This is a genomic window from Reyranella sp. (assembly GCF_965249915.1).
Classification (GTDB): domain Bacteria; phylum Pseudomonadota; class Alphaproteobacteria; order Reyranellales; family Reyranellaceae; genus Reyranella.
This window is the reverse complement of sequence record NZ_OZ252257.1, coordinates 2,677,856-2,790,459: the sequence shown is the minus strand read 5'-3', so window position 1 is coordinate 2,790,459 and position 112,604 is coordinate 2,677,856. Positions and strand designations below refer to the sequence as shown.

The following is a 112,604-nucleotide window of genomic DNA, read 5'->3' as shown; positions in this document are numbered from 1 at the left end:
CGGGGAGCACAATGCGGTCATGGCAGGCTTCGCGCGGGCGCGCGGCGCCTACGCGATCACCATGGACGACGATCTGCAGAACCCGCCCGAGGAAGTCCGCCGCCTGTTCGAGCATGCCCGCGACGGCAACTACGACGCGGTCTATACCTACTACGAAGAAAAGAAGCATGCGGCCTGGCGCAACCTGGGCAGCCGCTTCACCAACTGGTGCGCCGACAAGCTGATCGACAAGCCGCCCGGCCTCTATCTTTCGAGCTTCCGCTGCGTCTCGCGCTTCCTGCGCGAGCGGGTTACGTCGAGCTACGAGGGGCCGGCGCCCTATGTCGACGGTCTGATCTTCCAGATCACCCAGAACGTGAGCCGCCTGCAGGTCAACCATCTGCCGCGCGCCGAAGGGCGCTCGAACTACACGCTGCGCCGCCTGCTGCGACTGTGGCTGGCGATGTTCCTGAACTTCTCGGTGATGCCGCTCCGGCTTGCGACGATCCTCGGCCTGGTGTTCGGCGCCCTGGGCGCGGTGGCTGCCGGCATCACGATCGTCGAGGCGATCCTCTCCGACAGGGCGCCGCAGGGTTGGGCGTCGCTGATGGTCGCGGTGCTGGTGCTGGCGGGTGTGCAGCTCGTCGTGATCGGCATGATCGGCGAATATCTCGGCAGTATGTTCCTGGCCGTGAACCGCAAGCCGCAATACCTCGTGCGGGAAGTCTTCAGGCGGGGCACGGAAGGGCTCGACATCGAGCACCCGAAGGTCGATACGCGGGCGGCCGGCCAGCCGCATCGAGAGCCTTCGCAAGAGCCGCGCCGCAGGGAGAACTGAAGCATGACGATCTACTACGTGGCGCTCGCGATCGGCGTTCTGGCAGGGATCGGCGGCCAGATCCTGCTCAAGACCGGTGCGGACGCGCCCGATTTCGTGAGCCAGCTGCTGCGCCCCTCGACCATCGCGGGCCTGGCACTCTACGGTTCGGCGGCTTTCCTCTACATCATCGCACTGCGAAAGATTCCGGTTTCAGTGGCTTTTCCCAGCGTGTCGCTCTCCTATGCGATCGTTGCAGTGGCCGGCCACTTCCTTTTCGGTGAGCCGTTCGGCATCAAGCAGATCGGCGGCATTGCTCTAATCGTGGGTGGTGTCGTCCTCATCAACCAGAGCTGAGGGGCCTTCCCGTGAACTACGAGCAGATCAAGTACGAGACCAAGGACGGTATCCTCACCATCACCCTCAACCGTCCCGACAAGCTCAATGCCTTCACCGGCAAGATGCTCTCCGAACTGCTCGACGCCATGGACCGCGCCGATCGCGATGACGATGTGCGCGCGGTCGTGTTCACCGGTGCGGGCCGCGGCTTCTGCGCCGGTGCCGACCTCTCTGGCGGCGCCAACACCTTCAATGCCGAAAATCGCGGGCCGGTCGATCCCGGCCTCGACGGCCATCGCGACGGCGGCGGTCTGTTCACGCTGCGCCTCTACGAATCGCTGAAGCCCACCATCGCCGCCTGCAATGGACCGGCGGTCGGCGTCGGCATCACGATGCAGCTGGCCATGGACATCCGCCTCGCCTCGGAGGCGGCGCGTTACGGCTTCGTGTTCACGCGCCGCGCCATCGTCATGGAAGCCTGCTCGAGCTGGTTCTTGCCCCGCCTCGTCGGGCCGCAGCAGGCGCTGGAATGGGTGATGACCGGTCGCGTCTTTTCCGCCGAGGAGGCGCTGAACGGCCGGCTCGTGCGCTCGATCCACAAGCCCGACGATCTCCTGCCGGCCGCCTATGCGCTGGCCCGCGAGATCGCTGACAATACCGCGCCGGTCTCGGTGGCGCTCAATCGCCAGATGATCTGGAAGATGCTGGGCGCCGACCATCCGATGGAAGCGCACAAGGTCGACTCCAAGGGCATCTATTCCCGCGGCAAGTCCGACGACGTCAAGGAGGGCGTGACCGCCTTCCTCGAGAAGCGTCCGGCCCGCTTCCCCATGAAGGTGAGCGACGGCATGCCGTCCTACTTCCCGTGGTGGCAGGAGCGTAAATTCAAGTAGGCGGGAGTTCGCGGTGGACGACCGGCTCGAGCGCAACAAGCGGACGGTCACTGAGTTCTACGACCTGATGTTCAATCAGTGTCGTCCGCGCGAGGCGGTCGAGCGCTATGTCGGCGCCGACTATATCCAGCACAATCCCGGGGTCGCGAGCGGGAAGCAGGGCTTCATCGACTATTTCGAAGAAGCCGCCCGGGAATATCCCGGCAAGAGCGTCGAGTTCAGGCGGGTGATCGCCGAAGGCGATCTCGTCGTGCTGCATTGCCGGCAGGACTGGCCCGGCGATCACGTCTGGGTTGGCATCGACATCTTCCGCCTCGATGACGAGGGCAAGATCGTCGAGCACTGGGACGTGTTGCAGATCGTGCCCGAAAAGGCCGCCAATCCGAACGGTATGTTCTGACATCCTCCGCTGGTCGGTTGCCGCGACGGTTGGCTTGCGGCAAGCTGCCGGAAAACAAGCCTGTCGCGGAGGAAACGATGACCAAGCTGCAGATGCGGCGCCGGACCTTGCTGGCGGCCGCCCCGATGATGCTGGCGGCGCCCCATGTCGCGCGGGCCCAGGCCAAGCCCGAAAAGAGCAAGGTCATCCTGGCCGTGGGCGGCAAGTCCGCGCTCTATTATCTTTCGCTGACGATCGCCGAGCGCAAGGGCTTCTTCAAGGAAGCCGGCATCGACGTCGAGATCAACGACTTCCAGGGCGGCGCCAAGTCGCTGCAGGCCCTGATGGGCGGCAGCGCCGACGTAGTCGCCGGCGCCTATGAGCACACGATCCGCATGCAGCAGCGCGGCCAGGATGTGACCGGCTTCGCCCTGATCGGCCGCGGCATGCAGATCTGCATCGCGCTGCGCAACGACGTGGCGGCCAGGGTGAAGGGGCCGGCCGACATCAAGGGCATGAAATTCGGCGTCACGGCACCCGGTTCCTCGACCCACATGCTGCTGAATTTCTGGGCGGCCAAAGGCGGCTTGAAGGCGAGCGACGTGGTGGCGATCGGCGTCGGAGCCGGCGCTTCGGTCATCGCCGCGGTCGAGAAGGGCGAGGTCGACGGCGTGTCCCAGACCGATCCCGCGCTCACCATCCTGACCGACAAGAACCTGGTGAAGGTCGTCGTCGACACGCGCACGACCAAGGGCAACCAGGAAGTGTTCGGCGGCCCGTTTCCGGCGGCCAGCCTCTATTCGCAATCCGATTTCATCAAGAAGAACCCCGGCACCACTCAAGCGCTGGCCACCGGCATCGTGCGCGCCAACCAGTGGCTGCAGACCGCCTCGCCGGCCGATGTCGCCAATGCCGTGCCCGAGGGCTACCTGCTGGGCGACCGGGCGGTGTACGAGAAGTCGTTCGCGGGCGTCCGCGAGACGATCTCGCCCGATGGCACCATGCCCGCCGGTGCGATGGAGAATTGTCTCAAGTTCCTGGTCGAGAGCGATCCCGCCATCAAGGCCGGCTCGGTGAAGCTCGCCGACACGTGGAACAACGAGTTCGCCCAACGTGCCGCCAAGCGCAGCTAGCCTGAAGTGACAATGACGAAGGAAGTGCCGGCGCTCGCGCTGGCCGAGATCACCTGTCGCTTCGCTGCCCGCGATGATGCGAGCCAGGCCTACACCGCGGTGGCCAACGCCACGCTGAACGTCGCGCGTGGCGAGTTCGTGTCGGTGGTCGGTCCGACCGGCTGCGGCAAGTCGACCCTGCTCAACGTCGCGGCGGGACTGCTGGAGCCGTCGTTCGGCACGGTCGAAGTGTTCGGCGAGAGACTGCTGGCGGGCAGTGGCGTGAACCGGCGGGCGGGCTACATGTTCCAGGCCGATGCGCTGATGCCGTGGCGTAACGGCATCGACAATGTGATCGCCGGCCTCGAATTCCGCGGCGTGCCGCGAGCGGAAGCGGTCGGACAGGGCGAGGCGTGGCTGCGCCGCGTCGGCCTGGCAGGCTTCGGCGACCGCTATCCGCACCAGATGTCGGGTGGCATGCGCAAGCGTCTGGCGCTGGCCCAGACGCTGATCCTCAGCCCCGACATCCTGCTGATGGACGAGCCCTTCTCGGCGCTCGACGTGCAGACACGCCAGCTCATGGAGAACGAGCTGCTGGCGCTGTGGGCCGAGGATCGCAAGTCGGTGCTTTTCATCACCCACGATCTCGAGGAGGCGATCGCGCTCTCCGACAGGGTCGTGGTCCTGTCGGCCGGGCCGGCGACGCGGCCGATCGCCGACTTCAGGGTCGATCTGCCCCGGCCGCGCGACGTGTCGGAGATTCGCATGACGCCGGCCTTCCTCGACCTCCATCGCGAGATCTGGGCGGCGATGAAGGAAGAGGTGCTGAAGGCCTATGCCCAGCAGAAGGCGGTCTGAGATGCGGCTCAGGATCCTGCAACTGCTGCTGCTCGGCCTGCTGATCGTGGCCTGGTATGTCCTGACGGCGCCGGGGCTGATCCCGCCGTTCTATTTCGACAAGGCCAACCGGGCGGCCTTCTTCTTCGGCGAGCCGCAGAAGGTGCTCTGGGTGATCGTCGACTGGTTCGCGAGCGGGGAGATCTTTCCCCATCTTGGCATCACCCTGCTCGAGACGGCGCTGGGCTTCGTGATCGGCGCGGCCTCGGGGCTGGGAATCGGTCTGTGGCTGGCGCTGTCGCCCACCGCCTCGGCGATCACGGATCCCTACATCAAGGGCTTCAACTCGATGCCGCGCGTCGTGCTGGCGCCCATCTTCGCGGTCTGGTTCGGCCTCGGCATCTGGTCGAAGGTGGCGCTGGGCGTCACGCTCGTCTTCTTCGTGGTTTTCTTCAACGTCTATCAGGGCGTGCGCGAGGTCAGTCCCAACCTGATCGCCAACGCCCGCATGCTGGGCGCGTCGAACCGCCAGCTCCTGCGCTCAATCTACCTGCCCAGCGCCATGAGCTGGGTGTTCGCGAGCCTGCACAACGCGGTGGGCCTGGCCTTCGTGGGCGCCGTGGTCGGCGAGTATCTCGGTTCGTCGATGGGCGTCGGCTACCTGATCCTCCAGGCCGAAGGTACGTTCGACATCAACACCGTGTTCGCCGGCATCCTGGTCCTCACGGCCTGCGCCCTCGCGCTCGACAGCCTGGTGGGAACCGTCGAGCGTCGTCTCATGACCTGGCAGCCGAAGGCCGGGCAAACGGAGAAGGTGTAGGGGCCTACCTGCCGGTAAACCTCGCGGCCCGCTTCTCGAGATAGTGGGCGACGCCTTCCTTGAAGTCGGAGGTCTGAAAGGACAGTTCCATTTCGTGATTTGCCTGGACCGTGGCCTCGGCCAGGGTCTGGAACTGGGCCTCCCAGAGCTGCCGCTTCATCACCGCCACCGAGCGCGGCGAGACCGTGTTGGCGAGCAGGGTCGCGTAGGCGCGGGCCTCGGCCAGCAGCTTGTCGTCGGGAATGACCCGGTTCACGAGGCCCATCGCCAGCGCCTCGGGCGCGCGGAACTTGCGCGCCGAGCAGAGCAGGTCGAGCGCCGTCGGCAGGCCGACCAGCCGTGGCAGCAGCCAGCTGACCCCGTGCTCGGCGATCAGGCCACGCTGGGCGAAGGCGGTGGTGAAGACCGCCGATTCGCCCGCGAAACGCAGGTCGGCATAGAGCGGGATGACCATGCCGAGACCCGCCGCCGGCCCGTTGATCGCGGCGATGATGAATTTCGGGATCGCCGGGAAATAAGAGTAGTTCATCCTGAACTCGGGCAGGGTGCTGCCGCCGGGCAGCCCGTCCTGGGCCTTGGTCGACCGGTCGGCCGAGGCCCCCGAGCCGATCGCCTGCAGGCCGCCCATGTCGGCTCCGGCGCAGAAGCCGCGACCGGCACCGGTCAGGATGATGGCGCGCACTTCCGGATCGGCGCCAGCCTCGTGCATGGCCTCCTTGAGGTCGAGGTGCATCTGCCGCGTCCAGGCATTGAGCCTGTCGGGGCGGTTGAGCGTGATCGTGCAGACGCGATCGGCGACGTCATAGAGGACGGTCTCGTACGCCATATGGGGGTCTCCTCCTGTGCATTCTTGTGAGTGGCATGATGAGCAAAAGGCCGCGACGATACAAACGCGGTGGGAAGCGCTGCGCCGGAACGCATGCGTTCCGAGTCGATATTGCAGTTGATGCGAAATTAATGAAACAGAGGCGGTAAATGGCAAAGCGAGAATTCGCCCATCCCAGCGAGATGCAGAAGCACGTGGGGGAGGAAATCGGCGTAAGCGACTGGGTCGAGATCACGCAGGAGCGCATCAACCTCTTCGCCGACGCGACGGGCGACCATCAGTGGATCCATGTCGACGTCGAGCGCGCCAAGAAGGACATGCCGGGCGGCAAGACCATCGCCCATGGGTTCCTGACCCTCTCGCTGATCCCGATGCTCTCTCATCAGATTTCGCACATCAACAACGTGCGCAACGGCATCAACTACGGCTGCAACAAGGTGCGCTTCACCAGCCCGGTCCCGGCCGGCTCGAAGGTGCGGGCGCGCGCCAAGCTGATCGCGGCCGATCCGATGGACAAAGGCGGTGTCCGCCTGACCAACCAGGTCACCATCGAGATCGAGGGCCAGGAGCGTCCGGCCTGCGTCGCCGAGACCATGTCCATCGTCTACGGCACCTGAGGCCCTGCGGTTGCTGACACGCGAGGACCTGACGTCGGAACGGATCGACCAGATCGTGGCCGACGCCCGAGCCGCCGGCTACGACTTCTTCCTGTCGTCGCCGGAGCGCGAGGCCAGCCTCAACGAGGCGTTGCTCAACCGCCCGCCGGGGGAAGAGACCTGGGTCTTCGCCTACGGCTCGCTGATGTGGAATCCGGCCCTCGACTATGCCGAGGTCCAGCCCTGCCGGGTGGAGGGCTGGCGCCGGTCCTTCTGCTTCTGGACGCCGATGGGCCGGGGCACGCCCGAACTGCCGGGCCTGATGCTGGCGCTGGCGGATGGTGGAGAATGCGAGGGCATTGCCTACCGCCTGTCGCCCGAACTGGTGCGCCAGGAACTTGGCCTGCTGTGGAACCGCGAGATGCTGGCAGGAGTCTACAAGCCGCGCTGGGTGCCGACGAAGCTGCGGGACGGGCGCACCGTCAGCGCCGTGACCTTCGTCGTCGAGACAGGGCATTGCCAGTATTGCGGCGACCTGCCGATCGAGCGGGCCGCTTACCACATCGCCTTCGCCGAGGGCCGCCGCGGTGCTTGCCGCGAATACCTGTTGAACACGGCTGAGCATGCGCGATCGCTGGGCATCCACGACCCCTATCTCGAGGAACTGGTAGAGCGCGTGATCCGGTTGCGCGAGCAGCCGGCGCCGATAGCCGGTCCGGCAACGCTGTCGCTGCACGCGCTCACCAAGTAAGGCGGACTTCGCCTCTCGGAAGCCGGCGCACCGCCGATGGTGCGGGGCCGCAGGGCCTGTGACATAGTCGTTGCGTGTCCGCCCTCGTTGCCCGCTGGCTCGCGCTGCCGCCGAATTTGCGCGGGATCCTCTGGGTCGCTTTATCGGGCGTCCTGTTCGCGCTGCTCAACGTCTTCACGCTGATCCCGGCGCAGCATCTCAATTCCTACGTGATGGCCTTCCTGCGCTACTTCTTCGGCGCACTGTTCCTTGTGCCGATCGTGATGCGCCTAGGCCTCTACCGCTCGCTCCACACCAGGCGCCTGCCGCTGCACATCTCGCGCGGCGCCATCCATACCGCGGGCATGATGCTGTGGTTCGTGGCGCTGCCGCTCACGACGCTGGCGGAGATCACCGCGCTGGGGTTTACGGGGCCGATCTTCGTCACCATCGGCGCCGCGCTGTTCCTCGCCGAGAAGGTGCGCCTGCGACGCTGGATGGCCGTCATCGTGGGCTTCATCGGCGCCATGATCATCATCCGGCCGGGCTTTGGCGACATCCATCTTGGCGTCATCTGCGTCCTGATCTCGACACCTATTTTCTCGGCCTCGAACCTGATTTCCAAGGCGCTGGCCCGCACCGATTCCTCGACCACGATCGTAATCTGGCAGAACATCGTGATCGTCGCCTGCGCCCTGCCGTTCGCGCTGTGGTTCTGGCAGACGCCGCAGTGGGGCGACATCGTATGGTTCCTGCTGGCGGGACTGGCCGGCACGCTCGGGCATATCTGCCAGCAGCGCGGCTATCAGCTGGCCGACATCACGCTGCTGCAGCCGATCGGCTTCCTGTCGCTCATCTGGAACACGATGCTGGGCTATTTCTTGTTCTTCCAGAAGCCCGATATCTGGACCTTCGTGGGCGCGGCGGTGATCTTCGCCAGCGCCCTCTACATCTCCCACCGTGAGGCCGTGCGGCGGGCGCAGATCCGGACGGCGGCTTCACAAGCCACTCCGGAGGCTTGAAAAGCAACTCCGTCGTCTCGACCGAAGCCTCGCGAAGCGAGGCGTAGCGGAGAGACCTTCTCTCTACGATTTGATGGCTTTTGGTGGAGCTAAGGTCTCTCCGCTACGCGCCTGCGGCGCTCCGGTCGAGACGACGGTTTGCTTGGAGTGAGCTCTTCGCTCAGCCGCCGGTGACGCTCATGTGTCGCGGCACGGCGGGGCCGCTGTGGCGGCGGTCGATGATGAAATCGTGGCCCTTGGGCTTGCGCGCGATCGCCTCGGTGATGGCGCGGTCGAGTACGTCGTCGCTCTCCGAGGCGCGCAGCGGCGCGCGCAGGTCGGCGGCATCCTCCTGGCCCAGGCACATGTAGAGCGTGCCGGTGCAGGTGAGGCGCACGCGGTTGCAGCTTTCGCAGAAATTGTGGGTGAGCGGCGTGATGAAGCCCAGCCGTCCGCCGGTCTCCTCGACCCGGAAGTAACGCGCGGGGCCGCCGGTGCGATAGTCGGTTTCGGTCAGCGTGAAGTGCCGGGCGATCTCGGTGCGTGCCAGCGACAGCGGCAGATACTGGTCGAGCCGGGCTGCGTCGCCGATCTCGCCCATCGGCATGACCTCGATCAGGACGAGGTCCATGCCGCGGCCGTGGCTCCAGCGGATCATCTCGTCGAACTCGCCGTCGTTGACGCCGCGCAGCGCCACCGCGTTGATCTTGATGGCGAGCCCGGCGCGCTGGGCGGCGTCGAGGCCGCGCATTACCTGGTCGAGATCGCCCCAGCGCGTGAGCTGGCGGAATTTGTCGCGATCGAGCGTATCCATCGACACGTTCACGCGGCGCACGCCGATATCGGCCAGTTCCTGGGCGTACTTGGCGAGCTGGCTGCCGTTGGTCGTCAGGGTGAGTTCTTCCAGCGCGCCGCTGTCGAGATGTTTCCCGAGCCCGCGGAACAGCGACATCACGTTCTTGCGCACCAGCGGCTCGCCGCCCGTCAGCCGCAGCTTCTTGACGCCGCGACGGATGAAGGCCGTGCACAGCCGCTCCAGCTCCTCGAGCGACAGCACCTCCGCCTTGGGCAGGAAGGTCATGTCCTCGGCCATGCAGTAGACGCAGCGAAAGTCGCAGCGATCCGTCACGGAGACGCGCAGGTAGGAGATGTGGCGGCCGAACGGGTCGATCATGGCTCTTCGGTTACGGTGACGCCCGGATAATGGGCATGCGACATACCCCCTGCAAGGGGCGAATCCGGTGCCGAATTGGTCAGCAGCCGCAGCAGGTTGTCGACCGTATCGGCCTCGGCGGCCGGTTTGTCGGCCCGGATGCGGTTGATGCGCGGAAAGCGCATGGCGACTCCCGATTTATGCCGGGTCGAACGGGCGATGCCGTCGAAGGCGATCTCCAGCACCAGCTTCTGCTCGACCTCGCGAACCGGGCCGTACCGGTTGGTCGTGTGATCGCGCACCCATTTGTCCAGCCAGCGCAGTTCCTCGTCGGTGAAGCCGAAATAGGCCTTGCCGACGGGGGCCAGCTCGCGCCCGCCGGCGGCCCCGTCGCGCCAGCACCCGAAGGTGAAATCGGAGTAGAAGGAGCTGCGTTTGCCGTGACCGCGCTGGGCATACATCATCACGCAGTCCGCGAGCATGGGATCGCGCTTCCACTTGAACCACGGGCCCTTGGGCCGGCCGGACAGATAGGCGCTGTCGCCGCGCTTCAGCATCAGCCCCTCGATGCCGTCGGCCCGCATCTCCTCGCGCTTGGCGGCAAGCTCCGCCCAGTCGGCGAAGGTCACCAGCGGCGAGAGGTCGAAGCGCGGGCGCTCCTTCAGCGCGATCCAGGCTTCGAGGCGGGCGCGGCGCTCGTCGAAGGAGAGGCCGCGCAGGTCCTCTCCCTCCAGCCACAAAACGTCGTAGAGGCGGACATGCGCCGGATGCTCTTTCAGCATCTTCGGGGTCACGGTCTTGCGGTTCAGCCGCTGCTGCAGGTCGTTGAACGGCGCCACCGCGGTGTCGCGGCGCACCAGCAGCTCCCCGTCGAACACGCCGTCGAAGTCGATCGCTTCTATGATGTCGGGAAAGGCTCCCGACACGTCCTCACCCGCACGGCTGTAGAGCCGCTTCAATCCGCCGGATGCGGCGACCTGCACGCGGATGCCGTCCCACTTCCATTCGGCGCGGAAATGCGCGGGATCGAGCGAATCGAGTTCGGCGCGATCGATCGGGTTAGCCAGCATGGCCGGCAGGAAGGCCGCCCCCGCATTGCTGCTGGGCCGCGGCGCCCCTTGCAGCAGCCAGTCGAAGAGAGGCCGGTAGGGGGCTTCCAGCCCGTGCCAGACCTCCTCGACGGCATCCACCGGCTGGCCGCCGATATTGGCGACCGCCTGCTTGGCCAGCCGCGCCGAGACCCCGACCCGCAGCGCGCCGGTGAGAAGTTTCAGGAGGGCCCAGCGGCCGGTCGAATCGAGGGCATCCAGCCAGCGCTTGAGGATCGCCGGCGTCTGCGTGCGCGTGGCCCGCTGCAGCGTCTCGACGACCTCGCCGAGCGTCGGAGGCGGACCGGCCGCCGGATCGGTCTCCCAGATCAGCGCCAGCGTTTCGGCGAGGTCGCCGACATAGTCGTAGGAAAGGGCGAACAGCTCCTCGCCGATCTTCTCCTGGCCGAAGCCGCGCAGCAGCGCGGGCTTGGCCGACGGAAAATCGAGCCCGCCGGTCAGTGCCGCCAGCGCCCAGCCACGATCGGGATCGGGAGTCTCGCGCAGGTACGTCTCGATCAGCCGCAGCTTGGCGTTGCGGGCCGGTTGGAAGGCGAGGGAGTCGAGAAGGCGGGCGAAGGCCTGCACGGTTCAGGAATCCTCGTCCTCGCGACCGGCCAGGTGCAGCGCCTCGGCGTCGATGCCGAGACCGCGCGCATAGTGGACGAGCGCCTCCTCGCGGCCGTGCGTCACCCATACCTTCGGCGCGCCGACATCCTTCAGGGTCTGCGTGAGTTCAGGCCAGTCTGCGTGATCGGAGATGATCAGCGGCAGTTCCGCGCCGCGTTGCCGCGCGCGCGCGCGCACGTTCATCCAGCCCGAACACACCGCGGCGATGGGATCGGCGAACCGCCGTGACCAGCGGTCGGCGATGGCCGAGGGCGGGCAGAGCACGATGGCGCCCTTGAAGGTCTCGAGGATTGCCTCGGAGACCGGCGCCACGTCGCCCAGATCGACGCCATGCTCCTGGTAGAGCCTGCACAGGGACATCAGGCCGCCGTGCAGCCAGATGCGCTTGTCGTAGCCGGCTTCCCGCAGCAGGCGGATGACCCGCTGGCACTTGCCGAGCGCATAGACGCCCACCAGATGAGTGCGCTCGGGGAACGTGTCGACGGAGCGCAGCAGCTTGCCGATCTCGCCGGCATCGGAGGGATGATGGAAGACCGGCAGCGCGAAGGTCGCCTCGGTGATGAACACGTCGCACGGTACGGGCTCGAACGGCGGACAGGTCGGATCCGGCCGGCGCTTGTAGTCACCCGATACGACGATGCGCTGGCCTTTGTATGCCAGCACGGCCTGCGCGGAGCCGAGGATGTGACCGGCGGGTGCGAAGCCGACTTCGACCTCGCCGATGCGCACGCTCTCGCCGTATTTCAGCGCCTGCTGCTCGGTGTCGGGCATGTCCTGGAACCGCGTGCGCATGATCGCCAGCGTCTCGGGCGTCGCCAGTGCCTTGCGATGGCCCGGCCGCGCATGGTCGCCATGCCCGTGCGTGATCACCGCACGCGGCACGGCAAACGCCGGATCGATATAGAAATCGCCCGGTTCGCAATAAAGGCCGCGCGGCGTCGGGTAGAGCCACGTACGGGGATTGAGGGTCTCGGTTGCCGTCGTGATTGCCATGGCTCCTGATGCATCCTACCCCACAGATATGGGACTTCCCGACCTGTTTGCACGTTGGTTCGAAAGTCGCGGTTGGGCGCCGCGGCCGCACCAGCTCGCGTTGGTCGATCTGGCGCGAAAGGGCAAGAGCGCGCTGCTGATCGCGCCGACCGGCGGCGGCAAGACATTGGCGGGGTTCCTTCCGTCACTGATCGAACTCACGGAGCGGCGGCAGGCCGGCCAGGACCTCGCCTACAAGAAGGGGCAGGGGGAGCTGCATACGCTCTACATCTCGCCGCTCAAGGCGCTGGCGACCGACATCCGCCGCAACCTCGAACAGCCGCTGGCGGAGATGCAGCTGCCGGTGCGCGCCGAGAGCCGGACGGGCGACACGCCGCAGAGCCGGCGCCTGCGTCAGCGCGAGCGGCCGCCGGACCTCCTGATGACGACGCCGGAGTCGCTGGCGCTGCTGCTCTCCTATCTGGACGCGGCGAAATTCTTCGCCAGCCTCAAATGCGTGATCATCGACGAGCTGCACGCCTTCGCCACCAGCAAGCGCGGCCATCACCTGGCGCTCTGCCTGTCGCGGCTGGCGACGCTCGCGCCGCAGGCCCGCTTCGTCGGCCTGTCGGCCACCGTCGCCGATCCGCCCGAACTCGCCGAGTTCCTGAACCTGCGCGACGAGCCGGTCGAGATCGTGATGGGCGAGCCCGGCGCGCCGCCGGTCGTGTCGATCATCGACGCGCGCGAGCGGCTGCCGTGGGGCGGGCACATGGGACGCCATGCGGTGCCCGAGATCTACAACATCATCCGCCAGCACAAGACGTCGATCATCTTCGTCAATACGCGCGCGCAGGCGGAGCTGGCCTTCGATGCGCTGTGGCGGATCAACGACGACAATCTGTCGATCGGGCTGCATCACGGGTCGCTGGCCGTCGAGCAGCGCCGCAAGGTCGAGGCGGCGATGGCGGCGGGCAAGCTGCGCGCGGTGGTCGCGACCTCGTCGCTCGACCTTGGCATCGACTGGGGCGATGTCGACCTCGTCATCCAGATGGGCGCGCCCAAGGGCGTCAGCCGCCTGATGCAGCGCATCGGCCGCGCCAACCACCGGCTCGACGAACCCAGCCGCGCCATGATCGCGCCGGCCAACCGCTTCGAGGTGCTGGAATCGCTGGCCGCGCTGGAGGCGGTCGAGGCGCGCGAGCTCGATGGCGATCCGCCGCGGCCGCCCTGCCTCGACGTGCTGGCCCAGCACATCGTGGGCACCGCCTGCGCCCAGCCGATCGACCGCGAGGCCTTCTTCGCCGAGGTGCGGCGGGCGCAGCCCTATCGCGACCTGCCGCGCCAGGATTTCGACGACACGTTCGACTTCGTGGCGACCGGTGGCTACGCGCTGGCGGCCTATGATCGCTGGCACCGGCTGAAGCAGCTTCCCGACGGTCGGTGGATGCTGGCCTCGCCGCTGGTGGCCAAGCAGTTCCGCATGAACGTGGGCACCATCGTCGAGCTGCCCCTGATGAAGGTGCGGCTGCGCCGCGGCGCTGTGCTGGGCGAGGTCGAGGAAGGATTCGTGCAGGGGCTGGTGCCGGGCGACACGTTCGTGTTCGCGGGCCGGCTGCTGCGCTTCGAGGGCGTCAAGGAACTCGCGGCGATCTGTTCGCCGGCCTTCAGCGGCGATCCCAAGGTGCCGGCCTATGGCGGCGGCCGGCTGCCGCTCTCGACGTTCCTGGCCGCAAGGGTGCGCGGGATTCTGCAGGATCCGCTTAAGCACCCGAAGCTGCCGTCAGAAGTGCAGGAGTGGCTGCGCATCCAGGTCTTCCGCTCGATGCTGCCCCCGGCCGACAAGCTGCTGGTCGAAGGCTTTCCGCGCGGCGGCAAGCAGTTCCTGGTCGCCTATTGCTTCGAGGGCCGCAATGCGCACCAGACGCTGGGCATGCTGCTGACGCGGCGCATGGAGCGCATGGGCCTGCGGCCGCTGGGCTTCGTGGCCACCGACTATGTGCTGGGCCTCTGGGGGTTGCGGCCGGCCTCGCCGAAACAGCTCGACGAACTGTTCGACGAGGACATGCTGGGCGATGATCTCGAAGCCTGGATGGACGAATCGAGCATGCTGCGGCGCTCGTTCCGCAACGTCGCGGTGATCGCCGGCCTGATCGAACGGCGCTTTCCCGGCGAGGAGAAGTCGCGCCGCCAGGTCACGTTCAGCTCCGACCTGATCTACGACACGCTACGCCAGCACGAGCCCAATCACATCCTGCTGCGCGCCACGCGCCAGGACGCGGCCTGGCAGCTCGCGGACCTAAAGCGGTTGGGCGACCTGCTGAAGCGCGCCAAGGGCCGCATCGTCTATCGCCGTCTCGACCGCATCTCGCCGCTTGCCGTGCCGGTGCTTCTCGAAATCGGCAAGGAACGCGTGCTCGACGGCACCGCCGAGGACGAGCTTTTAGACATCGCCGCCCAGGAACTGATCGACGAGGCGACGCGGCTCTGAGGAAGGCGGATCAGTCGCCGCCGTTCCCGCCGACGACGTAGACGGTGAGTTTCTCGGGCAGCGTGTCGTGGGCGACTTCGATGGTGCGGCGGTCGGGCCAGATGAAGACCGCGTCCTGGTCGGCCATCAACTCTTCGAAGCGCGCGACCTGGCCGCGTCCCCAATAGTGCATCGGCAGCACGATGCGCGGCTGGATCTGGCGGATGACCTCGACCATCACGGGCAGGCCGACCGTGTAGGCACCGTCGATCGGCACCATCAGCACGTCGATGCGGCCGAGCTCGTCGAGATGGTCCTTGGTCAACCGGTGATGCAGGTGGCCGAGATGGGCGATGCAGAGATCGCCGATGGTGAAGGTGAAGATCGAGTTGCCGTTGATGCGCGCCGAGCCGCCGCCCCAGTCGCGCGCATTGGTCGGCAGGTTCGTGACCTTGAGGTCTTTCAGCGAGACCTCGTGGCGCGCCTCGGTCTGGCCGGCGTCGCTCGGCCAGCCGCGCAGCACGTAGGTGATCCCGTCCTCGGGCGTGTCGGTGTAGTGCGTCGAGTGCGCGTTGTTCATCGTCACGATGTCGGGCTTGCGGCCGAAGCCGTTCAGCCCGTTGTAGTCGGTGATGGCTCGCACGCCCTGCGGCGTGTCGATCTCGAAGCTGGCATGGCCGAGGAAGGTGACGATGGCGCGGCTCGCCGTGTCCGCCGCCATCTGCGCCCCGTCGAGCGAGGCCATCTGCACGCCGCGGCCCTGCAGGGTGGGACCGAGTTCGACGAGATTCTTGGAACAGCGGGCCAGTGCCGGGCCGGCCAACAGGGCGAAGGCGGTGGCACAGAGGGCGGCGAGGGACAGACGAAGAGTCATGGAGCCTCCGGGACAGGGCGCAGCTTCTCCCCGGATGCACTCGATATGCCAGCCCTTTAGTCCCGTTGACTCTCGATTTTGAGGGAACTAGAACAAAAGAAGAACATTTTAATCCCCAGCCCATCCATCAGCCAGACGAGGGGGCGATGCCGGTCATTTCCCCGAAAGCCTTTTCTTCCTCTCCTCCCAAGGTCGCCAATGATGCAGCGGCTTCGGTGCCCGTCTCCTTGCGCGAGAAGGTACGCCGGCTGGAGCGGGCCAACAGCGTCCAGCGTTCGGGCCGCGCCGCCGGTGTGACGTTGGGGGTTCCCGCCATCGACGCCGTGCTGCCCGAAGGCGGGCTGCTGACGGGCGCCCTGCACGAGATCGAGGCGGGACCTGCCCCCTCCGGCCGCGTGGCGCCGCACGATGGCCCGGTCCTCGGCTTCGCGGCCCATCTGCTGGGCCGCTTCGGGCCGGGCACGATCCTGTGGTGCCGCCGTCCCACGGGCACGTTCGATGCCATGCCCTATGCGCCGGCGCTCTCCTCCTGGTTCGATCCCGCGCGCCTGCTGATGGTCACGGCAAAGCGCGACGAGGATCTCTTCTGGGCGATGGAAGAAGGGCTGCGCTGCCCCGGCATCTCGGCCGTCGTGGGCGAGACCCGCAGCGCCGATTCCACGGCCGGCCGCCGCCTGTCGCTGGCCGCCGAGAAGAACGGCGTGCCCGCCCTGCTGCTGCGCGCCCAGCCGGCGCCGCCGCAAAGCGTGTGCGCGACACGGTGGCGGGTCGCCTCGGCACCGTCCTGCTCGACACCGGGCCTCAAGGATGTCGGTGCCGCGCGCTGGAGCCTCGAACTTCGGCGCAACCGCTTCGGCACACCGTCCGCCGCCGAAACACCGTCTTGGCTCCTGGAGTGGAACGATGAAACGCATTGTCTCGCTGTGGTTCCCCAAGCTCTCCACGGATCGCCTGGCACGCACTTCGAAGAAAGACTGGTCGGATAGGGCGTCCGCCACCGTCGTCTGGCGCGAGGGCTGCCCGCGCCTCGCCGCCGTCAATCCGCACGCCCGTGCCGCGGGTCTGCGCCCGCACATGCGGCTGGCCGATGCGCGCGCCCTGCTGCCTGACCTCGTCACGGTCGCGGGCGAGCCGCAGGCCGATCTTCGACTGATCGAAGCGATCGCCGGCTGGTGCGATCGCTACACGCCCTGGGTCGCGATCGATACGCTGGGCGGCGCCCTCGCGCAGGACGGCGAAACGACGTGCAGCGCTGGCGGCTTCGGCGGGGATGCCGGCCTGCTGCTCGACGTGACGGGCTGCACGCATCTCTTCGGCGACGGCGAGAGCGGCGAACGCGCGCTGCTGGCCGACCTGGTCACGCGCCTGACCCGGCGCGATCTTTCCTGTCGTGCCGCGATGGCCGACACGGCGGGGGCCGCCTGGGCGCTGGCGCGCTTTGCCGAGCGCCAGGCCGATCTCTTCTGCCCGTCGCGAGGCCAGCGCGATGCGCTGGCCTCGCTGCCGGTCGAGGGGCTGCGCCTCGAGGCGCCGATCCTCGAGACCTTCCTGAAGCTCGGACTGCGCCGCATCGGCGATCTCTACCCCATGCCGCGCGCGCCGCTCGCCCGCCGTTTCGGCAACCAGCCGCTCGAGCGCATCGACCAGGCGCTGGGCAGGCTCGACGAGCCGATCGAGCCGCGCCGCCCGCCGCCCGCCTTTCGCACGCGTCTCGCCTTCGCCGAACCGATCGGCCGGGCCGAGGACATTGCCGCCGCGACCAGCCGCCTGCTGGCCGCGCTGTGCCGCCAGTTCGAGCAGGCGGGCGTCGGCGCGCGCCTGCTGGAAATCTCGCTCTACCGCGTCGACGGTTCGGTCGACCGCACCTCGATCGGCACCAGCCGCCCCAACCGCGACAATCCCAAGCTGATGAAGCTGTTCGAGGAGAGGCTGGGCGAACTCGATCCCGGCTTCGGCGTCGAACTGATGATCCTGGCCGCGCCCGAGGTCGAGGCGTGGAGCGGCACGCAGGATGCGCTGCCCGATCAGGATTCGCCCATGGTCGCGGCGGGGGCGGACGGCACGCTCGACCTGGCTGACAGGCTGGTGCTGCGGCTGGGCGCGGAGAACGTCGTGCGGCTGCTGTCGCGCGACAGTCATCTGCCCGAACGCGTCCAGGTCGCCACCGCCGTTGCGTCGAAGCCCGCCGCGGCGGGCGCCTGGCGCCGCGTCGCCAGCCTCAAGGGCGCACGGCCGACGCGCCTGCTGCAGCGGCCCGAGCCCGTCGAGGTGACTGCCTTCGTGCCCGACGATCCGCCCTCGGTGTTCCGCTGGCGACGGCATGCCTATCGCATCGTGCGCGCCGACGGTCCGGAGCGGATCGCCGACGAATGGTGGCGTCCGCGGTCCGACGGCAGCCGCCCGCCGGCCGGCACCCTGCCGTTGGTGCGTGATTACTACCGGGTCGAGGACGATGACGGCGGCCGCTTCTGGCTGTTCCGCGACGGGCCCTATCGGCTCGCGGCCAATGGCCAGCCGACGGCCCGTTGGTTCCTCCACGGATTCTGCGCCTGAAGGGGAGAGATATGGAGACGACGAGCAAACGGGGCACCACGCTCACCATCCGCGGTCTCGATGGCGCGATCATCGAGCGTCTGAAGAAACATGCGCGCGCCAGGGGCCGCTCTCTCGAAGCCGATCTGCGCGACCTGCTGACCTACGCGTCGGGCCAGCCGCTGGTGCTCGATCCGCTGGAAGAAGCCGATCGTATCGCCGCCATGACGCCGCCTGCGGCCATCGCACGGATGGGAGAGGGCCCGTGATCGTCGTCGTCGATCCCGGCGTCGCCATAAAATGGTTCGTCGAGGAGCCGCTGCGGCCGCAGGCGCGTTCGCTGCTGGCCAACCGGCACGAGATGATCGCGCCCGACATCCTGATCGCGGGGGTGGCCGAGCTTGCCTGGCAGAAGGCGACGCGTGGCGAGATCACGGCCGAGCAGGCCGAGCCCATCGTGCGCAACATCGCGCTTCCCTCGTTCATCTCGGCCTTCGTCGAATCGCCGCAGCTGCGCAATCGCGCGCTGGCCATCGCCCTGCAGTGCCGCCGGCCGGTGCACGACTGTTTCTACGCTGCCTGCGCCGAATCGGCCCAGGCACCGCTGGTCAGCGCCGACGAGGATTTCCTCCACGCCCTGAAGAGCCAGGGAATCGATGTGCGTGGCATCCCGCTCTCCTGTGTGCACGAACTCGTCCCGTCGTGATTCCATGGATTACGCCGAGCTCCAGGTCACGACCAACTACAGTTTCCTGCGCGGCGGCTCGCATCCGCAGGAGCTGGTGGACCAGGCGATCAAGCTCGGCCACACCGCCATCGGCATCGCCGATCGCAACACCCTGGCCGGAGTCGTGCGAGCCTTCGCGGCGTCGCGCGGGGAGAAGAAAGCCGATCCCGACAGGATCAAGCTGCTGGTCGGCAGTCGTCTCGAGACGCGCGATGGCTATTCGCTGCTCGTCTATCCGACCGATCTCGACGCCTACAAGCGCCTCTCCCGTCTGCTGACCCTGGGCAACCGTCGCACCGGGAAGGGGCAGTGCGACATCGGCTTCGATGACCTTGCCGAACATGCCGAGGGACTGTTGGCGATCGTGTTGCCGCCCCGCCGGCCCGAAGAGCCCGCTTTCCGCGACCGGCTGCAACGCCTCGCAGAGCTGTTTGGCGACCGCTGCTATCTGGCCGGGACCATGCTGTTTCGCGGCGACGATGCCCGCCGGCTGGCGGCCCTCGACGATCTCGCCAGCGAGACGGGCGTGACGTTCGTTGCCACCAACGACGTGCACTATCATGTGCCCGAGCGGCGTGCGCTGCAGGATGTGGTGACGGCGATTCGGGTAGGCTGCACCGTCGACGATCTGGGTTTCCGTCGCTTCGCCAGCGCCGAACGCCACCTCAAGGAACCGGTCGAGATGGTCCGCCTGTTCCGCCGCCATCCGCACGCCATCGCTGCCACGCAGGAGATCGTTCGGCGCTGCACCTTTTCGCTGCGCCAGCTCACCTATCAGTATCCGGTCGTCTACGAAGGCGGCGAGATGCCCATGGACAAGCTCACGCGCCTCACCTGGGAAGGCGCGGCGTGGCGCTATCCCGACGGTGTTCCGGAGGAGGTGGCCAGTACGATCCGGAAGGAATTCGAGCTCATCGCGCGGAAGGAAATCGCACCCTATTTCCTGACGGTGCATGAGATCGTGATGGAGGCACGCAGGCGCGGAATCCTGTGCCAGGGCCGCGGCTCGGCCGCCAATTCCGCGGTCTGCTATTGCCTTGGTATCACCTCGGTGAATCCAAAGGAGACGAAAGTGCTTTTCGAGCGCTTTCTCTCGAATTCCCGGAACGAGCCACCTGACATCGACGTCGATTTCGAGCACGAGCGCCGCGAAGAGATCATCCAGTGGATCTACGAGGAAAAGCATCGCTCGAAGGCCGCCCTGGCCGCCACGGTGATCTCTTTCAGGAGCCGCAGTGCCATCCGTGAGGTCGGCAAGGTGCTAGGCCTCTCGCCCGACACGGTGGGGGTGATGGCCGACACGGTGTGGGGGATGGGCTCGACCGGTGTGAAGGCCGAACATGTGCGGGAAGCCGGCCTCGATCCGATGGATGCGCGCATCATGCTGGCGCTCGAACTCTCGTCTGCCTTGTGCGGATTCCCGCGCCATCTTTCCCAGCATGTCGGCGGCTTTGTTCTCACCCAGGACCGGCTCGACGAGCTGGTGCCGATTCAGAATGCGGCGATGAAGGATCGCACCGTCATCGAGTGGGACAAGGACGATCTCGACGTGCTGAACATTTACAAGGTCGACGTGCTGGCGCTGGGCATGCTGACGGCCTTGCGCAAGAGCTTCACGATGATCGAGGCGCATTTCGGCAAGAAGCTGGATCTCAACATGCGGCCGGACGACCCAGGCGTCTACGAGATGCTGTGCCGCGCCGACTCGGTCGGCGTCTTCCAGGTCGAGAGCCGGGCGCAGATGTCCATGCTCCCGCGCCTGAAACCCAGGGAGTATTACGACCTGGTCGTCGAGGTGGCGATCGTGCGGCCGGGGCCTATCCAGGGCGGCATGGTGCATCCCTATCTGAAGAACCGGGCAAACCCCGACGCCGTCGTCTATCCGAAGCCGGAACTCGAAGCCGTCTTGAAGAGAACCCTGGGCGTTCCCCTGTTCCAGGAACAGGCGATGCAGATCGCCATCGATGGGGCAGGTTTCTCGCCGGAGAAGGCCGACGAACTGCGTCGCGCCATGGCGACGTTCCGGCACAACGGCACGATCTACAAGTTCAAGACCCCCTTCATCGAAGGCATGAAGAAGAACGGCTACGAGGAAGACTTCGCCGAACGCTGCTTCAAGCAGATCGAGGGGTTCGGCGAGTACGGTTTTCCGGAAAGCCACGCCGCGAGCTTCGCGATCCTGGTCTACGCCTCGTCCTACGTGAAGTACTACTATCCAGAGGTCTTCGCCGCGGCTCTGCTCAATTCGCAGCCGATGGGTTTTTATGCGCCCGCCCAGCTCGTGCGGGACGCACGCGATCATGGCGTCGAGATCCTGCCGCCCGACATCAATGCCAGCGACCGCGACTGCACCCTGCAATCGGGGAAGAACAATCGCTGTGCCCTGCGTCTCGGCCTGCGCCAGGTGACGGGCCTTTCCGAGGAGGCCGCCGACAGGATGGTCGAACGCCGTGGCGCGATCCCCTATAGCGATCCTGCCGACCTTTGGCGGCGCAGCGGTCTGGCTAAGAAGCAGATCTTAGCCCTGGCCCGCGCCGATGCCTTCGCATCGCTCAACCTCACACGCCGCGACGTGTTGTGGGCGGTGCGCGGCTTTGCCGATGGGCAGTTGCCCCTGCTCGACGCCCAACCGCGGGTGCGCGACCTGGAACCCTCTGTCACTTTGCCGAATCTCACGATGGGCGAGCAGGTGGTGGATGATTACAGCAGCTTCTCGATGTCGCTGCGTTCGCATCCGCTGGAGCTGCTGCGAACGACCTTCGCGGGACAGGGATTCTCCAGCACGGAAGTACTGCAGGCCTCGAAGAACGGTGATGTCCTCACCCTGGCCGGCCTCGTGCTGGTGCGCCAACGGCCCGGCACGGCTTCCGGCGTGGTCTTCGTCACTCTCGAGGACGAATTCGGCATCGCCAATCTCGTGGTCTGGCCCACGGTGTTCGACGCGTATCGTCGCGTCGTGATGGGCGCGCGCATGCTGGGCGTGCGAGGACGCATCCAGTGCGAGGGAGAGAAGCAGTACAGGGTGATCCACCTCGTCGCCGAGGAGATCTGGGACCTGTCGGCCGAGCTCGATTCGATCTCCGAACTCGACCTTTTCCACCTGACCCACCCTCGCGGCGATGAGGTTCGCAGCGATCCGGGGGACCGCCGCGTGAAGGTGGCGGAAGCCAATGCCACACGCCATCGTTCCAGCAGGACTGTGCCGGCCAAGCCAACCGCCAAGCCCGATTACGACCGCAGCCGCATCGTCCTCGACCGGCCCAGGATTCGCATCCATAGTCGTGACTTCCACTGACTCTGGCTGCCGCCTCCTTGCGCACGATCTCGATCTTTCTCCTCGCGCTGGCGTTCGCTACGCCCGCAGCCTCCCAGGCGCTGGAAGATTGTCCCTCCTATGTGCCGAGCATCCTCGAAACCTGGATCGCGTCACCTGATCTCAGGCTCGCGGCCTATGGCTACACCTGTCGCATGATCAACATCGACAGGACGCTGAGCCAGGCGATGCGCGAGGGCGTGCAGGCCAACGACAGCTCGGCCTGGATCGAAACCTATCGACGGACCCTCGAACGGGTCCGCGAGGCCAGCGCCGTCAACCGCCGCTGGGCCGGCGCCGAGGCCACCCGCAATCTCGCCGTCCTCACGCGCCTCGAAGTGAAATACCGCCGGCTCGCCGAGCCCTGACAGCCGCGTGCGCTAGGCGCCGCGGCCTTTCTCGAAGCCGGCGAGGAACTGGACCAGGTTGCGGCCGAGATCGTCGCCGAGATAGCCGCCTTCCTGCACGAGCACCGTCGGCAGGCCCATGCGCGCAATCTTCTCGGCCATGGCATGGAAGCCGGCGCCGGTGACCTTGAGACCCTGCAGCGGATCGCTCTCGCTGGCGTCGAGGCCCAGCGCCACGACCAGCGCGCTGGGCTGGAATTCGCGGATGCGTGCGAGGGCCTTGTCTGCGGCCTCGAGCCACGGTGCATCGGGCGAGCCCAACGGCAGCGGCAGGTTGAGGTTGAAGCCCTCGCCCTTGCCCGCGCCGTGCTCGTGCGCGTGGCCCCAGAAGAAGGGGTAGTAATGGTCGGGATCGGCGTGGATCGAGACGGTGAGTACGTCGTCGCGCTCGTAGAAGATGCCCTGCGTGCCGTTGCCGTGATGCACGTCGACATCGAGGATCGCCACGCGCCCGTGTCTGCCGCGCAGTCGCTGCGCCGCGACGGCGGTGTTGTTCAGGAAGCAGAAGCCGCCCGCCATGTCGGCATAGGCGTGATGGCCCGGCGGCCGGCAGAGCGCGTAGGCATGGTCCTCGCCCGCCAGCACCATGTCGGCGACCGTGGCGGCGACCTCGGTGGCGGCGAGGGCCGCGTCCCAGGTGTGCGGGCCGATCGGGCAGCCAGTATCGACCTGATGCCAGCCGGCGCGGCCGGCCAGCGCCTTCGGATAGGAGGCATGGGCGCGCGCCGGATGGACGTTGGGCACGACCTCCGGACCCGCACCCGGAAGCTTCGCCCATTCGCGCGCGGCGATCTGCAGGAAGTCGAGATACTCCGGCGTATGCACGGTGGCCGCCGGCGCCGGACCGTATGACCCCGGCGGCACGATCGTGTGGCCGGCTTCCGTGGCGGCGGCCAGCAGGCGGGTGGCGCGCTCGGGCTGCTCGGCGCTGCGCTGCTTGGTGCCCCGCACCACGAAGTGCTGCGGATCGTGCTGGGCGTGCTTCTCGGAATAGACGATCTTCACGGTGGGACCTCAGGTCGTGGCGATGGCCTTCGCCGACTTCAGCGCGGCGATCTCATCATCGCTATAGCCCACCTCGCGCATGATCTCGACCGTGTGCTCGCCGATGCCGGGCGACTTCTGCCGCGTCTCGACCGGCGCGGCCGACAGCTTGATCGGATTGGCCGCCGACTTCACCGGGCCGATGCCGGGATAGTCGATCTCCAGCACGCTGCCGCGCGCCCTGGCATGGTCGCTCGCGATTACGTCGCTCACCTTGTAGGCGGCGGAGCAGGGCATGCCGGCGGGGATCAGCTTTTCGAGCAGCTCGTCGGCGGTGTGCTCCAGAAAATAGGCCTCGATCGTTCCTTCGAGGAGCGCCCGATGGGCGACGCGGCCGGCATTGGTCTTGAAGCGTTCGTCGTCGAGCCAGTCCTTCCGGCCGAGCGCGCTGCAGAGCAGGCGCCAGAAGGCATCGTTGGTGCCGGCCACGAACACCGGCTGCGTCTTGGTCGGGAACACGCGCAGCGGGCAGAGGATCGTGTTCGAGGTCCCCATGCGCTCGGGATTCTCGCCGGTGAGGCCATGGTTGGTGATCCAGTGGCTCATCATGTGCATGCCGACATCGAACAGCGACAGGTCGAGCCGCTGGCCCTTGCCGGTCTTGATCCGGTGCAGCAGCGCGAAGGCGATGCCGCCGGCGCAGGCGAGGCCGGTGGAATAGTCGATGGGCGCCGTGCCGACGCGGCACATCTCGCCCTGATAGGGGCCGGTCGCATCCATCAGGCCGATCTCGGCCTGGATGCAGGGATCGTAGCCGGCGCGTGGCGAATAGGGGCCGGTCTGGCCGTAGCCCGAGATCGAGGCATAGACGGTCTGCGGATTGACCTTCGAGACGACGTCCCAGCCGAAGCCCAATTTGTCGATCACGCCCGGCGTGAAGGCCTCCATGAACACATCGGCCTTCTTCACCAGCCGCATCAGCACATCCTTGCCGCCCTCGCTGCGCAGATCGATCGCCAGGCCGCGCTTGTTGCGATTCATCGACGGTACCCAGGCGCCGCCGAAATGCGGACGGAAATGCTCGCCGTTCAGCGGCTCGACCTTGATCACGTCGGCGCCCATGTCGCCCAGGATCTGGCCGGCCGTGGGGCCGGCGATGACCTGCGTGAGGTCGAGAACGAGCGTATCGGACAGCGGAAGCATGCGATGAAATTCCTCCTGAACTTAACCCATGCAAGACGACGCAGACCTGCTCAAGCACTTCGTTTCGCTGGCTGGCATTTGCTATGGTCGCGGCTTGTCTTGATCCGGAGTCCACAGCCAATGAATGCCAGCGACCGCCCCAATCTCCGCGTAGATCATGACCGGCTGTGGTCGAGCCTGATGGAGCTGGGCAAGATCGGCGGCACGGAGAAGGGGGGCGTCTGCCGAATCGCACTGACCGACCTCGACCGGCAGGGGCGCGATCTCTTCGTGCGCTGGGCCAAGGAAGCGGGCTGCACGATCAAGGTCGACCAGCTGGGCAACGTCTTCGCCCGTCGCGAGGGACGCGATCCGGCGAAGCCACCGGTGATGACCGGATCCCATCTCGACACCCAGCCGACCGGCGGCAAGTTCGACGGCGCCTATGGCGTGATGGCAGGGCTCGAAGTGCTGCGCGTGCTGCATGATTCGAACTATGTCACCGAGGCGCCGATCGAGGTCGCCGTCTGGACCAACGAGGAAGGCTGTCGCTTTGCGCCGGCGATGGTCGCGTCGGGCGTGTTCGGCGGCGCCTTCACCCTGGAGCATGCCTTGTCGATCAAGGACCGCGACGGCGTGAGCTTCGGCGAGGCGCTGAAGCAGATCGGCTATGACGGCAAGGAGCCGGTCGGCGGCCGGCCGGTCGGTGCCTTCTTCGAGGCGCATATCGAGCAGGGGCCGATCCTGGAGCGTGAGAAGAAGACGATCGGCGTCGTCACGGGCGCGCAGGGCCAGCGCTGGTACGAGGTCAACTGGACGGGCATGGAGAGTCACGCCGGCACGACGCCCATGGAAGGACGCCGCGATGCGCTGGTCGGTGCGGCCGAACTGATCGTGGAGTGCCGCCGCATCGGCAACCGCCCCAACGGCCGCTCGACCATCGGCGTCATCGAGAGCCAGCCGCAGGCGCGCAACACCATTCCGGGCCGCGTCTTCATGACGGTCGACTTCCGCCATCCCGACGATGGCGAGCTCACGAAGATGGATGCCGAGATGCGCGCCGCCGCGGCCGACATCGCCAGGCGGCATCGGCTCGAGGTCAAGATCGAACAGATCTGGTATTTCCCGCCGTCGCCCTTCGCGAAGGAGTTGGTCGACGCGGTGCGCCGCGGCGCCGAGCAGGCAGGCTATCCGCACATGGACATCGTGAGCGGCGCCGGCCACGACGCCTGCTATGTCAGCCGCGTCGCCCCGACGGCGATGGTGTTCGTGCCCTGCAAGGACGGCGTCAGCCACAACGAGATCGAGGACGCCAGCAAGAGCGACGTCGGTGCCGGCGCGCAGATCCTGCTGCAGGCAATGGTCGAGCGCGCGAATGCTTGATCCGGCGCACGGCGATCTTTGGACGAAGTCTGTCATCCCGAGCCGCAGGCGAGAGACCTTTGATCGCTGTAGAGAGGGGGCCCTCGCTTCGCTCGCGATGACACCGAGGTTGGCCTCCGCAAACGTGCGCCCATGAAATCGGCTGGTCTCGTTTCCGTCGCGGCCGCTGCCCTGGTCGCGACGATCGCCGGCGTGGGCGGCACCTTGCCGGTCGTGCTGGCGGCCGCGCAGGCGGTGGGCGCGACGCCCGACCAGGCGAGTTCGTGGGTCTCTGGCCTTGGCCTCGCGACGGCCGTCAGCGCGCTGATCCTCAGTGTCCGTTACCGCATGCCGATCATCACCGCCTGGTCGACGCCGGGCGCGGCGCTGATCGCGTCGACCTCCGGCGTGCCGAGCTTCGCGGCGGCTGTCGGCGCCTTCGTGCTCGCAGCGCTCCTGATCCTGCTGACCGCCGCGGTGAAGCCGCTCGGCCGGCTGATCGGGAAGATTCCGCCCAGCATCGCCGCGGCCATGCTGGCGGGCATCCTGCTGCGGCTCGTCATGGCGATGGTCGAGCATGTGCCGTCCGCGCCGCTGCTGGTCCTGCCGTTGATCGCGCTGTTCCTGGTGGCGCGCATCTTCTTCCCGGCTCTCGCCTCGCTGATCGTGCTGGTGGGCGGCGCGCTGCTCGCCTGGTCGCTCGGGCTGGTGAAGCCACTGCCGTCGCCCGGCCTCTCGACCCTGGTCGTCACCGCGCCGGCATGGGACGTGGCCACGCTCGTCGGTCTGGGCGTGCCGCTCTATCTCGTCACCATGGCGTCGCAGAACCTGCCGGGCTTCGCGGTGCTGCGCGGCTCGGGCTACCAGCCGCCGACGCAGCCCATCCTGGCGGTGACGGGGGCGGCATCGCTCGGCACGGCGTTCCTCGGCGCCCACACGTCGAACCTCGCCGCCATCTCGGCGGCGCTGTGCACCGGCCCCGACGCCCATCCCGATCCGGCTCAACGCTGGAAGGCGGGGCCGTTCTACGCCCTGTTCTGGGGGCTTATCGCGCTGTTCGGCGCCTCGCTGGTCGGCCTGTTCGGCGCTCTGCCACCGGCGCTGCTGGCCACCGTCGCCGGCACGGCGCTGCTGGGCTCGATGGCCGGCGCACTGGGGATCGCTCTGGCGGGCGACCAGGACCGCCTGGCGGCGGCCGGCACGTTGGCCGTCACCGTCTCGGGCGTCACCCTGATGGGCGTCGGCTCGGCCTTCTGGGGCCTCGTCTTCGGGCTGCTGATCCTCGGGGTCGACCGCCTCACGAAGGCGAAGCGCTAGCAGGCTGTTGAATGGGTTTTTGCAGCTGCCGGAAGGAAATATCGGCCCGTCCACGGTACCAGGATACCCTGCTTGGAGGGTGCGACTCTGGCTTCGTTTGATTCGTTTATTGCGTTTGTTTCGTTTGTGCGCCCGGCCGATGCCCGTCCGGGAAGCGTGCAGCGTAGGCTTCGAGCGGCAGGTCGAGGGCGCGGCAGAGGAAGCTGATCGTGTGGTAGTAGCCCACCAGCGCGATCGCTTCGATCATCTGCGCCTCGTCGAAATGCGCGGCGAGTTCCGCCCACGCGTCGTCACCGATGGTGCGGCGGTCGACCAGATCGTCGACGGCAGCCAGCAGCGCCCGTTCGTCGGGCGACCAGCAGGGGGCATCGGCCGGTCCGTGGACGGTCGCGGCGATCTTCTCCGCGTCGAAGCCGACCTTGTCCGCAAAGAAGGCGACGTGGACGCCCCATTCATACTCGGCTCCGAGTCGCGCCGTCGTGCGATCGATCACGACCTCGCGCTGGCGCAGCGAGAGGGCGCCCTTGTCGAGGAGACCGCCGGCAAACATCTTGCCGAAGACGCGCGGGTTGCGCGCCATCGTGCGGAACAGGACCAGCGGCGCCACGCCCGGAGGCATGGTGCGGGCCAGGGCGGCTTCGATCTCCGGCGGGTAGGGCGCGTCGGCGGGAACGATGCGGGGCATGGAAGGTCTCCGGTCTGTTTGCTACATATTCCGTAGCAATAGAAAAAGCTTGCCGCTACAGAAAATGTAGTAACGGAGTGTAATAGATGGTGAAGAGGGTGCGCGGCTCGACGACCGGCCGCCCGATCATGGCGCTGCTCGACCTGCTGGGCCGGCGCTGGACCCTGCGCATCGTCTGGGAGCTGCGCGAGGAGCCCAGGCGCTTCCGCGAGATTCAGGACCTGATCGGCGCCAGCCCGACGATCGTGAACACACGGCTCGCCGAGCTGCGCGAGGCGAAGCTGGTCGAGCTCGACGAGGCGGCGGGCTACCGGCTCACGGCGCTGGGGAAAGAGCTGCTGCGGCTGTTCCTGCCGCTGCACGTCTGGTCGGAGAAGTGGGCGAAGGCAACGAGCTAGCCTTCGCCCCGTCTACTTCAGGAACGGGTTGTCGCTGCCGCGTCCCTTGCGGCGGGGCGGGAAACTCTCGGCGAGATAGTCGAGGATCTCCGAGCGCTCCTCGGCCTTGATCGGCGGCATGCGATGCTTCTCCAGCATCAGGTCGATGGTCGAGTCCCAGAGGTCGCGCGTCAGGCCCTGGGCCTTGATCAGCGCCACGCCGTGGCAGGCCGTGCACGTATAGAACGTCAGCTCGCGGTTCTTGCCCTCGGGCAGGTCCTCGACCTTGTCGTTGTGCGGCGGCGGCTTGCCCTTGTCGGGATCGACGACAGGCGCCGCCGCCGCCACCTTGGGCGCCGGCGGCACGTAGACATACTTGTCCCTGTGCAGCTCGCCGGCGCGATCGAAGGCGAGCAGCACGAACGTCGCCGTCACGCCGAGGACGGCGGCGTGTATCACAGTGATCTTGCTCAAGATTCGACGAGCACGCGGATGCGGTTGATCGGATTGGCGCCGTAGCCTTGCGGGTTCCAGTTGGCGGCCTGGAAGGGCTGGGTCACCCCCTTGCTGTCGGTCGCCTTGGCCCACACCTCGTAGTATCCCGTGGTCGGCAGCTCGATCGAGGCGCTGAAGTTCTGCCAGGCGTATTTGTTGGCCGGTGCGTCGACCTTTGCCGGCTTCCAGGTGACACCGTAGTCGGTCGAGATGTCGACGGTCTTGATGTCGAAGTCGCCGGCCCAGGCATGGCCGCGCAGGTCGAGCTTCCGCGAGGTGAGGCGTGCCCCGTCGGCCGGGAAGGTGATGATCGAGCGGACGGGCATCGATTCCAGGATCGCCATGTCCTTGTCGTTGCCCTTGCTGCCGGGGACGATCGGCGTCTTGGGCACGCGGTAGGAGAAGCCGCCCATGCCGGGACCGTCATGCTCCTTGTCGCGGATCCAGATGCGGTTCAGCCACTTGGTCGACGCCGAAGCGGGCCAGCCCGGGATGACGAGCCGCACCGGCGCACCGTGGATCAGCGGCAGGTCCTGGCCGTTGAGCTTGAAAGCGATAATGGAGTGTTCCTCCATCGCCTTGGCGATCGGCACGCCGCGCGAGATTGTGGGCTTGTCGGTTTCGCCGGCCAGCGTGGGATCGGCACCGTACGCACCGGTATAGACGGCGGAGGGCTTCAGGCCGGCGGCCTTCAGCACGTCGGCCAGACGCACGCCGGTCCACATCGGGCAACCCGCGCCACCGTTGGTCCACTGGTTGCCACGCGCCTCGGGGGAGAAGAACGACCGGCCGTTGCCGCCGCACTCCAGCATCAGCTGGTAGGTGACGGCGGGAAACCTGGTCATCAGGTCGCCGACCGTGATCTCCAGCGGGGTGTTGACCTCGCCGTCGATCTTGACCTTCCACGCCTTGGGATCGCCCGTGATGTCGGGCACCTGTCCGTTGTTGCGGATGAAGAGCTTGTTGGTCGGGGTGACATTGTCGTCGAGCAGCTCGGCCTGCGTCTCGGCGACCAGCGGCTTGTCGCCCAGCACTGCGAGCTTCACCTTGCCGTCCATCTCGAGAAGCTTGGGTCCCTTCGCGGCCGCCGGCGCGCCCTGCGCCTGAGCCGCGCCACCGACGGGCAGAGAAGCCCCCAACGATGCACCGACAGTGGCCATACCGACCCCCTTCAGCACATTACGCCGTGATGCCTTGGACGTTCCGGAACGCAGCATTTTTTCCTCCCTGAGGTGGTTTTCTTAGCTCAATCTTTCCGCCACGTCAGCCAGCCGGGCAGGGATCAATGCACAAGCGGCCTAAAACTCACAGCTTCCTGCGCCAGATTCCGTCGGCCTTCTCGAATTCCTTCGAATATTCGTTCTCGATGATGTTGGTCGGGACACCTATCACTTTTCGCGTCTTGGGATGCCGTCCTATTCGGTGATGTCGTTCGGCCCAGCGATACGCTCTTATGTAGATGCTCGGGGGAACCATGCCCGCAGCACTCCAAACGATTCGCTCCAAGCTGTCGGATCTGTCGAGATCTGTTTCAGCGGCCTGTGTCCAAAAGTCGTGATAGAGCCCATTTTCAAAAGAGAGATAGTGGGTCATCCCGCTAGAATGCCGGAGGCACACTGAAGTCGGTGGATCGCCTTCGAGTTCGATATCGAAATGCAGCCTGGGTTTCAGGATTTGCAGAGCTTCGTAGAGGATGTCGACGCTCGGCGGCCGTGCCTCGAGTTCGCGAATGCGTTGCTCACACTCTTGCATCTCAGCCCAGAATTCATCTGGAGGGGTGTCCGGATCTTGCCTTCTGGAGAAGCCAAGCACTCGGGCGAGCAAGGTCTTGAACAACGATCGTTCTCCTCTACCCGCGCGGTCGCCGCGTCAGCCAGCCGGACAGGATCAGTGCACAGGCCGCGACCGTGACGATGATGGTGGCGAGCACGTTGATCTGCGGGTCGACGCCCAGCCGGACGCTGGAATAGACGCGCATCGGCAGGGTCTGCGACTGCGCCCCGGCGACGAACTGGGTCAGGATCAGATCGTCCAGCGACAGGGTGAAGGCGAGCAGCCAGCCCGAGCCCACGGCCGGCGCGATCAGGGGCAGGGTGATGGTGCGGAAGGTCACCCAGGGCGTGGCGCCGAGATCCATCGCCGCCTCTTCCAACGCGCGGTCGAAGTCGGAGAGACGGGCCTGCACGACGATCGCCACGAAGGCGATCGAGAAGGTGGTGTGGGCGATGGCGATGGTGAGGAAGCCGCGGTCCGGGCCGCCGAACAGTCGCTCCGAACCGACGAACAGCAGCAGCATCGAGATGCCCATGACGACTTCGGGCATCACCATGGGAGCGATCACGAGGCTGCCGAACAGGGTGCGCCCGGGAAAGCGTGGCGCACGCGCCAGCGCGTAGCCGGCGGCGAGACCGAGCAGCGCCGCGCCGGTCGCGCTCACCAGCGCGATGCGCAGCGACAGCCACGCGGCCTGCAGCATCGCCTCGTTGGCGAACAATGCGTGCCACCATTTCAGGGAAAAGCCCGACCAGACGGTGACGAGGCGCGATTCGTTGAACGAATAGACGATCACCAGCGCGATCGGCAGGTAGAGGAAGGCATAGCCGAAGGCCAGCATGCCGAAGGCGAAGCGGGCGGGCCCCCTCATGCTAGGGATCTCATGGGCGCCGCTCCAGGCTGCGGGCCTGGTTGCGCTGGAAGAGCGCGATCGGGCCGACCAGCAGCACCAGCAGGCAGACCGCGACCGCCGAGGCCAGCGGCCAGTCGCCGTTGGTGAAGAACTCGTCCCACAGCACCTTGCCGATCATCAGCGTCTCGGTGCCGCCCAGCAGATCCGGGATCACGAATTCGCCGACCGCCGGGATGAAGACCAGCAGGCAGCCGGCGACGATACCGGGCAGCGACAGCGGCAGGGTGATGGTGAGGAAGGCCGCGAAAGGCTTGGCGCCGAGATCGGCTGCCGCTTCGAGCAGGCCGTGGTCGAGCTTCTCGAGGGTGGCGTAGAGCGGCAGCACCATGAAGGGCAGGTAGGCGTAGACGATGCCGAGATGGACCGCCCATTCGGTGCCGAGGATCGTGCCGGGATTCGACGCGAGGCCGCTCCAGCGCAGGAACTGCTCGATCAGGCCGTTGTCGGCCAGCAGGCCCATCCAGGCATAGATGCGGATCAGGAACGAGGTCCAGAAGGGCAGGACGACCAGCATCAGCAGCAGCGGACGCCGGTTGGGCGCGGCGCGCGCGATGGCATAGGCCATGGGATAGCCCAGTAGCAGGGTCACGAGGGTCGACGTCGCCGCGATGCGCAGGGAGGAGAGCCAGGCCGCCAGATAGAGATCGTCGGAGAAGAGCAGCGCGAAGCTCTTGAAGCTGAGGCCCAGCTCGACCGGCGGCACCGAGTCGGGCGCATAGGTTCCCAGCGAGATGGCCAGCACCAGCAGGCAGGGCAGCAGGAAGAAGATCCCGAGCCACAGGAACGGGAGCCCGATGACGAACCGCATCGCCTCAGGCCTCCAGCCTCTGGCCGGCCTCGTCCGCCCAGCCCAGCCAGACAGGCCGGCCGCGCGCGAAGACGGCGCTGGCGTTGCGGCTGGTGTTGGTCGTCGAGACGGTCATCGTGCCGTGGGCATCGGTCTCGACATGATAGAGCGAGCGGTCGCCCTCATAGGCGACATCGACGATCCGGCCGGCAACGGTCTGTGGCAGGGCGGGCCGGTCGGCCGAGAGCGTGATCTTCTCGGGCCGCAGCGCCATCCAGCCGCCGCCGTCGAGCGCGATGATATTGGCGATGCCGATGAAGTCCGCCACGAAGCGCGAGGCCGGGTGCTCGTAGACCTCGTGTGGCGTGCCGATCTGGGCAATCCGGCCGGCGTTCATCACGGCCAGCCGCGTCGCCATGGACATGGCCTCTTCCTGGTCGTGCGTCACCATGACGAAGGTGAGGCCGAGCTGCTCCTGCAGGCGCACCATCTCGAAGCGGGTGCCCTCGCGCAGCTTGCGGTCGAGCGCGGCCAGCGGCTCGTCGAGCAGCAGTAGCTTGGGCCGCTTCACCAGCGCGCGCGCCAGCGCCACCCGCTGGCGCTGGCCGCCGGAAAGCTGCGACGGCTTGCGCTTCGCATGGTCCTGCAGATGCACGAGCGTCAGGATCTCCTCGACTCTCGCGGCGATCTCGGGGGCCTTCACGCCGTCGCGGCGCAGCCCGTATCCCACGTTGGCTGCCACATCCATGTGCGGGAACAGAGCGTAGGACTGGAACATCATGTTCACCGGGCGCCGGTAAGGCGGCACGTCGGTCATGTCCTGGCCGTCGATGAACAGCCGGCCTTCGTCGGGCGTCTCGAAGCCCGCGAGCATGCGCAGCAGGGTGGTCTTGCCGCAGCCCGAGCCGCCCAGCAGCGCGAACAGCTCGCCGCGCGCGATCTCGAGATCGACGCGATCGACGGCGACGATCGGCCCGAAACGCCGGGTCAGTCCCTCGATGCGAACGATCGGGCCATCGCGAGAGGTGAGGCTCAATTCAACGGCCCGTCTTGACCGAGGTCCACAGGCGCGTGCGCTCGCGCACCTGCTCGGCGGTGCCGGCGGTGAGCGTGTAGAACTTGGCGCGCACGTCGGCCGGCGGATAGATCAGCGGGTTCTCCGAGATGTCCTTGGGCAGCAGGGCGAAGGCCGCCTTGTTGCCGTTGGCATAGCCGGTGAGTTCGGTCGAGGCCGCGGCGACCTTGGCCTCCAGCATGAAGTCGAGGAAGCGGTAGGCATTGGCCTGGTTGGGCGCGTCCTTGGGGATGGCGACCACGTCGATCCAGAGCTGCGAGCCTTCCTTCGGGATCGAATAGGCGATGTCGACCTTGCTGGCCGCGTTGGCGCCGCGATCGCGCGCCTGGAAGATGTCGCCGGAGAAGCCGAAGGCCAGGCAGATGTTCCCGCCGGCCAGCGCGTTGATGTACTCCGAGGAATGGAACTTGCGGACGTAGGGCCGTACCGCCTTCACCACGTCGGCGGCCTTGGCGAGATCCTCCGGCTTCTTCGAATCGGGATCGAGGCCGAGATACTTGAGCGCGGCCGGCAGCACGTCGGTGGCGCTGTCGAGCAACATGACGCCGCAATCCTGGAACTTCGAGACGACCGCCGGATCGAAGATCATGCGCAGCGACTCGACCGGCGCGTCGGGCAGGCGCTTCTTGATCTCGGCGACGTTGTAGCCGATGCCCGTCGTGCCCCACATCCACGGCACGCCATGGGCGTTGCCGGGATCGTACTTGGCCAGAGCCGTCATGATCTCGGGATCGAGGTTCGTCCAGTTCTTGAGCTTCGCCTTGTCGAGGGGCAGGAAGATGTTGGCCTGGAGCTGGCGCACGAAGAACGGCGAGGCCGTCGGCACGACGATGTCGTAGCCCGACTTGCCGGTGCGCAGCTTGGCGTCGAGGATCTCGTTGCTGTCGTAGGTCGTGTAGTTGACCTTGATGCCGGTATCCCTGGCGAAGTCCTTGACTTGGTCTTCGGCGATGTAATCCGACCAGTTGTAGACGTTGACCGAGCCCTGGGCGAATGCCGGCAGAGCGACCGATGCGGCAGCAAGGCCGAGCAGGGAAAGCACAATTGAAGGACGCATCGGGAGGCTCCGGAATGACCGGGCGCATAATTCCGGGCGCCCCTGCGAAAGGCAAGCGGCGAGCTGCCAGGCAGCCCGCCGCATTTGCCGCCTACACGGGCGCTGCCCGATGCAGGTTGCGCGTGAACCACATCGCCAGCGACAGCACGGCGAAGAGCATCAGCGAGCCCGCCAGGAGGGCAACGTCCTCGAGCTGCAGCAGGCTGTAGAGGCCGGCATAGAGCCCTGCCAGGACCGTGCCGAATGCCAAGGCCGGGCCGCGCCTGCGATGAAGGGTCCAGCTATAGAGGGTCGCCTGCATCACGACGGCCGCCGCGCTCACCAGATAGGCGCCGCCGAAGCCGATCTGTTCGCTGAGAGACAGGAGCAGCAGGTAGAAGATGCAAAGGGCAAGCCCGATCAGCACATACTGCATCGGGTGCGGACGGGTGCCGGTTGCCGTCTCGACGAGCAGGCCGGCGGCCAACGTCAGGCCGATGAACAGGATGCCGTATTTTATGGCACGGTCCGTTTCGCGATAGGCATCGATCGGCGTGAGCAACGTGACGCCGAAGGACGAATCGATGACCGTCTGCGAAGAAGGGTCGTTGTTCACGCTCCTGCTGTCCCAGAGCTGGCTGTAGGGGCGGCCGAGATGGGACGTCGTCCATTTCGCGCTGAATCCGTCGGCTCCGACGGACTGCGTGATCGGCAGATAACGTCCGGTGAAGCTCGGCGAAGGCCAAGGCGAGGTGATCGTCGCCTCGGTACGGCGGCCGAGCGGCGTCAGGGCGAAATTGGTGCTGCCGGCTAGCGAGATCCGGAACCGGACCGTGATCGTTTCCGGCGTCGGTTGCGCGTCCGAGCCGATCGACGCCGTGAGCGATGACAGCAATTTGCCAGAACCCGCCCCCCATTCGACGGTCTGGCCGTTGACGTCGATCGAGGTGACGTCGATCGATCGCGGCTCGGTGACGCCGATTTCGAGGCGGGCCTGCTGCCAATTAGAGCGGCGCCCATCCGAGAGGAGGTCCTGGAAGGCTTTGGTCTGGAATTCGGCGACCACGTCCAGGGTCGTCGAGTAAACGGCCATGGCGAAGAGGCCGCGGCGGCGCTGCTCCGGCAGGATCTTGCCGTCGATCGTCAGCCGTTCGGGGAGGAGTGTCAGCGTCCCGTCGCGCGATGCTGTCCCGTCGGTCTTGTAGGGCAGGATCAGCATCGGGCCGGTGAACGTCTGCGGCCCGCCCCACGCGGTGACGATGTTCTGCTTCGCCTGCTCCTGATAGGTCTGGCGGTCGGAGATCACGCCGCCGATCAGGCCGAGCGGGATTGTCAGCAACATCGTCAGCGCAGCCAGAATGGCGGCGCGCGCCGGCAGGCTGCCAGCCAGCAGGTAGCGATGGACCGTGAGGAGGAAACCCGGTTCGCGCGGGTAGTGTGGGCCCGGCGGCTCGGGCGGCACAGGGGGCGGCGGGGCGGCAGTATCTGTCATCGAATGTCTCCGGTGTTGGACGCTCTGCCAGGCTGACGATCCGAGATGCAGGCGGGGCACAGGAGTTGTGGAGATTTCATGCAAATGCGCGCCTTGCGGTCGACACGACCGGCATGCGCGCTACAGTCAGGGCCATGCAGAAGATCCTGGTTGTCGACGACGATGCGCATATTCGCGAAGTCGTGTGCTTTGCCTTGCGCCGCGCCGGCTATGAGGCGCTGCAGGCGGCCGACGGTGTTGCAGCCCTCGACATGGCCTCGCGGGAGAAGCCTGCGCTGATCGTCCTCGACATCGTCATGCCGGAACTCGATGGCACGGCGGTCTGCACGCAACTGCGTAAGTCGTCCGAAGTGCCGATCATCTTTCTCAGCTCGCGCGACGAGGAGATCGATCGCATCCTGGGACTGGAACTCGGCGGCGACGACTATGTCGTGAAGCCGTTCAGCCCCCGCGAGCTGGTGGCGCGTGTGAAGGCAATGCTGCGCCGCCATGCCCAGCCTGCGTCCGGCGAGCCGCAGCGGCTCGTGCAGGGCAAGTTGGTGATCGACCTCGAAGCGCATGTCGCGCTGTGGGACGGCGGCGAGATCCCCCTGACGGCGACGGAGTTCGCCCTGCTGAAGGTCTTCGCCGCGCAACCGCGCCGCGCCTTCACGCGCGACAATCTCATGGCGTCAGCCTATCCAGGCAGCCGCTTCGTCAGCGATCGGACGATCGACAGCCATGTTCGGCACATCCGCTCAAAGTTCGAGGCGGTCGGCGGCGATCCGATCGAGACGGTGCATGGCATCGGTTACAAGCTGGCGGCGGGCTGAGTGACACGGGCCTTTCGCCGCCTGCCGCGCATCCGCACGCTGCTGCTTGCCACCTATCTCACCGTCCTGCTGCTGCCGGTGGCAGGCATCGGCATGCTGAGGCTCTATGAAAGCGCCCTGCTGCGGCAGACTGAGGCCGAGCTGCTCGCGCAGGCGGCGGTCCTGTCGGCGGTATACCGGTCGAGCTGGATGGAGCGCGCGCCTCCGGGGGCGCTCACGGCTATGCCGAAGGCAACCCTCCGGTGGGGTGCGCCTTCCTCTCCCCGGTCCATCGACCAGGGGCTCGTGTTGCAGCCCCAGCTCGATTTCGCCGACACGACGATACTGCCCCGCGCACCGGATGCTGCGGTAACCGATCGGCGCCCTGAGCCCGTCGCGACCGAGGTTGCCGGCGTCCTGTCTTCGGTCGTCGGCGAGGTCCGGCGGATGACTCTGGCCGGCGTGCGCATCGTGGACTCGGCAGGCATCGTGGTCGCCTCGACGGGCGGAGAACTCGGCCTCAGTCTCGCGGCTCAGACGGAAGTGGCGCATGCCCTGCAGGGCGCGCCCATCGCGGTGCTTCGCGAACGCGTGACGCAATCGCCGGACCAGGGCTGGGAATCGATCAGCCGCAATACAGATGTGCGCGTCTTCGTGGCCGTGCCTGTCGTTGCGGAAGGCCATGTACTGGGCGCCGTGCTGGTATCCCGAACGCCGCGCAACATCGTGCAAACCCTCTACGGAAAGCGCTTTGCCCTGCTGGGTCTCACCGTCGTGCTCGTTGCCTCCGTCCTCGCGCTGGCATGGTTTGCCGGCCGGACGATCGTGCGGCCGACCCGCCAGCTCGAAGCGATGGCCCGCCGGGTGGCGAGCGGCGAGGTGCACGCCGTCGAACCGCTCGCGAATCCAAGAACATATGAGCTTCGGTCGCTCTCGGAGTCGATCGTCACCATGGCGCATGCGCTGGAGGCACGCGCCGACTATGTGCGCGACCTGGCGCTTGGCATCAGCCACGAGTTCAAGACTCCGCTCACCGCGATCCGGGGCAGCGCCGAGTTGCTGCGCGATCACCTCCAGGAGATGTCGGATGAGGAGCGGGGCAGATTCCTGTCGAACATTGTCGCCGACACCGACCGCCTCGACCGGCTTGTGCGCCGCATCCTCGACCTTGCCCGAGCGGACGCGCTGATGCCTCGCGGCGACGAAGCCTGCGATGTGGCCCCTCTGGTCGCGGAAACGGTGACGAGGCTGCGGGAAGAGGGGCTGCTTGTCTCCGCCGATGTCGATGCGGAAGCGCGTGCGGCCATCGAGAGGTCTTCCTTCGACATCGTGCTGGGCAACCTGCTGGAAAATGCCCGGCAGCATGCCGGCCCGTCAGCCGCCGTTCATGTCACCGCGCATAAGGGTGCCGACGAGGTTGTCGTGGAGGTGAGCGACGATGGCGTCGGCATCTCGGCCGGCAATGCCGATCGCATCTTCGATCGCTTCTTCACGACCGCCCGTGATGCAGGCGGCACCGGCCTCGGCCTCGTCATCGCCCGTCGGCGGGTCGAGGCGTTCGGCGGCCGGCTCGACCATGTGCCGTCGGCCCGCGGCACCTGCTTCCGGATTCGCATGCGGAAGGCCTAGCTAGACGCCAAGATACTTGTGCTGCAGGTCCTTGTCGCCGGCCAGGGCCTGGGACGAGCCGACCCACACGACGCGGCCCTTCTCGACGATGTGGTGGCGGTCGGCCAGCGGGATCAGGGCCGACACGTTCTTGTCGATGACCAGGATCGCCTGACCCTCGTTCTTCAGGCGGCCGAGGCAGGACCAGATTTCCTGCCGGATCAGCGGTGCCAGTCCCTCGGTGGCCTCGTCGAGGATCAGCAGCTTGGGGTTGGTCATCAGGGCGCGCCCGATGGCCAGCATCTGCTGTTCGCCGCCGGAGAGCTGGTTGCCCATGTTGCGCTGGCGCTCGGCCAGGCGCGGGAAGAACTCGAAGACGCGCGCGATGGTCCACGGGTTCGGCCGCGCGGTGCGGTTGGCGCTGGCGGCCACGAGGTTTTCGCGTACCGAGAGGTTGGGAAAGATCTGGCGTCCCTCCGGCACCAGCCCGAGGCCGAGCCGGGCGATGCGGAAGGCGGGCAGGCCCTCGACCCGGGCGCCCTCGAACTCGACCGCGCCGCGGCGCGCCGGCATCAGGCCCATGATCGTGTGCACGGTGGTGGTCTTGCCCATGCCGTTGCGGCCCATCAGGGTCACGACCTCGCCGGCATCGACGTGCAGTTCCATGCCGAACAGCGCCTGGCTGGGGCCGTAAAAGGCCTCGAGGTCGCGGACCTTCAGCATCAGGCCAGCTCCTCGCCGAGATAGGCCTGGCGCACATCCGCGTTCGCGCGGATCTGGTCGGGCGTGCCGCTGGCGATGGCGCGGCCGTAGACCAGCACGGTGATGCGGTCGGCGAGCTGGAACACCGCATCCATGTCGTGCTCGATCAGCAGCATGGCGTGCTTCTGCTTCAGCGCCTGCAGGAAGCCGATCAGCCGCTGGCTCTCCTCGACGCCCATGCCGGCCATCGGCTCGTCGAGCAGCAGCAGGCGCGGATCGCCGGCCAGCGCCATGGCGATCTCGAGCTGGCGCTGCTCGCCGTGGCTGAGCGAGGCGGCGAGGGTGTCGGCGCGCTCGCCCAGCCCGACCTCTTCGAGCATACGGCGGGCGGGGCCGCGCAGCCTCTCGTCGCGGCGCGCGTCGGCCAGGAAGCGGAAGGAGTGGCCGGCATGGCCCTGCACGGCGAGGGCCACGTTCGCGAGCGCCGTGAACTCGCGCAGCACCGAGGTGATCTGGAAGGAGCGGCCCAGCCCCAGCCGCACGCGCGCATGGGTGGCCAAGCGGGTGACGTCGCGGCCGGCGAAATGGATGGCGCCGGAATCGGGAGCGACCACGCCGGTGAGCTGATGGATCAGGGTGGTCTTGCCGGCGCCGTTCGGCCCGATCAGCGCATGGATCTCACCCGGCCGGACGTCGATCGACACATTGTCGGTCGCCAGCAGGCCGCCATAGCGCTTCACCAGCCCCTCGGTGCGCAGCAGAGGCTCAGTCATGACTGCTTTGCTCATGGGCGCCGCCCCAGAAGCGAGTCGATGCCGCCGCGCGCGTAGAGCGCGATCAGCACGAGCAGCGGGCCGAATACGATCATCCAGTATTCGCCCCAGCCCTTGTGGGCGAGGTTGAGGAGCGGCGGCAGCGCCTCCTCCAGTACGAAGAAGGCGATGGTGCCGTAGAGCGGGCCGAACAGCGTGCCCATGCCGCCCAGCACGACGATGACGATCAGGTCGCCCGACTTCATCCACGACATCATCGCAGGGGAGACGTAGGCGCCCTCGTTGGCAAGCAGGATGCCGGCCAGGCCGCCGAACGCACCGGAGATGGTGAAGGCCGCCAGCCGGTAGCGGAACACCGGAAAGCCGAGGGCGGTCATACGCAGCTCGTTCGACCTGGCGCCGCGGATCACCAGGCCGAAGCGGGAGTTGGCGTAGCGGCCGCAGAACCACAGGCTGGCGCAGAGCAGAGCGAAGCACAGCCAGTAGAAGTTCGCCTTGTCGCGCAGGTCGATCAGGCCGGGGAAGCGGCTGCGGCTGATGTTGAGCCCGTCGTCGCCGCCATAGGCTTCGAGCCCGCTGCCCACGTAGTAGACGAGCTGGGCGAAGGCGAGCGTGATCATGATGAAGTAGAGGCCGCGTGTCCTGAGCGACAGCGCGCCGATCACGACGGCCCAGGCGGTGGCCGCGAGCAGGGCGACGGGCCACTGGATCCAGCCGCTGGAGATGCCTTCCGCCGACAGGATGCCGACCGCATAGCCGCCGATCCCGAAGAACATCGCGTGGCCGAAGCTCACCAGCCCGCCATAGCCCAGGATCATGTTGAGGCTGACCGCGGCGATCGACCAGATGACGATGCGCGTGCCGATCGACAGGAGATAGCGCTGGTCGAAGGCCTGGGTGAGCAGCGGCAGGGCTGCCAGCACCAGCAGGATCAGCGCCGTCGCGAGCCCGCGCGGTGTAAGGAGTGAAGAGACGAGGTCTCTCATTGGAGCGCGCCACTCCAGTGGCGCATCTTCTCACGCGCTTGAGCGCCACTGGAGTGGCGCGCTCCGTCGAGGCGAAGGTGCGATTCCATCATGTGCGCGGGCCGAACAGGCCGGTCGGCCGCCAGACCAGCACGGCGGCCATCAGCACGTAGACCATCACCTGCGAGATGGCGGGCGCGGCGCTCGAGGCGGCGCTGGAGCTCATGAAGGTCTTGAGGATGTCGGGCAGGAAGGCGCGGCCCACGATGTCGATCTGGCCGACCACCATGGCGGCGATGAACGCGCCCTTGATCGAGCCGATGCCGCCGATGACGATGATGACCAGGGCCAGGATCAGGATGTCGTCGCCCATGCCGATCCGCACCGAGGCGATGGGCGCGGCCATCAGGCCGGCCAGCCCCGCGAAGACGGCGCCAAGGCCGAACACCAGGCTGAACAGCAGCTCGATGTTGACGCCCAGCGCGCCGATCATGCGGCGGTTGGAGGCGCCGGCGCGGATCAGCATGCCGAGCCGCGTGCGCGCCACCAGCCAGGCCAGCAGGATCGCGACGACCGAGCCCACGACGATGATGGCGAAGCGATAGGCGGGGTAGGGCACGCCCGGCAGGATCTCGATGGTGCGGTTCAGGAAGGGCGGCACCGCGATGCTCTTGCCGGCGGGCCCCCAGAGCGCGCGCACCAGCTCGTTGAAGAACAGGATCAGGCCGAAGGTCGCCAGCACCTGGGTGAGATGGTCGCGCGCGTAGAGCTTGCGGATCACCACGATTTCGACGGCGACGCCCAGCAGGAAGATCGCCGGCACCGCCAGCAGCGCGCCCAGCACGAACGAATCGGTGACCCCGATCAGCGTCCAGGCGATGTAGGCGCCCATCATGTAGAGCGAGCCGTGCGCCAGGTTGACCAGGTCCATGATGCCGAGCGTCAGGGTCAGGCCGGCGGCGAGCAGGAACATCAGCAGGCCGAGCTGCACGCCGTTCAGCACCTGGAGCAGCAGATATTCCATCTCGTCCGTCACGCTCTCAAACAAAACGGGAGCGCGTTGCCGCGCTCCCGAGACCTTTCCTCCCCAGTCGTCTGGGGAGGAAACCATCTCACTTCATCGGGCACTTTTCGGCGAAGGGATCGACCGCGTCCTTAACGGCGGTGGCGATGGTCTTCACCGTCATCATGCCCTGCGGGTCCTTGACCGTTTCCTGAATGTAGAAGTTCTCGATCGGGAAGTTGTTGTTGCCGAACTTGAAGTCGCCGCGGACCGACTTGAAGTTGGCCTTCTTCATCTCGGCGCGGACCTTGTCCTTGTTCGACAGGTCGCCCTTCAGCGCCTCGGCGGCCGAGGCCATCAGCATGATCGCGTCGTAGCTCTGCGCGCCGTAGTAGGACGGATAGACGCCGTGCTTCTTCTTGAAGTCCTCGACGTACTTCTTGTTGGCCTCGTTCGGCAGGTCGTTGACCCATTCCTGGGCGCCCAGGGTACCCAGCGCGAGGTCGCCCTGCTGCGGCAGGGTGATCGCGTCGATCGAGAACACCTGGTAGAGCGGCACCGTCTTGTTGAGGCCCGACTGGGCCCACTGCTTGACGAACTGAACGCCGTGCGCGCCGGGATAGAAGATGAAGATGCCGTCCGGCTTGGCCGCCGCGATCTTGGTCATCTCGGCCGAGAAGTCGAGCTGGTCGGGCCACTTGGTGTAGTCCTCGCTGACGATCTTGCCCTTGTAGGTGCGCTTGACGCCCGCGAGCATGTCCTTGCCGGCGGCGTAGTTGGGGCCGACCAGGTAGAGGCTCTTCACGCCCTTGGTGTTGAGATACTCGCCCATCGCCATCGGCGTCTGGTCGTTCTGCCACGAGGTCGAGAAGAAGTTCTTGTTGCAGAGCTCGCCCGCAATCTGCGAGGGGCCGGCATTTGCCGAGATCAGGATCGTGTCGCCCTCGTCGACCACGGTCTTGTAGGAGGCCAGCAGCACGTTCGACCAGATGTAGCCGGCGATGAAGTTCACCTTGTCCTGCTGGACGAGCTTCTCGGAGCGCGCCTTGCCGACGTCCGGCTTGAACTGGTCGTCCTCGTAGACGATCTCGAAGGGCTTGCCGCCCATCTTGCCGCCGAGATGCTCCTTGGCCAGCTCGACCGAGCGGCGCATGTCCTCGCCGATCGCGGCCTGCGGGCCGGAAAAGGTGCTGACGAAGCCCACCTTGATCGGGCTCTGCGCCAGTGCCGGCAGGCCGACCGCCATCGCCGCCGCAAGTGTTGCGGTCCCCATCAATTTGTTCTTCATGAGCCGTCGCTCCCTGTTTTCCGTTGGCGGCTATAAAAGCGGAAAATGTTGGGTCCAACAATCGCTTAATGGACGGTCGCCGAGGCTCTCAGCGTAGCGAGGGGCAGGGTTGCCGTGGCGGCGATGTCGGCCGGGGCACCATCGAGGATCGCCCAGGCAAATCCTGTCCCGGCCGCCTCGCGGCAGCTCGCACTCGCCACGATGGTGACCTCGCCGTCGCGCGGCGCGCTTCGGCCGAACTGCTCCAGCCGCGAGGCGACGTTCACCGCTTCGCCGATCGCGGTGTAATCGACCCGGCCGGCAAAGCCGATGTTGCCGACCAGCACCGTGCCGGTGTGCAGGCCGATGCGCATGCGGCAGGCGTGCAGGCCACGCGCCCGGCGTTCGATGTTGAATGTCTCGACCTCCTGCGCGACCGCCAGGGCGCCCTGGCAGGCGATCCGGGCGTGGTCGGGGATCGAATCGGGCGCGCCCCAGAAGGCCATGAGCCCGTCACCGATATACTTGTCGATGGTGCCACCGCTCGCCTCGATGGCCGGGCCGATGCGTGACAGGAGATCATTCAGGTAGGCCGCCGTTTCGGCGGCCGGACGGTCGCGCGCGTAGGCGCTGTAGCCCTCGAGGTCGCTGAACAGGATGGTGACGGCACGATCCTCGTTGACCGGCAGGCTGCCTTGCTGCGCGGTCAGCCGTGCCACGAGGGCGCGGGGCAGGTAGGTCGCCGAGAGTTTGAGGCCGCGGGCCATGCGTTCGAAGGCATGGTTGGCACGGCTGATCTCGCGTACGCGGCTCCTAGGCAGGGTGGGCACGTTGTCGAGGTCGAGATGTTCGACGGCGCTCGCCGCGCCGGCGAGCGCCAGGATGGGCTCTGCGAGGCGCCGGCCGAGATAGATCGCCGCCAGCCCGGTAAGGATCATCAGCACGCCGCCGGCGATCAGGATGCTGCGCACGATCCAGCGCGCCCACGCCGATTCGCGGCCGGCTTCGTGATAGCCCACGATCAACTCGGCCGGCGCGTAGGCCTCGACGTTGCGCCGTATCCAGGCGAAGGAGCGCTCGCCGACCCAGTTCCAATGGCCTTCAACGCGGGCATCGGGCCGGTCCCATGACAGCGGATTGGGATCGGGCGCCCAGACGGAAGCGAGCACGGGATCGCCGACTTCCTCCAATGTGACCAGACGGGTCTGGGCGCGGGCATCGCCGTTCAGCGTCTTTGCGAGCTTGGGATGGGCCAGGACCTCGTTTCGGCCGGCCAGGATGAACGGCGTGCGCTCGCCGGTGAGCTCGATCTCCTTCAGGAAGCGCGACAGGTCGGTCGTGCCGATCGCCGCGCCGATGACGCCGCGGAACTCGCCGCGCACGCGTACCGGCACGATGATCGGCAGGATCGGCTCACCCACGACGAACGACCAGACGGGCTCTCCCCAGCCGGGACCGTCCATGGCGCGCGCTCGGTCCAGAAGCGCCTCGGCCCCGCGCACGTTCTCGCGCCGCTCGGGCCGCATGGTCCGGTCGGCGCGGACGAAGCGTGTGGGCTCGCCCTCCACCGGCAGCACGACGAAGCCGACGGTCTGCGGCACGGCCGCCAGCGTGCCCAGCGCGAAGATGCGCCACTGCTCGCGGTCGTCGAAATCGACTTCGCCGCGGGCGATGGCTTCGCTGAGATAGGTGAGCTGGTTCTGCACCGGCCTGAGATGCGCCTCTAGCCGGCGCTCGATCAGGTCGATCGTCACTTCGGCGCGCTGCAGGGAGGAGGCGTCGAGATTGCTCTGCGCGGCCAACCAGGCGACGACGATCACCGGTGCGATGGAGACGAAGACCAGGCCGACCATCAGCGCCGGCAACAGGCGCGCGATCGGCCAGCCGGGCGTCTCGGAGTTCTTCGGAAGCACCATGGAAGCCCATGCTTCCACGAAGCCGGGACGAAAAAGTGGCGGGCTAGGTGCGAGGCCTACACAATAACTTGATTATCCTGCGGGGCGGTGTCGCGTCCCATCCAGCAGGTCCGGCCTTCGACGCGGGCTTTGAGGGCGAGGGCCGAGAAGCCCTGCCTGGACCAGAAGCGGAGTGCGCCCCTGTTCATGCGGTTGAGGCCGACGTGAAACGACAGTGCGCCGCGCGCGCCCGCCGCGGACAACCAGCTTCCAAGAAGCAACGATCCGACGCCACGCCGCTGCAGGCGGGGCAGCAGGTTCATGTGCAGGTGCGCGGGATAGCGCGCGGCGATCTCGACCGGCGTTGGGGCAGGATGGTGGATCATCGACGCGCGGCGCTGGTCGGCGGTTTGCCTGTCGGGAGGGACGTCAACCGGATCGGCGTAGCGTCGGCGCAGCGGGGGCCACCATTCGCGCTCCAGTCTCTCTTCCCAGGCGGAGGTGTCGACGACACCGGCCACGAACCCCGCAACGCCGTCTCGATCCTCCGCGATCAAGGTGAGGCCGGGTTCGAGCAAGGCATAGGGCGCGATGTAGATGTGCCCCATCATCTTCGGGTCGCGATAGAGGTGCGAGGCATCGCCACCGGCATGACCCGTCGCCAGTGAGATCGCGTAGCAGGCGTCGAGGTCGCCTGCGTTGAAAGGTCGGATCTGCGGAGCGTCGCTCACTGGATCGACGGGAGGAAGTCGGGCTGGAAGTCGCCCTCTCTTGTCGGGACGACCGGCATACACCTAACCCCGCAGCTTGAAGCGCTGGATCTTGCCGGTGGCGGTCTTGGGCAGCTCGGGGACGTATTCGACCCAGCGCGGATACTTGTAAGGCGCGAGCGTCTTCTTGCAGTGGGCCATCAGCGCGTCGGTCAGCGCGGCGCCGGCGTCGCCCGGCTGCTTCAGCACGACGATCGCCCTGGGCTTGATGAGACCCTGCTCATCGGCATGCCCGATGACCGCGGCTTCGAGGATCGCGGGGTGGCCCACCAGGCGGTTTTCGATCTCGACCGGCGAGCACCAGATTCCGCCGACCTTCAGCATGTCGTCGCTGCGGCCCTCGTAGATAAAGTAGCCGTCCTCGTCCTCGCGATAGGTGTCGCCGGTGTTGAGCCAGCCGTTCACCATCGTCTCGGCGGTCTTCTCGGGCTTGTTCCAGTAGTACTTTGCCGCCGACTCCGACTTGATCCACAGGCGACCGCTTTCGCCCTTCGCCACCGGGTCCCCGTTCTCGTCGAGGATGCGGACCTCGTAGCCCGGCACCGGCTTGCCGCTGGTGCCGGGCCGGAAGTCATCGAGCCGGTTGCTGATGAAAATATGCAGCGCTTCGGTCGAACCGATTCCGTCGAGGATGGTCGTGCCCGTCTGTTCCTTCCATCGGCGGAACATGTCGCCGGGTAGGGCTTCTCCCGCCGAGACGCAGGCGCGCAGACTGGACAGGTCGCGCTTGCTCGTCTCGAGGGCGGCGAGCTGCGCGGCATAGAGCGTCGGCACGCCATAGTAGATCGTCGGCTTGAAGGTCTCGATGTTGGAGAAGGTCGTGTCCGGCGTCGGCCGGCGATCGTCGAGGACGGCCGTGCCGCCGACCCAGAGCGGGAAGGTCATGCCGTTGCCGAGGCCGTAGGCAAAGAACAGCTTGGCGGCGGAGTAGCTGATGTCCTGCTCGGTGACGCCCAGCACGCGCACGCCATAGAGTTCGCTGGTGACCACCATGTCGCGCTGCGCATGGACCGCGCCCTTGGGACGCCCGGTCGAGCCCGACGAATAGAGCCAGAAGCAGTCGTCCTCCGGCGCGGCAAGCCGGGCCTCGAGCGTCGGCGAGGCCTTGCCCATTTCGGTCAGGAAGGCGTCGACCGTCATCGCCTTGGGCGCCTTTCCCCCGAGCCGAGAAAGCGCCGGCTCGATTTCACCGGTGAACTCCGATGAATACACGACGAGTCCACAGCCCGAGTCCTCGATCATGTAGGCATAGTCGGGTGCGCGCAGCAGGGTGTTGGGCGGCACCGGCACGATGCCCGCCTTGATGGCCCCCCAGAAGAGATAGAAGAACGCGGGACAGTCCTTCACCACCATCAGCAGCCGATCGCCGGGCTCCAGCCCCAGCGCGAGCAGCGCGTTGCCGGTCCGGTTGACCCGCTCGGCGAGCCCTTCGTAGGTCACCGTTTCTTCGCGCGTCAGGATCGCCGCCTTCGCCCCACGGCCTTCCGTGAGGTGACGGTCGATGAAGGGGCCCGCCGCATTGAAGCGGGCCGGGAGTTCGACCGCGTGGGTGGAAGAGAAGGAAATGCCGGACGGAAGAGCCATGTCGGGGACCCGGTGAGGATTCTGAGCCTCTTCGATACTGATCAGGCGAGCGTCTCGCAACGCTTCGCACCCGTTCGGCGTTGTCTGGCCGCAAACTCCAGGACGGATGTTCCATGAAGCAAGGCGTCGTTTTTGTTCTCGCTTCCGCAGTGTTGCTGGCTGGTGTCACTGCGGCCCATATCGTCGCCCCGTTGCCGGACGGAGCCCCTTTACGGTCATCCGCCAAGGCAGCGACCACTTCGGACGCGGCGCCACAGGCCTTGAAGCCTGTCGTGGAGACCTCGGGCGTCAGACCTCTGGTGGAGGCTCGCCAGGCGCCGGTTCCCCTGCAGATGCGGGAACGACCGCCTGTGAATTTGCCCCAGACGGTCGAAAGCGCCGCCGTTGCAACACCGGCATTGGCGGCCGCGACCGACGCCGAGGGCGGCAGCTTCGCTCGAAGCGCGATCGAGGCAGACGGTTACAGAGCGGTGAAGAACATCGTGCCAGGGGCCGACGGAACCTGGCGCGCCCGCGCCCTGAGGGGAAAGGTGGAAGTCGTTCTCACCGTCGACCGAGAGGGTCGCGTCTCGACTGAATGAGTTTTCCTGCAACCTTCCGCGCGCCGCTGCGTTGGGTGAATGCAGCCTTCGACGGCTACCGCAGTCGTCCCTCTCCCCCGAGGGGCTGCAGGAACCCGCCCTGACTCGTTCAGGGCGGGTTTTCCTTTGGCTCAATTGCGCTCCAAAAACGAGCCCGCCCAAGTTACCGGGCGGGCTCTTTCAGGCGTTCGAGACGTATCCTAGAAGCGCAGCACGACGCCGCGATCGGTGGTTATGGCGAGACCGTCACCGGCCTTGGCCAGTGGCGGCGCCGCGACGGGCCTGATGCTTATCGAGTCGGCAGGGGCTCCCTGCCGGACCAGCTCCTGCTTGACAGCATTTGCGTAGTCGGCCCGTCCCTCGATGCGCACGGGCGACTGTTTGGCCGCGTCGGCCGCGGCCCGCACGGTCTCCATAGCGGACTGAGGAACGCGGTCTGCGGTGCTCCCCATGAACACGAGGTGATCAGACCTGACGACAGGGGGATTGCCTGGTGCCGACGCAAGGTTCTGAGCCATGGCAGACAGCGGCAGGAGAGAGAGGCCGCCAATGACCAGGGCGATGCTGAGCTTTTGCATGATCAGGGCTCCTTTGTTTGTCCCTGATCAACGCAAAAGTCACAGTGGAAGTTTCCTGCAAAACGCACGCAACGAAGTTCTTGCAACCTCGCCCTGCCGCGATTGCGCCGTCCGGATTTGTCGCTGCGTTGCCGTGGCGACCTGCAGTATGGTGGCGCACTCTCGCAAACAAGACGAAGGAGGCTGGTCATGTCGGAAGAGCGTAAGAAGGTGCTGCAGCGTTTCCAGGAGCGGCTTGCCCACCTCGAATCGGGCGCCGTTGCCGGCCCGGCGCACTGGCACCTGTTTCACCTCCACAATGCGCTGAACGCCCTTCCCGACGATCACTCGGCTGCCGACCTTCATCTCAACGAGTTCGACCGAGCCGACCTTGCCAAGGAATTTCCCGAGATGGAGGCCGACAAGGCGCCGACCGTTTCAGAGATCCGCTCCCGTTTCGACATGCTTGCGGGCGGGATGCTCTGACGGCGATTGCGTCAGGCCTGCTTGCCCATGCCCTCGTCGCGCCAGTCGCGGCGCATGCGTTCGATCTCGGTCTCGTTCGGCGAGTAGGCGGGCGCGTCCGGGTCGAACGTCTTCCAGCCCTCCTTACGCCAAGCCGCAGCGCGCGCGCCGATGTCGGTGGGACGGTGGATCGACAGGAGACCTTCTATGCGTCCCACCTCGTCATCGGGAACGCGCACGGTGACGAGGGTGCCGCCCCGCCGAACGGATTCTGACAGGACGGCGGCTTCATCCTGATCGACGCCGGCGCCGATCAGGGCGCCCACCAGGCCGCCGGTCGCCACGCCGGCCGCAGCCCCCACCGCCAGCGCCCCTAGCCAGCCCACGGCAACGACGGGGCCGAGGCCGGGGATCGCCAGGAGCCCAAGACCCGCGAGCAGGCCGGCGCCTCCGCCCAGGACACCGCCAATTCCAGCACCTGCTGCTGCATCGGCGACAGGCGTGACTTGCCCATGTTCGGCACTGACATGCTTGTTGGCGATCAAACTCACGTCGGATGAAGGGATTCCCGCCTTTTCGATCGCTTCCACCGCCGCGCGAGCCTGCGCGTAGCTGTCATAGGATCGGTTCACCGTCTTCATGGCATTCTCCCTCTTGAAGCCAATGCAACAAGGCGGCGCAAGACCGGTTCCCCAGAACGATGCCGAGCTATTCCCTCGCGCTACGCAAGGATGGCGCGCTCCAGGTAGCGGATGCGCTGGCCACTGCCGTTGCAACGTGTGTACTTGAAGCCAGCGTGAGAAAAACTACCGGCATGATGCAACTTTGGTCGGTCTGTTCGGTTGCTGACGCAGAGATTAGAAGACGGGCTGAAATCATGCGTATCGTACAGATTGCAGTAATCATTGCCGCTCTGGCCTTCGGGCAGCCGGCCCTCGCACGGGACATCGTCTCGTCGGACATCTATCCGTCGAGCTATCCGATGGTGCGCGCCACCGCCTACATGGGCGATCTGATCCGCGAACGCAGCGGCGGTCGTCTCGTCCTGTCGAACCTCGGCGCCGGCGACCAGGAATCGGAGAATTACACGCTGGGCCAACTCCGCAACGGCACCCTCGACATGGCGCGGATCAGTCTCAACACCTTGAACAGCACGGTGCCGGCCAGCGTCGTGCTCACGCTGCCCTACCTGTTCCGCTCGACCGAACACGAACGGAAGGTGCTCGACGGACCGATCGGCGAGGAAATCCTGGCTTCGCTCGAGAGCGCGGGCGTCATCGGCCTGTGCTTCTACGATGGCGGGCCGAAGTCGACTTACGGCGTGAAGCCGATCCGCAAGCCGGCCGATCTGCGCGGTTTGAAGTACCGCGTCCAACCGTCCTCCACCTGGGCACCGATTTTGCGCGCCATGGGCGCCCAGCCGGTGCCCATGCCCCAGTCTCGGATCGCCGCTTCGATGCGCGCGGGTGTCATCGACGTCGCCGACGGAACCTGGTCGTCCTTCGTTGCCCTGGAGCATCATCTTGTGGCGAAGCACTTCAGCCTCACGGAGCATGCGAGGCCGCCGAGTGTCCTGCTTTTCTCCCGCCTGATCTGGGAGACGCTCTCGAGCGAAGACAAGCTGATCATCCGCACTTCCGCGCGCGATTCGGTCGCCTTCTACCGGCGGCTGCGGGACGAACACGAGGCATCGGCACGTCGGGTGGCCGAAGCGGCTGGCGTCCAGACCGTAAGCGACATCGACTATGAGGGCTTTACCTCGGCGCTGCTGCCGCTTCATGCCACCGCCGTTTCTGACGCGAAGCTCAGGGCGATGATCGAACGGATCAAGGCCGACGGGGCCCCCTAGCGACAGTAAACGAGGACGCCGGGCGCGATCCTGTTGCCCGCAGGCCTGACCGATCGGTGCTCCCCGCCCTGTTTCGTCCGAGACAGTCCCCGCCGTGCCGGTTGCGGCACCTGTGCCGGCTCCCCGCGAACTGGACTGCGTCGACCCGGATGGTTCGAAGATGCGCGTCGTGGCCGCCGCGTGTCCGCCAGCTTCGACACCGGCGCCGTAAGGGGCGCCCCCGGGAGGGCGCCCAGGGCGCGCCTCTCGCGGGACGCCTTACTTCAGCGCGTTGCGCAGCGGTTCCTCGGAAAGCTGCATGAGCCCGCCGAACGGCAAACCGAGTTCCAGGATCAGGTAGAAGGCCGCGGACGCAGAGAGGATGCAAATCGCGATCACGATGAACAGGGTCGGATTGGGCGGGGCGGAGATGCTGAAGATACCGAAGATGAACATCAGCCATACGATCAGCACGATCAGGAACGTGTTCGAGATGGAATCGGTTGGCTGGGCGAACAGCGCAAGCTGTGTCTGCGCGAGATCGGAACTGACCTGGAGGGCGCGAGCCTGAAGCGCGCGCTGGCGGGGGGAGTTGGGCTGCAGGTCCTGCAGCATGAACAGGACTTCCTCCTCGGGGGATTTGGCTTCGTCGAGCTTGACGCCGCGCGCGATGGCCTGCTCGCGCCAGATCGAATCGATCATCGGCTGAATCTCCGCGCGCAGGGCGTTCCGCACCGGTTGCGCTTCCGGCCCGTAGTGCTTCAGCACCCGGTCGAGTTCGGTGATATCGGCCGTGAGGCGGCTGACCAGGGCGCTCGTGCGTTCGAACGAGGTACGGGTCGAGGCAAAGAGCAGGGCGAGTACCAGGGCCGACATCGTCGCCACCAGCGCGATCGAGAGCTTGATCACGTCCTTGGAATCGCCGCTCACATGATGCTCGGGCAGACGGGTCCGCAGGAGGACACCGCCGATCGCACTGGCCATGATGCAGACGAAGGCGACTGAGGCGAACTGAATGGGGCTCAAGACTGGACCTCGCGACATTGCGCTCTGAACATCAGGTCGCGCAAACTGCCCCACGCCGCCTCTTAAGCGCAATGCGAAGTATTGCGTTTCATATGAAATGAGGCGCGCTCCAGGGGAGGGGATCGCCACCGTCTGATCACAACCTGAATGGAGTCCGTTCAGGCACAGTCGGCTCGACCGCCCACCCCGGGGCGGCCTCAGGGCCTCTGTCACACCCAGGGGTTCCACCGACCCGCCTGCGACCCCAAGCGCAGGCGGGTTTTCTCTTTCGGCGCCTTCTAATTGAAGCGCACGTATTCGAAGTCGGCCGGCTGGTTGTTGATGCCGCGGGCCGGCGGGGCGATCCAGTGGGCGAACTTGCCAGGCTCGGTGACGGCCGCACCCATCAGCGAGGTCACGTAGGCGCGGTCCTCGTCGGTCGGCAGCCACCTGTCCTTATTGGCATTCCAATCGGCCTCGGACAGGACCTTGCCGTCAGGAGAAACGCGCAGGCCGGCAAAGGCGCCGATCTGCCGGTCGAAGGCGCGATGCGGCAGGGTCATCTCGAAGTTGATGCCGGCGCGCTCGATGGTCTTGTTCCAGCGCAGCACGCCCTTGGCGCAGTCGTCGATATAGTCCTGGCGCAGCCGCTCGTTCAGCGCCTGCAGGGCAGGGACCGCCTTCTTCACGATGCGGCCGTCCTCGACCGTCTCGATCTCGTAGGTCGCGTTGGTGAGCAGGTGGTCGTCGTCGATGCGGGTCTCGAGGAAGCGGCCCTTCACGCCCTGCGTGTAGTAGTTGGCCGCGTTGGTCGAGGCCTCCTGGCCGAACAGGTCGAGCGACACCGAGAAGTGGAAGTTGAGATACTTCTGGATGGTCGGGAGATCGATGGCGCCCAGGCTGCGCACGTCGTCGGTTCTGTGCTCCTTCATCAGCTCGCAGGTGCGCTGGAGGATGCGGCCGACGCCGGTCTCGCCCACGAACATGTGGTGGGCTTCCTCGGTCAGCATGAAGCGGCAGGAGCGGGCCAGCGGATCGAAGCCGGACTCCGCCAGCGACGCGAGCTGATACTTGCCGTCGCGGTCGGTGAAGTAGGTGAACATGAAGAAGGAGAGCCAGTCCGGCGTGGCCTCGTTGAAGGCGCCCAGGATGCGCGGCTTGTCGGGATCGCCCGAGTGGCGCTCCAGCATCGCCTCGGCTTCCTCGCGGCCGTCGCGGCCGAAATAGGCGTGCAGCAGATAGACCATCGCCCACAGATGACGGCCTTCCTCGACGTTGATCTGGAACAGGTTGCGCAGGTCGTAGAGCGAGGGCGCGGTCTTGCCGAGCAGGCGCTGCTGCTCGACCGAGGCCGGCTCGGTGTCGCCCTGCGTCACGATCAGCCGGCGCAGGGTCGAGCGCATTTCGCCGGGCACGTCCTGCCAGGCGGGCTTGCCCTTGTTGTCGCCGAAGGCGATCTGGCGCTCGGGATCGCGGTCGGCCAGGAAGATGCCCCAGCGGTATTCCGGCATCTTCACGTAGCCGAAATTCGCCCAGCCGTTGGAGTCGGTGGAGATGGCGGTGCGCAGATAGACGTCGAAGGCCGAGGTGCCGTCGGGGCCCATGTCCTTCCACCAGTCGAGGAAGCGCGGCTGCCAGTTCTCCAGCGCGCGCTGCAGCCGGCGGTCCGAGGAGAGATCGACGTTGTTGGGAATGAGCTGGCTGTAGTCGATGGCCATGTCTGCCTCCTTCGGTTCTGCTTGCCGGAGATCACCTCACCCTGAGGAGGCGCGGAGCGCCGTCTCGAAGGGAGGGAACGAGCACCTTGTCTGTTGCCCATCCTTCGAGACGCGCTCCGGTGGAGCGCTCCTCAGGATGAGGTCGTTTGGTTTCACCGTTTAGGCCCGCTTGCGGTCGTACTTGCTCTGCTTGCCGGTGCCGTAAAGCTTCAGCGCGCCTTCCGGGCCGGTCGCGTTGGGCCGCTGGAAGATCCAGTTCTGCCAGGCCGACAGGCGCGCGAAGATCTTGGTCTCCATCGTCTCGGGACCGGGGAAGCGCAGGTTCGCCTCCATGCCGATCAACCCGTCGGGCGAGAAGCCGGCGCGTTCCTCGACGGCGAGGCGCACCTCGTCTTCCCAGTCGATGTCGTCGGGGATGAAGGTGACGAGGCCGGCCTCGTCGGCGGCCGCAGCGTCCAGCGGTTCGCGAGCCTGGTCCTTCAGCGTGTCGACGTGGCCGGGATCGTTGAGGAAGCGCGTCGAGAGCCGCGTCAGCCCGTTGCCCATCGGGTAGGCGCCGAAGTTCATGTCGGTCAGCCGCACCGTGGCGGCCGGCAGGTTCGAGCCCTCGAACACGCCGTCCAGCATGTAGGAGCGGTCGGCCGCCAGCGCGATCTCGAGGAGGGTGCCGGTGAAGCAGGAGCCGGGCTCGATCAGCGCGATCAGGCTGCGCGAACTCACGTCGAGCCGCTTCAGGGTGCGCTTCCAGTAGAGCACGATCTCGCGCACCAGCCAGTCGTCGGCATTCTTCGCGAGTACGGCATCGTAGGCCTCGACCAGCGCGGCATCGCCCTGGCTGGTGAGCACCCAGGTGCCGATCTCGGTCTCGTTGAGGCGCAGATGCATCATCGCATCGTCGAAATCCCGGGCCAGAGCCAGCGGCCAGAAAGCGGCGCCGGCCGCGTGCAGGTCATCGGGCGGCGCGGAGGAGGGGCCGTTGAGGCGGAACTTCGCCGAGCGGCCTTCGCGGTCGATCTCGACGGTGAGGTTGGCGTAGCGCAGCGTGTCGCCGTCGATCTGCCGCTCGACCGTCGGCAGCGCGATGCCCTTGGCATCCTTCGGGCGCGACGACTTGGCGGCGACCTCCTCGGCGATCTGCTGCGTCTGCTCCACGAGTTTCGAGGGCGGGATCAGCTGGTCGACCAGCCGCCACTCGCGCGCCCGCTTGCCGCGCAGGCCCTCGGCCGTGGTGCAGAAGAAGTCGGCATGGTCGCGGCGCACCATGCGCTTGTCGACCAGGCGCGTGAGCCCGCCGGTGCCCGGCAGCACCGCCAGCAGCGGCAGCTCGGGCAGCGACACCGCGCTCGAGCCGTCATCGGCCAGCAGGATCTGCTCGCAGGCAAGTGCCAGCTCGTAGCCGCCGCCGGCGGCGATGCCGTTGATCGAGCAGATGTAGGTCTGGCCGGACTGGGTGCTGGCGTCCTCGATGGCGAGCCGCGTCTCGTTGGTGAACTTGCAGAAGTTGACCTTGTGATCGTGCGTCGACAGGCCAAGCATGTTGATGTTGGCGCCGGAGCAGAAGATGCGGTCGCGCTGTGAGCGGATGACGACGGCGCCGATCTCGGGATGCTCGAAGCGCAGCCGCTGCACGGCGTCGGCCAGCTCGATGTCGACGCCGAGGTCGTAGGAGTTGAGCTTCAGCTTGTAGCCGGGCTTCAGCCCGCCATCCTCGTTCACGTCCATCGTGAGGTAGGCGACACCGCTCTCGAACGCGAGCTTCCAGTGCTTGTAGCGCGAGGGGTCGGTGCGGAAGTCGATGGGCGCGGCGGCGGGGTCCATTGGCATCCTTATTCTGTAATTCGGTACTGAATTACCTATTTACTTTCCCGGCCGCAAGGTCATTCTCTCCCCAGACATGCCCGCCATCCGTCCCGCCCAAGCCTCTGATCTGAAAGCGATTTCCGCGCTCGATGCGCGGCTGACCGGTTCGGACAAGCCACAATACTGGCAGGACATGCTGGGCCCTGATCGCCATTTCCTCGTTGCGGAGACTGCAAAGGGCGGTCTGGCGGGCTTCATCGCCGGCGAGATTCGCGCCTGGGAGTTCGGCCAGCCGGCCGCCGGCTGGGTCTTCGCCATCCAGGTCGATCCGAAGACGCGCCTCAAGGGCGTGGGCAGCGCGCTGTTCGAGGCGCTGGCCGCGCGCTTCAAGCAACAGGGCGTGACACGCGTGCGCACCCTGGTCGACCGCAAGGACCACCTGATCCTCTCCTTCTTCCGCGCCCAGGGCATGATCGCGGGCCCGTCGCTGCAGCTCGACAAGGAACTCCCATGAGGAGCGGGGCGTGAAGTTGCAGACGGCCACGCGGCTCGGCCTCTATGCGATCCTCGAACTGGCGCGCGATCCGGCGCGGACCCTGTCGTCGGCCGACCTCGCCCAGCGATTCGGCGTCTCGACGCATTCGCTGGCCAAGGTCCTGGGCACTCTCTCCGCCGCCGGTTTCGTGCAAGGCGGGCGCGGCGCGTCGGGCGGCTATCGCTTCACCGGCAACCGCCGACGTATCACGTTGATGGATATCGTCTCCCTGTTCGAGCCGGCGCCGGGCAGTCGCGCCGCCGAGCCCGGCGAGGGCACCGAAATCGGCGCCGCCTTGCAGCGCATACTCACGGAGATCGATGAAATCGCCGAAGCGACGTTGCGCTCGATTAGCTTGGAGACGCTTCTAGCGCACGGAGGCTTACACCTGCGGGCAAGATAACGAAGCCTACGAGAGAGGCTGTGTATTTTTGGTTGCAACCCGTCCATACTTTCAATCCGCGGGGGGGCTCTGCATGATTCGGTTGATGTTGCTGCTGTCGTTGTCGGTGTCGGTGGCTTCCGGTGTATCGCTGGCGCGCGCTCAAAACTATGAGCAGCTTTGGAATGTGTGCCAGGGCGATATGCGGAACGAGGAGACCCTCAGAAGCTGCAGCGCGGTTATTTCGTCAGGGCGCGTCACGGGCAAGGGGCTGGCGGGCGCTTTCGTCAATAGGGGGGTCGTTTACGACCACTTGGGCCAATACGACACCGCGATCCAGGACTTTGACCAAGCGATCAAGCTCGAGCCCAACCTTTCCCTCGCCTTCATGAACCGAGGCGTTGCCCATCTTCATAAGCGCGCTTTCGACCAGGCGATCCGGGATTTCGACGAGGCTCTCAAGACCGATCGACATTTCCTGGCTTTTTTCAATCGTGGCCTCGCTTATGCTTACAAAGGCCAGTACCAGCGTGCGATCAGGGATTTCAATCAGGCGCTTGTCCTCAATCCAGACAGCGTGGAGGCGCTCACCTATCGAGGGATGGCTCTTCATCACAACGGTCAAAATGAACTTGCCATGAAGGACTACGATCAGGTCATCGAGCTTGTCCCGACAAATGCTCAGGCTCTTGCCAGTCGGGGAAGTTTGTATGTCGCAGCCGGCAAGTACGATCGTGCGATTGAGGATTTCGATCGATCCATCAAGATCGCTCCAAACAACCCGCAGGCATTCAGTGATCGTGGCAGCGCCTACCTGAGCAAAGGCCAATATGACCAAGCGATCCAAGACTACGATCAGAGCATCAAGCTGGCCCCGAACGCGGCAATCGGCTTCAACAACCGTGGCATCGCCTACAGCCGCGCGGGGCAATTCGATCGGGCTATGGAGGATTTCGACCGAGCGCTGAAGCTCGATCCGACATCCGCGCGCGCCCTTACCAATCGCGGCATCGCATACCTGAGGATGAACCAACTGGACGCCGCGATTGCGACTTTCGACTCGGCCTATCGGATGAATCGAAGAAATAGCCCGGCGCTGTTTGGCAGGGGCATCGCCAAGCGCAAGAAAGGAGATATCGCCGGGGGTGACGCCGATATGGCCGCAGCAGCAGCAATGTCACCAGATGTTGCAGAGTTCATGGCGAGTGAGGGCGTAACGCCTTAGGGGCTTGCGGGGCGATATTTGCAGGCACCTTGACAAGCACCTATGCGGTGCTTTTATATGAAAGCACCAATCGAGTGCTTTTATGTCTTCCACTTCGACCTCCAGATTTTGCCGCTTGAGCCTTCATGCTGATACGGAGGCTTCAAAGGCTTTCGACCGGATCCTTGCGGCCCATACCGGCTTGCTCGATTGGCTGGATGCTTCGGTACCTTCGGGACATGCCGCCGATCTGGTCGCCCTGCATCGCTCCTTCTACGAGGCTGCGCGGACTGTGAGCGGATTGCCGGCGCGGTCGGTGACGCTCGCCTTCAAGGACTGGGTCCGCCGGCGTCGCGGAGAGACGATCGAAGGCCTGCCGCTCGACGAGAAGCTGTATTCCATCAAAGGAATCGAATCGGTTTCGATTGCGACCTTGAGTGGCAGAATGACCATACCGTTCCACGTCGAGGATTATGGGCAGGGATGGACCGATCCCGCGCCCGCCCGGCTGATGAAGCGCGCGAATGACTTCGAACTGATCGTGTCGATTGGACTTGATACGCCCGATGCAACCGTGAAAAGTCAGGAGGAGACAATGTTGGCCACGGAAAGCGCAGTGAAGAGAATCGGCCGCGTCATCGCCGGTATGACCAATCTGGCGGTCGATGTCGCGGAGGGGATCAATCCCGACGCGGTCCTGGCCCAGGCCATCCGGGAAATCGATGCCGCCGCCGACGAGGTGCGCGTGGAGCTGGGCAGGGCGACGGCCGAACGTCATCGCCTCGACATCCGGCGCCAACAGTTGCTGCGGGAGAAGGATGAGCTGGCCGCCAAGGTGCGCCTCGCGATCGACGAGGATCGCGATGACCTCGCCGAGGTCGGCATTGCGCGCCAGGTCGATATCGAAGCGCAGGTAGGTGTGCTGGACCGCCTGATGGCCGATGTGGACGAGAAGATCGCCCAGCTTGGCCAGACCGTTGACGCCATCGCCGCGAGCCGGCGCGAGGCCGAACAAACCCGGAAGGATTACCAGGCTTCTCGTGCCGCTGCTGCCAGCGAAGGGCCTGCAGCGACCGGATCGCCGAGGGACAAAGTGAGTGGCGCGATGAACAAGGTCGCGCGCGCGCAGGCCGCCACAGCACGCGTCACCGGCGTTCCGGCCGCGAAGCCGAACAACGACGCCAAGGCTCTCGACGAACTCGCCGAACTGCAACGGCAGCGGGAAGTGAGATCGCGCCTGGAACGGCTGAAGTCCGGCCGGGATAGCTGAACAGAGGCACATCATGTGGTCGTTACTGGTCGCGCCGGCCTTTCAGCCCTTCACTATTGCCGCTCTGGTCATGTTGGGGTTGCTGGCCGTCGAGATCGTCTCCGCCCTGTTCGGGGTGGCGGCGTCCTCGCTGCTGGACACCAGCTTGGGAATTGACACCGGCCACTACGATGCCCACACCGGCTCGATCCATGGCGTGGATGGCCCGATCGGCACCACTTTCGATTGGCTCAATGCGGGCCGCGTGCCGCTTCTCGTGCTGATCATTGCGGCTATCGCCTGCTTCTCAGTGACCGGCATGGTGGTCCAGATCGTCGCCTTGAACCTGCTGGCGCCGCTGCCGGCTCTCATTGCCAGCGCCGTCGCCCTCGTCGCGGCGGTTCCGGGTACGAGATGGGTGAGCCGCGTGGTGTCGCGGCTGATCCCACGCGACGAGACCTATGTGCTGGGCAGCCATGACCTGATCGGGCGTGTCGGCACTGTCACGCTCGGGCCGGTCACGGAAGGTTGTCCGGCGCGTGCCAAGATCCAGGACAGGTTCGGGAACTGGCACTTCCCGCGCATCAGGCCGGGGGCGCCAAACCTCTCGATTCCGCAGGGCGCGAGTATCCTGATCGTCGACAGGGTCGGAGACGAATATGCCGTGATCGTCGCCGAGGGCCGCCTGGCGGCCGGCCGTGACGCTTCGAGTGCCTTTTGACCGGGACTGACTGATCCACAGACGCGATCTTTCTTACTGCCCGACGCACTGCCTGGAGGCGGGCGCCGGATACTGGGGGCTCTTCCATGGACATGATCTTGCAGCTTGCAATACCCGCCCTGCTCATCGTGGTGGCAATCGTCGCCATCGGCATGGTGATCGGTCGGCTCTATCATCGTGCCGAGAAGGACCGCTCCTACGTGCGGACCGGCTTCGGTGGCCAGAAAGTCGTGCTCGACGGCGGTTCGATCGTCCTGCCGATCTTCCAGAGCATTGCCTGGGTGAACCTGCAGACGCTTCGCCTCGACGTGCGCCGCGATTCGCAGGACGCCATGATCACGAAGGACCGCATGCGCGTCGACATCGGGGTGGAGTTCTACGTGCGCGTAAAGCCGGATGCCTCTTCGATCGCGCTGGCGGCGCAGACGCTTGGCGATCGCACCAACGACGTCATTCAGCTGCGCGAACTCGTCGAGGCGAAGTTCGTCGACGCGTTGCGGTCGGTAGCGGCCACCATGTTGCTCGCGGACCTGCAGGAAAAGCGGTCCGACTTCGTCAAGGCCGTGCAGGCCGCGGTCGCGACCGATCTAGAGCTCAACGGCCTCGAGCTGGAAAGCGCGTCGCTCACCAAACTCGACCAGACGGACACCAAATTCTTCAACCCGAACAACGCCTTCGACGCAGAGGGTCTAACGGCGCTCACCAAGATCGTCGAAGCCAAGCGTCAGGAGCGGAACCAGACTGTCCGCAACGCCGAGGTTGCGATCGCCCAGCAGGACCTCGACGCAACCCAGAAGACTCTGGAGATCATGCGTCTCAAGAAGGACGCGGAACTGTCGCAGCAGCGTGATATCGCCAACAAGACGGCCGAAACGCGCGCTGCCGCCGCACTCAAGGAGGCGGAGGCCAGCCGCGCCGAGGCCGAAGCCAAGATCATGGCGCAACAATCGATTGCCGAGCGGCAAGCCGCCGCCAAACAGGTCCAGGAATCCGCGGCGATCGCGGCCGACCTGGCGATCCAGCAGAAGAAGATCGAGGCAGAGCGGGCGTCGGAGACGCTACGCATCGTCAAGCAGCGGGACATTGAGCTGGCCGATCAGGCTCGGGCGATCGCCGTCGCCAACCAGAGCCGCTCGGAGTCCGAGGCGCGCGCCGAGGCGGAAGCGGCGCGGGCGCTCGCGACTTCGGCCGCCGAATCGGTGCAGACCGCAAAGGATGTCGCGATTGCCGAGCGCGAAAAGCAGACCGCGGTGATTGCCGCGCGCATGACCGCAGAACAGGATGCAACGCGGATCACGGTCGCGGCGGAAACCGAACGTGCAGCCGCGGAAAACCGGGCCAGCGCGATCAGGACGATCGCCCAGGCCGAGGCGGACGCAGCCAAGATCAAGGCAGAGGGCCAGGCCACGACCTATCAGGTGGATGCCGACGGCCAGCGCAAATTGAACGAGGCGCGCAATGCCATGTCCGACAAGGTCATCGACCTGGAAGTTGCCCGGGAGCGGCTGCGCATCATCCCGATGGCGCTCGCGGAAGTCGTGAAGCCCCTGCACAATATCGGGGACGTCAAGATCGTCGACCTCGGCGGCGGTATGCCGGGAGGGTCCGGCGGCAGTGGGGGCAAAGGCGGTCGCATGGACTCCCTGGTCGAAAGCCTGTTGGCCTATCGCGCCAATTCGCCGGTGATCGACCAGTTGCTGAAAGAGGCCGGTTTCACGGTGCCGGGCAATCCGGTCGAGACGTTGCTGGGTGGCGCTTCGGCAAGCGGGCACGAACAGTCGACGGCGATGGCCGACACGCCGACCTGACCGCGCGCCGTTAAGCCCATGGTGAGGAGCGATGCGAGGGCAGGAGGCGTTCGTCTCCTCTGTCTCGCCGCCCTGATGTTTCCCGGACTCGTGCTCGCGCAGAATGCTGGCACGGAGGCGGAGGCCTGTGTGCCGAGTGGCACGCGTGATCCTGCATACGAGAGCGAGAGCCGGATGACCGGGTGGCCGCAGGAGGCGCAGCGGCTGCGGGCCGACGTGCCGAACGTCTCGCGGCACCAAGACCGGCTGCGGCTCGCGATCGATGGCGGCACGGCGATCGAGCTGCAGGACTGTCCCTATGGCGACGCCGGGTACCAGTATCTCTACGAGCGCTACGACGATCCCGGCCGCTTCTATGTCGTGCGCACGCCGGGGCTCGACGATTTTGCCTGGACGCTGGTGATGAAGCGCACCGGCCGCCTGTTCACGGTCCACGGCGCGCCGGTCTGGGCTTCCGACAAGACGCGGTTCCTGACGGTGGCCTGCTCGCTGCAGCCGGCCCGAGGGACGCTCTCGGTCTTTACGCCGTCGGGCGATGGGCTTGCGACCGAGGCGGAGATCGAGTTGCCGTGCGACGCCGAGAGCTGTTCGGCGCGCTGGGATCTCCAGTCCTGGATCTCGATCGCCTGCACGCCGCGCGACGAGCCTTCGAAGAAGGGCAGGGAGTTCGTCCTGATGCGCGGGGTGGACGGGGCTTGGAACAAGTACGGCCGCTAGAGCTGATCTGCAGGACGGGCCGGAGCCTAACTCGCGGTTGTAGCGACCGATGAATTGTTGTCTCTTTCGATCTGTAGGGAGAGATGAATGAAGATCATTGCCGTATTGTTGACCGCATTGCTTCCGTTCCTGGGAGCCTGCACCCAGAGTGGCGATACGCCGGCGCCACAGACCACGGCCGCGTCCGCAGCGGCGGCAGCCCTGCCGCCGCCCCAGTCGTCGGGCAGCATTCAGGTCTATGATTTCATGGCGCCGGGCAATCGGCGCACGGTTTCGCCGAACTGGGCCGCGATCAACGCCCAGCCGCTTGGATCGAAGGGCAATCCCGTGCGGACTCTGATGCCGCAAGGACAGCAGGCCTATCTGAACCGGCTGATCTGTCCCGACGGCAAGACCCCGTCGTTCCGCCGGATCGGCAATTTCGGCGTGGGTGTCTACACCACCATCATCGATGGCTATGAAGTCCGGTGCGGCTCGTCGAACTACACCCTCTATCTCGATATGTACCACCCGAACTATATCGAGCAGAGGCCGGTGCCGGGCTTCACGATCCGTCCGGCCGGCGCGACGTCGTAGGCGAGCCTATTCGGCTGCCTTGTCCCACCCATCCCGCGTCTGCGGCAGCTTCTTCCTGAGCAGCGCGCCGGCCACGACGTTGCGCAGCACTTCTGCGGTGCCGCCGCCGATGGTGAACATGCGGACGTCGCGGGCCATGCGCTCGAGCGGCAGTTCGCGGCTGTAGCCGCGGGCGCCGAAGAACTGCAGGGCGTCGTTGACGATCTGGATGGCGCTTTCGGAGGTGAAGACTTTGGCCTGCGCGGCCATCAGCATGTCGGGGAAGCCGCCTTCACCCGAGCGCGCGGCGTTGTAGACGAGGGCGCGGGACGCCGAGAGCTTGATCGACATGTCCGCGAGCTTCCATTGCAGGCCCTGGAACTCGTTGATCGGCCGGCCGAACTGGTGGCGTGTCTCCGACCAGTCGAGCGCCAGCCGGTAGGCGCCCTCGGCGATACCGAGCGCCACGGTGGCGGCGCCGACCCGCTGGCTGTTGTAGGCGGTCATCAGGTCGGCGAAGCCCTTCTTCAGGCCACGCGGCGGGATCACCAGCGCCGACGGCGGCACGTCCATGTCCTCGAGATCGATCACCGCCTCGGGGATGCCGCGCAGGCCCATGGTCGGCTCGCGCTTGGTGATCTTGAGGCCCTTGGTCTCGTCGCGGATGGCGAGGAAGCCGCCGATGCCCTCGAACGTGCCCTTCTCGTCGTAGACCTTGGCGAAGATCAGGTGCAGGCGCGAGACACCGCCGCCGGTGATCCAGTGCTTGCGGCCGTTCAGGACGTAGCGGTTGCCCTTCTTGTCGGCGCGCGTGGTCATGCCGTTGGCGTCGGAGCCGGCATCGGGCTCGGTGATGCAGATGGCGGGCTTGTCGCCGGCCAGCACCATGTCGGCGGCCATTTTCTTCTGCTCTTCCGAGCCATAGGCCATGACCGCGCTGATCGCACCCATGTTGGTCTCGACGGCGATGCGGCCGGTGACGGCACAGGCCGAGGACAGGGCCTCGATGGCGAGCACGGCGTCGAGCCAGCCCTTGCCCTGGCCGCCATACTGCGTGGGAATCGTCATGCCGATCAGCCCGGCGTCCTTCAGCAGCTCGACATTGTCCCATGGGTACTGCTCGGTGCGGTCGACCTCGGCGGCGCGGTCGGTGACGGGGCCGGCCGCCAGTTCGCGGGCGCGGGCCTGCAGCTCGAGCTGATCCGGTGACAGGGCAGACGGGTTCATGGACGGCGGACCTCAGACAGTATCGACGGTGAAGATGGCGACCGACCCGCTCCGGCCGCGAACGGCCGTGCTACCAAGCGGCTTGAACACGAACTCCGTTCCGCAGCCCGCGCGCGTCGTCTCCGCGAGGAGAATGCTCGTGCCGTGGTCCTTGTTCAACTTCTCCAGCCGGGCGGCAAGGTTCACCGTGTCGCCTAGCAGTGTGAAGCTCAGCCGCTGTCCGGCGCCGATCGAGCCCCCGATGACCGCGCCGGTACTGATGCCGATGCGGGTGACGAAAGGGACCTTCGCTTCGCCGAAACAGCGGCTGGCGACGGCGCGCTGGATGTCGATGGCCGCGCGGATGGCGGCCGAAGCGTGGCCCGGGCAGGCGAGCGGCATGTTGAAGGAGGCGAACAGACCATCGCCGATGAAGGTGTTCACCACGCCGCCATGGGCGCGAATGGGAGCCAGGACCGTCTCGAGATACTCGTTGAGGGCCCCGAAGAGTTGGTCAGGCGGTATTTTCTCGGCGATCGTCGTGAAGCCCGACACGTCCGTGAACAGGATCGTCGCCTCGCGGGTCTCGCCGGCCAGCACCCCATTGCCGCCGCGCTGCAGGATGGTCGAGGCCACGCTCTCGTCGACATAGCGGCCGAAGGTTTCGCGGATCTGCTCGCGTTCGCGCAGCCCCTCGACCATGGCGTTGAACTGGCCTGTGAGTTCCCCCACCTCGTCGTTCGAGGTTACGGGGATCCGCACCGACATGTCTCCGCCGGCGACCTTCGACATCGCGATCGAAAGGATGCGGATGGGGCGCAGCAGCGACCGTCCGATGAAGTAGATCGAGACGGCGACGCCCATCAGCGCGATGGCGACGTCGGTCGCGATCTCGAACTGCAGTTTCACGCCGTCATAACTCACCAGGTCGACGACGACGGCTGTCATCGGCGCGAGCGAGATCACGAGCAGGGCGATGCCGAGCTTCAGGCGGTAGCGGCCGAAGAACAGGGACAGGTTCCGGCCGGTGCGCTTGAAGATGAATCCGCAGAGGTGGCCCAGATAGTCGCTTATGACGAAGTAGACATAGGTGAAGTAGAAAAGCGGCAGCATGACCAGGAGTGCCGCGGTATCGGCCAGCGTCTGGCTGGGCAGGGCACGCATGGTCTCATCGGGCCAGAGATTGGGGGCCGTCACCCTGAATCCCAACATTGCCAATGCGAGCAGCGCTACACGCGCGGCCGTCAGGACTGGAAGTTGCGTGATCCGACGTTCGACCTCCTCGAACGGGCGCCGCCCCGCCAGGTACTCCTCGATCGGAACGAACAAGCGACGGTTGACCAGGGCATTGACGCCCAGCAGCAGGAACAACCCGACGGCGATCGACCGTGGCGCGTAGGCCCAGGCATCCGAGAAGGCAACGAAAATGCCGGTGAAGGCAACGTCGACGCCGGCCGCCGAGACGGCGCGCAGCAGGTAGCGGCGGCGCAGGCTGCCGATCTCGGTCGCCGTGGCGATCGGCTGCTCGTTTCCCGCGACCGTCACAGGGGCTCTCCCACGCGATAGACGACGACGCCGTCGTGATGACCGCGCACGTCGGTCGTGCCCAGTCGTTCGCAGAACGTCTCCGCGGCCGCCGCCGCCACGGTGCTCTCGGCGGCGAGGATGCGCGTGCCGAACTTCTTGTTGAGCTGCTCGATCCGCGCGGCCACGTTCACCGCATCGCCCAGCAGTGTGTAGCTCAGCCGGTTGTCGGTGCCGATGGTCACGCCGATGACGGGGCCGGTGTTGAGGCCGATGCGGGTCGGAAGGGTGAAACCACGGGCGAACCGGGCCAGGGAGAGAGCATGCTGGATCTCGATCGCGGCCGCGATGGCGGCCTTCGCATGATCCTGCAGCGGCCGGGGCAAGCCGAAGCTCACGAACAGCCCGTCTCCGATGAAGCTGTTGACGATGCCGCCGTGGCGCTGGATGACCGGGACGACGGTGCCGAGATAGGCATTCAACAGGGCGGCAACCTCGGCAGGCGCCGCACTTTCGGACAGGCCGGTAAAGCCTTCGATGTCCGTGAACATCAGGGTCGCGTCGGCCGTGGTGTCGATGCTGCGCCCGGTATTGCCACGGTTGGAGAGGATCGAGGCGGCGACGGTCTCGCTCACATACTTGCCGAACGTGTCGCGAAGATAGGCCTTCTCCGCGAGGCCTTCGACCATCTGGTTGAAGCGGCTGGCGGCGTGGCCCAGCTCGTCATCGGAAGTGACGGGGAGGCGTACGGTGTAGTCGTTGTCGGCGACGCGGCGGAGGCCGCCGTCGAGCCGCGTGATCGGCCGGGTCAGCGCGTTCGAGATCCAGTAGTACATGAAGGCCGTGCCGATCGCCGAGGTCATGATGTCGGCCGAGGCCTCTCGGACCAGCCGGTGGCCGCTGTAGCTCAGCATGTCGGCGACGATCAGGACCATGGTCGCGAACGACACGAACAGGAGGGCGAGGGCCACCTTGCGCCGGAAGCGGCCGCCGAAGGTCGCGATGTTCACACGCCTCGTGCGGAACAGCTCTTCGCAGAGATGATCGAGATAGGCCGCGACGACGAAGAAGGTGAGGACGACGTTGAAGCCGGTTCCGACCGTGAGGTTGGCGATGACGTCCGGCCAGGCGACCTGCTGCAGCGTGGCGCCGAAGGTGATCTCGAGCCGATGGGACAGCAGGCGAAGCGCCACCATCGGCGCATACATCACCCCGATGACCGTCGCGGAGTGGCGCGGCAGCCGCGCCAGCGAGAGCTCGATGTCGCCGAAGGCTGCGCGCCCCTCGATGAAGTGCCGGATCGGCCGGATCAGGAGCCAGGCGCCGAGGCCGACGCCGACGGCGAGGAACAGGGTCGTGATCGCGAGCGACGGAAATACGACCTGCGGCGCGTCGTTCAGGGCCGAATAGATCAGCACCGAGACGACGTCGATCAGGAACGGCACAGACATCGCAAGGTAATAGCGATGCACGAGTCTGGCGGGCGACAGAGGCGGCGCCGCGTCGTTGAGTGCGTTCATCTGCCGGATATAAAGCGGATCGGAGCGGAGCGGAATGCCCCGCCCGTCGCATCGACAGCGGGCTAGGCCGTCAGCTCGCGCGCCGTGATCCGGTACTTGAACCTGTCCGGGTCGAGCGAATCGAGGAAGCCGGAGCGATTCTCGGCCTGCGGATACATCAGGAAGGCGATCGGGTCTTCCTTGGAGCCCGGCAGTTTCACATCGTGCGCCACGTTGTAGGCGAGCCAGTTGCCTTCCCAGGCGCCGAACAGCGCGCCGCGGGCCGCAACGACCTTGGGATCGGTCATGGCCAGGTTGGCCGGCGGCTCTTCCAGCACGACCTTGCGTACGTCGGCGGGATCGACGGGCGTCCAGCCCGAGCCGCCGAGCCAGACCTCGGCACGGCAATGCTGCGCCTTGGAGACGACCTCCGATCCGGCGCCCAGCGCCTTGAAGCCGAATTCCGACGGCATCACGCGAATACCATAGACGTCGCGTGCCGGCAGTCCCACCGAGCGGGCCAGGCCGACATAGAGCGCGTTCAGGTCGGCACACTTGCCGTTCAGATTGCCGGTCCGGATCATCGTGGTGATGTCGCCGACGCCGCACCCCAGCGTCTTGGGATTGCGGAAGGTGTTATCGACGACCCAGTCGTAGATCGCGCGCGCCCTGGCGACGTCGCCCTGCTTGCCGCGCACGATTGCGTCGGCGGTTTCCTTCACGATGCCGTCGGTCGGCAGGAACGTGGTCGGCATCAGGTTGAGCTTGCGCTCGGCTTCGCTGAGCGGTGCGGCATTGCCCCGGCCCGGCACGATCGATCGGTTCTGCGCCTGAACCTGGGCCACGACCTCGATGACCGGCGCCTGCTGGTCGGCCGCCCATTCGACCCGCAGCATTTCCGCGCCGTATTTGGGATCGCGCACGCGTTCGGCCACGCGGGCATTGCCGGTCCAGGTGACGGCGCCCGGACGCTGCCAGTCGGCCGCTTCGAACGTTGGCAGCGGAACCCACGCCTGGGTCGCGCCGGCCGTCGGTTCGACGCGTGTCGTCAGCACGTAGGTGCGCCAGCCCTTCGGCACGGGCGCATAGGTGGCGGCCTGCGCCGATGCGAGGCGTGGCAGGATACCGAGGGCACCGGCAGCAAGGCCGGCCTTGAGCATGTCACGACGATTCATCTTGGTGTTTCTCCCATGGCAAAGTCTGCCGGGGAGGGCGGTCGTCCCGTCGTCGGGAGGAGCCGGCGCCATCCCGGACCGATTCGCGTCGCACGCGACAGCGTCAGGACCGGAAGCTTGAAATTGCAGCCGGCCGCGGCGGCCGTCAACATTGCCTGCCGATAACGCCCTGCCTAAGCTGACCCTTTGCGCAGGGAGGGTGGATTGGTCGCCGTTCTGGATCTCAATGCCGAACTCGGCAGGCTCACCCAATTCGCGCGCACCCCCGCAAGTCCCGAAGCTGACCGGCGCAAGGGGCTGGGCCAGGTCGCGCCCTATCGCGACGGGGCGATCTTCACCAGCAAGTTCAGCGGAAGCGGTGGCTGGGAACGCCATCCGAATGGCGACGAGATCGTCCATGTCATCGAAGGCGAGACGCTCCTGCATCTGCTGCCCGACGAGGGAGCCCAGGCGCTGGACCTGCGCGCCGGGATGATGGTGATCGTGCCGAAGGGCATGTGGCATCGCTTCGAAGCGGCATCGGGCGTCACGCTCATGACCGTGACGCCGTTGCCGACGGAGCACCTGCCTGTCGGCGTCGAGGCACCCCGCTGAACTACAGGCCGAGATAGGCTTGGCGGACGCGGTCGTTGGTCAGCAGGTCGGCGCCGGGTCCTTCGAGCTCGATGCGGCCGTTCTCCAGCACGTAGCCACGATCGGCGATGCGCAGCGAGGCCATCACGTTCTGTTCGACCAGGAGGATGGTGAGGCCCTCTTCGTTCAGGCGGCGCACGATGCGGAAGACTTCCTGCACGATGGTGGGGGCGAGGCCGAGAGAAGGCTCGTCGAACATGATGAGGCGCGGCTGGCCCATCAGGCAGCGGCCGATCGCCACCATCTGCTGCTCGCCGCCCGACAGTGTCCCCGCGGCCTGGCGCCGCCGCTCGGCCAGCCGCGGGAACATCGCGAAGACCCGCTCCAGAGTCTGCTTCTCGAGCGCCCGCGCGCGTTTGGGCGTGGCACCCATCTCGAGGTTTTCGAGCACCGAGAGATTGGGGAAGACCTGGCGGCCCTCCGCGACATGGCCGACACCGGCCTCGCACACCCGGTAGGAGGGCCAGCCGGTGATCTCGGTGCCGTCGAAGCGGACATGACCGCGTGCCGGCTTCTCGATCCCGTGGATCGAACGGATCAGCGAACTCTTGCCCGCGCCGTTGGCGCCGACGATGGCCACGATCTCGCCCTGGGCGATTTCGAGCGACACGCCGGCCAGCGCCTGCGCATCGCCGTAGAAGAGGTCGAGATTCTCGACCTTCAGAAGGGGCGCGCTCATGCGGGCTCCGCTTCGCCGAGATAGACATCGAGCACGGCCTGGTGGCGGGCGATCTCGGCCGGGGTGCCCTCGGCGATCTTCTCGCCGTAGCTCACCACGACGATGTTGGAGGCGAGCGCCATGACGGCGCGCATCACATGCTCGATCAGCAGGATGGTGAGGCCGGTGCGCCCGTTGAGGTCCTGGAGGAACGTCACCATCACGTCGATCTCGGTCGGCCGCAGTCCCGCCATCACTTCGTCGAGCAGCAGCAGCTTGGGCTCGGTGGCGAGCGCGCGGGCGACCTCGAGGCGTTTGCGGTCGGGCAGGGTGAGGCTCTCGGCCGCCTGGTGGCGGCGATCGTGCAGGCCGAGCTGCCTCAGAATGTCGGCGGCGTAGGCGCGCGCGTCGGGAAGCGCCGGTCGCCGATGGAGGGCGCCCACCGTGACATTCTCCAGCACGCTCAGCCCCTTGAACGGTTTCACGATCTGGAAGGTGCGGCCGACGCCCGCGTCGCAGACGAGGTCGGGCCGCAGGCCGGAGATCTGCCGTCCGTCGAGACGCACGCTGCCGGCATCGGGCCGGTAGACGCCGGCGATCATGTTGAAGATCGTCGTCTTGCCCGCGCCGTTGGGCCCGATCAGGGCATTGATGGCGCCGGCCGGCACGTCGAACGAGACATCGTGCACCGCGCGCAGGCCGCGAAAGCTCTTGCCGATCCCGTCGAGTTCGAGCCGCGCGCCGCTCATTTCCGCTTCTCCCCGAAGCCGAAGCGGTCGGCGATCCAAGGCCAGACGCCGGCCGGTCGGTACATCACGATCACCAGCAGCGCGAGGCCGTAGAAGATCTGCTTCAGGCCGGAGATGTGGAAGACCTCGCTCAAGTCGGTGAAGACTTCGCCGAGCCCGGTCAGCACCACGGCGCCGACGACCGGACCGAACAGCGTGCCCAGCCCGCCGATGATCGGCGCCAGGGTGAACTCGATCGAGCGGCCCATGGCGAAGGCCGTCTCGGGGAAGAGGTTGTTGTAGTAGAAGGCGTTCCAGACACCGGCCAGCGCCGTCAGCGCCGCAGAGATCATGATCGCGATCATCTTGCAGCGCAGGACCGGCACGCCCACCGCCTGAGCCGCTTCCGGGTCTTCGCGGATGGCGAGCCAGTAGCGGCCGAGCCGGCTTTCCAGGAGGAGGCGGCAGAGGATGAAGGTGCCGGCGGCCAGCGCCAGGATCACGTAATAGAAGAGGAGCGGCCCGCCGCGCAGGTTCAGGACGTCGGAGGTGGCGTCGACCTTGAGGAACAGGCCGCCCGAGCCGCCGGCCCAGCCCCAGTGATCGAAGGCGATGCGCGTGAACTCGCTGAAGGCGATGGTGAGCAGCGCGAAATAGACTCCGGCCAGCGAGAAGCGGAAGCCGAGATAGCCGACGATCGATCCGGCGGCGACGGCGGCCGCCACCGCGACGAAGACGCCGGCCCACGGACCGATGCCGTAGTGAAAGAAGAGCCCGGCCGCGATGTAGCCGCCGACACCCGCATAGAGGGCGTGGCCGAGCGAAAGCTGCCCGGCGAAGCCCATCATGATGTTCCAGGCCTGGCCGACGAAGGCGAAGTAGAGGACCAGGATCAGGACCGAGAGGCCGTATTTGCCGAGCAGCGTCGGTGCCACGAGCAGGAGCACGAACAGCAGGCCGAGGCACCACAGCGAGCGGGCCGGCACGCCCCCGGTGAGACGCGCGAGCAGGGTCATGCGCCGCTCTTGCCGAACAGGCCCTGCGGCCGCAGCAGCAGCACGAGGATGAGGATGCCGAAGCTCACCATGCTCTTCAGCGACGGCTGCAGCAGGAGTCCGGCCACCGCCTCGCTGACGCCGATCAGCAGGCCGCCGGCCAGCGCGCCGGTCATGCTGCCGAGGCCGCCCACGATCACGATGACGAAGGCGAGCAGCGTGTACTCGGCGGCGAGGAACGGCGTCACCGGGATGATCGTGATCATCAGCGCGCCGGCGGCGCCGACGCAGGCCGCGCCCACGCCGAAGGTGAAGGCATAGAGCCGGCGGACGTCTAGGCCGACGACTAGGGCGCCCAGATTGTTGTCGGCGGCGGCGCGGATCGACTTGCCGATACGGGTGCGGGTGAAGAAGAGCCAGAGCAGGCCCGCGATCACCACCGCTGTCAGGGCCGCGTGAACGCGCACGGCATCGAAGACGAAGGGGCCGAGCTCATAGGATTCGAACTGCGAGTCCATCTGCACGCCGCGCGCGTCGGGACCGGCGATGACCAGCGAGACATTGACCAGCAGGATGGCGATGGCCAGCAGCAGCAGGAATTGCTGATGCTCGGGCCGCCCGATGAACGGCGAGATCACCGCGCGCTGCAGCGCATAGCCCGCGCCGAAGAAGATCACGGCGATCACGGGCAGGCTCAGCATCGGCGAGACCTGCAGGTATTCGAAGCCCATCCAGGCGAGATACATGCCGACGACCATCATCTCGCCGTGCGCGAAGTTGACCACGCGCATCACGCCGAAGATCACCGACAGGCCGAGCGCCATCAGTCCATAGACCATGCCGGTCAACAGGCCCTTGGTGATGGCCTGGGCAAGCGAGAGGAGAAAGTCTGCGGTCATGCTTTCATGCTCCTCTCCGCCCGCGGCGCGGGGGGAGAGGCTGGGTGAGGTGGGTCATAGCCTCTCTGCCGCGGCGGAGAGGGAAAGTTTGAGCGAATGGATCAGGTGCGGCGCTTGTCGTTCCACGGCGGCATCGGGAAGACGAGCGGGGCGGCGGCCGATTCGAGCGGCAGCACGACCGTGGGCTTGCGCTTGAGGTTTTCGACCGCCGCGGCCTTGATGTTGACGTTCTGGCCCTTGGAGTCGAACTGGATCGGGCCGCCGACCATGACGTGCTGGTCGATCTTGATCTTGCGCAGCGCTTCCATGAGATCGCCGGGCTTGGTCGACTTGGCAGCGAGCCAGGCCTGGGCGGCGATCAGGATGCCTTCGAAAGTGAAGCCGCCGTTGAGGTCGAGCTGGTCGTTGGGGAACTTGGCGGCATGGCGCTTCTCGAGCGACTGCGTCATCGCCGACTTCGGGTCGAGCCACGGCACGTTCGAGATCATGTACTCGCCGTACTTGCCCATGGTCTTGAGGAAATCCTGCTCGTAGAGGCCGGGCGCGCCCGGGTTCAGCACGCCCATCGGCTCCCAGCGCTGCTTCACCATTTCCTGGACGAGCAGCTTGGCGTCGTTCAGGCGGCTGACCGGCAGCAGCAGCTCGGCCTTGGTGGCCTTGGCCTTGGCGACCTCGACCGACAGGTCCTTGGCGGCGACGTCGTAGCTGATCGTGTCCACGAGCTCGTAGGGCATGTCGAGCTTGGGAAAGAGCGCCTTGATGCCGTTGATCATCGAGGTGCCAAACGTGTCGTTCACGCTCATCAGCACGGCGGTCTTCGGCGTCTTGCCCGAGATCTTGAAGATCTCCTTGTGCAGCGACAGCGCGCCGGTGATCAGCATCGGCGCCGTCGGGAAGTTGCGCACGACGAACTTGTAGCCCTGCTCGGTGATCTGCGGCGCCGCCGCGATGTTCACGACCAGCGGCACGCCCCGCTGCTCGCACACCTGCGCGATGGCGATGGTCTGGCCGGAATCGAAGGCGCCGACCAGGATGTGGCAGCCCGCATCGATCGCCTTTTCGGCTTGCGTGCGAGCCACGTCCGGCTTGGTTTCGGTGTCGTAATTCACGATCTCGAGCTTCACCGGCATCTTCATGTCGGCGAACACGTCGTTGGCCACGTCGGCGCCGCGCTTGCAGGCCTGGCCGATCTGCGCCTGCAGGCCGGAGGTCGGGAGCAGCAGGCCGACCTTGAGGTTCGCGGGCGCGCCCTGGGCGAATGCCTGGCGCAGCGGCAGGGGAGCGCCCAACAGGGCGGCGCCGGCGAATGCTGACTGTCCAAGACGGCGGCGGGTGAAGGTGTTGCGGCCGGACATTGCGGCTCCTCCCATGGGTTTTTGCTGGCCGGGACTATAGAGGCGGACTTCCGAGCATGCTAGGTCGGCCGGCATGATCCACAGTCTCGACGACCTCAATCGCGCGACCGCGGGCGACTTCGCGGTCGCCGTCGGCGACACGTTCGAACTGGCGCCGTGGGTTGCCGAGGCCGCAGCCGCCAAACGGCCCTTCGCGACGGTCACCGCGCTGCACGACGCGATGATGGGCGCCGTGCGCGCCGCGCCACGAGAACGGCAGCTTGCCTTCGTCTGCGGCCATCCCGATCTCGCCGGCAAGGCGGCGCGGGCGGGTGACGTGACCGAAGAGTCCCGCCGCGAGCAGGCGAGCGTCGGTCTCGACACGCTCTCCGAGGAAGAGTTCGCCCGCTTCCATCGCCTCAACGACGCCTACAAGGCGAAGTTTGGCTTTCCCTTCATCGTCTGCGTCCGCCGGCACACGCGCGATTCCATCCTGGCCCAGTTCGAACGCCGGCTGCGCCACGACCCGTTCACCGAATTCGCGGCAGCCCTGCAGGAAATCTCCTTCATCACGCGCCTGCGAATTGCGGCGAAGGTGACGGGGGAGGGAATGCCGCGTGTGAATGGCCGCCTCAGCACGCATGTGCTCGACACCCATGCGGGGCGACCGGCGGTCGGCATCGCCATCGAGCTCTATGAATTCGCCGGCGAGCGCGCCCATCGCATCGCCACGGCCACGACAAATGCCGATGGCCGCACGGATGCGCCGCTGATCGGCGGCCGGCCGCTGCCGATCGGTCGCTACGAGCTGCGCTTCGCCGTGGGTGACCATTTCCGCATCAGGGGCATCGAGCAGGGCGATCCGCCTTTTCTCGACATAGTGCCTTTACGCTTTTCCATTGCCGAGCCGGAGGGGCATTATCACGTCCCGCTGCTCTGTACGCCCTGGAGCTATTCGACGTATCGCGGAAGCTAGAAGTAGGAGGAGGAAATAATGAACTACAGCGACGTATCCCTGATGATCGACGGTGCCTGGACCAAGGGCGCCAACGGCCGGACGATCCCGGTCATCAATCCGGCCACGGAAGAAGTGATCGGCCAGGTGGCTCATGCCGAGAAGGCCGACCTCGATCGCGCGCTCGAGGCCGCCGAGAAGGGCTTCCAGCAGTGGCGCAAGGTCTCCCCGTTCGACCGCTACAAGATCATGCGCAAGGCCGCCGAGCTGATGCGCCAGCGTGCCGACGAGATCGCGACCATCATGACGATGGAGCAGGGCAAGCCGGTGATCGAGGCCAAGGGCGAGACCCTGCTGGCCGGCGACATCATCGACTGGATGGCCGAGGAAGGCCGTCGCACCTACGGCCGCATCGTCCCCGCGCGCTTCGAGAACGTGTACCAGCTCGTGACGAAGGAGCCGGTCGGTCCGGTCGCCGCCTTCACGCCGTGGAACTTCCCGATCAACCAGGTGGTGCGCAAGGCCTCGGCGGCGCTGGCCACGGGCTGCTCGATCATCATCAAGGGACCGGAAGACACGCCCGGCTCCTGCGCCCAGCTTATCAAGGCCTTCGTCGATGCCGGCGTGCCGGCGGGCGTCATCCAGCTCGTCTACGGCGTGCCGTCCGAGATCAGCGAGTATCTGATCCCGCATCCGATCATCAAGAAGGTGACGTTCACCGGCTCGACGCCGGTCGGCAAGCAGCTCGCGGCCCTGGCCGGCGCGCACATGAAGCGCGTCACCATGGAGCTGGGTGGCCATTCGCCGGCCATCGTGTTCGAGGATGCCGACATCGACCAGGCGGTGAACATCCTGGGCGCCAACAAGTTCCGCAATGCCGGCCAGGTCTGCGTCGCGCCGACGCGTTTCCTGGTGCACGAGAAGGTCTATCCGGAGTTCGTCGAGAAGTTCACGGCCTATGCCAAGAACATCAAGGTCGGTAACGGCCTCGACAAGGACACGCGCATGGGTCCGCTCGTCGCCGAGCGCCGCCTGCACGCGATCGACGGTTTCGTGAGCGATGCCATCGGCAAGGGCGCCAAGGTCCAGACCGGCGGCCAGCGCAAGGGCAACAAGGGCTACTTCTACGAGCCGACCGTACTCACCGACGTGCCGCTCGACGCCCGCATCATGAACGAGGAGCCGTTCGGCCCGCTGGCGCCGATCTCGTCGTTCAAGGATTTCGACGGCGTGATGAAGGAAGCCAACCGACTGCCGTGGGGCCTCGCGGCCTACGCCTACACCACGAACAGCAAGACCATGACCAAGGTCGGCGCTGCCTTCGAAAGCGGCATGGTGTCGATCAACCACCACGGCCTGGCCCTGCCGGAAGTGCCGTTCGGCGGCATGAAGGACTCGGGCTACGGCTCGGAGGGCGGCATCGAGGCGCTCGAGGCCTACCTGAACACCAAGTTCATCAGTCAGCTCGGCATGTAATCGGCCACAGGCTGCCAGAACCGGCCCTCCTCCGATCCGTCGGAGGAGGGCTTTTCTTTGCGCGAGTCGTCCGTCTCAGCCGCCGCGCGCCTTGCGCGTCGCCTCGACGTCGACGACGCCCTTGGCCGAGATCACGACGCCATAGTCGCGCAACGCCGTCTCGACCGAGATCACCTCGTCGAGCACGTCGTCGGCCACGTCGGCCGGATCGCGCTCCATCGGGTTGCCGTAGCCGCCGCCGGCCGGTCCGTAGCAGACGAAGCGGCCGTCCCTGGCGATGTTCATGTGCGGCACCTTCGACGGCAGGGCGCGGTCGGCGTGGCCGGGGACCATGAGGTCGAGCTTCGCGGGCATGCCCTCGCTGCCGCCCAGGAACCCCCAGGGCCGGTAGCGATGGCCTTCGCCCTCGACCGAGGCGCCGCCGTCGCTCAGGAAGGCGAACTCGCGGACCGAGCCCAGGCCGCCGCGCCACTTGCCCGCGCCTGCCACGTCCTCGCGCAGTTCGTAGCGCAGCACCCGGAGCGGCAGATGGGTTTCGATGTCCTCGATCGGGTTGTTGCGCGTGTTGGCGTAGAGCGTGTCGACGGCGTCCATGCCGTCCTTGCCCAGCCGCCCGCCATAGGAGCCTTCGAAGATCTCCATGTGCACCCAATGCGTCTCGTCCTTGAGGCCGGAGAAGGCGATGACCTTGAGGTTGCCGATGCCGGCCGAGACGTTGCCGGGCATCGCCTGCGACAGCGCCTTCATCACCGTGTCGGCAAGCTGGTTGCCGGGACAGAAGCGCGCGATGGTGGGCGCCGGGAAGGTCGGGTTGGCGAGGCAGCCCTTGGGCGCCACGATCGTGATCGGCCGGATCAGGCCGGCGTTCACCGGGATGTGGCCGTGCACCTCGGTGTCCAAAAGCACCGAGCGGATGGTGAGCCAGATCGCGATGTCGGCGGTGCCTTCGAGCGGCATGTTGATCGGGCGGTCGGGCACCTGCGGCGCCGTGCCGGTCAGGTCGACCACCAGGGAATCGTCCTTCTTGGTGATGGTGACGACGATCGGCAGTTCCTTCTTGGTGGGATCGTCGCTGTCGAGATAGCCGTCGATCGCCGTCTCGGCGCGATAGACGCCGTCGGGCAGCCTGGCGATGGCCTGGCGCATCAGGCGTTCGGCATGATCCATCAGCGCGCCGCAGGCCTGCTCGAAGGTCTCCAGCCCGTAGCGTTCGACCAGCTCGACCATGCGCTCCGCGCCGATGCGGGCGGCGGCCACCTGGGCATCCATGTCGCCGACCACGAGGTCGGAAGCGCGGATATTGTCGCGCACGATCTGCCACACGGCGTCGTTACGCACACCGCGGTCGTAGACCTTGATGGCCTTGAACTGCAGGCCCTCGGCATAGGCGTCGATTGCCTCGACGATGCCGCAGGAGCCGGGCGACAGGGCGCCGATGTCGAGATGGTGCGCCGTGGTCGCGGCGAAGGCGATCAGGCGGCCCTGCACGAAGACCGGCACGATGAAGGCCACGTCGGGGCCATGGCTCGCGCCGGAATAGGCGTCGTTGTGCATGATGACGTCGCCCGGCCGGATGACTTCGCCGCGTGCGGCCAGGATGCGCTGGATGCCGCGCACATAGCCCGGGATCGGGCCGGACTGCAGCGGCGTCGATTGGGCCGATTCGGCAAGGCCGCGGCCTTCCGCATCCACGAGCGCCGCTCCGAAATCCTCCGACTCGCGGATGATCGAGGAGTAGCTCATGCGCATCAGCTTGTAGCCCATCTCGACGGCGATGTTCTCGAGCGCGCCCTGGATCACGCTGCTGGTAATCGGGTCGATGCGGTCGGGCTTGGTCGCGGGCTGGCGGGCGGTGGCGGTGGTCATGCGGCACTCCTCTGCTGGGAGCGCGCCACTCCAGTGGCGCTCTTGCTCTTCATCCGCAAAGTTATGAGCGCCACTGGAGTGGCGCGCTCCCAGCGAAGAGGGGCGTTCATTGGCGAACCTCCTTGCGGATCATGAGATTGCCGGCCGCATCGGCCTCGAAGCTGAAGTGCGGCGGCACGACGGTGGTGGTGTCCATCTGCAGAACGATGGCGGGGCCGGGGATGCGCTCGCCGATCGGCAGCAGGTCGCGACGGTAGAACGTCGTCGGATAGTCGCCAAGCTTGCCGTCTACCCGGAAGGTGCCGTTGCCGGAGCGCACCGTCGCACTGCTCAGAGAGCGCGCGCCGTCCGGTGCGGGCTTGGCGATGGTCGCGGCGCTGGCCGCGCCGATCAGGCGCAGGTTCACGATCTCGATGGCCGAGTCGGCGAAGTGATGGCCGTACTCGCGCTTGTGGACCTCATGGAAGGCCTCGAAGGCCTTGGCGAGCGCGGCCTCGTCGAGAAGGCCGTCGGGGAAAGTGACCCGCAGTTCGTAGCCCTGGCCGACGTAGCGAAGATCGCCACGGCGCTCGAACGTCACCTTCGAGAGATCGATGCCGTCGGCGGTGAAACGTCCGGCGAGTTCCTTGGCCATGGCGTCGAAGTCGGCGTTGATGCGGGCGAGGTCGGCTGCTCCTGAAACCTGGAACGAGGTGCGAATGGCATCGTAGCGCAGGTCGCTGATCAGCAGGCCGACCGCCGAGGTGATGCCGGGATGCGGCGGCACGATCACCTCCGTGACGCCCAGCATGTCGGCCACTTCGGCGCCGTGCAGCGGGCCGGCGCCGCCGAACGCCACCAGCGCATAGTGGCGCGGATCGATGCCTTTCTGGACGGTACGGGAGCGGATGGCGTTGGCCATGTTGGCGTTGATCAGGGTGATCACGCCTTCGGCCGCTTCGCGGTCGGAGAGGCCGAGCTCGCGCGCCAGTTCGCCGATCACGCGGCGGGCCGCGACCTCGTCGAGCGCCATGCCGCCGCCCAGAAAGTTGCCGCCGTCGAGCCGGCCCAGCACGACGTTGGCGTCGGTCACCGTGGCCCGCGTGCCGCCACGCCCGTAGGCGGCGGGACCTGGCACGGCGCCGGCCGAGCGGGGGCCCACCTTGAAGGCGCCGGCCTGGTCGACATAGGCGATCGAGCCGCCGCCGGCGCCGATCGTGTGCACGTCGATCATCGGCACCAGCACGGGGAATCCGGCGATCCAGGTGTCGCGGGCCGTGGCCTCGCCGAAGCCGCCCTCGGTGACGATGCCGATATCGGCCGAGGTGCCGCCGACGTCGAAGGTGATGAGGTTGCGCTTGTCCGAGAGCGCGCCCGCCCAGTCGCCGCCGATCACGCCGGCGGCCGGCCCGGAGAGGAGGGTGAGCACCGGCCGCTCGGCCACCATGCCGGGAGTCGCGACGCCGCCGTTGGACGCCATGATGCGCAGGTCGGCCTTGAAGCCCGAGGCCTCGATCTCCGATTCGAGGCGGGTCACGTAGTTGCGCACCTTCGGGCCCACGAAGGCATTCATCGCCGTGGTCGTGAAGCGCTCGAACTCGCGGAACTGCGGCGACACCGACGAGGAGGTGGTGGCGAAGCACTCCGGATATTCCTCGCGCACGATCTCCAGGGCGCGCGCCTCGTGGCCGGCGTCGAGATAGGAGAAGAGGAAGCAGATCGCGATGGCCTGCACGCCGGCTTCCTTGAGCTCGCGCACGGCCTGGCGGACGCCCGCCTCGTCGAGCGGCTCCAGCACCTCGCCGCGCGGCGGTATCAGCCGCTCGGTCACCGTCTTGCGATGGCGCCGCCTCACCAGCGGCCGGTCCTGCCAGGGAATGTCCTGCATGATCGAGTAATGCTGCGGCCGCTGGTGGCGGCCGATATGCAGGATGTCGCGATAGCCGCCGGTGGTGATCATGCCGGTGACGGCGCCGTCGTGCTCGAGGATCGCATTGGTTGCGATGGTCGTGCCGTGGAACACCGTGTCGATGGTCTCGCGCGGGATCGAATACTTGTCGCAGAGCGCCATCAGCCCCTGCACGACCCCGCGGGACGGATCGTCCGGCGTGGTCGAGACCTTGTGCACGGCGGTGCGGCCGGCCTCGGTGTCGGCATAGACCAGGTCCGTGAAAGTGCCGCCCACGTCCACGCCGATCAACCGCATGTCTGCCTCCCTGCGCTTCGCGTTGGCCCGGGGCGAGCAAGGACCGCGCCAACGCCTCCCTCGGTTGAACTTCCGTCCCCAGGGAATTTTACAGTACTGGCATACGACTTGCTTGCCATGATGGCATGGCAAAGCAGCCGGATATCGAACTCGTTTCCCTGACCAAGCGCTACGGCGACACGGTGGCGGTCGATTCGATCGGCCTGCGTATCCCCGCCGGCTCCTATTGCTGCCTGCTGGGACCCAGCGGCTGCGGCAAGACCACGACGCTCCGCATGATCGCGGGCCACGAAGAGGCGTCGGAAGGCGACATCATCCTGGGCAACGAGAACATCACCGATCTGCCGCCAGCGGCGCGCGGCACGGCGATGATGTTCCAGTCCTATGCGCTCTTTCCGCATCTCGATTGCACCGACAATGTCGCCTTCAGCCTCAAGATGCGCGGAATCGACAAGGACACCCGCCGGGCGCGTGCCGTGGAGATGCTGAAGCGCGTCCACATGGACGCCTATGCCGGCCGCCTGCCGGCCCAGCTTTCCGGCGGCCAGCAACAGAGGGTCGCGCTGGCGCGGGCGCTGATCACCGATCCGCAGGTCCTGCTGCTCGACGAGCCGTTGTCGGCGCTCGATCCCTTCCTGCGCATCAAGATGCGCGAGGAGTTGAAGAGCCTGCAGACCCGTCTCGGCATCAGCTTCATCCATGTGACGCACAGCCAGGACGAGGCGATGGCGCTGGCCGATCTCGTCGTGGTTATGAACGGCGGCAGGATCGAGCAGGCCGCACCCCCGCGCGAGGTCTTCAACCGCCCGGCTTCGGCGTTCGTCGCCAAGTTCATCGGCGGGCACAACGTGCTGCCCGCAGCCGTCGCCCGTGCCGGGGCAGGTGAGGGACCGTTCGTCGCCATTCGCGCCGACCGCCTGTCGGTGCAGGCCGGCACGTCGGGGGAAGCCGGCGTGACCTCCCTGCAGGGTGTCGCCCGCTCCGTCGAGTATCTCGGTTCGACCGTCCAGGTCGGCATCGACGTGGACGGCCTGGAGACCTTGTCGGCGACCTTGTCGGAGGCGCGCTTCGATGCCTCGCCGGTGAGGCCTGGCGAGCCCGTCATTCTGTCGTGGAAGCCCGAGGACGTGCACGTGCTGGGGCGCTGAAGGGACGTTGAAGGGAGGCGGCCCCGCGCCGTCGAAGCTTGAAGGAGGAAGACGAGATGGCTCGGAAATCGACTGGCGGCATCGGCCGCCGCAGGATGCTCAAGGGCGCAGCCGGCCTTGCAGGCGCGGCCGTCGGCAGCGGCGCGATCACCGGCTTCCCGGTGATCTGGGCGCAGAACAACAAGAACATCGTGCTGCGCCAGTGCGGCACCGGCGTGTCGGCGATCAACGAGATCGCCGAGAAGTGCAAGGCCGACCTCGGCATCACGCTGCAGATGACGGCGCTTGATTCGGATGCGGTGGTGCAGCGCGTCGTGACGCAGCCCAACTCCTTCGACATCGGCGACATCGAATACTGGATGATCAAGAAGGTCTTCGGCGCCAACACGCTGCAGGCGATGGACGTCAAGAAGATCAAGCTGTTCGACAAGATCGTGCCGATCTTCACCACCGGAAAGCTCAAGGCCGACAGCGTCATCGCCCAGGGCACCGCGCCCAGCACCGTGAGCTTCGTCGAGGGCGCGGGCTCGACCAAGTTCGCCAAGGGCCAGACCCAGTGGTTCACGATCGTTCCGACGATCTACAACGCCGACACGCTCGGCATCCGGCCCGACCTGGTTGGCCGCAAGATCGATTCGTGGAAGGACATCCTCGATCCCAAGTTCAAGGGCAAGACCTCGATCCTGAACATCCCGTCGATCGGCATCATGGACGCCGCGATGATCTGCGAGGCCGCCGGCATCGTGAAGTACGGCGACAAGGGCAACATGACCAAGGCGGAGATCGACAAGACCATCGATTTCCTGATCAAGACCAAGAAGGACGGCCAGTTCCGCGCCTTCTGGAAGACCTTCGACGAGTCGGTCAACCTCATGACCTCGGGCGAGGTGGTGATCCAGTCGATGTGGTCGCCGGCGGTCTCGGCGGTGCGCGGCAAGGGCGTGCCCTGCACCTACCAGCCGCTGAAAGAGGGCTATCGCGCCTGGGGCGGCGGCCTGGCGCTGGCCAAGCACCTGCAGGGCGCGCAGCTCGACGCGGCCTACGACTACATCAACTGGTACCTGTCCGGCTGGGTCGGCGCCTTCCTCAACCGCCAGGGCTACTACTCGGCGGTGCTGGAGACGGCCAAGGCCAACATGTCCGCCGACGAGTGGGGCTTCTGGATGGAAGGCAAGCCGGCCCAGGGCGACATCAAGAATCCGCAGGGCCAGATCGTCGAGAAGGCCGGCGCGGTGCGCGACGGCGGCTCGTTCTACGACCGCATGGGCGCCGTCGCCTGCTGGAACGCGGTGATGGATGAGGACCGCTACATGGTCCAGAAGTGGAACCAGTTCATCGCCGCCTGATCACGCAGCCCTTCATGTTCCTCTCCCCCCTCGGGGGGGAGAGGGGTAAGAGTCGATGAACCGCGTAAAGTCCTGGGTCACCTACCTGCAGGTCGCACCGCTCGCGCTGGTGTTCCTGCTGTTCCTCATCGTCCCGATCGCCACGATCGTGGTGGTGAGTTTCTTCGACTACAACACGACCCAGATCATCCCGGCCTTCCTGCTGCAGAACTACGAGGAGCTGCTGCTCTCGCCGGTGACGTGGCGGACCTACCAGCAGACGATCCAGTTCGCGCTGATCACCTGGGCGCTGACCCTGTTGATCGGCTTTACCGTTGCCTATTTCGTGGCCTTCCACGTGCGCTCGCCCACGATGCAGACGGTGCTGTTCCTGCTCTGCACCATTCCGTTCTGGACCTCCAACGTCATCCGCATGATCTCGTGGATCCCTTTCCTCGGACGCCACGGGCTGGCCAACACGACGCTGATGAACCTCGGGCTGATCAAGGAGCCGCTGGAGTTCCTGCTCTATTCCGACTTCTCGGTCGTGCTGGCCTATGTGCACCTCTACACGCTGTTCATGGTGGTGCCGATCTTCAACTCGATGATGCGCATCGACCGGAGCCTGCTCGAGGCAGCGCGCGACGCGGGGGCGACCGGCTGGCAGACGCTGGTCAACGTGATCCTGCCGCTGTGCAAGCCGGGCATCGCCATCGGCTCGATCTTCGTCGTCACCATCGTGATGGGCGACTTCGTCACGGTGCGCATGATGAGCGGCGGCTTGAGCGCCTCGGTCGGCCTGATGATGGCGAACGCCATGTCGCTGCTGCAGTATCCCGCCGCCGCGGCCAACGCGGTCGTGCTTCTCCTGCTGGTCCTGTTCATCGTCGCGGCCATGATGCGCCTGGTCGACATCCGCAAGGAGCTGTGACGTGCAGCACGGCAAGCGCGGCCCCGCCTTCTGGCTCCTCGGCGCCTTCTTCTGCCTGTTCGTGCTGTTCCTCTACGGCCCGACACTCACCATCCTCATCCTGTCGTTCCAGGGACCGGGGGGCGGGCTCACCTTCCCGATGAACGGGGTGTCGCTGCACTGGTTCAGGAACCTGTTCGAGAAGCAGATGGTCGGCGACTTCGCGGGCTCGCTGCAGCGCTCGTTGCTCCTCGGGGCCGCCGTCATGCTGGTGACGGTCGTGGCCTCCTTCTCGGCAGGGCTGGCCTTCCGCTCGCGCTTCCGCGGCTCGGGCATGCTCTTCTACCTCGCCATCGCCAGCCTGATCGTGCCCTCGATCCTGATCAGCCTGGGCATCGGCCTGCTCTATCGCGTGCTGGGCTGGGACCCCGCCTGGTACAGCTCGGCCTTCGGCGCGCACCTCACCTGGACCCTGCCGTTTGGGCTGCTGATCATGTTCGCGGTCTTCAACCGCTTCGACCGGCGCTACGAGGAGGCCGCGCGCGACCTCGGCGCGACCTCGTGGCAGACGATCCGGCATGTCGTCGTTCCGATCCTGCTGCCCAGCCTGATCGGCGTCGGCCTGTTCGGCTTCACCCTGTCCTATGACGAATTCGCCCGCAGCCTCTACACCGCCGGCACCTTCAACACCCTGCCGCTCGAGATCTACGGCATGACCACCAACGTGACGACGCCGGTGCTCTACGCGCTCGGCACCGTAACGACCGGCGTCTCTTTCGTCGTGATCGCGCTGTCGCTGCTGTCGGTCACCTGGCTGCGCCGCCGGCGGGCGCGGCATGGCAGCGATGCCGGAAAGGCCGCCTGAGATGACTCGCCAGACAAAGGTGCTGCGCCTGCCGACCGCGGGCCCGCAGGATACGGCGCCGCTCGTCGCCGCCATCGAGGCCGGGGAGCTCGACCCCGCGACCATCGTGGCCATCGTCGGCAAGACCGAGGGCAATGGCTGCGTCAACGATTTCACCCGCGGCTATGCCACCCTGGCCTTGAAGCTGGTGCTGGCCGAGGCGCTGGGCTGCCCGCTGGCGGAGATCGAGAAGCGGGTCGCCATCGTGATGTCGGGCGGCACGGAAGGCGGGCTGTCGCCGCACCTGCTCGTCTTCTGTCGCGAAGCGGCACCGCGACCGGCCTCTTCGGGGGCGCGACTTGCCATCGGCGTCGGCCTGACGCGGACGTTCAAGCCCGAGGAGATCGGCCGGGCGGCGCAGATCGCAGAGACGGCGGCGGCCGTGACCTCGGCCATGAAGGATGCCGGCATCACCACGCCGCACGACGTCCATTTCGTGCAGATCAAATGCCCGCTGTTGACCAAGGAGCGGATCGAGGAGGCGGCAAAGCGCGGCGCCACGACCGCCACCGACGACACCTACCATTCGATGGCCCTGTCGCGCGGTGCTTCGGCGCTGGGTGTCGCGCTGGCGCTGGGCGAGGTCAGGGACGCGCCGGAGGAGGCGGTCTGTCGCGACTGGTCGCTCTACTCGCGCGTCGCCAGCACCTCGGCCGGCGTCGAGCTGCTGCGCAACGAGATCGTGGTGCTGGGCAATGCGCACGGCTGGTCCGGCGACCTGCTCATCGATCACGACGTGATGCGCGATGCGATCGATGCCGGCGCGGCGCACCGCATTCTGGGACGCCTCGGCGTGACCGGCGAGGACGTCGCGGCGGTGCTCGCCAAGGCAGAGGCTTCGCCGTCGGGCGCGATTCGCGGGCGGCGCCACACGATGCTGGACGATAGCGACATCCATTCGACCCGCCATGCCCGCGCGCTGGTGGGCGGCGTGCTGGCGGGCGTGGTCGGCGACACGATGCTCTATGTCTCCGGCGGCGCCGAGCACCAAGGGCCGGCCGGTGGCGGCCCGATCGCGATCATTGGGCGGGTCTGAGCGGCTGGGCTAAGCTCGCCGCATGGACCAGGCAGACCCCTACGACCGTCTCGGCGTGCGTCGCCGCATCAATGCCGCCGGCGCGCTGACCCGGCTCGGAGGCGCCGTGATGGCGCCCGAGGTCGTGGCCGCGATGGCCGCAGCGTCGCGCGCATCGGTCGACATCGGCGAACTGCAGGACGCCGCCAGCGACCGCATCGCCGCCGCGACCGGCGCGGAGGCGGGGCTGGTCACGACCGGCGCGGCGGCGGCGCTCACGCTCGCGGCGGCCGCTGCCATCGCGCGCTGGGACATCGCCAAGATGGCGGCGCTGCCTCATGCCGGCGCCTTTCCGCACGACATCCTGATCCCGCGCACCCAGCGCACCGGCTATGCCCATGCGCTGGCCGCCTCGGGCGCCCGGCTGGTCGATATCGGCCATAACGATCGCGGAACGGGCGCCGGCGTGCGCGGGCTGGAAGCCTGGGAGATCGAGACGGCCCTGTCGCCGTCGGTCGTGGCAATGGCCTTCTCGGTCAATGCCACCAGCATCGTCGATCTGCCGACCGCGGTCGCTGCCTGCCGCGCCCACGGCATTCCGCTGATCGTCGATGCGGCGGCGCAGTTGCCGCCCAAGGAGAACCTGCGGCGCTTCATCGACATGGGCGTCGATCTCGTGGCTTTTTCCGGCGGCAAGGCGCTGGGCGGCCCGCAGGCATCGGGCATCCTCGCGGGCCGCCGCGACCTCGTGGCCTCGGCGCTGCTGCAACAGCTCGACATGGATGTGGCTCCCGACACCTGGACTCCGCCGCGCCTCGTCGATCGCGCCAATCTGCGCGGTGTCCCGCATCACGGGATCGGACGTGGCTTCAAGGCCGGCAAGGAAGAGATCGTCGGGCTGCTCGTGGCGCTGGAACGCTTCATCGAGGCCGACGATGCTGCCGCCAATGCCGCGCTGCAGACGCGGCTGGAAGCAATCGCCGCGTCGCTGGACGGTCTCGACGTCAAACTGGTGCCGGCGGCGCAGACCGGGCGCGTTCCCGTTCTTGAGATCGCCGTGCCGGACGCGCTCGCCGCCAGTGCGAGGCTGCAGAAAGCCGATCCGCCGGTTCATCTGTCCGAGCGGCACGCCGCGCGCGGCGTGCTCACGCTCGATCCGCAGGTCCTGTTGCCCGAGCACGATGCGCCGCTCGCCGCGGCGCTTCGTGTTGTGCTTCAGTCCACCGTCGCCTGACCCTCGTCGCGATAGGCCCAGCAGGTGTCGGGCGGCATGGTGATCGCGACCTCGCCGTCGGTGTGGCGGGCCGCGGTGCCGAGTTCCAGCACCTCGAGCTTGTGGCCGCCGAACTCGACGTCGTAGACGGTCTGCATGCCCTGGTAGCGCCGTTCGGTGACGCGGCCGGTGAAGCTGTTGGCGGGGCCGCGTTCGCCCAGGCGGATGTTCTCCGCCCGTAGCGCCACGCGGGCCTTGTCGCCGACGGCGAGCGGTTGCGGCGTCCACGCTTCGATGCGGCCGGCGGCACCGAGATCGATGACAGCCTGCTCGCCCTTGCGCTCCAGGACCTTGCCCAGCAGCACGTTCGAGGCGCCGGTGAAGTTGGCGACGAACGAGTCGGCTGGCCTGTTGTAGATCTCGCCCGGGGGCGCCATCTGCAGTAGCTTGCCGTTGCGCATGACGCCGATACGATCGCCCAGCACCACGGCCTCGGACTGGTCGTGCGTCACATAGAGGCCGGTCATGCCGGTCATCTTCAGGATGCGGCGCAGTTCATCGCGCAGACGGATGCGCAGCTTGGAATCGAGATTGGACAGCGGCTCGTCGAGCAGCAGCAGCTGCGGCCGGTAGACCAGGCTGCGCGCCAGCGCGACGCGCTGCATCTGGCCGCCCGAGAGGGATGTCACCGGCCGTTCCGCATATTCGCCGAGACCGACCAGTTCGAGCGTCTCGCGGACCTTGGCGTTGATGTCGCCGCCGCTGCCCTGGCTGTTGCGTCGATACTTCAGCGGATAGGCGACGTTCTGGTGCACCGTCATGTGCGGCCACACCGCATAGGACTGGAACACCATGCCGATGTCGCGTTCGCGCGGGCTGACCAGCGTGCCGCGCTCGGGTTCCGAGACGACGCGGCCGCCGATCGAGATGCGGCCGCCGGTCGGATGCTCGAGCCCGGCCACGCAGCGCAGCGTCGTGGTCTTGCCGCAGCCCGAAGGCCCCAGCAGCACCACGATCTCGCCCGCCGGCACGTCGAAGTTCACGCCATCGACGGCCGCCTTGCCGGTCCCGAACTTCTTGACCAGATCCTCGACGAGAAGCGCAGCGCTCACTGGCGATACCCGTAGGTCTTGTTCCACTCCTCGATCCAGGTCGCGCGGAGCTTGTCGAACTCCTCGAACTTCGGCACCCAGACCTTGATGACCTTGGGATCCCAGCCCTTCGGGTAGGCCGGCGGCTCCTTCAGGGAGGTGATGTTGCCCAGCTTGTTGATCATGAAGGTCTGGCCTTCCTTGGACAGGCGCCAGTTCATGAACAGGCGGGCGGCGTTGGGATTCTTCGACGCCTTGGTGATGCCGTCGGCGTAGGGGACGATCGGCACGCCTTCGGGCGCGAAGACCGCCTCGGCCGGGGCTCCTTCGACGATCTTGGTGTAGATGATGTTGTAGAGCAGAGGCGCGATCGAAACCTCGCCGCGCACCACGGCGTCGGAACAGGGCGCGCCCGACGGGTAGAGGGCGATGCCGAGCTCGGCCTGCTTCTTCCAGTAGTCCTCGCCCAGCACCTGGCGCTCGAACATGATGCGTGTCCAGGTCGTGCCGCCCGACGGTCCGATCACCTGGCCGATTTGCTTGTTCTTGTACTCGGGCTTGGTGAGATCCATCCAGGTCTTGGGCGCGTTCTTCACGAGCTGCGTGTTGTAGGCGATCGCCCAGCCCAGGGTGACGCCCGGCCACAGCTTCGGCGAGACCAGCACGTCGGTGCGATAGTCGGCGGCGTTCGGCGGCGCGTAGTCCTGGAAGAGGTCGGCGATCTCCAGCATCAGGCCGCGATCGGAATGGTTGACCACGTCGGCGCCCAGCTTGTCGGCCGCGGCTTCCGTCTTGATGCGGGTGATGAGCTGGCCACCGGGGGCGCGCACCATCGCGACCTTGATCTTGGGGAAGCGCTTGTTGAATTCCTTGATCACTTCCTGCTGGGTCTCGGCGAAGTCGGCCGTGTACAACGTGAGGCCGCCTTCCTTCTCGGCGGCGGCGATCAGCTCCTTCGAGCCGAACTGATCCTGCTGGGCGCGGGCGGGAAGGGCGGCCGTTGCCGCAGCGCCGGCAATCCCGGCCAGTATCGTTCTGCGCTTCATCTTGTTTCCTCCGATTGGTTGGTTTGTCAGCCGGCGCGTCCGGCGCTCTCGGCCGAGCCGCGGGAAAGCCAGGTGGTGATGCCCAGGAGAACCCCGAGGATCACGGTCTGCACGAGGCTGAAGGCGGCGGTCTTTCCGACGTTTCCGCCTTCGTAGTAGTCGAGCAGCAGCACGGCCATCACGGTCGTGTCGCTGGTGTAGAGGAACAGCGACGAGCCCAGCTCGCGCACCGCCAGCACGAACAGCAGCGTCATCGACGCCACGATGCCGGGCCGCGCCAGCGGGACCATGATGGTCGCGATGGTGCTGAGCAGGCCGCGGCCGCAGATCCAGGCGGCTTCCTCGAGTTCCTTGTGGATCTGCATGAAGGAGGTCGACAGCGACTTCACCGTGTCGGGGATGAAGCGTGCCACGAAGGCCAGCGCCAGGATCCATATCGTGCCGTAGAGCCCACCGGGCAGGCCGATCCAGGCCCAGAGATAGGCGACGCCGACGACCAGGCCGGGAATGGCGACCGGGATGGTCGACAGCAGGTCGATCGACTTGCGGCCCGCGACCTGTGTGCGGTTGATCGTGTAGCCGATGGCGAAGGCCAGGACACCGCCGACGACTGCGGTGATCACGCCGACCTTCATCGTGTTCCAGATCGACGTCATGGTCAGCGGATTGTCGAAGATCGAATTGAAGTGAACCCAGCTATAGGCCTTCAGGTCGAAGACGGCGTCGAAGTCCTTGAAGAACAGGAAGCGGCGGAAGGCGGCGATCACCAGGGCGATCGTGGGCAGCACGACGACGACGAAGAGATAGGCGAGGGCGAGGCCGAAGGTGAGCCAGCGCCACGGGCCGAGGTTCAGGCTGCGCGGGCGGAAGGCCTTGCCGGCGACGGTGGCGAAACTGCGGCCCGACAGGACGCGCTGCTGCGCCCAGACGAGGATGGCGGTGACCATCATCAGCAGGATCGCGACGGCGGCGGCCGTGTTGTAGAGCGGCGGGCTCCAGGCGGTCAGCTTGAAGATGTAGGTCGTCAGCACGTTGATATTGGCCGGCGCGCCCAGCGCGGCCGGCACGCCGTAGATGCCGAGCATCACCACGAAGGACAGCAGCGAACCCGCCAGGATCGCCGGCGCGATCAGCGGAAAGGTGACGGTGAAGAGGGTGGTGAAGGCCGAGGCACCGGCGACCTCCGAGGCTTCCTCGAGGCTCGGATCCATGTTCCGCAGCGCCGAAGCGGTGAACATGTAGACGTAGGGCGCGTAGTAGAAGCCGAACACCAGGATGAGACCCGACATCGAATAGAAGTCGAAGCGGAAGTCGACGCCCACCCATTTGAGGGCGGTGTTCAGGAGCCCGGTCTTGGGCGAGCCGAGGATGCTCCAGGCGACGCCCGCGACCAGCGGCGGCACGAACAGCGGGATCATGCTGGCGGCGGCGATGAACCCCTTGAAGGGCGTATTGGTGCGAACGACGATCCACGAGAAGGCGAGGCCGATCACGACGGCGAGAACGGTGCCGCCGCCGCAGGCGACGAGCGCATTGAAGAAGGCCAGGCGCACGTTCTCGTTGCCCAGCACGGCGATGAAGTGGGTCAGCGACGGATTGAACTTCGCGAAACCGTCGATCACCGGGTTGGAATCGCTGATCGCGCCGAAGAACAGCATCAGCAGCGGATAGATCACCAGAAAGGTGAGGATGAGAAGCAGGGCGCCGACCCAGAGCGGCGCGGCCCACCGCCGTGTGGCGGGCGCGGCGTTCGTGGTCGCAGGCAAAGCGGCAGCACTCGTCGCCGTCAACGCGTTCTTCCTCCCGGTTCGTCCACTGCCTCAGCCGGCAGCGGCTTCTTCATTAAGTCTGCGACCGTAGCCCATCCGGGTTTCGGGCGCTACGCCCGGGTGATGCGCGGAGTCGTCACCCGGCGGTGTGAACTCCCGCTACTGGTCGCCGTTCACGCCGGTCAGGAATCTCTCCGAGTAGGAGTTCATGATCTGCTGCCAGCTCGTCCGGGTGCCGCGCGCCGACCATTCGAAGATCGGCTTCAGGGTCTTCGTCGTGAAGTCGGTCATCGAACCGAACGAGCCGGTGATGCCATTGGTGATGATATTGGCGTTCCTCATGCCTTCCGGATCGGAAGGCGAGGCCTTGGCCGCGAAATAGGAGAGATTGTAGTAGCTGTAGCTCGAGCAGCCGAAGAACGCGTAGATCTGATACTGATCCTTGTTCATCTTGATCGGCGCGCCGATCTGCTCGCCCATGTAGGTGAGGTCCAGCAGGCCGACGCGGGAATGCCCGGCGTAGAGGAAAACGGAACCGCGTTCCGCGGCCTCCTTCGCCATGCAGAAGAAGGCGACGCTGTCCTCGCCGATGTTGGTGACGCCCCAGAACAGGCGAACGACGATCCTGCGGGCGCCATCCTTGCGGGTGAATTCCTCGACATGGCCGGGCGAAGCGGCCAGGGACTTCGTGTTCCCGCAGTCGCGCTCGCGCTCGTCGACGGGCACGATGCGTCCCGCGAAGCCCTGGTTCGCCAGGAACTTGCGAATGTCGCGGTAATTGCCGGCGTTGTAGTCGGTGTTCTTGTCAGGCGAAATATTGCCGTTTTTGTCCTCGTCGGCGCCGAAGGTCAGGACGACGCGGATCTCGCCGTTGCCGTTGGCCAGCCGCTCGTAGGCCGGGGTGGAATTGGCGGTGTTCGCGCGCTTGGCGAGGATCGTGGCGTCCGACGTGGTGTAGTCGATGCCATCGACAAGCGGGCAGCCCTTGTTCAGCGGCGCCCAGAAGTAGGCCATGCGGTACTTCTCGCCCCAGCTGAAGCACTTGTCGGTCGAGCGCTCCCACACCTCGTCGAGGTTGAGAGGCAGGCGGATCTTCACGACGTCCTGCAGGCCGTTGTCGAGAACGAACGTGCCGGTGTAGCGGTAGCGCACATAGTGCTTGCCGGTCTTGCCGTCGCGTTGCCGGCCGAGAATGTCGACCTTGGCATCGTTCTTGGCGGCGGCCTTCTTCGGAGCGGCCTGCAGCGGGCCGGCGAGATAGAGGAGCTGACGGTTGATGTAGGAGGGCAGGAGGATGTAGTCGGGCGTGTCCTCGGCGATCTCGACCCTGCTCTCGAAGCTGACTTCCGCTTCGTACGAATCCTTCGAGTAGTAGGCGAAGGCCGGGGACCCGGTGAGGAGAAACAGGCAGCCGGTGAGGGCGGCCGAAAGCAGGCGATCGAGCATGGCGAAACCGTAGCCCTTCGTGGCGTGCGACGTTAGTTTGTCGGGATGGAACTGAGAACACACGACCGGTACGACTACGTCCCCCTGCGGGGCCGCGCCGACTACAGCTGGCCGGCTGGCCGGCGACTCGCCGTCTATTTCGCCCTCAATCTCGAGCATTTTTCCTACGGCGAGGGGCTGGGAGCCGAGCTGGCACCGGGTGGTCCACATCCCGACATTCTCAACTATGCATGGCGCGATTATGGCAATCGCGTCGGCGCCTGGTACATGCTCGACGCCTTCGATGCCCTGCGGCTTCCGATGGCGGCCCTGGTCAACAGTTCCATGTACGACTATGCGCCGGAGCTGATCGCGGCCTGCCGCGCGCGCGGCGACGAGATCGTGGGGCATGGACGCACCAACGCCGAACGCCAGGGCGTGCTCGCCGAGGCGGACGAGCGGGCGCTGATCGCCGAGGCGACGTCGCGCCTGGCGGAAGCAGAGGGCCGCCCTCCGGAAGGCTGGCTCGGGCCGTGGATTTCACACAGCCACGTCACGCCCGATCTGCTGGCCGAAGCCGGCTATCGCTACCTGCTGGACTGGTGCATGGACGACCAGCCGGTCTGGTTCCGTTGCCGTGGCGACAGGCGCATTCTCGCCGTGCCCTATCCCCAGGAAGTGAACGACATTCCGCAGATCGCCGGCCGCAAGATCGGCGGGGACGCCTTCGCCGACATCATCATCGATCAGTTCGACGAGATGCTGGAGCTGTCGCAGGAGCGGCCGCTGGTGATGGGGGTGGCGTTGCATGCCTACCTCGTCGGCCAGCCGCATCGACTGCGGCATCTCAAGCGCGCGCTGCGTCACATCGCGAAACATCGCGACCGCATCTGGCTCACCACGCCGGGCGCCGTCGCCCGGCATTGCCTGTCTCTTCCCGACGGTATCGTCCCCTAGGAGTTCCATGCGTCTGTTTGCTGCCACGCTTGCCACCGAGACCAACACCTTCTCCCCCCTGCCGACCAGCATCGAGAATTTTCGCGAGACGGTGTTCTTCCGCCCCGGCGAGCATCCGACCGATGCGCCCCGCATGTGCACCGCGCCGCTGTTCGTCGCGCGCGCCCGCGCCAAGGCGGAAGGCTTCGAGCTGATCGAGGGAAGCTGCTTTGCCGCCAGCCCGGCCGGCATAACCAACCGCGCCGCCTACGAGACCATGCGCGACGAGATCCTGGGCCAGCTCGAGGCCGCGCTTCCGGTCGACGGTCTGCTGCTCGGTATGCACGGTGCGATGGTGGCGCACGGCTATGACGACGTCGAAGGCGACATGATCGAGCGCTGCCGCGCGATCGTGGGACCCAAATGCGTGATCGGTGTCGAATTCGACCCGCATTGCCACCTCACGATGAAGCGGGTCTCGAACGCCGACATCATGGTGTTCTACAAGGAATTCCCCCACACCGACGTCGTCGATCGCGCAGAGGACGTACTCGACCTCGTACTGGCCACGTTGCGGGGCCAGGTGCAGCCGGTGATGTCGGTCTACGATTGCCGGCAGATCCAGAGCTATCCGACGACGATCCAGCCGATGCGCGGTCTCGTCGACCGCATCATGGCAATGGAAGGCAAGGACGGCATCCTGTCGGTCTCGATCGGGCACGGCTTCCCCCATAGCGACGTGCCCGACACCGGCACGCGCGTGCTGGTGATCGCCGATGGCGACAAGAAGAAGGCCGATGCGCTGGCCACACAGTTGGGTGAGGAGCTGGTGGGGCTGCGCGGCAAGACGCGGCCGCAATCGTTCGGCGTCGCCGCGGGTGTCGACGAGGGTGTGGCCTTCAACGACCTGCCGGTGGTCATCGCCGATCCGACCGACAATGCCGGCGGCGGCGCGCCGTCGGACAATACCGACATCCTGAAGTACCTGATCGAGAAGAACGTCGAGAGCGCCTGCCTCGGCCCGATCTGGGACCCGATCGCCGTTCGCATCTGCTTCGACGCAGGCCTCGGCGCCCGGATCGGCCTGCGGTTCGGCGGCAAGATCGCGCCGAGCTCGGGCCAGCCGGTCGATGCCGAGGTCGAGATCGTCGGCCTGAAGCGCGACGCCTGGCAGAGCTTCGGTCCGGCGAAGGGACCGCTGGGCGATTGCGCGGCCGTGCGCATCGGCGGCGTCGAGGCCGTGCTGATCACCAAGCGCGCGCAGGCGACCGGGCTGGAGTTGTTCACCAATGTCGGCATCGATCCGACGCAGCGGAAGATCGTGGTCGTGAAGTCGACGAACCATTTCATGGCGGCCTACGGGCCGATCGCCAAGAAAGTGATCTATGTCGAATCGAGCGGCCCGCTGCGCCGCGATCATCGCAAGGTACCGTACATGAAGGTCGAGCGCCCGATCTGGCCGCTCGACGAGGACGCCAAGCCGCGGGGATTGATCTACTAGCGTCGCGCTGGACAAATCGGAACACTGCTTTGCATACTCTCTGCGGGGAGTAAGGGAGTGTTCAGAATGTTCAACCGAGTCTTCGCGGGCGCGCTCGCGCTGGCGCTTCCGTTCGCCGCGGTCCAGGCGCCGGCACAGGCGCAGGAGAAGGTCCTCAAGGCGGTGATGCATGCTGACGTGCGCGTCATCGATCCGGTCTGGACCACCCAGACCATCGCCAACATTCACGGCGCGCTGGTCTACGACACGCTGTTCGGCAACGACGCCGACCAGAAGCCGCATCCCCAGATGGTGGGCAAATACGAAGTCAGTCCCGACAAGCTCACCTACACCTTTACCCTGCGCGACGGACTCAAGTTCCACGACGGCTCCCCCGTCACGACCAAGGACGTCATCGCCTCGCTGAAGCGCTGGGGTGCCAAGGACGGCGTCGGCCAGCGCCTGATGGGTTTCGTGACGAAGATGGACGCGGTCGACGACAAGACCTTCACCATGGTGCTGAAAGAGCCCTACGGGATGGTGCTCGAGTCGCTGGGCAAGAGCGGTAGCTCGATCGCCGCCATCATGCGCGAGAAGGATGCGCTCACCGATCCGCAGCAACAGGTCAAGGAATCGGTCGGCTCCGGCCCCTATGTCTTCGCCAAGGACCAGTGGGTGCCGGGCAGCAAGGCGGTCTATCTCAAGAACAAGGACTATCAGCCGCGCACCGAGGCGCCGTCGTCCTTCGCCGGCGCCAAGATCCCGGGCGTCGACCGCATCGAACTGGTCTGGATCTCCGATCCGCAGACGGCGATGTCGGCCCTGATCAACGGCGAGATCGATTTCTACGAAGCTCCGCCCAACGACTTCCTGCCGCTGCTCGAGAAGGCCCGCGGCGTGAAGCTGATGAAGACCGGCAAGATCGACAGCACCCAGGGCTTCATCCGCCTCAACCATCTCCAGCCGCCGTTCGACAACGTGAAGGCACGGCAGGCGATGTACTACCTGATCAACCAGGAAGACTTCCTGCGCGCCATCGTCGGCAATCCGAAATACTACAAGGTCTGCCCGGCGCTGCTGACCTGCGGCGGCCCCTACGAGAATGCCGGCGGCCGCGAGTGGATGAAGGAATACAATCCGAAGAAGGCGCTGCAGCTCCTGAAGGAGGCCGGCTACAAGGGCGAGCCGATCACCGTCCTGTCGGCGAGCGACCATGCGACGATCACGCCGGCCACCCAGGTCCTGATCCAGGCGATGCGCGAGGCCGGCATCAACGTCGATGCGCAGTCGATGGATTGGGGTTCCGTGGTCACCCGGCGCGCCAAGAAGGATCCGCCGGCGCAGGGCGGCTGGAACATCTTCGTCACGACGTCGGGCGGCGTCGGTTCGGCCAATCCCATCCTGCACACCTGGATCGGCGCAGCCTGCGACAAGGGCCTGTTCGGCTGGCCGTGCGACGCCAAGATCGAGGAGCTGCGCAACGCCTTCGGCATGGCGCAGACCGAGGAGGAGCGCAAGAAGATCGCCACCGAGCTGCAGGCCCGCGCGATGGAGCAGGTCGTCTACATCCCGTTCGGCCAGTGGGACACGCCGCTCGCCTATCGCGCCGACAAGATCGATGGCATCGTGCCGAACACGGGACTCGCCGTGCTCTGGGGAATCACCAAGAAGTAATGTCGTCTCGAGTCTGCGTAGCCGTCGCGCGCAAGGAGGCCTTGCCTGAGTGGGGCAAGGCCTCGTCATGACCGCCTACATCGTCCGCCGCCTCTTCGCCACGCTGCCCGTCATGGCGGTGGTGGCGCTGTTCGTGTTCTTTCTGCTGAGGTTCGCGCCGGGCGATCCGGCGGCGATCATCGCCGGCGAGGACGCCACGTCCGAAGCGATCGCGGCCGTCCGCGCCAAGCTCGGCCTCGACCGTCCGATGGTCGAGCAGTTCTTCGTCTGGACGACGCAGCTCCTGCAGGGCGACATGGGCGTCTCGATCTTCTCCAACCTGCCGGTGACCCGCCTGATCTCCCAGCGTCTCGAGCCGACGGTGGCGCTGACGCTCTCGACCCTCTTCGTGGCGGTCGCGCTGGCCGTGCCCATCGGCGTCCTGGCGGCGTGGAAGGCGCGCAAGCTGGTCGACCGGCTGGTCATGGGCTTTGCCGTCCTGGGCTTCGCCATGCCGGGCTTCGTGCTGGCCTATATCCTGATCTACTTCTTCGCCGTGCAATGGCAGCTCCTGCCGGTGCAGGGTTACCAGCCGATCCGGGAAGGATTCTGGCCCTTCGCCGAGAGCCTGATCCTGCCGTCGGTGGCGCTGGGCATCACCTACATGGCGCTGATCGCCCGCATCACGCGCGCCTCGATGCTCGAGGTTCTCGCGCAGGACTATATCCGGACCGCCAATTCCAAGGGCCTGGCGACCGACCGGGTCCTGCTGCTGCATGCGCTGAAGAACGCGGCCGTGCCGATCATCACCGTGATCGGCATCGGCATCGCGCTGCTGATCTCGGGCGTCGTCATCACCGAGACGGTGTTCAACATCCCGGGCCTCGGCCGCCTTACCGTCGACGCCGTGCTGAAGCGCGACTACCCGGTGGTGCAGGGGCTGATCCTGGTGTTCGCCGGCGCCAAGGTGCTGGTGAACCTGCTGATCGACATTTCCTACGCCTTCCTCGACCCGCGGATCCGGTACTGACATGGCCGTTCTCGCCGACGACCTCGCCCTGCCGCCCGCCCGCCGCTTCTCGCTGTGGAGCGCGATCCGGCGCAATCCGACGATTGCGATCGGCTCGGTGCTGCTGGCGGTGCTGATCGTGATGGCGATCTTCGCGCCGTTCATCGCCACCAACGACCCCTTCAAGATCGCGCCGGTCAACCGGCTGCGGCCGCCTTCGGAGCGCTGGTGGTTCGGTACCGACCAGTTCGGCCGCGACGTCTTCTCGCGCACCGTCTACGGCGCCCGCGTGTCGCTGATCGTCGGCCTGTCGGTGGCGGCCTTCTCGAGCATCCTGGGCCTGGCCCTCGGCCTTGCCTGCGGCTATTTCCGCAAGGTCGATTCGATCGTCATGCGCATCATGGACGGGCTGATGGCGATCCCGTCGATCCTGCTCGCCATCGCGCTGATCACCCTGTCGCGTCCGGGCCTCGGCATCGTCATCGTGGCCATCGTGATCCCCGAGGTGCCGCGCATCGTGCGTGTGGTGCGGTCGGTCGTTCTGTCGATCCGCTCGCAGCCCTACATCGAAAGCGCCATCGCCGGCGGCACGAAGAACTGGAAGCTGCTGACGCGCCACATCCTGCCCAACACGCTGGCGCCGCTGATCGTTCAATCGACCTATGTCTGCGCCTCGGCCATGCTGATCGAGGCCAGCCTGAGCTTCCTGGGCGCCGGCGTGCCGCCCGAAGTGCCGAGCTGGGGCAACATCATCGCCCAGGGCCGCACCTTCTTTCAGATCGCGCCGTGGACGATCATGATCCCGGGCGCCTTCCTCGCGGTGACCGTGCTGGCGGTGAACCTGCTGGGCGACGGCCTGCGCGACCGCCTCGACCCGCGCCTGGCGAGGCGCCTGTGAGCGCTACCCCGGGTCCGATCCTCGAAGTCCGCGACCTGCACACGCAGTTCAGCACCCTCGACGGCGTGGTGCGCGCCGTCGACGGCGTGTCGTTTGACGTGGCCCGCGGCGAGACGCTGGGCATCGTTGGCGAATCGGGCTGCGGCAAGTCGGTGACGGCGATGTCGATCCTGCGACTCATTCCACCGGAAACCGGCCGCATCGCCTCGGGCTCGATCAAGTTCGAGGGCGAGGAACTGACGACGCTTTCGGAAGAGGAGATGAAGCGCCTGCGCGGCCATCGCATCTCGATGATCTTCCAGGAGCCGATGACCAGCCTCAATCCGGTCCTGACCGTCGGCACCCAGATCGCCGAGAACGTGGTGCGACATCTCGGCGTCTCGTGGAAGCAGGGCCGCGAGCGCGCCTTCGAGATGCTCGACCTGGTGCGCATCGCCGATGCGCGGCGCCGGCTCGACGAATATCCCCACCAGCTTTCCGGCGGCATGCGCCAGCGGGTCATGATCGCCATGGCGCTGTCCTGCGATCCGCAAGTGCTGATCGCCGACGAGCCGACGACGGCGCTCGACGTCACCATCCAGGCGCAGATCCTCGACCTGATGATCGAGCTCAAGGAGAAGACGGGCACGGCGATCGTGCTGATTACGCACGATCTCGGCGTCGTGGCCGAGACGACCGAGCGGGTGGTGGTCATGTATGCCGGCCGCAAGGTCGAGCAGGCGACGGTCGAGGCACTGTTCGACGAGCCGCTGCATCCCTATACGCGCGGCCTGATGCGGGCGATCCCACGGCTCGACGTCGAAGCCGATGCCGCCGGCACGCGGCCGCGCCTGCAGGAAATCCCCGGCCTCGTGCCAATCCTCACCCAACCCATTCTTGGCTGCGCTTTCGCGCCGCGCTGCGGTTTCGCGACCGACCGCTGCCGCAGCGAGAGGCCACCCCTGATCGATGCCGGTGGAGGGCATCTCGTGGCCTGCTGGGAAGTCGAGCGCGTGCGGAGATCGGCATGAGCGACGCCCCCGTCCTGCAGGTCGAAGGCCTGGTCAAGCACTTCCCGATCCAGGGCGGCCTGCTGCAGCGCCAGGTCGGGGCGGTGAGGGCGGTCGACGGTGTCACCTTCTCGATCCGCCGCGGCGAGACGCTGGGCCTGGTGGGCGAATCGGGCTGCGGCAAGTCGACGATCGGCAAGGTCGTGCTGAAGCTGATCGAGCCGACCGCCGGCAGGATCGTGCTGGCCGGCGAGGACGTGACCGCGCTCAAGCCCGGCGCGATGTGGACGCATCGCCGGCGTATCCAGACGATCTTCCAGGACCCGTACTCCTCGATGAACCCGCGCCTGCCCTCGGGCACGATCGTGGGCGAGCCGCTGGAGAATTTCGGCATCGCCCGGGGCGCGGCGCGCGACGAGCAGGTGGCGCAGCTGTTCCGCCGCGTCGGCCTGCGGCCCGAGGCGATGCGCAAGTACGCCCACGAGTTCTCCGGCGGCCAGCGCCAGCGGTTGGGCATCGCCAAGGCGCTGTCGGTCAATCCGGACGTGATCGTGGCCGACGAGCCGGTGTCGGCGCTCGACGTGTCGGTGCAGGCGCAGGTGCTGAACCTGCTGATCGACCTGCAGGAAGAATACGGGCTCGCCTATCTGTTCATCAGCCACGACCTCGCGGTCATGCGGCACATCAGCCATCGCATCGCGGTGATGTATCTCGGCCGCATCGTCGAGCTGACCGACAAGCGCACGCTCTTCACGCAGCCGCTGCATCCCTACACCGAGGCCCTGCTGTCGGCCGCGACCGCGCCCGATCCCAAGCGCCGCGGATTGAGGAAGAAGATCGTTCAGGGCGACGTGCCCAGCCCGGCCAATCCGCCGCCGGGCTGCCATTTCCACACACGCTGCCTCTATGCGACGGCGGAGTGCCGCGTGACCGCGCCGCCGCTGCTCGAAGTCGCGCCCGGCCATCACGTCGCCTGCCTGCGCCGGCCGGTCGGCGGCGACCCGGGGCCGCTCACCATTCCGTAGCGGCGGGACGCTTCAGGACGGCTCGAACAGCAGAACGACCTGACCCTCGGCGATCGACTCGCCTTCGCTCACGCGAAACTCGGTGACGCGCCCTTTCTTCGGCGCGAGGACGGGAATCTCCATCTTCATCGATTCCAGGATGAGCAGGATGTCGTCGGTCTCGACCGGCGCGCCGACGGTCCCCTCGATCTTCCAGACGGTTCCCGAGATCTCCGACTTGAGCGGAACGGCTTTCATGTGCGCCTCACTGCGGTTCGATGTTGAGCTCGCGGACGGCCTGCGTGAGCAGCGGGCCCATCTCGCGGATGAAGGTCGCGAAGCTGGCGCGGTCCTGCGCGCCCTCGTCGAGGCCGAACCTGTCGACGAATTCCCGCATGCGCGGCTGTGCATTAATCTCGACCATGCCGGCAGAGAGCGCCTCCACGACCGATGTCGGCGTGCCGGTCGGGGCGACGCAGCACACCATGCTTTCGAGCAGCAGGTAGGGATGCGTCACGCCCTGCTCGTAATATGTCGCGACATCCGGCAGCCGTCGGGAGCGATTCATGGTGGGGACGGCGACGGGCCGGGCGTTGCCGGCCTGGATCGCCGCCGAGGCGCCCTGCAGGGTCGAGCAGGCGACCTGCGTGACGCCGGCCGAGAGGTCGGCCCACATCGGCGCCTCGCCCCGGTAATGTACCGGCTCCATCTCGATGCCGAATGTGTCGTTTAGCTTCATGCAGAAGATGTGGGCGAGGGAACCGATGCCCGTGGTGCCGAAGCTGGTCTTGTTCTTCCTCGCGTAGGCAACGAGGGCGGCGAGGTCGCTGCTGCCGGGGACGGAGGTGTGGACGCAGAGCGGGACCTTGCCGGCCGAGAGCATCGCGACGGGCGTGAAGTCCTTGGCGGCGTCGTAGGGGACGCTCTTGAAGACCACATGATTCTGGAACATCGCCGTCGAATTGGTGAAGAGCAGCGTGTAGCCGTCGGGGGCTGACTTGGCGACGATGTCGCCGGCGATGATCGAGCCGGCACCCGTACGGTTCTCGACCACGAAGGGCTTGCCGTACCTGGCCGTGAAATGCTCCGCCGCGAGGCGGGCGAACAGGTCGGTCAATCCGCCGGCCGCGTAGCCGCAGACGAAACGCACCGGCCTGTTCGGCCAGTCCGCGGCCTGGCCGAAGACGCCCGCAGGCATCAGTGAGCCCGCCGCCGCGCCGGCCGCGATGAAGCGGCGGCGCCTGATCCTCCCGTGGATCGTCATGTTCTTTCTACTGGTTCTTGTCAGGGCATCGTATGATACTTGCTAACTGACAAGCAAGTGATGAGCAGATGGAATGATCCCGTCGACACAGGAGACCTCGGTCGCGAGGCCGCGCCGGACGCAGGCGACGCGGCGCCAGGAATCCGACAAGCGCATGCTGCGGGCCGCGGCCCGGTTGTTCGCCGAAGGTGGCGTGTCCGGCACCAGCCTCGCGGATGTCGGCGTGGCGGCCGGTTACAGCCGCGGCCTGCCGGTCGAGCGTTTCGGCAACAAGCTGGGGCTGATCACGGCGCTTCTCGATGCGATGGATGCGTGGTTCCAGGCGCACATTGCGCGGCTGCTCGACGGCACGACGGGCATGAGGGCGGTGAAGGTGCGCATGGAGGCACATCTCGCCAGTGTCGTGCGGGACGCCACCTCCACGGCGGCGCTCTATTCGATCTACACCGAGTCGCTGTTCGTGATGCCCGAGCTTCAGCAGCACGTCGCCGCCGTCACCGGCCGATGGTGCGACGGGCTCGCCGCCAATCTTCGCGAGGCGCGGCGTGCCGGCGAGATCGGCAAAAAGGTCGATTGCGACGGCGAGGCGCGCTTCCTGCTCGCGGCCATGCGCGGTCTCGTCATCCAGTACCTGCTCGACCGTTCCGATGCCGACTTCGCGCGGTCCAAGAAGATCCTCCTCGCGCACCTGGAGCGTTTGCAATGAACCCCTGGTACGACCGCCGGATTCCGGCCCCCGAGGAGTGCGTGCTGCAGCCATTGCTCGACCGCCGCGCCCGCGAGACCCCGGACAAGGTGTTCGTGCAGTTCGCCGACAGCGGGGCCACCTGGACGTACCGCGAGCTGCGGGAACAGGTTCTCGAAACCGCGGCGGCGCTTCAGGCGCAGGGCGTGCAGCAGGACGAGCCGGTCCTGACCTGGTTGCCCAACGGGCCCGAGGCGCTGCGCATCTGGTTTGCCATCAACTATCTCGGCGCGATCTACATCCCGTTGAACCTCGCCTATCGCGGCCAGATCCTCGAACATGCGGTTCGCAGCTCCGGGGCCCGCCTGATCATCGGTCATCCCGACCTGCTGCCGCGCCTCGATGCGATCGACACCGCAAACATCGAGCGTCGCGTCCCGATCGAAAGCGCGCGGTCGTTACGCCAGCCAGGGGGTGTGCCGGTACCGCCCGCGCGGGCAATCATGCCCTGGGATACGCAGTCGGTAATCTACACGTCGGGAACGACCGGCCCCTCCAAGGGGGTGCTGTGCTCCTATCTGCACGCGGCATCTGCCGCCAACGCCTTCTATGCGGCGACGTCCGACGATCGCAACATGGTGAACCTGCCGCTGTTCCATGCGGGAGGCACGGGCGCCATCTACAGGATGCTGGTGAAGGGCGGCTCGATCGCGCTCGTCGAGGCGTTCGACACCAATTCATTCTGGGACACCGTGCGGGCGACCGGCACGACCTGCCTGACGCTGCTCGGCGCCATGGTGCCGTTCCTGTTGAAGCTGCCGCCGGGGCCGGGCGATCGCGACCATACGCTGAAGAAGGTCGTGCTCGTGCCGCTCAGCGACGCTTCGGAGGCCTTCGCGGAACGCTTCGGCGTGGACGTCTACACGACCTTCAACATGACGGAGACCTCCTGGCCGCTGGTCTCCGAGCGCAACCCGTCGGCCAGGGGGACCTGCGGGCGTCCGCGCCCCGGCATCGAGGCGCGCATTGTCGACGAGCATGACTGCGAAGTGGCGCCGGGCGTGATCGGCGAACTGATCCTGCGCAGCGACACGCCATGGACCATGAACCATGGCTATCACAACAACCCCGAGGCCACGGCCCGCGCATGGCGCAACGGCTGGTTTCATACGGGCGATGTCTTCCGGCGCGACGCCGACGGCAACTTCTTCTTCGTCGACCGTCTGAAGGACGCGATCCGCCGCCGGGGCGAGAACATCTCCTCCTTCGAGGTCGAGGCCGAACTGATGGCCCATCCCGCAGTGCGCGAGGCCGCGGCCATTGCCGTGCCGTCGGAGCTGGGCGAGGACGAGCTGCTCGCCGTGCTTGCACCGGTCGCCGGCAAGTCGATCGATCCCGCCGAGATCCTGGCATTCCTCCTGCCGCGGATGGCGCACTTCATGGTGCCGCGTTACGTGCGCGTGTTGCCGGAGCTTCCCAAGACGCCGACGCAGAAGGTGCAGAAGAACCTGCTGCGCGCCGACGGCGTGACGCCCGAGACCTGGGACCGCGAAGCCGCGGGAATCCGCGTGCGCCGCGAGCGGCTCGCCAAGACATCTTCATAGGGAGCGATCATGGCCGGCGATCCGACGATGCGAGACCTGATCGAGCGGGTGGAGGCGGTGCGCACCTCCCTGGACGATAGCGCCCGCCAACCCGCGATGGAGAAGCTGGCCCGGCGCGGGCGGTTGAGCGCGCGCGAACGCATCGCACGACTCGTCGATGCCGGATCCTTCAGCGAGATCGGCGGGCTGGTCGCTGCTGAGGAAGACGGCATCGGCGCCGACAGGTTTCCCGTGCGCACGGCGTCGCCCGCCGACGGCGTGGTGGCCGGCACGGCGCAAGTCGACGGCCGGCCGGTCGTCGTGTTCTCGCAGGACTTCTCCGTCCATGGCGGCAGCATCGGCAAGCTGGGCAGCGCCAAGGTGCAGCGTGCGTTGCAGGTCGCCATCACGCGCGGCCTGCCGCTGGTGATGATCCTCGATGGCGGCGGGCACCGCATCCAGGACGGGCAGGATGCCCGCCACTTCGCCAACGCCAACGGGACCTTCCACAATTTTGCCCGCGCCTCCGGATGGGTGCCCATGGTGGCTCTGATGCTCGGCGCGGGCTTCGCCGGGCCCACCAACTATGCCGGCATGGCCGATTGCGTGATCATGGTGCGCGGCCTCTCGACGATGGGCATCGCCGGTCCGGCGCTGGTCAAGGCGGCGACGGGCGAGGACGTCGACGCGATGGAGCTGGGCGGCGCCGACGTGCAGGTCGATCGCCAGGGCATCGCCGACCTCGGCGTGGACAGTGAGGACGAAGCCATCGCCGCGGCTAAGCGATTCCTGTCCTTCCTGCCGAGCAATGCACGCTCGCCACAGCGGGTCGTCTCCGAACCGCGTCCGCTGGATCGCATCTCCGATTCGATTCTCGACCTGGTACCTGTCTCGACGCGGAAGGCCTACGACGTCCGCAAGGTTCTGCGCGAGATTGCCGACCCGGGCACGCTGTTCGAGCTGAAGCCGACCTTCGCCGGCAACATGGTGACGGGCTTCGCCCGGCTGGGCGGCCGACCCGTCGGCTTCCTCGCCAACCAGCCGCTGCGGCTGGGCGGCATGATCAACAGCGATGCCTGCGACAAGGCCGCTCATTTCATCGCGCTCTGCGATGCGTATGGACTTCCGATCGTTTCCTTCATCGACGTGCCTGGCTTTTCGATCGGCTCGAGCGCCGAGCGGACCAGCCTCGGCCGGCGCAGCGCCAAGCTGGTCTTCGAGTGGGGGCACGCCACGGTGCCGCGTGTCTCCATCGTCCTGCGCAAGGGCTACGGCCTGGGCTATTTCGCGATGTGCGGCGGGCGCAGCTTCTCGGCGGATGCCGCGCTCGCCTGGCCCTCGGCGGAGATCTGCGCCATGTCGATCGAGGGCGCGATCGATGTGGCCTTCCGCAAGGACTACGAGGCGGCGCCCGACCCGGCGGCGCGGCGGGCCGAGATGATCGAACAGACACGGGCGCGTATCGGCGCGCTGCGCGCCGCCGAGGGATTCGGCATCGACGACATCATCGACCCGCGCGACACGCGCCGTCGCCTCGCCGAGATCCTCGATTCCGCTCAGCCGCGCCGACCCGCCGACCATCCGCCCAAGTTCCGGTCGATCGCGCCGATCTGACGACAGAGACCTGCCTCGTGCAGCACCGAAAAAACAATAAAGGAGGAAGCCCATGGTCAAGAGAATGCGTGCCTTAGCGCTGCCGATATTGGGGGCGGCGCTCGCCGCCCTCACGCTCCAGACGGCCACGGCGCAACAGCCGGCCCTCTCGGATCGTCCGATCCGGATGCTCTATGGATTTGCCGCGGGCGGATCGGGCGATCTGGCGGCGCGGCTGCTGGCCGACGTGGCATCGAGGGAGCTCGGACAGCGCGTCGTGGTCGAGAACCGTACAGGCGCCAACGGCATGATCGCCGCGGAGGCGGCGGCCCGTGGCCCGACCGATGGCAGCAACGTGCTCTTCTGCACCACGGGCAACATGACGATCGTGACCGAATTGCCCGGCGCGCAGCTGCCGATCAATCCGGCGACCGATTTGATCGGCATCGGGCAGCTCCTGCGATCGACCTTCGGCCTCGTCGTTGGCAAGGACAGTCCCTATCGCTCGATCCAGGATCTGGTGGCCGACGCCCGCGCCAATCCGGGCAAAGTGAGCTACGCCACGCCCGGCATTGGGTCGGTCCAGCACCTGTCGACGGAACTTCTCGGCCAGAAGATCGGGGCCCAGATGGTTCACGTGCCGTACAGGGGCTCGCAGGCGGCCCTGCAGGATCTGCTTGCCGGCCGCACGAGCTTCTCCATTACGAATCTCGGGGACGTGATCAGCCACATCCGCTCTGGACAGCTGCGCCTGTTGGGACTCGGCGATCCGCTCGGCAAGCGCTTCTTTCCCGACGCGCCGATGATTGCCGAGGTGGTGCCGGGCTTCGAAACCTATGCCTGGTTCGGCCTGTGCGGTCCGACGGGCCTGCCGGACGCGGTCGTCAAGCGCTGGGAGAAGGCTATCCAGGCGGCCGTCAACGATCCGACGGTCAGCCAGAAGCTGCTCGACAACGGCATGGTGCCGGCCTTCGCCGATTCGGCTGAGCTGAAGAAGACCATGGACGAGAACCGGCGCAGCTATCGCGAGGTGATCCGCGCCGCGAACATCAAGGCCGAGTGATGGCCGACGCGGAAAAGCGGGACATGCTGCGCGTCAGCATCGAGCAGGTGCGCGACGCGCGGGCGGCCCTCGAGGACGCCGCGCGACCGGATGCCGTCGCGCGGCAGAAGAAGCGCGGAAGATGGACCGCACGCGAGGGCATTGCCGCTCTCACCGATGCCGGCTCGTTCGTCGAATATGGCGGCCTGGTGCGGCCGGCTCTCGCCGACATGCAGGGCGCCGCGGACGGGTTGGTGATGGGCACGGCGCGGGTCGAGGGCCGCGCGGTCGACATCGTGTTCTACGACTACAGCGTCTATGCCGGCACGCAGAGCGCCAACAACCACGCCAAGATCAGCCGGATGTTCGGCCACGCCCTGCAGAACCGGCTGCCGGTGATCTGCTGGCTCGACGGCGGGGGAGCCCGGCCGCACGACATGAAGGTCGAGGGGCGCGGGGCGGCCCATACCTTCGTGCTGTTCGCGCGCTTGTCGGGGCTCGTGCCGACGATCGCCATCGTGCCGGGGCGGGCCTTCGCCGGGCACGCGAACCTGGCCGGCATGTCGGACCTGCTGATCGCGACGCGTGACAGCGCCATGGGCATGGCGGGACCGCCGCTCGTCGAGGCGGCGCTGGGCATCAAGCTGAAGCCCGAGGAGATCGGCCCGCCGGAGGTCCATTATGCGGCAGGCGCTGTCGACCTGCTGGTCGACGACGAGGCGGAGGCGGTCGAGGCCGCCAAACGATACCTCTCGTATTTCGGGCCGCCGCTGCCGCCGGGCGAGGCGCCCGATCCGGCGGCCTTGCGCACCCTCGTGCCGGATAATCCACGCCGGGCCTACGATGTGCGCAGGGTCATACGCGGCATTGCCGATATCGACAGCGTGATGGAGCTGCGCGGAGGTTACGGTCGCGCAATGGTGACCACTCTGGCGCGGCTGGGCGGCCGGCCGGTCGGCGTGATCGCCAACCAGCCGATGTTCCTGGCCGGCGCGATGGACGGGCCGGCCTGCGAGAAGGCCGCGCGCTTCGTCCAGCTCTGCGATGCCTTCGACCTGCCGCTGCTGGTTCTGTGCGACACGCCCGGCCTGATGGTGGGACCTGACATCGAGAAGACCGGCCTCGTCCGGCGCAGCGCCCGGCTGCTGGCCGCACTCGCCAATTCGACGATGCCAATCATGACGGTGGTGCTGCGCAAAGCTTATGGGCTGGGCTACTACATCATGGGCTCGCGCCCGCTCGACCCCGCGATCCTGCTTGCCTGGCCGACCGCCGAGTTCGGCGGCATGGGCCTCGAAGGCGCGGCCAGCATCATCTATCGCAAGGAACTGGAAGGGATCGAGGATGCCGAGGGGCGCGCGGCACGGCATCGGGAGCGCACCGACGAGCTCAAGCGCTACAACACCGCGCTCGAGGTCGCCGGACGCTTCGGCTACGACGACGTCATCGATCCGGCCGATACGCGGCCCATCCTGCTGAACACGCTGGCGACATTGCCGCCGCCACCGCCGCGCAGCGAGCGCAAGAGAACGATCGAGCCCCACTGACCGCGGCGGCCTTCGACGGGATCTATCGCTGCGGCGTCTCGGCCGGCTCGGTCGCCTTCATCGAGGGGCGTTGCGCGGCGGTGTCGTACCAGGCGGCGAGAGCCGGGGCGGTCTCGCGCCAGCCCGGCCCGTAGCGCCATTCGTCGTAACCGCAGGCGACCGCCGTCGTGATCCGCGCCAGATCGAATGCGTCGCCGAACGACAGTACCTTCTTCTCCAGCGCCGCGAAGCAGCGCAGGCCGCGGTCGCGCATCTTGGCGATGAAGTCGTCGGAGCGGTCGGCACCCGTGCGCAGCAGTTCGGCGCGGCGCATGATCTGCGCTTCGAGGATGGCGCAGGCCAGCGCATTGATCTCGAGTGCACGCCACCGTTCGGGGCCGTCGGGCGCCAGCAGGCGATGGTTGCCCAACGTGCCGTCGAGATAGTCGAGGATCGAATGGGAGTCGGTCAGCGTGAGGTCGCCGGCGACCAACGCGGGGATGCGCATGACCGGCGTCGCGGCCACGAAGTCGGCTTGCATCTCCACGGTCCGCGTGCCCCAGGCATGCGGCCACTTCGTCTGGACATAGTCGAAGCGGTCCGAGATCCCGAGCTCCTCGATGCACACCCGGACACGCCGGACCCAGGGCGAGGCCGGCGTGACGTAGAGGCGCATCTTGTCAGGCCCCAGATCAGCCATTCCGCGCGCCCGGCGCGGTGTCGCGCAGGTAGGTGAGGGCGGCCTGCGCGCCGCCGGCCTTGTGCGGCACCTTGGCGAGGCCCAGCGCCATCTCGACGCCGGACAGGGTGCCCATCAGCATCAGGTCGTTGAAGTCGCCGAGATGGCCGATGCGGAAGACCTTGCCCGCGACCTTGGTGAGGCCCTGGCCCAGCGACATGTTGAAGTTCTCCAGCGCGACCTTGCGGAAGGCGTCGGCGTCGTGGCCTTCGGGCATGACGATCGCCGTTAGCGAACCCGAATAGGCCTTGGGGTCGCTGCACAGGATTTCGAGGCCCCAGGCGGTGACGGCGGTGCGCGTCGCCTCGGCGTGGCGGGCGTGGCGTGCGAATACCGCGTCGAGCCCTTCCTCCAGCAGCATGTCGCAGGCCTCGTTGAGGCCGTAGAGCAGGTTGGTGGCGGGCGTGTAGGGGAACCAGCCGTTGGCGTTGGCCGTCAGCATCTCGTCCCAGGCCCAGAAGGCCTTCAGCATCTTCGAGGCCTTCGAGGCCTCGATCGCCTTCTCGCTCAGGGCGTTGAAGGAGAGGCCGGGCGGCAGCATCAGGCCCTTCTGCGAGCCCGCCACCGTCACGTCGACGCCCCAGGCGTCATGGCGATAGTCGATCGAGCCCAGCGACGAGATCGTGTCGACCAGCAGCAGCGCGGGGTGCTTGGCGGCGTCGATCGCCTGCCGGACGGCGGAGATATCGCTCACCACGCCGGTCGAGGTCTCGTTGTGGACGATGCAGACCGCCTTGATGGCGTGCCCGGTGTCTTCCTTCAGGCGCTTCTCGATGGCCGCCGGATCGGCCGGCTTGCGCCAGTCGCCGCCCATGAATTCAGATTTGATTCCAAGCTTGTCGGCCATCTTCTTCCAGAGCGAGGCGAAGTGGCCGGTTTCCCACATCAGCACCAGATCGCCGGGCGACAGGGTGTTCACGAGGGCGGCTTCCCAGGCTCCGGTTCCGGATGCGGGAAAGACGATAACCGGTTGTTTTGTCTGGAAAACCTGGCGGACGGAGCGGAGGACCTTCTTGGCCAGCGCGTTGAACTCGGGGCCCCGGTGATCGATCGTCGGATAATCCATCGCACGAAGAATGCGGTCCGGCACATTGGTCGGCCCGGGAATTTGCAGGAAATGGCGTCCGGCGGGGTGTGAGTTCAGGCGCATCGGGTGTTCCTCTCGGCTTGGCTGTTGCATTTTGTATACAATATGCCAGAGTGAGTCCAGAGATGGATGGTTCGACCCTCCCGATTGCCCGTTCGACGCTGCCCGAGGCGGCGGCCGAGCGGCTGCGCGCCCTCATCATCGAAGGCGAGCTGGCGCCCGGCGCCAAGCTGAACGAGCGCGAGCTCAGCGAGCGGCTGGGGGTCTCGCGGACGCCGCTGCGCGAGGCCTTCCGCATGCTGGCGGCCGACGGCCTGCTCGTGCAGCTGCCCAACCGGGGCGCCCAGGTGGTGGCCCTGTCGCCCGCCGACGTGCGCGGCGCCTTCGAGGTGATGGGCGCGCTGGAGGGGCTGGCGGGCGAACTGGCGGTGGCCCGGGTCACCGACGCCGACATTGCCGATTTGCGGGCGCTTCAGGCGGAAATGGAGGCGGCCCATGCCGCCCGCGACCTGCCGACCTATTACAGGATCAATCGCCTGATCCATGACCGGCTGAATGCCCTCGCGGGCAACGCGGTGCTGGAGCAGACCTACCGCACGCTCAACGCAAGGCTGCATGCCCTGCGGTTCCGTTCCAACCTCAACCCTGCCAAATGGGATCAGGCGGTCGCCGAACATCGCGCGATGATCGAGGCGCTTGCCGCACGGGATGGCGCTGCGCTACGTGACCTGCTCATCGGGCACCTGCGCGCCAAGCAGCAGGCCGTGCTCGATTCCATGGAAAACAAGGACGACAAGAACCTTCAGGGAGGAAAAAAACCATGACGACGATTTCCACGACGTCGCGCCGCCGGGCCCTCAAGCTCGGCCTTGCCGCCACCCTCGCCGCTCCGGCCGTGGCCCGCGCCCAGCAGGGCTGGCCCAACGGGCCGATCACCTGGGTCAATCCGTTCCCGGCCGGCGGCGGCACCGACGTGTTCGCCCGTCCGCTGGCGGCCCAGGTGGGCGAGCAGCTCGGCGTGCAGATCCTGATCGACAACAAGGGCGGCGCGGGCGGCACGGTCGGCGCTTCGCAGGCGGCCAAGATGAAGCCCGACGGTCAGACCTTCTTCGTGGGCGCGATCCATCACACGATCGCCCCGTCGGTCTACAAGAACCTCGACTACGACCTCGAGAAGAACTTCGAGCCGATCACCATGATCGCGCTGGTGCCGCAGGTCATCTCGATCAATCCGAACAAGATCCCGGTCAAGACCGCGCAGGAATTCATCGCCTACCTGAAGGCCAACCCGAACAAGGTGAATTACGCGTCGGCCGGCGCCGGCACGGCGCATCATCTGGCGGGCGAGCTGTTCAAGCTCGAGACCAAGACCGAGATCGTCCACGTGCCCTATCGCGGCGCGGGCCCGGCGATGCAGGACCTGCTGGCCGGCAATGCCGACATGATGTTCGACGGCATGGGCACCTCGGCGCAGCAGATCAAGGCGGGCAAGCTCCTGGGCCTCGCCGTCGCCACCGAGAAGCGCGTCCCGGAATTCCCCGACATGCCGACCGCGGCCGAGATCGGCGTGCCGGCCTGGATCGTGTCGACCTGGTACGGCCTGTGGGCCATCAAGGGCACGCCGAAGCCGATCGTCGAGCGCATGTACGCCGAGATCGTCAAGGCATTGGGCAACCCCAAGCTCCAGGCGATCTGGAAGGAGCAGCTGGCGCAGGTCGGCGGGGAGTCCTCGGCCGACTTCGCCAAGCGTATCCGCGCCGAAATCGAGAAGTGGCAGAAGGTCGTGAATGCGGCCGGCGTCAAGCTCGACTGAGGATGGAGAACGCCTCTCTCATGATCTCAATGCTCCTCATTACGCCCTCTCCGCCCGCGTCCTACGCGGGGGGAGAGGGAGGGGACCCACGCGAAGCGTGGGGAGGGAGAGGTGGGTCATATGCCGGAGCGACGCACGACGAGATCGCGAGAACTCCGACGGGACAAGAGCCGAGCGGAGCAAGTTTGCTGGGAGTTATTACGCGCCAAGAGAATGGGCGGCGTGAAGTTCAGGCGCCAGCATCCGATCGGTCCATATTTTGCGGATTTCGCCTGCGTGGCGAAGAAACTGGTTGTCGAAATAGACGGCGAGCATCACGCGTTTCAGGTCGAAGCGGACGCGCGTCGGACCGCGGCGATGGAACAGCTTGGCTGGCGGGTCGTGCGGTTTTGGGCGAACGAGATGGTGGCGAATTCCGAGGGTGTCTGGGCGGAGATCGACAGGCTACTTCGATCGCCATGACCCACCTCTCCCTCCCCACGCGGACGCGTGGGTCCCCTCCCTCTCCCCCCGCGCATGGCGCGGGCGGAGAGGGCAATTTTAGACGTCGGTAGCCATGGCCAGTCTCGAACAAAATCTGCGGCGCAGCCTCAAGGGCGAGGTCCTGTTCGACAGGGCGTCGCGCGGGCGCTATTCGACCGATGCGTCGATCTACCAGGTCGAGCCGGTGGGCGTCGTGATCCCGCGCGACGAGGCCGACCTGGCGCTCGCGGTCGACGTGGCGCGCGACGCCAAGGCCGCGATCCTGCCGCGCGGCGCCGGCACGTCGCAGTGCGGTCAGACGGTGGGCGAGGCGCTGGTCATCGATTGTTCGAAGTACCTGCGCGAGGTGGTGGGCTTCGACAAGGCCAAGCGGCAGGTGACGGTCCAGCCCGGCATCGTGCTCGACCATCTCAACGCCTGGCTGAAGCCGCACGGTCTGTGGTACCCGGTCGATGTCTCGACCTCGGCGCAATGCACGCTGGGCGGCATGGCCGGCAACAATTCCTGCGGCTCGCGCTCGATCCGCTACGGCAACATGGTGCACAACGTGGCCTCGATCGACGCGCTGCTGGCCAACGGCCAGCGGGCCCGTTTCGGCTCGACGCGGCCGGAGGACATGCCTGCCGGCGTGCGCGCCATCGCCGACAAGGTGGCGGAGCTGGCCTTCGCCGAACGCGCCGAGATCGAGCGCATGTATCCGCACGTGCTGCGGCGGGTCGGCGGCTACAATCTCGATATCTTCTTCCCGCAGTCGGAGCGGCCCTACACGACCGACAATTCGGTGAACCTCGCGCACCTGCTGGTGGGCAGCGAGGGCACGCTGGCGGTGACGGAGCGGCTCACGCTCAACCTGGCGCCGCTGCCCAAGCACAAGACGCTGGGCGTCGTGAATTTCCCCAGCTTCTACAAGGCGATGGACAGCGCCCAGCACATCGTGAAGCTGAAGCCGGCCGCCGTGGAGCTGGTCGACCGCACGATGATCGAGCTGGCGCGCGCCAATCCGGCCTTCCGGCCGGTGATCGAGCGGGCGCTGATCGGCCAGCCCGAGGCCATCCTGCTGGTCGAATTCGCGGGCGAGGAGCGCGCGGACCAGCTGCGCGACCTGGCGCGCCTCGTCGAGCTGATGGGCGATCTCGGCATGCCCGGCAGCGTCGTGGAGATGCCGGAGCCCAAGCCGCAGTCGGAGCTGTGGGAAGTCCGCAAGGCCGGCCTCAACATCATGATGTCGATGAAGGGCGACGGTAAGCCGGTCTCGTTCATCGAGGACTGCGCCGTCCCGCTCGAACATCTCGCGGATTACACCCAGCGCCTGACCGACGTGTTCGGCAAGCACGGCACGCGCGGCACCTGGTACGCCCACGCCTCGGTCGGCACGCTGCACGTGC

General features: G+C 66.6%; 106 protein-coding genes (2 of these 106 running past the window's edge). 58 read left to right on the top strand and 48 right to left on the bottom strand.

The features are described from left to right. The 7 genes from ACP15H_RS13745 to ACP15H_RS13715 all read left to right on the top strand — a co-directional run. Window positions 1-817: the 3' portion of a glycosyltransferase gene (locus ACP15H_RS13745; RefSeq protein WP_425066746.1), read on the top strand. Its footprint begins 230 nt before the window's first position; only the last 817 of its 1,047 coding nucleotides appear in the window; its start codon lies off the left edge, out of view; its stop codon occupies window positions 815-817. A gap of 3 nt (window positions 818-820) precedes the next feature. Then, window positions 821-1,153 carry a DMT family transporter gene (locus ACP15H_RS13740; protein ID WP_425066745.1) on the top strand — a complete coding sequence of 111 codons (333 nt, stop codon included), beginning with the start codon at window positions 821-823 and terminating at the stop codon, window positions 1,151-1,153. Between the two features lie 11 nt (window positions 1,154-1,164). Further along, complete coding sequence (locus tag ACP15H_RS13735; RefSeq protein WP_425066744.1) at window positions 1,165-2,028, top strand: crotonase/enoyl-CoA hydratase family protein; 864 nt, start codon at window positions 1,165-1,167, stop codon at window positions 2,026-2,028. Window positions 2,029-2,041: 13 nt separating this feature from the next. After that, window positions 2,042-2,428 (top strand): nuclear transport factor 2 family protein, encoded by a 387-nt coding sequence (locus tag ACP15H_RS13730; RefSeq protein ID WP_425066743.1) that lies wholly within the window; start codon window positions 2,042-2,044, stop codon window positions 2,426-2,428. Between the two features lie 77 nt (window positions 2,429-2,505). Then, window positions 2,506-3,540: an ABC transporter substrate-binding protein gene (locus ACP15H_RS13725; protein ID WP_425066742.1), complete on the top strand. Its 1,035-nt coding sequence runs from the start codon at window positions 2,506-2,508 to the stop codon at window positions 3,538-3,540. Between the two features lie 12 nt (window positions 3,541-3,552). After that, entirely contained in the window at window positions 3,553-4,377 is an 825-nt protein-coding gene (locus ACP15H_RS13720) for an ABC transporter ATP-binding protein (protein ID WP_425066741.1), read from the top strand. 1 nt (window position 4,378) lies between these two features. Further along, window positions 4,379-5,176: an ABC transporter permease gene (locus tag ACP15H_RS13715; protein ID WP_425066740.1), complete on the top strand. Its 798-nt coding sequence runs from the start codon at window positions 4,379-4,381 to the stop codon at window positions 5,174-5,176. Window positions 5,177-5,180: 4 nt separating this feature from the next. Here ACP15H_RS13715 and ACP15H_RS13710 read toward each other — a convergent pair whose 3' ends face one another. Further along, window positions 5,181-6,002: an enoyl-CoA hydratase gene (locus ACP15H_RS13710; protein ID WP_425066739.1), complete on the bottom strand. Its 822-nt coding sequence runs from the start codon at window positions 6,000-6,002 to the stop codon at window positions 5,181-5,183. 149 nt (window positions 6,003-6,151) lie between these two features. On the opposite strand from ACP15H_RS13710, the gene ACP15H_RS13705 reads away from it, so the two are divergent. The 3 genes from ACP15H_RS13705 (at window position 6,152) to ACP15H_RS13695 (ending at window position 8,350) form a co-directional block, all read left to right on the top strand. Next, window positions 6,152-6,619 (top strand): MaoC family dehydratase, encoded by a 468-nt coding sequence (locus ACP15H_RS13705; protein ID WP_425066738.1) that lies wholly within the window; start codon window positions 6,152-6,154, stop codon window positions 6,617-6,619. Between the two features lie 10 nt (window positions 6,620-6,629). Continuing rightward, a complete protein-coding gene (locus tag ACP15H_RS13700; protein ID WP_425066737.1) occupies window positions 6,630-7,349 on the top strand; it encodes a gamma-glutamylcyclotransferase in 720 nt (239 codons plus the stop codon). 74 nt (window positions 7,350-7,423) lie between these two features. Then, window positions 7,424-8,350 carry a DMT family transporter gene (locus tag ACP15H_RS13695; protein ID WP_425066736.1) on the top strand — a complete coding sequence of 309 codons (927 nt, stop codon included), beginning with the start codon at window positions 7,424-7,426 and terminating at the stop codon, window positions 8,348-8,350. Between the two features lie 160 nt (window positions 8,351-8,510). On the opposite strand, the gene moaA is transcribed toward ACP15H_RS13695, so the two are convergent. From moaA to ACP15H_RS13680, 3 genes are read right to left on the bottom strand one after another with little or no spacing between them, the layout of a single operon-like run. Further along, window positions 8,511-9,503, bottom strand: a complete 993-nt coding sequence (gene moaA, locus ACP15H_RS13690; protein ID WP_425066735.1) for a GTP 3',8-cyclase MoaA — start codon at window positions 9,501-9,503, stop codon at window positions 8,511-8,513. Then, entirely contained in the window at window positions 9,500-11,158 is a 1,659-nt protein-coding gene (locus ACP15H_RS13685; RefSeq protein WP_425066734.1) for a cisplatin damage response ATP-dependent DNA ligase, read from the bottom strand. Before ACP15H_RS13685 ends, moaA begins: the two co-directional genes overlap by 4 nt. 3 nt (window positions 11,159-11,161) lie before the next feature. Beyond that, window positions 11,162-12,193, bottom strand: a complete 1,032-nt coding sequence (locus tag ACP15H_RS13680; protein ID WP_425066733.1) for a ligase-associated DNA damage response exonuclease — start codon at window positions 12,191-12,193, stop codon at window positions 11,162-11,164. Window positions 12,194-12,221: 28 nt separating this feature from the next. Here ACP15H_RS13680 and ACP15H_RS13675 point away from each other — a divergent pair, with 28 nt between their 5' ends. After that, complete coding sequence (locus ACP15H_RS13675; RefSeq protein ID WP_425066732.1) at window positions 12,222-14,663, top strand: ligase-associated DNA damage response DEXH box helicase; 2,442 nt, start codon at window positions 12,222-12,224, stop codon at window positions 14,661-14,663. 10 nt (window positions 14,664-14,673) lie between these two features. On the opposite strand, the gene ACP15H_RS13670 is transcribed toward ACP15H_RS13675, so the two are convergent. Then, the gene (locus ACP15H_RS13670) at window positions 14,674-15,516 is read right to left on the bottom strand and encodes an MBL fold metallo-hydrolase (protein WP_425066731.1); all 843 of its coding nucleotides are present in this window, start codon (window positions 15,514-15,516) and stop codon (window positions 14,674-14,676) included. 146 nt (window positions 15,517-15,662) lie between these two features. Here ACP15H_RS13670 and ACP15H_RS13665 point away from each other — a divergent pair, with 146 nt between their 5' ends. Genes ACP15H_RS13665 through ACP15H_RS13640 form a run of 6 tightly spaced genes read left to right on the top strand, consistent with a single transcriptional unit; the run spans window position 15,663 to window position 22,456 of the window. Then, a complete protein-coding gene (locus ACP15H_RS13665; RefSeq protein WP_425066730.1) occupies window positions 15,663-16,502 on the top strand; it encodes an ImuA family protein in 840 nt (279 codons plus the stop codon). Beyond that, on the top strand, window positions 16,420-18,069 hold the full coding sequence (locus ACP15H_RS13660; RefSeq protein ID WP_425066729.1) for a DNA polymerase Y family protein: 1,650 nt from the start codon (window positions 16,420-16,422) through the stop codon (window positions 18,067-18,069). Before ACP15H_RS13665 ends, ACP15H_RS13660 begins: the two co-directional genes overlap by 83 nt. Window positions 18,070-18,080: 11 nt before the next feature. Further along, window positions 18,081-18,317 (top strand): FitA-like ribbon-helix-helix domain-containing protein, encoded by a 237-nt coding sequence (locus ACP15H_RS13655; RefSeq protein WP_425066728.1) that lies wholly within the window; start codon window positions 18,081-18,083, stop codon window positions 18,315-18,317. Next, complete coding sequence (locus ACP15H_RS13650; protein ID WP_425066727.1) at window positions 18,314-18,754, top strand: type II toxin-antitoxin system VapC family toxin; 441 nt, start codon at window positions 18,314-18,316, stop codon at window positions 18,752-18,754. Before ACP15H_RS13655 ends, ACP15H_RS13650 begins: the two co-directional genes overlap by 4 nt. A gap of 4 nt (window positions 18,755-18,758) precedes the next feature. After that, window positions 18,759-22,070 (top strand): error-prone DNA polymerase, encoded by a 3,312-nt coding sequence (locus tag ACP15H_RS13645; protein ID WP_425066726.1) that lies wholly within the window; start codon window positions 18,759-18,761, stop codon window positions 22,068-22,070. A gap of 17 nt (window positions 22,071-22,087) precedes the next feature. Continuing rightward, complete coding sequence (locus ACP15H_RS13640) at window positions 22,088-22,456, top strand: hypothetical protein (protein ID WP_425066725.1); 369 nt, start codon at window positions 22,088-22,090, stop codon at window positions 22,454-22,456. A gap of 12 nt (window positions 22,457-22,468) precedes the next feature. Here the strand turns inward: ACP15H_RS13640 and ACP15H_RS13635 are convergent, their stop codons facing one another. After that, the gene (locus ACP15H_RS13635) at window positions 22,469-23,500 is read right to left on the bottom strand and encodes a histone deacetylase family protein (protein ID WP_425066724.1); all 1,032 of its coding nucleotides are present in this window, start codon (window positions 23,498-23,500) and stop codon (window positions 22,469-22,471) included. A gap of 9 nt (window positions 23,501-23,509) precedes the next feature. Next, complete coding sequence (locus tag ACP15H_RS13630; RefSeq protein ID WP_425066723.1) at window positions 23,510-24,682, bottom strand: CaiB/BaiF CoA transferase family protein; 1,173 nt, start codon at window positions 24,680-24,682, stop codon at window positions 23,510-23,512. 120 nt (window positions 24,683-24,802) lie between these two features. Here ACP15H_RS13630 and ACP15H_RS13625 point away from each other — a divergent pair, with 120 nt between their 5' ends. Both ACP15H_RS13625 and ACP15H_RS13620 read left to right on the top strand, forming a co-directional pair. Next, entirely contained in the window at window positions 24,803-26,044 is a 1,242-nt protein-coding gene (locus ACP15H_RS13625; RefSeq protein WP_425066722.1) for a Zn-dependent hydrolase, read from the top strand. Window positions 26,045-26,176: 132 nt separating this feature from the next. Continuing rightward, entirely contained in the window at window positions 26,177-27,340 is a 1,164-nt protein-coding gene (locus ACP15H_RS13620; protein WP_425066721.1) for a benzoate/H(+) symporter BenE family transporter, read from the top strand. A gap of 106 nt (window positions 27,341-27,446) precedes the next feature. On the opposite strand, the gene ACP15H_RS13615 is transcribed toward ACP15H_RS13620, so the two are convergent. Further along, complete coding sequence (locus tag ACP15H_RS13615) at window positions 27,447-28,025, bottom strand: carboxymuconolactone decarboxylase family protein (protein WP_425066720.1); 579 nt, start codon at window positions 28,023-28,025, stop codon at window positions 27,447-27,449. An 86-nt stretch (window positions 28,026-28,111) separates the two neighbouring features. Here ACP15H_RS13615 and ACP15H_RS13610 point away from each other — a divergent pair, with 86 nt between their 5' ends. After that, complete coding sequence (locus ACP15H_RS13610) at window positions 28,112-28,423, top strand: winged helix-turn-helix transcriptional regulator (protein ID WP_425066719.1); 312 nt, start codon at window positions 28,112-28,114, stop codon at window positions 28,421-28,423. A 12-nt stretch (window positions 28,424-28,435) separates the two neighbouring features. Here ACP15H_RS13610 and ACP15H_RS13605 read toward each other — a convergent pair whose 3' ends face one another. The 8 genes from ACP15H_RS13605 to creD all read right to left on the bottom strand — a co-directional run bounded on the left by ACP15H_RS13605 (window position 28,436) and on the right by creD (window position 35,973). After that, window positions 28,436-28,876 (bottom strand): hypothetical protein, encoded by a 441-nt coding sequence (locus ACP15H_RS13605; protein ID WP_425066718.1) that lies wholly within the window; start codon window positions 28,874-28,876, stop codon window positions 28,436-28,438. Continuing rightward, window positions 28,873-30,057 (bottom strand): sulfite oxidase, encoded by a 1,185-nt coding sequence (locus ACP15H_RS13600; protein ID WP_425066717.1) that lies wholly within the window; start codon window positions 30,055-30,057, stop codon window positions 28,873-28,875. Before ACP15H_RS13600 ends, ACP15H_RS13605 begins: the two co-directional genes overlap by 4 nt. A 145-nt stretch (window positions 30,058-30,202) precedes the next feature. Next, window positions 30,203-30,733 (bottom strand): hypothetical protein, encoded by a 531-nt coding sequence (locus ACP15H_RS13595; RefSeq protein WP_425066716.1) that lies wholly within the window; start codon window positions 30,731-30,733, stop codon window positions 30,203-30,205. A gap of 13 nt (window positions 30,734-30,746) precedes the next feature. Then, the gene (locus tag ACP15H_RS13590; RefSeq protein ID WP_425066715.1) at window positions 30,747-31,541 is read right to left on the bottom strand and encodes an ABC transporter permease; all 795 of its coding nucleotides are present in this window, start codon (window positions 31,539-31,541) and stop codon (window positions 30,747-30,749) included. Between the two features lie 10 nt (window positions 31,542-31,551). Then, the gene (locus tag ACP15H_RS13585) at window positions 31,552-32,391 is read right to left on the bottom strand and encodes an ABC transporter permease (RefSeq protein WP_425066714.1); all 840 of its coding nucleotides are present in this window, start codon (window positions 32,389-32,391) and stop codon (window positions 31,552-31,554) included. Window positions 32,392-32,395: 4 nt separating this feature from the next. Then, window positions 32,396-33,406, bottom strand: coding sequence for an ABC transporter ATP-binding protein (locus ACP15H_RS13580; RefSeq protein ID WP_425066713.1), 1,011 nt, complete (start codon window positions 33,404-33,406; stop codon window positions 32,396-32,398). A gap of 1 nt (window position 33,407) precedes the next feature. Then, window positions 33,408-34,502: a polyamine ABC transporter substrate-binding protein gene (locus tag ACP15H_RS13575; RefSeq protein WP_425066712.1), complete on the bottom strand. Its 1,095-nt coding sequence runs from the start codon at window positions 34,500-34,502 to the stop codon at window positions 33,408-33,410. 91 nt (window positions 34,503-34,593) lie between these two features. Beyond that, window positions 34,594-35,973, bottom strand: a complete 1,380-nt coding sequence (creD, locus tag ACP15H_RS13570) for a cell envelope integrity protein CreD (protein ID WP_425066711.1) — start codon at window positions 35,971-35,973, stop codon at window positions 34,594-34,596. Window positions 35,974-36,107: 134 nt separating this feature from the next. On the opposite strand from creD, the gene ACP15H_RS13565 reads away from it, so the two are divergent. Continuing rightward, window positions 36,108-36,785 (top strand): response regulator transcription factor, encoded by a 678-nt coding sequence (locus ACP15H_RS13565; protein ID WP_425066710.1) that lies wholly within the window; start codon window positions 36,108-36,110, stop codon window positions 36,783-36,785. Next, window positions 36,786-38,393 carry a HAMP domain-containing sensor histidine kinase gene (locus ACP15H_RS13560; RefSeq protein ID WP_425066709.1) on the top strand — a complete coding sequence of 536 codons (1,608 nt, stop codon included), beginning with the start codon at window positions 36,786-36,788 and terminating at the stop codon, window positions 38,391-38,393. On the opposite strand, the gene ACP15H_RS13555 is transcribed toward ACP15H_RS13560, so the two are convergent. The 8 genes from ACP15H_RS13555 to ACP15H_RS13520 all read right to left on the bottom strand — a co-directional run bounded on the left by ACP15H_RS13555 (window position 38,394) and on the right by ACP15H_RS13520 (window position 47,331). Continuing rightward, complete coding sequence (locus ACP15H_RS13555) at window positions 38,394-39,095, bottom strand: ABC transporter ATP-binding protein (RefSeq protein WP_425066708.1); 702 nt, start codon at window positions 39,093-39,095, stop codon at window positions 38,394-38,396. It lies immediately after the preceding gene. Beyond that, complete coding sequence (locus ACP15H_RS13550) at window positions 39,095-39,847, bottom strand: ABC transporter ATP-binding protein (protein ID WP_425066707.1); 753 nt, start codon at window positions 39,845-39,847, stop codon at window positions 39,095-39,097. Before ACP15H_RS13550 ends, ACP15H_RS13555 begins: the two co-directional genes overlap by 1 nt. 11 nt (window positions 39,848-39,858) lie before the next feature. Further along, window positions 39,859-40,833, bottom strand: a complete 975-nt coding sequence (locus ACP15H_RS13545) for a branched-chain amino acid ABC transporter permease (RefSeq protein ID WP_425066706.1) — start codon at window positions 40,831-40,833, stop codon at window positions 39,859-39,861. Between the two features lie 88 nt (window positions 40,834-40,921). After that, window positions 40,922-41,836, bottom strand: coding sequence for a branched-chain amino acid ABC transporter permease (locus ACP15H_RS13540; protein ID WP_425069900.1), 915 nt, complete (start codon window positions 41,834-41,836; stop codon window positions 40,922-40,924). Between the two features lie 88 nt (window positions 41,837-41,924). Continuing rightward, the gene (locus ACP15H_RS13535; RefSeq protein WP_425066705.1) at window positions 41,925-43,103 is read right to left on the bottom strand and encodes an ABC transporter substrate-binding protein; all 1,179 of its coding nucleotides are present in this window, start codon (window positions 43,101-43,103) and stop codon (window positions 41,925-41,927) included. Between the two features lie 65 nt (window positions 43,104-43,168). Then, window positions 43,169-44,998, bottom strand: coding sequence for an adenylate/guanylate cyclase domain-containing protein (locus ACP15H_RS13530; protein ID WP_425066704.1), 1,830 nt, complete (start codon window positions 44,996-44,998; stop codon window positions 43,169-43,171). A 56-nt stretch (window positions 44,999-45,054) separates the two neighbouring features. Next, window positions 45,055-45,708: a GNAT family N-acetyltransferase gene (locus ACP15H_RS13525; RefSeq protein ID WP_425066703.1), complete on the bottom strand. Its 654-nt coding sequence runs from the start codon at window positions 45,706-45,708 to the stop codon at window positions 45,055-45,057. 63 nt (window positions 45,709-45,771) lie between these two features. Further along, on the bottom strand, window positions 45,772-47,331 hold the full coding sequence (locus tag ACP15H_RS13520; protein WP_425066702.1) for a benzoate-CoA ligase family protein: 1,560 nt from the start codon (window positions 47,329-47,331) through the stop codon (window positions 45,772-45,774). A 113-nt stretch (window positions 47,332-47,444) separates the two neighbouring features. Between ACP15H_RS13520 and ACP15H_RS13515 the strand changes: the two genes are divergently transcribed. Further along, window positions 47,445-47,912: a hypothetical protein gene (locus tag ACP15H_RS13515; protein WP_425066701.1), complete on the top strand. Its 468-nt coding sequence runs from the start codon at window positions 47,445-47,447 to the stop codon at window positions 47,910-47,912. A gap of 200 nt (window positions 47,913-48,112) precedes the next feature. On the opposite strand, the gene ACP15H_RS13510 is transcribed toward ACP15H_RS13515, so the two are convergent. Then, on the bottom strand, window positions 48,113-48,490 hold the full coding sequence (locus tag ACP15H_RS13510) for a hypothetical protein (RefSeq protein ID WP_425066700.1): 378 nt from the start codon (window positions 48,488-48,490) through the stop codon (window positions 48,113-48,115). A gap of 189 nt (window positions 48,491-48,679) precedes the next feature. Between ACP15H_RS13510 and ACP15H_RS13505 the strand changes: the two genes are divergently transcribed. Then, window positions 48,680-48,955, top strand: coding sequence for a hypothetical protein (locus ACP15H_RS13505; RefSeq protein ID WP_425066699.1), 276 nt, complete (start codon window positions 48,680-48,682; stop codon window positions 48,953-48,955). An 11-nt stretch (window positions 48,956-48,966) separates the two neighbouring features. Here ACP15H_RS13505 and ACP15H_RS13500 read toward each other — a convergent pair whose 3' ends face one another. After that, complete coding sequence (locus tag ACP15H_RS13500; protein ID WP_425066698.1) at window positions 48,967-49,575, bottom strand: hypothetical protein; 609 nt, start codon at window positions 49,573-49,575, stop codon at window positions 48,967-48,969. 59 nt (window positions 49,576-49,634) lie between these two features. Between ACP15H_RS13500 and dctP the strand changes: the two genes are divergently transcribed. Beyond that, window positions 49,635-50,783: a TRAP transporter substrate-binding protein DctP gene (dctP, locus tag ACP15H_RS13495; protein ID WP_425066697.1), complete on the top strand. Its 1,149-nt coding sequence runs from the start codon at window positions 49,635-49,637 to the stop codon at window positions 50,781-50,783. A 258-nt stretch (window positions 50,784-51,041) separates the two neighbouring features. On the opposite strand, the gene ACP15H_RS13490 is transcribed toward dctP, so the two are convergent. From ACP15H_RS13490 to boxC, 3 genes are all read right to left on the bottom strand, one after another. After that, window positions 51,042-51,788, bottom strand: a complete 747-nt coding sequence (locus tag ACP15H_RS13490; protein WP_425066696.1) for a hypothetical protein — start codon at window positions 51,786-51,788, stop codon at window positions 51,042-51,044. Between the two features lie 278 nt (window positions 51,789-52,066). After that, window positions 52,067-53,485, bottom strand: coding sequence for a benzoyl-CoA 2,3-epoxidase subunit BoxB (boxB, locus tag ACP15H_RS13485; RefSeq protein WP_425066695.1), 1,419 nt, complete (start codon window positions 53,483-53,485; stop codon window positions 52,067-52,069). A 159-nt stretch (window positions 53,486-53,644) separates the two neighbouring features. Then, window positions 53,645-55,303: a 2,3-epoxybenzoyl-CoA dihydrolase gene (gene boxC / locus ACP15H_RS13480; RefSeq protein ID WP_425066694.1), complete on the bottom strand. Its 1,659-nt coding sequence runs from the start codon at window positions 55,301-55,303 to the stop codon at window positions 53,645-53,647. 76 nt (window positions 55,304-55,379) lie between these two features. On the opposite strand from boxC, the gene ACP15H_RS13475 reads away from it, so the two are divergent. The 8 genes from ACP15H_RS13475 (at window position 55,380) to ACP15H_RS13440 (ending at window position 62,477) form a co-directional block, all read left to right on the top strand. After that, entirely contained in the window at window positions 55,380-55,799 is a 420-nt protein-coding gene (locus ACP15H_RS13475) for an N-acetyltransferase family protein (RefSeq protein WP_425066693.1), read from the top strand. Window positions 55,800-55,815: 16 nt separating this feature from the next. Further along, complete coding sequence (locus ACP15H_RS13470; RefSeq protein WP_425066692.1) at window positions 55,816-56,223, top strand: Rrf2 family transcriptional regulator; 408 nt, start codon at window positions 55,816-55,818, stop codon at window positions 56,221-56,223. Between the two features lie 85 nt (window positions 56,224-56,308). Then, complete coding sequence (locus ACP15H_RS13465; protein ID WP_425066691.1) at window positions 56,309-57,427, top strand: tetratricopeptide repeat protein; 1,119 nt, start codon at window positions 56,309-56,311, stop codon at window positions 57,425-57,427. Between the two features lie 595 nt (window positions 57,428-58,022). Continuing rightward, the gene (locus tag ACP15H_RS13460; RefSeq protein ID WP_425069899.1) at window positions 58,023-58,676 is read left to right on the top strand and encodes a PspA/IM30 family protein; all 654 of its coding nucleotides are present in this window, start codon (window positions 58,023-58,025) and stop codon (window positions 58,674-58,676) included. 13 nt (window positions 58,677-58,689) lie between these two features. Beyond that, the gene (locus ACP15H_RS13455) at window positions 58,690-59,376 is read left to right on the top strand and encodes an OB-fold-containig protein (RefSeq protein ID WP_425066690.1); all 687 of its coding nucleotides are present in this window, start codon (window positions 58,690-58,692) and stop codon (window positions 59,374-59,376) included. An 86-nt stretch (window positions 59,377-59,462) separates the two neighbouring features. Next, window positions 59,463-61,184 (top strand): flotillin family protein, encoded by a 1,722-nt coding sequence (locus tag ACP15H_RS13450; protein ID WP_425066689.1) that lies wholly within the window; start codon window positions 59,463-59,465, stop codon window positions 61,182-61,184. A gap of 174 nt (window positions 61,185-61,358) precedes the next feature. After that, window positions 61,359-61,901: a hypothetical protein gene (locus ACP15H_RS13445; protein ID WP_425066688.1), complete on the top strand. Its 543-nt coding sequence runs from the start codon at window positions 61,359-61,361 to the stop codon at window positions 61,899-61,901. Between the two features lie 87 nt (window positions 61,902-61,988). Further along, entirely contained in the window at window positions 61,989-62,477 is a 489-nt protein-coding gene (locus ACP15H_RS13440) for a hypothetical protein (RefSeq protein ID WP_425066687.1), read from the top strand. Between the two features lie 6 nt (window positions 62,478-62,483). Here ACP15H_RS13440 and acdA read toward each other — a convergent pair whose 3' ends face one another. The 4 genes from acdA to ACP15H_RS13420 all read right to left on the bottom strand — a co-directional run bounded on the left by acdA (window position 62,484) and on the right by ACP15H_RS13420 (window position 67,860). After that, on the bottom strand, window positions 62,484-63,683 hold the full coding sequence (gene acdA, locus ACP15H_RS13435) for a 3-sulfinopropanoyl-CoA desulfinase (protein ID WP_425066686.1): 1,200 nt from the start codon (window positions 63,681-63,683) through the stop codon (window positions 62,484-62,486). Window positions 63,684-63,695: 12 nt separating this feature from the next. Next, window positions 63,696-65,207, bottom strand: a complete 1,512-nt coding sequence (locus ACP15H_RS13430; RefSeq protein ID WP_425066685.1) for an adenylate/guanylate cyclase domain-containing protein — start codon at window positions 65,205-65,207, stop codon at window positions 63,696-63,698. Continuing rightward, window positions 65,204-66,706 (bottom strand): adenylate/guanylate cyclase domain-containing protein, encoded by a 1,503-nt coding sequence (locus ACP15H_RS13425; protein ID WP_425066684.1) that lies wholly within the window; start codon window positions 66,704-66,706, stop codon window positions 65,204-65,206. Before ACP15H_RS13425 ends, ACP15H_RS13430 begins: the two co-directional genes overlap by 4 nt. Window positions 66,707-66,768: 62 nt before the next feature. Beyond that, complete coding sequence (locus tag ACP15H_RS13420; protein ID WP_425066683.1) at window positions 66,769-67,860, bottom strand: transglutaminase-like domain-containing protein; 1,092 nt, start codon at window positions 67,858-67,860, stop codon at window positions 66,769-66,771. A 204-nt stretch (window positions 67,861-68,064) separates the two neighbouring features. Here ACP15H_RS13420 and ACP15H_RS13415 point away from each other — a divergent pair, with 204 nt between their 5' ends. After that, window positions 68,065-68,454: a cupin domain-containing protein gene (locus ACP15H_RS13415; RefSeq protein ID WP_425066682.1), complete on the top strand. Its 390-nt coding sequence runs from the start codon at window positions 68,065-68,067 to the stop codon at window positions 68,452-68,454. Window position 68,455: 1 nt separating this feature from the next. Here the strand turns inward: ACP15H_RS13415 and ACP15H_RS13410 are convergent, their stop codons facing one another. The 5 genes from ACP15H_RS13410 to ACP15H_RS13390 all read right to left on the bottom strand — a co-directional run bounded on the left by ACP15H_RS13410 (window position 68,456) and on the right by ACP15H_RS13390 (window position 73,128). After that, complete coding sequence (locus ACP15H_RS13410; RefSeq protein ID WP_425066681.1) at window positions 68,456-69,172, bottom strand: ABC transporter ATP-binding protein; 717 nt, start codon at window positions 69,170-69,172, stop codon at window positions 68,456-68,458. Then, a complete protein-coding gene (locus ACP15H_RS13405) occupies window positions 69,169-69,900 on the bottom strand; it encodes an ABC transporter ATP-binding protein (protein ID WP_425066680.1) in 732 nt (243 codons plus the stop codon). Before ACP15H_RS13405 ends, ACP15H_RS13410 begins: the two co-directional genes overlap by 4 nt. Next, window positions 69,897-70,895, bottom strand: a complete 999-nt coding sequence (locus ACP15H_RS13400) for a branched-chain amino acid ABC transporter permease (RefSeq protein WP_425066679.1) — start codon at window positions 70,893-70,895, stop codon at window positions 69,897-69,899. Before ACP15H_RS13400 ends, ACP15H_RS13405 begins: the two co-directional genes overlap by 4 nt. Then, the gene (locus ACP15H_RS13395) at window positions 70,892-71,773 is read right to left on the bottom strand and encodes a branched-chain amino acid ABC transporter permease (protein ID WP_425066678.1); all 882 of its coding nucleotides are present in this window, start codon (window positions 71,771-71,773) and stop codon (window positions 70,892-70,894) included. The genes ACP15H_RS13400 and ACP15H_RS13395 overlap by 4 nt, the downstream gene beginning before the upstream one ends. 101 nt (window positions 71,774-71,874) lie before the next feature. After that, entirely contained in the window at window positions 71,875-73,128 is a 1,254-nt protein-coding gene (locus tag ACP15H_RS13390; RefSeq protein ID WP_425066677.1) for an ABC transporter substrate-binding protein, read from the bottom strand. A 73-nt stretch (window positions 73,129-73,201) separates the two neighbouring features. On the opposite strand from ACP15H_RS13390, the gene uraD reads away from it, so the two are divergent. After that, window positions 73,202-74,083, top strand: coding sequence for a 2-oxo-4-hydroxy-4-carboxy-5-ureidoimidazoline decarboxylase (uraD, locus tag ACP15H_RS13385; RefSeq protein ID WP_425066676.1), 882 nt, complete (start codon window positions 73,202-73,204; stop codon window positions 74,081-74,083). A gap of 18 nt (window positions 74,084-74,101) precedes the next feature. Continuing rightward, on the top strand, window positions 74,102-75,538 hold the full coding sequence (locus ACP15H_RS13380) for an NAD-dependent succinate-semialdehyde dehydrogenase (protein ID WP_425066675.1): 1,437 nt from the start codon (window positions 74,102-74,104) through the stop codon (window positions 75,536-75,538). Between the two features lie 75 nt (window positions 75,539-75,613). On the opposite strand, the gene ACP15H_RS13375 is transcribed toward ACP15H_RS13380, so the two are convergent. Then, window positions 75,614-77,404: a hydantoinase B/oxoprolinase family protein gene (locus ACP15H_RS13375; RefSeq protein ID WP_425066674.1), complete on the bottom strand. Its 1,791-nt coding sequence runs from the start codon at window positions 77,402-77,404 to the stop codon at window positions 75,614-75,616. A gap of 106 nt (window positions 77,405-77,510) precedes the next feature. Next, entirely contained in the window at window positions 77,511-79,589 is a 2,079-nt protein-coding gene (locus ACP15H_RS13370; protein ID WP_425066673.1) for a hydantoinase/oxoprolinase family protein, read from the bottom strand. 125 nt (window positions 79,590-79,714) lie between these two features. Here ACP15H_RS13370 and ACP15H_RS13365 point away from each other — a divergent pair, with 125 nt between their 5' ends. From ACP15H_RS13365 to ACP15H_RS13340, 6 genes are read left to right on the top strand one after another with little or no spacing between them, the layout of a single operon-like run. Continuing rightward, the gene (locus ACP15H_RS13365; protein ID WP_425066672.1) at window positions 79,715-80,737 is read left to right on the top strand and encodes an ABC transporter ATP-binding protein; all 1,023 of its coding nucleotides are present in this window, start codon (window positions 79,715-79,717) and stop codon (window positions 80,735-80,737) included. A gap of 56 nt (window positions 80,738-80,793) precedes the next feature. Continuing rightward, window positions 80,794-82,083 carry an ABC transporter substrate-binding protein gene (locus ACP15H_RS13360; protein ID WP_425066671.1) on the top strand — a complete coding sequence of 430 codons (1,290 nt, stop codon included), beginning with the start codon at window positions 80,794-80,796 and terminating at the stop codon, window positions 82,081-82,083. A gap of 55 nt (window positions 82,084-82,138) precedes the next feature. Next, complete coding sequence (locus ACP15H_RS13355) at window positions 82,139-82,993, top strand: ABC transporter permease (protein WP_425066670.1); 855 nt, start codon at window positions 82,139-82,141, stop codon at window positions 82,991-82,993. Between the two features lies 1 nt (window position 82,994). After that, a complete protein-coding gene (locus tag ACP15H_RS13350) occupies window positions 82,995-83,837 on the top strand; it encodes an ABC transporter permease (RefSeq protein WP_425066669.1) in 843 nt (280 codons plus the stop codon). Between the two features lies 1 nt (window position 83,838). Beyond that, entirely contained in the window at window positions 83,839-84,912 is a 1,074-nt protein-coding gene (locus ACP15H_RS13345; RefSeq protein ID WP_425066668.1) for a ring-opening amidohydrolase, read from the top strand. 22 nt (window positions 84,913-84,934) lie between these two features. Further along, window positions 84,935-86,125, top strand: a complete 1,191-nt coding sequence (locus ACP15H_RS13340) for an aminotransferase class V-fold PLP-dependent enzyme (protein ID WP_425066667.1) — start codon at window positions 84,935-84,937, stop codon at window positions 86,123-86,125. Here the strand turns inward: ACP15H_RS13340 and ACP15H_RS13335 are convergent. The 4 genes from ACP15H_RS13335 to ACP15H_RS13320 form a co-directional block, all read right to left on the bottom strand. Next, entirely contained in the window at window positions 86,107-87,216 is a 1,110-nt protein-coding gene (locus tag ACP15H_RS13335; RefSeq protein WP_425066666.1) for an ABC transporter ATP-binding protein, read from the bottom strand. The genes ACP15H_RS13340 and ACP15H_RS13335 overlap by 19 nt on opposite strands. Further along, entirely contained in the window at window positions 87,213-88,241 is a 1,029-nt protein-coding gene (locus ACP15H_RS13330; protein ID WP_425066665.1) for an ABC transporter substrate-binding protein, read from the bottom strand. Before ACP15H_RS13330 ends, ACP15H_RS13335 begins: the two co-directional genes overlap by 4 nt. A gap of 26 nt (window positions 88,242-88,267) precedes the next feature. After that, window positions 88,268-90,031, bottom strand: coding sequence for an ABC transporter permease (locus ACP15H_RS13325; protein WP_425066664.1), 1,764 nt, complete (start codon window positions 90,029-90,031; stop codon window positions 88,268-88,270). Window positions 90,032-90,169: 138 nt separating this feature from the next. Further along, window positions 90,170-91,456: a hypothetical protein gene (locus ACP15H_RS13320; protein ID WP_425066663.1), complete on the bottom strand. Its 1,287-nt coding sequence runs from the start codon at window positions 91,454-91,456 to the stop codon at window positions 90,170-90,172. A gap of 45 nt (window positions 91,457-91,501) precedes the next feature. Here ACP15H_RS13320 and ACP15H_RS13315 point away from each other — a divergent pair, with 45 nt between their 5' ends. From ACP15H_RS13315 to ACP15H_RS13285, 7 genes are all read left to right on the top strand, one after another. Further along, window positions 91,502-92,392, top strand: coding sequence for a polysaccharide deacetylase family protein (locus ACP15H_RS13315; protein ID WP_425066662.1), 891 nt, complete (start codon window positions 91,502-91,504; stop codon window positions 92,390-92,392). Between the two features lie 7 nt (window positions 92,393-92,399). Continuing rightward, the gene (locus ACP15H_RS13310; RefSeq protein WP_425066661.1) at window positions 92,400-93,872 is read left to right on the top strand and encodes a M81 family metallopeptidase; all 1,473 of its coding nucleotides are present in this window, start codon (window positions 92,400-92,402) and stop codon (window positions 93,870-93,872) included. A gap of 66 nt (window positions 93,873-93,938) precedes the next feature. Next, complete coding sequence (locus tag ACP15H_RS13305) at window positions 93,939-95,525, top strand: ABC transporter substrate-binding protein (RefSeq protein ID WP_425066660.1); 1,587 nt, start codon at window positions 93,939-93,941, stop codon at window positions 95,523-95,525. A gap of 67 nt (window positions 95,526-95,592) precedes the next feature. Beyond that, on the top strand, window positions 95,593-96,534 hold the full coding sequence (locus ACP15H_RS13300) for an ABC transporter permease (protein WP_425069898.1): 942 nt from the start codon (window positions 95,593-95,595) through the stop codon (window positions 96,532-96,534). A gap of 1 nt (window position 96,535) precedes the next feature. Further along, window positions 96,536-97,411, top strand: coding sequence for an ABC transporter permease (locus ACP15H_RS13295; RefSeq protein WP_425066659.1), 876 nt, complete (start codon window positions 96,536-96,538; stop codon window positions 97,409-97,411). Continuing rightward, window positions 97,408-98,421 (top strand): ABC transporter ATP-binding protein, encoded by a 1,014-nt coding sequence (locus tag ACP15H_RS13290; protein ID WP_425066658.1) that lies wholly within the window; start codon window positions 97,408-97,410, stop codon window positions 98,419-98,421. The genes ACP15H_RS13295 and ACP15H_RS13290 overlap by 4 nt, the downstream gene beginning before the upstream one ends. Then, entirely contained in the window at window positions 98,418-99,425 is a 1,008-nt protein-coding gene (locus tag ACP15H_RS13285; protein ID WP_425066657.1) for an ABC transporter ATP-binding protein, read from the top strand. Before ACP15H_RS13290 ends, ACP15H_RS13285 begins: the two co-directional genes overlap by 4 nt. Window positions 99,426-99,437: 12 nt before the next feature. Here ACP15H_RS13285 and ACP15H_RS13280 read toward each other — a convergent pair whose 3' ends face one another. Both ACP15H_RS13280 and ACP15H_RS13275 read right to left on the bottom strand, forming a co-directional pair. Further along, a complete protein-coding gene (locus ACP15H_RS13280; RefSeq protein WP_425066656.1) occupies window positions 99,438-99,662 on the bottom strand; it encodes an acetyl-CoA carboxylase biotin carboxyl carrier protein subunit in 225 nt (74 codons plus the stop codon). A gap of 7 nt (window positions 99,663-99,669) precedes the next feature. After that, on the bottom strand, window positions 99,670-100,668 hold the full coding sequence (locus tag ACP15H_RS13275) for a Bug family tripartite tricarboxylate transporter substrate binding protein (RefSeq protein WP_425066655.1): 999 nt from the start codon (window positions 100,666-100,668) through the stop codon (window positions 99,670-99,672). Window positions 100,669-100,741: 73 nt separating this feature from the next. On the opposite strand from ACP15H_RS13275, the gene ACP15H_RS13270 reads away from it, so the two are divergent. The 5 genes from ACP15H_RS13270 to ACP15H_RS13250 are packed head-to-tail and all read left to right on the top strand — an operon-like array spanning window position 100,742 to window position 107,118. Beyond that, window positions 100,742-101,374 (top strand): TetR/AcrR family transcriptional regulator, encoded by a 633-nt coding sequence (locus tag ACP15H_RS13270; RefSeq protein ID WP_425066654.1) that lies wholly within the window; start codon window positions 100,742-100,744, stop codon window positions 101,372-101,374. Then, a complete protein-coding gene (locus ACP15H_RS13265) occupies window positions 101,371-102,957 on the top strand; it encodes an AMP-binding protein (RefSeq protein WP_425066653.1) in 1,587 nt (528 codons plus the stop codon). The genes ACP15H_RS13270 and ACP15H_RS13265 overlap by 4 nt, the downstream gene beginning before the upstream one ends. 9 nt (window positions 102,958-102,966) lie before the next feature. Further along, window positions 102,967-104,550 carry an acyl-CoA carboxylase subunit beta gene (locus ACP15H_RS13260; RefSeq protein WP_425066652.1) on the top strand — a complete coding sequence of 528 codons (1,584 nt, stop codon included), beginning with the start codon at window positions 102,967-102,969 and terminating at the stop codon, window positions 104,548-104,550. A 52-nt stretch (window positions 104,551-104,602) separates the two neighbouring features. Continuing rightward, window positions 104,603-105,592, top strand: a complete 990-nt coding sequence (locus ACP15H_RS13255; RefSeq protein WP_425066651.1) for a Bug family tripartite tricarboxylate transporter substrate binding protein — start codon at window positions 104,603-104,605, stop codon at window positions 105,590-105,592. Beyond that, window positions 105,592-107,118, top strand: a complete 1,527-nt coding sequence (locus ACP15H_RS13250; RefSeq protein ID WP_425066650.1) for an acyl-CoA carboxylase subunit beta — start codon at window positions 105,592-105,594, stop codon at window positions 107,116-107,118. Before ACP15H_RS13255 ends, ACP15H_RS13250 begins: the two co-directional genes overlap by 1 nt. 22 nt (window positions 107,119-107,140) lie before the next feature. Here the strand turns inward: ACP15H_RS13250 and ACP15H_RS13245 are convergent, their stop codons facing one another. Both ACP15H_RS13245 and ACP15H_RS13240 read right to left on the bottom strand, forming a co-directional pair. Continuing rightward, window positions 107,141-107,797 (bottom strand): glutathione S-transferase family protein, encoded by a 657-nt coding sequence (locus ACP15H_RS13245; protein ID WP_425066649.1) that lies wholly within the window; start codon window positions 107,795-107,797, stop codon window positions 107,141-107,143. Further along, complete coding sequence (locus tag ACP15H_RS13240; RefSeq protein WP_425066648.1) at window positions 107,790-108,986, bottom strand: pyridoxal-phosphate-dependent aminotransferase family protein; 1,197 nt, start codon at window positions 108,984-108,986, stop codon at window positions 107,790-107,792. Before ACP15H_RS13240 ends, ACP15H_RS13245 begins: the two co-directional genes overlap by 8 nt. 62 nt (window positions 108,987-109,048) lie before the next feature. On the opposite strand from ACP15H_RS13240, the gene ACP15H_RS13235 reads away from it, so the two are divergent. From ACP15H_RS13235 to ACP15H_RS13220, 4 genes are all read left to right on the top strand, one after another. After that, complete coding sequence (locus ACP15H_RS13235; RefSeq protein ID WP_425066647.1) at window positions 109,049-109,747, top strand: GntR family transcriptional regulator; 699 nt, start codon at window positions 109,049-109,051, stop codon at window positions 109,745-109,747. Continuing rightward, a complete protein-coding gene (locus ACP15H_RS13230; RefSeq protein ID WP_425066646.1) occupies window positions 109,744-110,736 on the top strand; it encodes a Bug family tripartite tricarboxylate transporter substrate binding protein in 993 nt (330 codons plus the stop codon). The genes ACP15H_RS13235 and ACP15H_RS13230 overlap by 4 nt, the downstream gene beginning before the upstream one ends. Before the next feature lie 120 nt (window positions 110,737-110,856). Next, on the top strand, window positions 110,857-111,198 hold the full coding sequence (locus ACP15H_RS13225) for an endonuclease domain-containing protein (protein WP_425066645.1): 342 nt from the start codon (window positions 110,857-110,859) through the stop codon (window positions 111,196-111,198). A gap of 94 nt (window positions 111,199-111,292) precedes the next feature. Continuing rightward, on the top strand, window positions 111,293-112,604 hold the 5' portion of the coding sequence (locus ACP15H_RS13220; protein WP_425066644.1) for an FAD-binding and (Fe-S)-binding domain-containing protein. It continues 1,613 nt past the right edge of the window; only the first 1,312 of its 2,925 coding nucleotides appear in the window; it begins with the start codon at window positions 111,293-111,295; its stop codon lies beyond the right edge, outside the window.

What these genes read in the sequence shown, in the direction of transcription:
- ACP15H_RS13740 (WP_425066745.1), top strand. Translation starts at nt 821, where the DNA reads ATGACGATCTACTACGTGGCGCTCGCGATCGGCGTTCTGGCAGGGATC.
- ACP15H_RS13725 (WP_425066742.1), top strand. Translation starts at nt 2,506, where the DNA reads ATGACCAAGCTGCAGATGCGGCGCCGGACCTTGCTGGCGGCCGCCCCG.
- ACP15H_RS13720 (WP_425066741.1), top strand. Translation starts at nt 3,553, where the DNA reads ATGACGAAGGAAGTGCCGGCGCTCGCGCTGGCCGAGATCACCTGTCGC.
- ACP15H_RS13715 (WP_425066740.1), top strand. Translation starts at nt 4,379, where the DNA reads ATGCGGCTCAGGATCCTGCAACTGCTGCTGCTCGGCCTGCTGATCGTG.
- ACP15H_RS13710 (WP_425066739.1), bottom strand. Translation starts at nt 6,002, where the DNA reads ATGGCGTACGAGACCGTCCTCTATGACGTCGCCGATCGCGTCTGCACG.
- ACP15H_RS13705 (WP_425066738.1), top strand. Translation starts at nt 6,152, where the DNA reads ATGGCAAAGCGAGAATTCGCCCATCCCAGCGAGATGCAGAAGCACGTG.
- moaA (WP_425066735.1), bottom strand. Translation starts at nt 9,503, where the DNA reads ATGATCGACCCGTTCGGCCGCCACATCTCCTACCTGCGCGTCTCCGTG.
- ACP15H_RS13680 (WP_425066733.1), bottom strand. Translation starts at nt 12,193, where the DNA reads ATGGCAATCACGACGGCAACCGAGACCCTCAATCCCCGTACGTGGCTC.
- ACP15H_RS13675 (WP_425066732.1), top strand. Translation starts at nt 12,222, where the DNA reads ATGGGACTTCCCGACCTGTTTGCACGTTGGTTCGAAAGTCGCGGTTGG.
- ACP15H_RS13670 (WP_425066731.1), bottom strand. Translation starts at nt 15,516, where the DNA reads ATGACTCTTCGTCTGTCCCTCGCCGCCCTCTGTGCCACCGCCTTCGCC.
- ACP15H_RS13665 (WP_425066730.1), top strand. Translation starts at nt 15,663, where the DNA reads ATGCCGGTCATTTCCCCGAAAGCCTTTTCTTCCTCTCCTCCCAAGGTC.
- ACP15H_RS13660 (WP_425066729.1), top strand. Translation starts at nt 16,420, where the DNA reads ATGAAACGCATTGTCTCGCTGTGGTTCCCCAAGCTCTCCACGGATCGC.
- ACP15H_RS13655 (WP_425066728.1), top strand. Translation starts at nt 18,081, where the DNA reads ATGGAGACGACGAGCAAACGGGGCACCACGCTCACCATCCGCGGTCTC.
- ACP15H_RS13645 (WP_425066726.1), top strand. Translation starts at nt 18,759, where the DNA reads ATGGATTACGCCGAGCTCCAGGTCACGACCAACTACAGTTTCCTGCGC.
- ACP15H_RS13630 (WP_425066723.1), bottom strand. Translation starts at nt 24,682, where the DNA reads ATGCTTCCGCTGTCCGATACGCTCGTTCTCGACCTCACGCAGGTCATC.
- ACP15H_RS13625 (WP_425066722.1), top strand. Translation starts at nt 24,803, where the DNA reads ATGAATGCCAGCGACCGCCCCAATCTCCGCGTAGATCATGACCGGCTG.
- ACP15H_RS13620 (WP_425066721.1), top strand. Translation starts at nt 26,177, where the DNA reads ATGAAATCGGCTGGTCTCGTTTCCGTCGCGGCCGCTGCCCTGGTCGCG.
- ACP15H_RS13615 (WP_425066720.1), bottom strand. Translation starts at nt 28,025, where the DNA reads ATGCCCCGCATCGTTCCCGCCGACGCGCCCTACCCGCCGGAGATCGAA.
- ACP15H_RS13610 (WP_425066719.1), top strand. Translation starts at nt 28,112, where the DNA reads ATGGTGAAGAGGGTGCGCGGCTCGACGACCGGCCGCCCGATCATGGCG.
- ACP15H_RS13600 (WP_425066717.1), bottom strand. Translation starts at nt 30,057, where the DNA reads ATGGCCACTGTCGGTGCATCGTTGGGGGCTTCTCTGCCCGTCGGTGGC.
- ACP15H_RS13590 (WP_425066715.1), bottom strand. Translation starts at nt 31,541, where the DNA reads ATGAGGGGGCCCGCCCGCTTCGCCTTCGGCATGCTGGCCTTCGGCTAT.
- ACP15H_RS13585 (WP_425066714.1), bottom strand. Translation starts at nt 32,391, where the DNA reads ATGCGGTTCGTCATCGGGCTCCCGTTCCTGTGGCTCGGGATCTTCTTC.
- ACP15H_RS13575 (WP_425066712.1), bottom strand. Translation starts at nt 34,502, where the DNA reads ATGCGTCCTTCAATTGTGCTTTCCCTGCTCGGCCTTGCTGCCGCATCG.
- creD (WP_425066711.1), bottom strand. Translation starts at nt 35,973, where the DNA reads ATGACAGATACTGCCGCCCCGCCGCCCCCTGTGCCGCCCGAGCCGCCG.
- ACP15H_RS13565 (WP_425066710.1), top strand. Translation starts at nt 36,108, where the DNA reads ATGCAGAAGATCCTGGTTGTCGACGACGATGCGCATATTCGCGAAGTC.
- ACP15H_RS13555 (WP_425066708.1), bottom strand. Translation starts at nt 39,095, where the DNA reads ATGCTGAAGGTCCGCGACCTCGAGGCCTTTTACGGCCCCAGCCAGGCG.
- ACP15H_RS13550 (WP_425066707.1), bottom strand. Translation starts at nt 39,847, where the DNA reads ATGACTGAGCCTCTGCTGCGCACCGAGGGGCTGGTGAAGCGCTATGGC.
- ACP15H_RS13545 (WP_425066706.1), bottom strand. Translation starts at nt 40,833, where the DNA reads ATGAGAGACCTCGTCTCTTCACTCCTTACACCGCGCGGGCTCGCGACG.
- ACP15H_RS13540 (WP_425069900.1), bottom strand. Translation starts at nt 41,836, where the DNA reads ATGGAATATCTGCTGCTCCAGGTGCTGAACGGCGTGCAGCTCGGCCTG.
- ACP15H_RS13535 (WP_425066705.1), bottom strand. Translation starts at nt 43,103, where the DNA reads ATGAAGAACAAATTGATGGGGACCGCAACACTTGCGGCGGCGATGGCG.
- ACP15H_RS13530 (WP_425066704.1), bottom strand. Translation starts at nt 44,998, where the DNA reads ATGGTGCTTCCGAAGAACTCCGAGACGCCCGGCTGGCCGATCGCGCGC.
- ACP15H_RS13520 (WP_425066702.1), bottom strand. Translation starts at nt 47,331, where the DNA reads ATGGCTCTTCCGTCCGGCATTTCCTTCTCTTCCACCCACGCGGTCGAA.
- ACP15H_RS13515 (WP_425066701.1), top strand. Translation starts at nt 47,445, where the DNA reads ATGAAGCAAGGCGTCGTTTTTGTTCTCGCTTCCGCAGTGTTGCTGGCT.
- ACP15H_RS13510 (WP_425066700.1), bottom strand. Translation starts at nt 48,490, where the DNA reads ATGCAAAAGCTCAGCATCGCCCTGGTCATTGGCGGCCTCTCTCTCCTG.
- ACP15H_RS13505 (WP_425066699.1), top strand. Translation starts at nt 48,680, where the DNA reads ATGTCGGAAGAGCGTAAGAAGGTGCTGCAGCGTTTCCAGGAGCGGCTT.
- ACP15H_RS13500 (WP_425066698.1), bottom strand. Translation starts at nt 49,575, where the DNA reads ATGAAGACGGTGAACCGATCCTATGACAGCTACGCGCAGGCTCGCGCG.
- dctP (WP_425066697.1), top strand. Translation starts at nt 49,635, where the DNA reads ATGCCGAGCTATTCCCTCGCGCTACGCAAGGATGGCGCGCTCCAGGTA.
- boxB (WP_425066695.1), bottom strand. Translation starts at nt 53,485, where the DNA reads ATGGCCATCGACTACAGCCAGCTCATTCCCAACAACGTCGATCTCTCC.
- boxC (WP_425066694.1), bottom strand. Translation starts at nt 55,303, where the DNA reads ATGGACCCCGCCGCCGCGCCCATCGACTTCCGCACCGACCCCTCGCGC.
- ACP15H_RS13475 (WP_425066693.1), top strand. Translation starts at nt 55,380, where the DNA reads ATGCCCGCCATCCGTCCCGCCCAAGCCTCTGATCTGAAAGCGATTTCC.
- ACP15H_RS13465 (WP_425066691.1), top strand. Translation starts at nt 56,309, where the DNA reads ATGTTGCTGCTGTCGTTGTCGGTGTCGGTGGCTTCCGGTGTATCGCTG.
- ACP15H_RS13455 (WP_425066690.1), top strand. Translation starts at nt 58,690, where the DNA reads ATGTGGTCGTTACTGGTCGCGCCGGCCTTTCAGCCCTTCACTATTGCC.
- ACP15H_RS13450 (WP_425066689.1), top strand. Translation starts at nt 59,463, where the DNA reads ATGGACATGATCTTGCAGCTTGCAATACCCGCCCTGCTCATCGTGGTG.
- ACP15H_RS13445 (WP_425066688.1), top strand. Translation starts at nt 61,359, where the DNA reads ATGACCGGGTGGCCGCAGGAGGCGCAGCGGCTGCGGGCCGACGTGCCG.
- ACP15H_RS13440 (WP_425066687.1), top strand. Translation starts at nt 61,989, where the DNA reads ATGAAGATCATTGCCGTATTGTTGACCGCATTGCTTCCGTTCCTGGGA.
- acdA (WP_425066686.1), bottom strand. Translation starts at nt 63,683, where the DNA reads ATGAACCCGTCTGCCCTGTCACCGGATCAGCTCGAGCTGCAGGCCCGC.
- ACP15H_RS13425 (WP_425066684.1), bottom strand. Translation starts at nt 66,706, where the DNA reads ATGAACGCACTCAACGACGCGGCGCCGCCTCTGTCGCCCGCCAGACTC.
- ACP15H_RS13420 (WP_425066683.1), bottom strand. Translation starts at nt 67,860, where the DNA reads ATGAATCGTCGTGACATGCTCAAGGCCGGCCTTGCTGCCGGTGCCCTC.
- ACP15H_RS13410 (WP_425066681.1), bottom strand. Translation starts at nt 69,172, where the DNA reads ATGAGCGCGCCCCTTCTGAAGGTCGAGAATCTCGACCTCTTCTACGGC.
- ACP15H_RS13405 (WP_425066680.1), bottom strand. Translation starts at nt 69,900, where the DNA reads ATGAGCGGCGCGCGGCTCGAACTCGACGGGATCGGCAAGAGCTTTCGC.
- ACP15H_RS13400 (WP_425066679.1), bottom strand. Translation starts at nt 70,895, where the DNA reads ATGACCCTGCTCGCGCGTCTCACCGGGGGCGTGCCGGCCCGCTCGCTG.
- ACP15H_RS13395 (WP_425066678.1), bottom strand. Translation starts at nt 71,773, where the DNA reads ATGACCGCAGACTTTCTCCTCTCGCTTGCCCAGGCCATCACCAAGGGC.
- ACP15H_RS13390 (WP_425066677.1), bottom strand. Translation starts at nt 73,128, where the DNA reads ATGTCCGGCCGCAACACCTTCACCCGCCGCCGTCTTGGACAGTCAGCA.
- uraD (WP_425066676.1), top strand. Translation starts at nt 73,202, where the DNA reads ATGATCCACAGTCTCGACGACCTCAATCGCGCGACCGCGGGCGACTTC.
- ACP15H_RS13380 (WP_425066675.1), top strand. Translation starts at nt 74,102, where the DNA reads ATGAACTACAGCGACGTATCCCTGATGATCGACGGTGCCTGGACCAAG.
- ACP15H_RS13375 (WP_425066674.1), bottom strand. Translation starts at nt 77,404, where the DNA reads ATGACCACCGCCACCGCCCGCCAGCCCGCGACCAAGCCCGACCGCATC.
- ACP15H_RS13370 (WP_425066673.1), bottom strand. Translation starts at nt 79,589, where the DNA reads ATGCGGTTGATCGGCGTGGACGTGGGCGGCACTTTCACGGACCTGGTC.
- ACP15H_RS13365 (WP_425066672.1), top strand. Translation starts at nt 79,715, where the DNA reads ATGGCAAAGCAGCCGGATATCGAACTCGTTTCCCTGACCAAGCGCTAC.
- ACP15H_RS13360 (WP_425066671.1), top strand. Translation starts at nt 80,794, where the DNA reads ATGGCTCGGAAATCGACTGGCGGCATCGGCCGCCGCAGGATGCTCAAG.
- ACP15H_RS13355 (WP_425066670.1), top strand. Translation starts at nt 82,139, where the DNA reads ATGAACCGCGTAAAGTCCTGGGTCACCTACCTGCAGGTCGCACCGCTC.
- ACP15H_RS13345 (WP_425066668.1), top strand. Translation starts at nt 83,839, where the DNA reads ATGACTCGCCAGACAAAGGTGCTGCGCCTGCCGACCGCGGGCCCGCAG.
- ACP15H_RS13340 (WP_425066667.1), top strand. Translation starts at nt 84,935, where the DNA reads ATGGACCAGGCAGACCCCTACGACCGTCTCGGCGTGCGTCGCCGCATC.
- ACP15H_RS13330 (WP_425066665.1), bottom strand. Translation starts at nt 88,241, where the DNA reads ATGAAGCGCAGAACGATACTGGCCGGGATTGCCGGCGCTGCGGCAACG.
- ACP15H_RS13320 (WP_425066663.1), bottom strand. Translation starts at nt 91,456, where the DNA reads ATGCTCGATCGCCTGCTTTCGGCCGCCCTCACCGGCTGCCTGTTTCTC.
- ACP15H_RS13315 (WP_425066662.1), top strand. Translation starts at nt 91,502, where the DNA reads ATGGAACTGAGAACACACGACCGGTACGACTACGTCCCCCTGCGGGGC.
- ACP15H_RS13310 (WP_425066661.1), top strand. Translation starts at nt 92,400, where the DNA reads ATGCGTCTGTTTGCTGCCACGCTTGCCACCGAGACCAACACCTTCTCC.
- ACP15H_RS13305 (WP_425066660.1), top strand. Translation starts at nt 93,939, where the DNA reads ATGTTCAACCGAGTCTTCGCGGGCGCGCTCGCGCTGGCGCTTCCGTTC.
- ACP15H_RS13300 (WP_425069898.1), top strand. Translation starts at nt 95,593, where the DNA reads ATGACCGCCTACATCGTCCGCCGCCTCTTCGCCACGCTGCCCGTCATG.
- ACP15H_RS13295 (WP_425066659.1), top strand. Translation starts at nt 96,536, where the DNA reads ATGGCCGTTCTCGCCGACGACCTCGCCCTGCCGCCCGCCCGCCGCTTC.
- ACP15H_RS13285 (WP_425066657.1), top strand. Translation starts at nt 98,418, where the DNA reads ATGAGCGACGCCCCCGTCCTGCAGGTCGAAGGCCTGGTCAAGCACTTC.
- ACP15H_RS13280 (WP_425066656.1), bottom strand. Translation starts at nt 99,662, where the DNA reads ATGAAAGCCGTTCCGCTCAAGTCGGAGATCTCGGGAACCGTCTGGAAG.
- ACP15H_RS13275 (WP_425066655.1), bottom strand. Translation starts at nt 100,668, where the DNA reads ATGACGATCCACGGGAGGATCAGGCGCCGCCGCTTCATCGCGGCCGGC.
- ACP15H_RS13270 (WP_425066654.1), top strand. Translation starts at nt 100,742, where the DNA reads ATGATCCCGTCGACACAGGAGACCTCGGTCGCGAGGCCGCGCCGGACG.
- ACP15H_RS13265 (WP_425066653.1), top strand. Translation starts at nt 101,371, where the DNA reads ATGAACCCCTGGTACGACCGCCGGATTCCGGCCCCCGAGGAGTGCGTG.
- ACP15H_RS13260 (WP_425066652.1), top strand. Translation starts at nt 102,967, where the DNA reads ATGGCCGGCGATCCGACGATGCGAGACCTGATCGAGCGGGTGGAGGCG.
- ACP15H_RS13255 (WP_425066651.1), top strand. Translation starts at nt 104,603, where the DNA reads ATGGTCAAGAGAATGCGTGCCTTAGCGCTGCCGATATTGGGGGCGGCG.
- ACP15H_RS13250 (WP_425066650.1), top strand. Translation starts at nt 105,592, where the DNA reads ATGGCCGACGCGGAAAAGCGGGACATGCTGCGCGTCAGCATCGAGCAG.
- ACP15H_RS13245 (WP_425066649.1), bottom strand. Translation starts at nt 107,797, where the DNA reads ATGGCTGATCTGGGGCCTGACAAGATGCGCCTCTACGTCACGCCGGCC.
- ACP15H_RS13240 (WP_425066648.1), bottom strand. Translation starts at nt 108,986, where the DNA reads ATGCGCCTGAACTCACACCCCGCCGGACGCCATTTCCTGCAAATTCCC.
- ACP15H_RS13235 (WP_425066647.1), top strand. Translation starts at nt 109,049, where the DNA reads ATGGATGGTTCGACCCTCCCGATTGCCCGTTCGACGCTGCCCGAGGCG.
- ACP15H_RS13230 (WP_425066646.1), top strand. Translation starts at nt 109,744, where the DNA reads ATGACGACGATTTCCACGACGTCGCGCCGCCGGGCCCTCAAGCTCGGC.
- ACP15H_RS13225 (WP_425066645.1), top strand. Translation starts at nt 110,857, where the DNA reads ATGCCGGAGCGACGCACGACGAGATCGCGAGAACTCCGACGGGACAAG.